The 110,169-nt window shown below is 66.6% G+C and carries 109 protein-coding genes and 3 tRNA genes (2 of these 112 only partly in view); 41 read left to right on the forward strand and 71 right to left on the reverse strand.

Features of this window, described 5'->3' with window-relative positions; genetic code table 11:
- The 4 genes in view from AC3A4Z_RS11845 to AC3A4Z_RS11860 are tightly spaced (each overlapping or abutting the next) and all read right to left on the reverse strand, a layout consistent with a single transcriptional unit that may run on beyond the window.
- Positions 1-307, reverse strand: partial view of an enoyl-CoA hydratase gene (locus AC3A4Z_RS11845; RefSeq protein WP_498711712.1) — the beginning only. Its footprint begins 470 nt before the window's first position; 307 of the gene's 777 nt are visible here — the first part of the coding sequence; the start codon lies at positions 305-307; its stop codon lies off the left edge, out of view.
- Entirely contained in the window at positions 304-1,311 is a 1,008-nt protein-coding gene (gene mmsB / locus AC3A4Z_RS11850; protein ID WP_498711713.1) for a 3-hydroxyisobutyrate dehydrogenase, read from the reverse strand. Before mmsB ends, AC3A4Z_RS11845 begins: the two co-directional genes overlap by 4 nt.
- Positions 1,304-2,401 (reverse strand): enoyl-CoA hydratase/isomerase family protein, encoded by a 1,098-nt coding sequence (locus AC3A4Z_RS11855; RefSeq protein ID WP_498711714.1) that lies wholly within the window; start codon positions 2,399-2,401, stop codon positions 1,304-1,306. Before AC3A4Z_RS11855 ends, mmsB begins: the two co-directional genes overlap by 8 nt.
- Positions 2,401-3,900: a CoA-acylating methylmalonate-semialdehyde dehydrogenase gene (locus AC3A4Z_RS11860; RefSeq protein WP_498711715.1), complete on the reverse strand. Its 1,500-nt coding sequence runs from the start codon at positions 3,898-3,900 to the stop codon at positions 2,401-2,403. Before AC3A4Z_RS11860 ends, AC3A4Z_RS11855 begins: the two co-directional genes overlap by 1 nt.
- 157 nt (positions 3,901-4,057) lie before the next feature.
- Between AC3A4Z_RS11860 and AC3A4Z_RS11865 the strand changes: the two genes are divergently transcribed.
- Positions 4,058-4,864, forward strand: coding sequence for an exodeoxyribonuclease III (locus tag AC3A4Z_RS11865; protein WP_493971776.1), 807 nt, complete (start codon positions 4,058-4,060; stop codon positions 4,862-4,864).
- A gap of 34 nt (positions 4,865-4,898) precedes the next feature.
- Positions 4,899-5,783, forward strand: a complete 885-nt coding sequence (locus tag AC3A4Z_RS11870; protein ID WP_498711716.1) for a DUF8083 family protein — start codon at positions 4,899-4,901, stop codon at positions 5,781-5,783.
- A 39-nt stretch (positions 5,784-5,822) separates the two neighbouring features.
- On the opposite strand, the gene AC3A4Z_RS11875 is transcribed toward AC3A4Z_RS11870, so the two are convergent.
- The 5 genes from AC3A4Z_RS11875 to AC3A4Z_RS11895 form a co-directional block, all read right to left on the reverse strand.
- Positions 5,823-6,875, reverse strand: coding sequence for a LacI family DNA-binding transcriptional regulator (locus AC3A4Z_RS11875; protein WP_498711717.1), 1,053 nt, complete (start codon positions 6,873-6,875; stop codon positions 5,823-5,825).
- A 136-nt stretch (positions 6,876-7,011) separates the two neighbouring features.
- On the reverse strand, positions 7,012-7,260 hold the full coding sequence (locus AC3A4Z_RS11880) for a hypothetical protein (RefSeq protein ID WP_498711718.1): 249 nt from the start codon (positions 7,258-7,260) through the stop codon (positions 7,012-7,014).
- The gene (locus AC3A4Z_RS11885; RefSeq protein ID WP_493971772.1) at positions 7,257-8,153 is read right to left on the reverse strand and encodes an ABC transporter permease subunit; all 897 of its coding nucleotides are present in this window, start codon (positions 8,151-8,153) and stop codon (positions 7,257-7,259) included. The genes AC3A4Z_RS11880 and AC3A4Z_RS11885 overlap by 4 nt, the downstream gene beginning before the upstream one ends.
- Positions 8,150-9,184, reverse strand: a complete 1,035-nt coding sequence (locus AC3A4Z_RS11890) for a carbohydrate ABC transporter permease (RefSeq protein ID WP_498711719.1) — start codon at positions 9,182-9,184, stop codon at positions 8,150-8,152. Before AC3A4Z_RS11890 ends, AC3A4Z_RS11885 begins: the two co-directional genes overlap by 4 nt.
- A gap of 7 nt (positions 9,185-9,191) precedes the next feature.
- Positions 9,192-10,478, reverse strand: a complete 1,287-nt coding sequence (locus AC3A4Z_RS11895) for an ABC transporter substrate-binding protein (protein ID WP_498711720.1) — start codon at positions 10,476-10,478, stop codon at positions 9,192-9,194.
- 139 nt (positions 10,479-10,617) lie between these two features.
- Between AC3A4Z_RS11895 and AC3A4Z_RS11900 the strand changes: the two genes are divergently transcribed.
- On the forward strand, positions 10,618-12,417 hold the full coding sequence (locus tag AC3A4Z_RS11900; protein WP_498711721.1) for a glycoside hydrolase family 13 protein: 1,800 nt from the start codon (positions 10,618-10,620) through the stop codon (positions 12,415-12,417).
- A 9-nt stretch (positions 12,418-12,426) separates the two neighbouring features.
- On the opposite strand, the gene AC3A4Z_RS11905 is transcribed toward AC3A4Z_RS11900, so the two are convergent.
- From AC3A4Z_RS11905 to AC3A4Z_RS11945, 9 genes are all read right to left on the reverse strand, one after another.
- Positions 12,427-13,038: a hypothetical protein gene (locus tag AC3A4Z_RS11905; protein ID WP_498711722.1), complete on the reverse strand. Its 612-nt coding sequence runs from the start codon at positions 13,036-13,038 to the stop codon at positions 12,427-12,429.
- The gene (locus tag AC3A4Z_RS11910; RefSeq protein ID WP_498711723.1) at positions 13,035-13,643 is read right to left on the reverse strand and encodes a hypothetical protein; all 609 of its coding nucleotides are present in this window, start codon (positions 13,641-13,643) and stop codon (positions 13,035-13,037) included. Before AC3A4Z_RS11910 ends, AC3A4Z_RS11905 begins: the two co-directional genes overlap by 4 nt.
- A complete protein-coding gene (locus AC3A4Z_RS11915; RefSeq protein ID WP_498711724.1) occupies positions 13,640-14,020 on the reverse strand; it encodes a hypothetical protein in 381 nt (126 codons plus the stop codon). Before AC3A4Z_RS11915 ends, AC3A4Z_RS11910 begins: the two co-directional genes overlap by 4 nt.
- Positions 14,017-14,208 carry a hypothetical protein gene (locus AC3A4Z_RS11920; protein ID WP_050056533.1) on the reverse strand — a complete coding sequence of 64 codons (192 nt, stop codon included), beginning with the start codon at positions 14,206-14,208 and terminating at the stop codon, positions 14,017-14,019. The genes AC3A4Z_RS11915 and AC3A4Z_RS11920 overlap by 4 nt, the downstream gene beginning before the upstream one ends.
- Positions 14,205-14,666 (reverse strand): Asp23/Gls24 family envelope stress response protein, encoded by a 462-nt coding sequence (locus AC3A4Z_RS11925; RefSeq protein ID WP_498711725.1) that lies wholly within the window; start codon positions 14,664-14,666, stop codon positions 14,205-14,207. The genes AC3A4Z_RS11920 and AC3A4Z_RS11925 overlap by 4 nt, the downstream gene beginning before the upstream one ends.
- 163 nt (positions 14,667-14,829) lie before the next feature.
- On the reverse strand, positions 14,830-16,428 hold the full coding sequence (locus tag AC3A4Z_RS11930) for a glycoside hydrolase family 68 protein (protein WP_498711726.1): 1,599 nt from the start codon (positions 16,426-16,428) through the stop codon (positions 14,830-14,832).
- 623 nt (positions 16,429-17,051) lie between these two features.
- Positions 17,052-17,127: transfer RNA gene (locus tag AC3A4Z_RS11935), tRNA-Phe, on the reverse strand.
- 48 nt (positions 17,128-17,175) lie between these two features.
- Positions 17,176-17,249: transfer RNA gene (locus AC3A4Z_RS11940), tRNA-Asp, on the reverse strand.
- A gap of 90 nt (positions 17,250-17,339) precedes the next feature.
- Positions 17,340-17,412: transfer RNA gene (locus AC3A4Z_RS11945), tRNA-Glu, on the reverse strand.
- A gap of 165 nt (positions 17,413-17,577) precedes the next feature.
- Between AC3A4Z_RS11945 and AC3A4Z_RS11950 the strand changes: the two genes are divergently transcribed.
- The gene (locus tag AC3A4Z_RS11950) at positions 17,578-18,621 is read left to right on the forward strand and encodes a PHP domain-containing protein (protein ID WP_498711727.1); all 1,044 of its coding nucleotides are present in this window, start codon (positions 17,578-17,580) and stop codon (positions 18,619-18,621) included.
- Positions 18,622-18,625: 4 nt separating this feature from the next.
- On the opposite strand, the gene AC3A4Z_RS11955 is transcribed toward AC3A4Z_RS11950, so the two are convergent.
- The gene (locus AC3A4Z_RS11955; protein WP_498711728.1) at positions 18,626-19,309 is read right to left on the reverse strand and encodes a DsbA family protein; all 684 of its coding nucleotides are present in this window, start codon (positions 19,307-19,309) and stop codon (positions 18,626-18,628) included.
- A 126-nt stretch (positions 19,310-19,435) separates the two neighbouring features.
- Here AC3A4Z_RS11955 and AC3A4Z_RS11960 point away from each other — a divergent pair, with 126 nt between their 5' ends.
- The 4 genes from AC3A4Z_RS11960 to AC3A4Z_RS11975 all read left to right on the forward strand — a co-directional run bounded on the left by AC3A4Z_RS11960 (position 19,436) and on the right by AC3A4Z_RS11975 (position 23,530).
- Positions 19,436-20,485, forward strand: coding sequence for a DMT family transporter (locus AC3A4Z_RS11960; RefSeq protein WP_498711729.1), 1,050 nt, complete (start codon positions 19,436-19,438; stop codon positions 20,483-20,485).
- Positions 20,486-20,494: 9 nt separating this feature from the next.
- Positions 20,495-20,959, forward strand: coding sequence for a metallopeptidase family protein (locus tag AC3A4Z_RS11965; RefSeq protein ID WP_498711730.1), 465 nt, complete (start codon positions 20,495-20,497; stop codon positions 20,957-20,959).
- A 10-nt stretch (positions 20,960-20,969) separates the two neighbouring features.
- Entirely contained in the window at positions 20,970-21,890 is a 921-nt protein-coding gene (locus tag AC3A4Z_RS11970; RefSeq protein WP_498711731.1) for a cation diffusion facilitator family transporter, read from the forward strand.
- A gap of 248 nt (positions 21,891-22,138) precedes the next feature.
- A complete protein-coding gene (locus tag AC3A4Z_RS11975) occupies positions 22,139-23,530 on the forward strand; it encodes a C40 family peptidase (RefSeq protein ID WP_498711732.1) in 1,392 nt (463 codons plus the stop codon).
- Positions 23,531-23,566: 36 nt separating this feature from the next.
- On the opposite strand, the gene AC3A4Z_RS11980 is transcribed toward AC3A4Z_RS11975, so the two are convergent.
- From AC3A4Z_RS11980 to AC3A4Z_RS12000, 5 genes are all read right to left on the reverse strand, one after another.
- Positions 23,567-24,400 (reverse strand): ABC transporter permease, encoded by an 834-nt coding sequence (locus AC3A4Z_RS11980; protein ID WP_498711733.1) that lies wholly within the window; start codon positions 24,398-24,400, stop codon positions 23,567-23,569.
- Between the two features lie 40 nt (positions 24,401-24,440).
- On the reverse strand, positions 24,441-25,430 hold the full coding sequence (locus tag AC3A4Z_RS11985; RefSeq protein ID WP_498711734.1) for an ABC transporter ATP-binding protein: 990 nt from the start codon (positions 25,428-25,430) through the stop codon (positions 24,441-24,443).
- Positions 25,427-26,713, reverse strand: a complete 1,287-nt coding sequence (locus AC3A4Z_RS11990) for a LolA family protein (protein WP_498711735.1) — start codon at positions 26,711-26,713, stop codon at positions 25,427-25,429. Before AC3A4Z_RS11990 ends, AC3A4Z_RS11985 begins: the two co-directional genes overlap by 4 nt.
- Before the next feature lie 86 nt (positions 26,714-26,799).
- Positions 26,800-29,595 carry a PEP/pyruvate-binding domain-containing protein gene (locus AC3A4Z_RS11995; protein WP_498711736.1) on the reverse strand — a complete coding sequence of 932 codons (2,796 nt, stop codon included), beginning with the start codon at positions 29,593-29,595 and terminating at the stop codon, positions 26,800-26,802.
- 28 nt (positions 29,596-29,623) lie between these two features.
- A complete protein-coding gene (locus AC3A4Z_RS12000; protein WP_498711737.1) occupies positions 29,624-30,661 on the reverse strand; it encodes a universal stress protein in 1,038 nt (345 codons plus the stop codon).
- A gap of 493 nt (positions 30,662-31,154) precedes the next feature.
- Here AC3A4Z_RS12000 and AC3A4Z_RS12005 point away from each other — a divergent pair, with 493 nt between their 5' ends.
- On the forward strand, positions 31,155-31,781 hold the full coding sequence (locus tag AC3A4Z_RS12005; RefSeq protein ID WP_498711839.1) for an FAD-dependent monooxygenase: 627 nt from the start codon (positions 31,155-31,157) through the stop codon (positions 31,779-31,781).
- A gap of 6 nt (positions 31,782-31,787) precedes the next feature.
- On the opposite strand, the gene AC3A4Z_RS12010 is transcribed toward AC3A4Z_RS12005, so the two are convergent.
- A complete protein-coding gene (locus AC3A4Z_RS12010; protein ID WP_498711738.1) occupies positions 31,788-32,390 on the reverse strand; it encodes a copper resistance CopC family protein in 603 nt (200 codons plus the stop codon).
- Between the two features lie 113 nt (positions 32,391-32,503).
- Here AC3A4Z_RS12010 and AC3A4Z_RS12015 point away from each other — a divergent pair, with 113 nt between their 5' ends.
- Positions 32,504-33,946 carry an NCS2 family permease gene (locus AC3A4Z_RS12015; RefSeq protein ID WP_498711739.1) on the forward strand — a complete coding sequence of 481 codons (1,443 nt, stop codon included), beginning with the start codon at positions 32,504-32,506 and terminating at the stop codon, positions 33,944-33,946.
- 22 nt (positions 33,947-33,968) lie between these two features.
- On the opposite strand, the gene AC3A4Z_RS12020 is transcribed toward AC3A4Z_RS12015, so the two are convergent.
- A complete protein-coding gene (locus AC3A4Z_RS12020; RefSeq protein WP_498711740.1) occupies positions 33,969-35,273 on the reverse strand; it encodes a cation:proton antiporter in 1,305 nt (434 codons plus the stop codon).
- Between the two features lie 176 nt (positions 35,274-35,449).
- Between AC3A4Z_RS12020 and hutG the strand changes: the two genes are divergently transcribed.
- The 3 genes from hutG to AC3A4Z_RS12035 all read left to right on the forward strand — a co-directional run bounded on the left by hutG (position 35,450) and on the right by AC3A4Z_RS12035 (position 38,009).
- Complete coding sequence (gene hutG / locus AC3A4Z_RS12025) at positions 35,450-36,403, forward strand: formimidoylglutamase (RefSeq protein ID WP_498711741.1); 954 nt, start codon at positions 35,450-35,452, stop codon at positions 36,401-36,403.
- A 98-nt stretch (positions 36,404-36,501) separates the two neighbouring features.
- Entirely contained in the window at positions 36,502-37,002 is a 501-nt protein-coding gene (locus tag AC3A4Z_RS12030) for an ABC transporter substrate-binding protein (RefSeq protein WP_498711742.1), read from the forward strand.
- Positions 36,999-38,009 carry a cation efflux transmembrane domain-containing protein gene (locus AC3A4Z_RS12035; RefSeq protein ID WP_498711743.1) on the forward strand — a complete coding sequence of 337 codons (1,011 nt, stop codon included), beginning with the start codon at positions 36,999-37,001 and terminating at the stop codon, positions 38,007-38,009. The genes AC3A4Z_RS12030 and AC3A4Z_RS12035 overlap by 4 nt, the downstream gene beginning before the upstream one ends.
- Before the next feature lie 30 nt (positions 38,010-38,039).
- Here AC3A4Z_RS12035 and AC3A4Z_RS12040 read toward each other — a convergent pair whose 3' ends face one another.
- Together AC3A4Z_RS12040 and AC3A4Z_RS12045 are read right to left on the reverse strand one after the other, a co-directional pair.
- Positions 38,040-38,708, reverse strand: coding sequence for a response regulator (locus AC3A4Z_RS12040; protein ID WP_498711744.1), 669 nt, complete (start codon positions 38,706-38,708; stop codon positions 38,040-38,042).
- Positions 38,705-40,321: a sensor histidine kinase gene (locus AC3A4Z_RS12045; RefSeq protein ID WP_498711840.1), complete on the reverse strand. Its 1,617-nt coding sequence runs from the start codon at positions 40,319-40,321 to the stop codon at positions 38,705-38,707. Before AC3A4Z_RS12045 ends, AC3A4Z_RS12040 begins: the two co-directional genes overlap by 4 nt.
- Before the next feature lie 296 nt (positions 40,322-40,617).
- On the opposite strand from AC3A4Z_RS12045, the gene AC3A4Z_RS12050 reads away from it, so the two are divergent.
- Genes AC3A4Z_RS12050 through AC3A4Z_RS12065 form a run of 4 tightly spaced genes read left to right on the forward strand, consistent with a single transcriptional unit; the run spans position 40,618 to position 44,104 of the window.
- Positions 40,618-41,628, forward strand: coding sequence for a Bug family tripartite tricarboxylate transporter substrate binding protein (locus AC3A4Z_RS12050; RefSeq protein WP_498711745.1), 1,011 nt, complete (start codon positions 40,618-40,620; stop codon positions 41,626-41,628).
- A complete protein-coding gene (locus tag AC3A4Z_RS12055; protein WP_050056551.1) occupies positions 41,625-42,128 on the forward strand; it encodes a tripartite tricarboxylate transporter TctB family protein in 504 nt (167 codons plus the stop codon). Before AC3A4Z_RS12050 ends, AC3A4Z_RS12055 begins: the two co-directional genes overlap by 4 nt.
- On the forward strand, positions 42,129-43,667 hold the full coding sequence (locus AC3A4Z_RS12060; protein WP_498711746.1) for a tripartite tricarboxylate transporter permease: 1,539 nt from the start codon (positions 42,129-42,131) through the stop codon (positions 43,665-43,667).
- A 47-nt stretch (positions 43,668-43,714) separates the two neighbouring features.
- On the forward strand, positions 43,715-44,104 hold the full coding sequence (locus AC3A4Z_RS12065; protein ID WP_498711747.1) for a universal stress protein: 390 nt from the start codon (positions 43,715-43,717) through the stop codon (positions 44,102-44,104).
- On the opposite strand, the gene AC3A4Z_RS12070 is transcribed toward AC3A4Z_RS12065, so the two are convergent.
- The 5 genes from AC3A4Z_RS12070 to AC3A4Z_RS12090 all read right to left on the reverse strand — a co-directional run bounded on the left by AC3A4Z_RS12070 (position 44,101) and on the right by AC3A4Z_RS12090 (position 49,939).
- On the reverse strand, positions 44,101-45,036 hold the full coding sequence (locus AC3A4Z_RS12070; protein WP_498711748.1) for a fumarylacetoacetate hydrolase family protein: 936 nt from the start codon (positions 45,034-45,036) through the stop codon (positions 44,101-44,103). The genes AC3A4Z_RS12065 and AC3A4Z_RS12070 overlap by 4 nt on opposite strands.
- A 231-nt stretch (positions 45,037-45,267) precedes the next feature.
- Positions 45,268-45,504 carry a hypothetical protein gene (locus AC3A4Z_RS12075; protein ID WP_493971743.1) on the reverse strand — a complete coding sequence of 79 codons (237 nt, stop codon included), beginning with the start codon at positions 45,502-45,504 and terminating at the stop codon, positions 45,268-45,270.
- Between the two features lie 163 nt (positions 45,505-45,667).
- The gene (hutH, locus tag AC3A4Z_RS12080; RefSeq protein ID WP_498711749.1) at positions 45,668-47,260 is read right to left on the reverse strand and encodes a histidine ammonia-lyase; all 1,593 of its coding nucleotides are present in this window, start codon (positions 47,258-47,260) and stop codon (positions 45,668-45,670) included.
- A gap of 9 nt (positions 47,261-47,269) precedes the next feature.
- Positions 47,270-48,964, reverse strand: a complete 1,695-nt coding sequence (gene hutU, locus AC3A4Z_RS12085) for a urocanate hydratase (protein WP_498711750.1) — start codon at positions 48,962-48,964, stop codon at positions 47,270-47,272.
- A 198-nt stretch (positions 48,965-49,162) separates the two neighbouring features.
- Positions 49,163-49,939: an IclR family transcriptional regulator gene (locus tag AC3A4Z_RS12090; protein WP_455836708.1), complete on the reverse strand. Its 777-nt coding sequence runs from the start codon at positions 49,937-49,939 to the stop codon at positions 49,163-49,165.
- A 243-nt stretch (positions 49,940-50,182) separates the two neighbouring features.
- On the opposite strand from AC3A4Z_RS12090, the gene AC3A4Z_RS12095 reads away from it, so the two are divergent.
- On the forward strand, positions 50,183-50,755 hold the full coding sequence (locus AC3A4Z_RS12095; protein ID WP_498711751.1) for a DinB family protein: 573 nt from the start codon (positions 50,183-50,185) through the stop codon (positions 50,753-50,755).
- 6 nt (positions 50,756-50,761) lie between these two features.
- Here AC3A4Z_RS12095 and AC3A4Z_RS12100 read toward each other — a convergent pair whose 3' ends face one another.
- Entirely contained in the window at positions 50,762-51,736 is a 975-nt protein-coding gene (locus tag AC3A4Z_RS12100) for an NAD(P)-dependent alcohol dehydrogenase (RefSeq protein ID WP_498711752.1), read from the reverse strand.
- 247 nt (positions 51,737-51,983) lie between these two features.
- On the opposite strand from AC3A4Z_RS12100, the gene AC3A4Z_RS12105 reads away from it, so the two are divergent.
- Both AC3A4Z_RS12105 and AC3A4Z_RS12110 read left to right on the forward strand, forming a co-directional pair.
- Positions 51,984-53,477: an amino acid permease gene (locus AC3A4Z_RS12105; RefSeq protein WP_498711753.1), complete on the forward strand. Its 1,494-nt coding sequence runs from the start codon at positions 51,984-51,986 to the stop codon at positions 53,475-53,477.
- 38 nt (positions 53,478-53,515) lie between these two features.
- Positions 53,516-54,151, forward strand: a complete 636-nt coding sequence (locus tag AC3A4Z_RS12110) for a LysE family translocator (protein ID WP_498711754.1) — start codon at positions 53,516-53,518, stop codon at positions 54,149-54,151.
- A 9-nt stretch (positions 54,152-54,160) separates the two neighbouring features.
- Here AC3A4Z_RS12110 and AC3A4Z_RS12115 read toward each other — a convergent pair whose 3' ends face one another.
- Both AC3A4Z_RS12115 and AC3A4Z_RS12120 read right to left on the reverse strand, forming a co-directional pair.
- A complete protein-coding gene (locus tag AC3A4Z_RS12115) occupies positions 54,161-54,592 on the reverse strand; it encodes an SRPBCC family protein (protein WP_498711755.1) in 432 nt (143 codons plus the stop codon).
- Between the two features lie 182 nt (positions 54,593-54,774).
- Complete coding sequence (locus AC3A4Z_RS12120) at positions 54,775-55,638, reverse strand: SDR family oxidoreductase (protein ID WP_498711756.1); 864 nt, start codon at positions 55,636-55,638, stop codon at positions 54,775-54,777.
- Positions 55,639-55,735: 97 nt separating this feature from the next.
- On the opposite strand from AC3A4Z_RS12120, the gene AC3A4Z_RS12125 reads away from it, so the two are divergent.
- Entirely contained in the window at positions 55,736-56,125 is a 390-nt protein-coding gene (locus AC3A4Z_RS12125; protein WP_493971733.1) for a winged helix-turn-helix transcriptional regulator, read from the forward strand.
- A gap of 212 nt (positions 56,126-56,337) precedes the next feature.
- Complete coding sequence (locus AC3A4Z_RS12130; protein ID WP_498711757.1) at positions 56,338-56,601, forward strand: hypothetical protein; 264 nt, start codon at positions 56,338-56,340, stop codon at positions 56,599-56,601.
- Between the two features lie 79 nt (positions 56,602-56,680).
- On the opposite strand, the gene AC3A4Z_RS12135 is transcribed toward AC3A4Z_RS12130, so the two are convergent.
- On the reverse strand, positions 56,681-57,430 hold the full coding sequence (locus AC3A4Z_RS12135; protein WP_498711758.1) for a 3-hydroxybutyrate dehydrogenase: 750 nt from the start codon (positions 57,428-57,430) through the stop codon (positions 56,681-56,683).
- A gap of 49 nt (positions 57,431-57,479) precedes the next feature.
- Positions 57,480-58,862 carry an MFS transporter gene (locus tag AC3A4Z_RS12140; protein ID WP_493971730.1) on the reverse strand — a complete coding sequence of 461 codons (1,383 nt, stop codon included), beginning with the start codon at positions 58,860-58,862 and terminating at the stop codon, positions 57,480-57,482.
- A gap of 130 nt (positions 58,863-58,992) precedes the next feature.
- Between AC3A4Z_RS12140 and AC3A4Z_RS12145 the strand changes: the two genes are divergently transcribed.
- Positions 58,993-59,904, forward strand: a complete 912-nt coding sequence (locus AC3A4Z_RS12145) for a LysR family transcriptional regulator (protein WP_498711759.1) — start codon at positions 58,993-58,995, stop codon at positions 59,902-59,904.
- Between the two features lies 1 nt (position 59,905).
- Here the strand turns inward: AC3A4Z_RS12145 and AC3A4Z_RS12150 are convergent, their stop codons facing one another.
- From AC3A4Z_RS12150 to AC3A4Z_RS12200, 11 genes are all read right to left on the reverse strand, one after another.
- Positions 59,906-60,814: a spermidine synthase gene (locus tag AC3A4Z_RS12150; protein WP_498711760.1), complete on the reverse strand. Its 909-nt coding sequence runs from the start codon at positions 60,812-60,814 to the stop codon at positions 59,906-59,908.
- Positions 60,815-60,846: 32 nt separating this feature from the next.
- Complete coding sequence (rfaE2, locus tag AC3A4Z_RS12155; protein ID WP_498711761.1) at positions 60,847-62,424, reverse strand: D-glycero-beta-D-manno-heptose 1-phosphate adenylyltransferase; 1,578 nt, start codon at positions 62,422-62,424, stop codon at positions 60,847-60,849.
- A complete protein-coding gene (locus tag AC3A4Z_RS12160) occupies positions 62,421-63,908 on the reverse strand; it encodes an aldehyde dehydrogenase family protein (protein ID WP_498711762.1) in 1,488 nt (495 codons plus the stop codon). Before AC3A4Z_RS12160 ends, rfaE2 begins: the two co-directional genes overlap by 4 nt.
- A gap of 40 nt (positions 63,909-63,948) precedes the next feature.
- Positions 63,949-64,650, reverse strand: coding sequence for an SDR family oxidoreductase (locus tag AC3A4Z_RS12165; protein ID WP_498711763.1), 702 nt, complete (start codon positions 64,648-64,650; stop codon positions 63,949-63,951).
- 69 nt (positions 64,651-64,719) lie between these two features.
- Positions 64,720-66,141: a PfkB family carbohydrate kinase gene (locus tag AC3A4Z_RS12170; RefSeq protein ID WP_498711764.1), complete on the reverse strand. Its 1,422-nt coding sequence runs from the start codon at positions 66,139-66,141 to the stop codon at positions 64,720-64,722.
- A complete protein-coding gene (locus AC3A4Z_RS12175) occupies positions 66,138-66,881 on the reverse strand; it encodes a D-sedoheptulose-7-phosphate isomerase (RefSeq protein WP_498711765.1) in 744 nt (247 codons plus the stop codon). Before AC3A4Z_RS12175 ends, AC3A4Z_RS12170 begins: the two co-directional genes overlap by 4 nt.
- Positions 66,878-68,131: a glycosyltransferase gene (locus AC3A4Z_RS12180; RefSeq protein WP_498711766.1), complete on the reverse strand. Its 1,254-nt coding sequence runs from the start codon at positions 68,129-68,131 to the stop codon at positions 66,878-66,880. The genes AC3A4Z_RS12175 and AC3A4Z_RS12180 overlap by 4 nt, the downstream gene beginning before the upstream one ends.
- On the reverse strand, positions 68,128-69,162 hold the full coding sequence (locus AC3A4Z_RS12185; RefSeq protein ID WP_498711767.1) for a glycosyltransferase: 1,035 nt from the start codon (positions 69,160-69,162) through the stop codon (positions 68,128-68,130). Before AC3A4Z_RS12185 ends, AC3A4Z_RS12180 begins: the two co-directional genes overlap by 4 nt.
- A complete protein-coding gene (locus AC3A4Z_RS12190) occupies positions 69,159-70,247 on the reverse strand; it encodes a glycosyltransferase family 9 protein (protein WP_498711768.1) in 1,089 nt (362 codons plus the stop codon). Before AC3A4Z_RS12190 ends, AC3A4Z_RS12185 begins: the two co-directional genes overlap by 4 nt.
- Complete coding sequence (locus tag AC3A4Z_RS12195; protein ID WP_493971720.1) at positions 70,247-70,783, reverse strand: HAD-IIIA family hydrolase; 537 nt, start codon at positions 70,781-70,783, stop codon at positions 70,247-70,249. The genes AC3A4Z_RS12190 and AC3A4Z_RS12195 overlap by 1 nt, the downstream gene beginning before the upstream one ends.
- A 152-nt stretch (positions 70,784-70,935) precedes the next feature.
- Positions 70,936-71,910, reverse strand: a complete 975-nt coding sequence (locus tag AC3A4Z_RS12200) for a sigma-70 family RNA polymerase sigma factor (RefSeq protein ID WP_498711769.1) — start codon at positions 71,908-71,910, stop codon at positions 70,936-70,938.
- Between the two features lie 147 nt (positions 71,911-72,057).
- On the opposite strand from AC3A4Z_RS12200, the gene AC3A4Z_RS12205 reads away from it, so the two are divergent.
- A complete protein-coding gene (locus tag AC3A4Z_RS12205) occupies positions 72,058-73,107 on the forward strand; it encodes an NAD-dependent epimerase/dehydratase family protein (protein ID WP_498711770.1) in 1,050 nt (349 codons plus the stop codon).
- Positions 73,108-73,138: 31 nt separating this feature from the next.
- Here AC3A4Z_RS12205 and AC3A4Z_RS12210 read toward each other — a convergent pair whose 3' ends face one another.
- Positions 73,139-73,768, reverse strand: coding sequence for a hypothetical protein (locus tag AC3A4Z_RS12210; protein ID WP_498711771.1), 630 nt, complete (start codon positions 73,766-73,768; stop codon positions 73,139-73,141).
- Positions 73,769-73,946: 178 nt separating this feature from the next.
- Between AC3A4Z_RS12210 and AC3A4Z_RS12215 the strand changes: the two genes are divergently transcribed.
- From AC3A4Z_RS12215 to AC3A4Z_RS12240, 6 genes are all read left to right on the forward strand, one after another.
- Positions 73,947-74,930, forward strand: a complete 984-nt coding sequence (locus AC3A4Z_RS12215; RefSeq protein WP_498711772.1) for a hypothetical protein — start codon at positions 73,947-73,949, stop codon at positions 74,928-74,930.
- A gap of 20 nt (positions 74,931-74,950) precedes the next feature.
- Positions 74,951-75,361: a phage holin family protein gene (locus AC3A4Z_RS12220; protein WP_498711773.1), complete on the forward strand. Its 411-nt coding sequence runs from the start codon at positions 74,951-74,953 to the stop codon at positions 75,359-75,361.
- Positions 75,358-76,020 carry a DUF3618 domain-containing protein gene (locus tag AC3A4Z_RS12225; protein ID WP_498711774.1) on the forward strand — a complete coding sequence of 221 codons (663 nt, stop codon included), beginning with the start codon at positions 75,358-75,360 and terminating at the stop codon, positions 76,018-76,020. The genes AC3A4Z_RS12220 and AC3A4Z_RS12225 overlap by 4 nt, the downstream gene beginning before the upstream one ends.
- Before the next feature lie 106 nt (positions 76,021-76,126).
- Complete coding sequence (locus AC3A4Z_RS12230; protein ID WP_498711775.1) at positions 76,127-77,311, forward strand: YihY/virulence factor BrkB family protein; 1,185 nt, start codon at positions 76,127-76,129, stop codon at positions 77,309-77,311.
- Between the two features lie 358 nt (positions 77,312-77,669).
- On the forward strand, positions 77,670-77,927 hold the full coding sequence (locus tag AC3A4Z_RS12235; protein ID WP_498711776.1) for a hypothetical protein: 258 nt from the start codon (positions 77,670-77,672) through the stop codon (positions 77,925-77,927).
- A 112-nt stretch (positions 77,928-78,039) separates the two neighbouring features.
- Positions 78,040-78,216, forward strand: a complete 177-nt coding sequence (locus AC3A4Z_RS12240) for a CsbD family protein (RefSeq protein ID WP_455836496.1) — start codon at positions 78,040-78,042, stop codon at positions 78,214-78,216.
- Positions 78,217-78,344: 128 nt separating this feature from the next.
- Here the strand turns inward: AC3A4Z_RS12240 and AC3A4Z_RS12245 are convergent, their stop codons facing one another.
- The 6 genes from AC3A4Z_RS12245 to AC3A4Z_RS12270 form a co-directional block, all read right to left on the reverse strand.
- Complete coding sequence (locus tag AC3A4Z_RS12245; protein ID WP_498711777.1) at positions 78,345-79,091, reverse strand: glycosyltransferase family 2 protein; 747 nt, start codon at positions 79,089-79,091, stop codon at positions 78,345-78,347.
- The gene (locus AC3A4Z_RS12250) at positions 79,088-80,497 is read right to left on the reverse strand and encodes a PIG-L family deacetylase (RefSeq protein WP_498711778.1); all 1,410 of its coding nucleotides are present in this window, start codon (positions 80,495-80,497) and stop codon (positions 79,088-79,090) included. Before AC3A4Z_RS12250 ends, AC3A4Z_RS12245 begins: the two co-directional genes overlap by 4 nt.
- A complete protein-coding gene (locus tag AC3A4Z_RS12255; protein WP_498711779.1) occupies positions 80,491-81,585 on the reverse strand; it encodes an acyl-CoA dehydrogenase family protein in 1,095 nt (364 codons plus the stop codon). The genes AC3A4Z_RS12250 and AC3A4Z_RS12255 overlap by 7 nt, the downstream gene beginning before the upstream one ends.
- 20 nt (positions 81,586-81,605) lie before the next feature.
- On the reverse strand, positions 81,606-82,085 hold the full coding sequence (locus AC3A4Z_RS12260; protein WP_498711841.1) for a Dps family protein: 480 nt from the start codon (positions 82,083-82,085) through the stop codon (positions 81,606-81,608).
- Between the two features lie 108 nt (positions 82,086-82,193).
- Positions 82,194-82,871 (reverse strand): O-methyltransferase, encoded by a 678-nt coding sequence (locus AC3A4Z_RS12265; RefSeq protein ID WP_498711780.1) that lies wholly within the window; start codon positions 82,869-82,871, stop codon positions 82,194-82,196.
- A 73-nt stretch (positions 82,872-82,944) separates the two neighbouring features.
- Positions 82,945-83,268 (reverse strand): thiamine-binding protein, encoded by a 324-nt coding sequence (locus tag AC3A4Z_RS12270; RefSeq protein WP_498711781.1) that lies wholly within the window; start codon positions 83,266-83,268, stop codon positions 82,945-82,947.
- Between the two features lie 119 nt (positions 83,269-83,387).
- On the opposite strand from AC3A4Z_RS12270, the gene AC3A4Z_RS12275 reads away from it, so the two are divergent.
- Positions 83,388-84,017: a TetR/AcrR family transcriptional regulator gene (locus AC3A4Z_RS12275; RefSeq protein ID WP_498711782.1), complete on the forward strand. Its 630-nt coding sequence runs from the start codon at positions 83,388-83,390 to the stop codon at positions 84,015-84,017.
- Positions 84,018-84,231: 214 nt separating this feature from the next.
- Entirely contained in the window at positions 84,232-84,465 is a 234-nt protein-coding gene (locus tag AC3A4Z_RS12280) for a hypothetical protein (RefSeq protein ID WP_498711783.1), read from the forward strand.
- Between the two features lie 38 nt (positions 84,466-84,503).
- On the opposite strand, the gene AC3A4Z_RS12285 is transcribed toward AC3A4Z_RS12280, so the two are convergent.
- The 6 genes from AC3A4Z_RS12285 to AC3A4Z_RS12310 all read right to left on the reverse strand — a co-directional run bounded on the left by AC3A4Z_RS12285 (position 84,504) and on the right by AC3A4Z_RS12310 (position 88,897).
- A complete protein-coding gene (locus AC3A4Z_RS12285) occupies positions 84,504-84,782 on the reverse strand; it encodes a hypothetical protein (RefSeq protein WP_498711784.1) in 279 nt (92 codons plus the stop codon).
- 96 nt (positions 84,783-84,878) lie between these two features.
- The gene (locus AC3A4Z_RS12290) at positions 84,879-85,190 is read right to left on the reverse strand and encodes an AzlD domain-containing protein (RefSeq protein ID WP_498711785.1); all 312 of its coding nucleotides are present in this window, start codon (positions 85,188-85,190) and stop codon (positions 84,879-84,881) included.
- The gene (locus AC3A4Z_RS12295; RefSeq protein ID WP_498711786.1) at positions 85,187-85,993 is read right to left on the reverse strand and encodes an AzlC family ABC transporter permease; all 807 of its coding nucleotides are present in this window, start codon (positions 85,991-85,993) and stop codon (positions 85,187-85,189) included. The genes AC3A4Z_RS12290 and AC3A4Z_RS12295 overlap by 4 nt, the downstream gene beginning before the upstream one ends.
- On the reverse strand, positions 85,990-86,475 hold the full coding sequence (locus tag AC3A4Z_RS12300) for a DoxX family protein (RefSeq protein WP_498711787.1): 486 nt from the start codon (positions 86,473-86,475) through the stop codon (positions 85,990-85,992). Before AC3A4Z_RS12300 ends, AC3A4Z_RS12295 begins: the two co-directional genes overlap by 4 nt.
- Positions 86,476-86,516: 41 nt before the next feature.
- A complete protein-coding gene (locus AC3A4Z_RS12305; RefSeq protein ID WP_498711788.1) occupies positions 86,517-87,989 on the reverse strand; it encodes a CoA transferase in 1,473 nt (490 codons plus the stop codon).
- A gap of 8 nt (positions 87,990-87,997) precedes the next feature.
- Complete coding sequence (locus AC3A4Z_RS12310; protein ID WP_498711789.1) at positions 87,998-88,897, reverse strand: glycerophosphodiester phosphodiesterase; 900 nt, start codon at positions 88,895-88,897, stop codon at positions 87,998-88,000.
- Positions 88,898-88,946: 49 nt separating this feature from the next.
- Here AC3A4Z_RS12310 and AC3A4Z_RS12315 point away from each other — a divergent pair, with 49 nt between their 5' ends.
- Positions 88,947-90,296, forward strand: a complete 1,350-nt coding sequence (locus AC3A4Z_RS12315; RefSeq protein WP_498711791.1) for a DUF445 domain-containing protein — start codon at positions 88,947-88,949, stop codon at positions 90,294-90,296.
- Positions 90,297-90,302: 6 nt separating this feature from the next.
- On the opposite strand, the gene AC3A4Z_RS12320 is transcribed toward AC3A4Z_RS12315, so the two are convergent.
- Both AC3A4Z_RS12320 and AC3A4Z_RS12325 read right to left on the reverse strand, forming a co-directional pair.
- Positions 90,303-91,052, reverse strand: a complete 750-nt coding sequence (locus AC3A4Z_RS12320; protein ID WP_498711792.1) for a LamB/YcsF family protein — start codon at positions 91,050-91,052, stop codon at positions 90,303-90,305.
- Positions 91,036-91,842 (reverse strand): hypothetical protein, encoded by an 807-nt coding sequence (locus AC3A4Z_RS12325; protein ID WP_498711793.1) that lies wholly within the window; start codon positions 91,840-91,842, stop codon positions 91,036-91,038. Before AC3A4Z_RS12325 ends, AC3A4Z_RS12320 begins: the two co-directional genes overlap by 17 nt.
- A gap of 154 nt (positions 91,843-91,996) precedes the next feature.
- Between AC3A4Z_RS12325 and AC3A4Z_RS12330 the strand changes: the two genes are divergently transcribed.
- Positions 91,997-93,331, forward strand: coding sequence for an MFS transporter (locus AC3A4Z_RS12330; RefSeq protein ID WP_498711794.1), 1,335 nt, complete (start codon positions 91,997-91,999; stop codon positions 93,329-93,331).
- 10 nt (positions 93,332-93,341) lie between these two features.
- On the opposite strand, the gene AC3A4Z_RS12335 is transcribed toward AC3A4Z_RS12330, so the two are convergent.
- The 3 genes from AC3A4Z_RS12335 to AC3A4Z_RS12345 form a co-directional block, all read right to left on the reverse strand.
- On the reverse strand, positions 93,342-95,708 hold the full coding sequence (locus AC3A4Z_RS12335) for a glycoside hydrolase family 65 protein (RefSeq protein WP_498711795.1): 2,367 nt from the start codon (positions 95,706-95,708) through the stop codon (positions 93,342-93,344).
- A gap of 141 nt (positions 95,709-95,849) precedes the next feature.
- On the reverse strand, positions 95,850-96,599 hold the full coding sequence (locus AC3A4Z_RS12340) for an HAD family hydrolase (RefSeq protein WP_498711796.1): 750 nt from the start codon (positions 96,597-96,599) through the stop codon (positions 95,850-95,852).
- A gap of 425 nt (positions 96,600-97,024) precedes the next feature.
- The gene (locus AC3A4Z_RS12345; RefSeq protein WP_498711797.1) at positions 97,025-97,663 is read right to left on the reverse strand and encodes an alpha/beta hydrolase; all 639 of its coding nucleotides are present in this window, start codon (positions 97,661-97,663) and stop codon (positions 97,025-97,027) included.
- A 197-nt stretch (positions 97,664-97,860) separates the two neighbouring features.
- Between AC3A4Z_RS12345 and AC3A4Z_RS12350 the strand changes: the two genes are divergently transcribed.
- The 5 genes from AC3A4Z_RS12350 (at position 97,861) to AC3A4Z_RS12370 (ending at position 102,615) form a co-directional block, all read left to right on the forward strand.
- Complete coding sequence (locus AC3A4Z_RS12350) at positions 97,861-98,118, forward strand: DUF6458 family protein (RefSeq protein ID WP_133349335.1); 258 nt, start codon at positions 97,861-97,863, stop codon at positions 98,116-98,118.
- Between the two features lie 297 nt (positions 98,119-98,415).
- Positions 98,416-99,222 carry a DeoR/GlpR family DNA-binding transcription regulator gene (locus tag AC3A4Z_RS12355; RefSeq protein ID WP_498711798.1) on the forward strand — a complete coding sequence of 269 codons (807 nt, stop codon included), beginning with the start codon at positions 98,416-98,418 and terminating at the stop codon, positions 99,220-99,222.
- Positions 99,219-100,202 carry a 1-phosphofructokinase family hexose kinase gene (locus AC3A4Z_RS12360; RefSeq protein WP_498711799.1) on the forward strand — a complete coding sequence of 328 codons (984 nt, stop codon included), beginning with the start codon at positions 99,219-99,221 and terminating at the stop codon, positions 100,200-100,202. The genes AC3A4Z_RS12355 and AC3A4Z_RS12360 overlap by 4 nt, the downstream gene beginning before the upstream one ends.
- 2 nt (positions 100,203-100,204) lie before the next feature.
- A complete protein-coding gene (locus AC3A4Z_RS12365) occupies positions 100,205-102,274 on the forward strand; it encodes a PTS fructose transporter subunit IIABC (RefSeq protein ID WP_498711800.1) in 2,070 nt (689 codons plus the stop codon).
- 62 nt (positions 102,275-102,336) lie between these two features.
- The gene (locus AC3A4Z_RS12370) at positions 102,337-102,615 is read left to right on the forward strand and encodes an HPr family phosphocarrier protein (protein ID WP_091423580.1); all 279 of its coding nucleotides are present in this window, start codon (positions 102,337-102,339) and stop codon (positions 102,613-102,615) included.
- 113 nt (positions 102,616-102,728) lie between these two features.
- Here the strand turns inward: AC3A4Z_RS12370 and AC3A4Z_RS12375 are convergent, their stop codons facing one another.
- From AC3A4Z_RS12375 to ku, 3 genes are all read right to left on the reverse strand, one after another.
- Positions 102,729-103,160: an SRPBCC domain-containing protein gene (locus AC3A4Z_RS12375; protein WP_498711801.1), complete on the reverse strand. Its 432-nt coding sequence runs from the start codon at positions 103,158-103,160 to the stop codon at positions 102,729-102,731.
- Complete coding sequence (locus AC3A4Z_RS12380) at positions 103,150-104,007, reverse strand: class I SAM-dependent methyltransferase (RefSeq protein WP_498711802.1); 858 nt, start codon at positions 104,005-104,007, stop codon at positions 103,150-103,152. Before AC3A4Z_RS12380 ends, AC3A4Z_RS12375 begins: the two co-directional genes overlap by 11 nt.
- 203 nt (positions 104,008-104,210) lie before the next feature.
- The gene (ku, locus tag AC3A4Z_RS12385; protein WP_498711803.1) at positions 104,211-105,332 is read right to left on the reverse strand and encodes a non-homologous end joining protein Ku; all 1,122 of its coding nucleotides are present in this window, start codon (positions 105,330-105,332) and stop codon (positions 104,211-104,213) included.
- 40 nt (positions 105,333-105,372) lie between these two features.
- On the opposite strand from ku, the gene AC3A4Z_RS12390 reads away from it, so the two are divergent.
- Positions 105,373-107,889: an ATP-dependent DNA ligase gene (locus tag AC3A4Z_RS12390; RefSeq protein WP_498711804.1), complete on the forward strand. Its 2,517-nt coding sequence runs from the start codon at positions 105,373-105,375 to the stop codon at positions 107,887-107,889.
- A 117-nt stretch (positions 107,890-108,006) separates the two neighbouring features.
- On the opposite strand, the gene AC3A4Z_RS12395 is transcribed toward AC3A4Z_RS12390, so the two are convergent.
- Entirely contained in the window at positions 108,007-108,267 is a 261-nt protein-coding gene (locus AC3A4Z_RS12395) for a hypothetical protein (RefSeq protein WP_498711805.1), read from the reverse strand.
- Positions 108,268-108,812: 545 nt separating this feature from the next.
- Here AC3A4Z_RS12395 and AC3A4Z_RS12400 point away from each other — a divergent pair.
- On the forward strand, positions 108,813-110,169 hold the 5' portion of the coding sequence (locus AC3A4Z_RS12400; protein ID WP_498711806.1) for an MFS transporter. It continues 254 nt past the right edge of the window; 1,357 of the gene's 1,611 nt are visible here — the first part of the coding sequence; it begins with the start codon at positions 108,813-108,815; its stop codon lies off the right edge, out of view.

The raw sequence follows: 110,169 nt of genomic DNA on the forward strand, positions 1-110,169 counted from the left end.
AGACTGCTGCGATGGTAGGAATGCGGAGCCGGGTGAAGTCCTCCCACCCCCGGAACCAGTCCGCGGCGTACATATCCATATAGCCCTGGGCCGCCATTTCCTTGATGTCCGCCCCCGCGGCGAACGCCTTGCTGGAGCCGGTGATCACCACCGCTCCCACCGCGGGATCGGAGTCCATGGCCCGGACGGCCTGCACGATCTCCTCCATGGTGGCCTTGTTCAGGGCATTCAGCGCCTGTGGCCGGTTGAGCGTCACCAGCCCCACCCGACCGCGCTGTTCCACCAGGATGTTCGTGTATTCCGTCATTCAGGGCTCCCATCGTCCTGCGCTGCATGTGTTGATGTCCTGCCCGGGGCGCCGTCGCGTCCAGGAACAGGAACGTTCCCCGCTCCGTCCCGGGCCCCGGACTTATCCCGGATGTCCGTAATGATTCCGGAGAAGTCCCTGCCGGCGCCCCCTTCAGCGGCAAACGTATCGTAGATTTCCGCGGCGAGCGGACCCACCCTTGCCGCCACTCCGGTGCTCTGCAGCGCATTCACGGCAAGTTTGAGGTCCTTGGCCATCAATGCTCCGGCAAAACCGGGCTGGTAATCGCGGTTGGCAGGGCTGGTGGGGACCGGCCCCGGCACGGGGCAGTTGGTGGTCAGTGCCCAGCACTGCCCGGACGCTGCCGATGCCACATCGAACAGTGCCTGATGGCTCAGGCCCAGCTTCTCCCCCAGGACAAACGCCTCGCTCACGGCAATCATGGAGGCACCAAGGATCAGGTTGTTGCAGATTTTGGCAGCCTGCCCCGCGCCGTGGGCGCCACAGTGCACCACGCGTTTGCCCATCACTTCCAGCAATGGACGCACTGCCTCGAAGTCCTCAGGATCACCTCCCGCCATAAACGTCAGCGTCCCGGCCTCGGCCCCCACCACGCCACCGGAAACCGGAGCATCAACTGACCGGTGGCCGGCATCGATGGCCAGCCTGGCTGCTTCGCGGGCTTCGTCAACATTGATGGTGGAGCAGTCCAGGAACATGGTTCCGGGGGCAGCAGCAGCCAGCAGGCCGGGTCCGCCGTCGCTTCCCTGGTAGGCGTCCAGCACGTGCCGGCCGCTGGGGAACATGGTCAAGACCACGGCAGCACCGGAGGCTGCTTCAGCGGCGCTGGCAGCAACAGGAACCCCGTTGGCCCGGGCAGCGTCAAGCGCCGCAGGCACCACGTCGAAACCCGCCACGGTGTAGCCGGCCCTGACCAGGTTCACTGCCATGGGTCCGCCCATATGGCCGAGGCCCAGGAACGCGATGGTGTAGTTCTCAGGCATGGCCCGTCTCCTTCACTCCGAGGTCCAGTTCCCTGCTGCCCAGCGGCTCAAAAAAGCGCTCCACGTCTTCAGGGTGCACCTCGGCGAGAGTTGGCGGGCGCCAGCGGGGTGTGCGGTCCTTGTCCACCACCTGCGCCCGGATCCCCTCGCGGAAGTCGGGCGCTGCCAGGAACCGCAGTCCCACCCGGTACTCCTGCGCCAAGGCCTCATCCAACGTCATCCCCTTGACCCGCCGCAGAGACTCCAGCGTGACCTTCACGGAGGTGGGAGACTTGGCCTCGATGGTCTCGGCGGCGTTGGCGGCCTCCCCATCCCCATCCCCGTCCCGGTCAAAGTTCCGGAGCCGCCGGACGATCTCCCCGGCTTCGTCAGAGGCGTAGCAGCTGTCGATCCATCCCCGCTGCCGGGCAAGTGCCGAGGGCGGGGCGTCCCCGGTGAAACGCACGACGGCGGCTTCCGCACTTTCGCTTTCCAGCGCCGCCAGCAGTTCCGCGAGCCCGGCGGACGGGACGTAGTGGTCGGCCAGCCCGAGGTGGAGCGCATCGCCCGCAGTCAAATGTGCGCCGGTCAGCGCAGCATGGGTTCCCGCCTCGCCCGGCGAGCGGGACAGCAGAAAGGTCCCGCCGACGTCGGGCGCAAAACCAATGGTGGTTTCCGGCATTCCCATCCGGGTGCGTTCCGTCACCACCCGCACGGAGCCGTGGGCGGAAATGCCCACGCCCCCGCCCAGGACCAGCCCGTCCATAAAGGCGACATAGGGCTTGGGGTAGCGGGCGATCAGTGAATTCACCCGGTACTCCGTCTGCCAGAAGCCAGCCGTCTGCCCTCCCCCGGCGGGGAGATCCTCATAAATGGCCACAATGTCGCCACCGGCACACAGTCCCCTGTCCCCGGCCCCGCGCACCACAACCGTTGCGACGCCGTCGTCGTCCGCCCATGTGGTGAGCTGGTCCATCAACGCCTCCACCATCCCGGCTGTCAGCGCGTTTACCGCGCGGGGCCTGTTGAGGGTGACCACCCCCAACTGCCCGCGGCGCTCAAACAGCACTTCGGCACTGTTTTCCGTTCCGGTTTCCGTGGTGCCCGTCATCAGCTTCCTTCCGGCATAACGAAGCTGGCCCCGTGCCGTACCCCTGACGGCCATCGGGTGGTGACGGTCTTCGTCTTGGTGTAGAAGCGGAAGGCGTCCGCGCCGTGCTGGTTGAGGTCGCCGAACCCTGACGCCTTCCAGCCACCGAACGTGTAATAGGCAAGGGGTACCGGGATGGGGACGTTGATGCCCACCATGCCCACATCCACCCTGGTGGCAAAATCCCTGGCGGCGTCCCCGTCGCGGGTGAAGATGGCCACGCCGTTGCCATACTCGTTGTCGCTGCAGAGCCGGAGCGCTTCGTCGTAGTCGGCGGCCCGCACCACGCTGAGGACAGGGCCGAAGATTTCCTGCCGGTAGATGCCCATCTCCGGTGTCACGTGGTCGAAGAGGGTTGGGCCCACCCAGAACCCATCCTTGTAGCCTTCCACCGTGAGGCCGCGGCCGTCCGCCAGCAGGGTGGCGCCCTCGTCCACGCCCGCCTGGATGCAACCCTCGATCCGTTCCTTCGCGGCAGCCGTGACCAACGGGCCGAAATCAGTGCCCTGGTCCAGGCTGTGCCCCACCTTAAGCGACTTAACCCGGTCCTGCAGCCTGGCCACCAGCCGGTCAGCTGTTTCCTGCCCCACCGGAACGGCCACTGAAATGGCCATGCAGCGTTCCCCCGCGGAGCCGTACCCGGCGCCGATGAGGGCGTCCGCGGCATGGTCCAGGTCTGCGTCCGGCATTACGACCATGTGGTTCTTGGCACCGCCGAAGCACTGCGCCCGCTTTCCGTGGGCAGCGGCGGTGGCGTAGATGTACTGGGCAATCGGGGTGGAGCCCACGAACCCGATGGCTTTGACAAGCGGGTCCTCGAGGAGGGCGTCCACGGCTTCCTTGTCCCCGTTGACCACGTTGAACACGCCGTCCGGGACACCCGCTTCGGAGTACAGTTCGGCCAGCCGCAGCGGCACGGAAGGATCGCGTTCGGAGGGCTTGAGGATGAACGCGTTGCCGGCGGCCAGGGCCGGGCCGGACTTCCACAACGGGATCATGGCGGGGAAGTTGAACGGGGTAATCCCGGCCACCACGCCCAGGGGCTGCCGCAGCGAGTGGATGTCTATCCCCGATCCGGCCTCGGTGGAGAACTCACCCTTGAGCAGGTGCGGCGCGCCGGCGGCGAACTCCACCACTTCCAGCCCCCGCTGGATGTCTCCCCTGGAGTCCGCGATTGTCTTTCCATGTTCGGAGGACAGCAGCCGCGCCAGCCCGTCCATATCCCGGTTGACCAGGTCCACGAACCGAAGCAGGATCCTCCCCCGGCGCTGCGGGTTCATGGCCGCCCATTCCTCCTGGGCCTTCGCGGCCGCGGCCACGGCGTTGTGCACCTCGTCCCGGCTGGCCAGCGGCACGCGGGCCTGGACTGCGCCCGTGCAGGGATCAAAGACGTCGCCGAAGCGGCCGGACATGCCTGCCGCCTGTTGGCCGCCGACGTAGTGGGAAAGCTCGCGCACCACGGACGCTCCTTTGCATGTGACCCAGGTCATTGTGGTTGCGAATATACTCGGACTTCCAACTAAACTCCACCGGCCCCCGCACGCCCCGGATACAGCCCGGAAGCGGCTGCCGCAGCATGCTTTACCTGCGGCCGCACCGCCAAGGTAAGTTAGGAACGTGAAGATTGCTACCTGGAATGTGAATTCGCTCCGTGCCCGTGCCGATCGTGTGGAAGCCTGGCTTCAGCGCAGCGACTGCGACGTGCTGGCCATCCAGGAAACCAAGTGCAAGGACGACAACTTTCCCTGGGAGCTCTTCGAACGGATGGGCTACGAGGTGGCGCACTTCGGCGTCAACCAGTGGAACGGTGTAGCCATCGCCTCCCGGGTGGGGCTCGACGACGTGGAGCGGACGTTCCTGGACCAGCCCTCGTTCGGCAAGGCGGGCAAGGACCCCGTGCAGGAGGCCCGCGCCATGGCCGCCACCTGCGCCGGCGTCCGGATCTGGAGCCTTTACGTGCCCAATGGCCGCTCACTGGACGATGAACATATGCCGTACAAGCTCAAGTGGCTGGAAAGCCTGAAAACGCACGCCCAGGAACTTGTGGCGCAGAACCCCGAAGCCCAGGTGGCGCTGATGGGCGACTGGAACATCGCCCCGTTCGACGAGGACGTCTGGGACATCGACCTCTTCGTCAACAACCGCTACACCCACGTCAGCCCGCCGGAGCGCGCGGCCTTCCACGCCTTCGAGTCAGCCGGATTTACCGATGTGGTGCGGCCCTACACTCCCGGCCCGGGCGTCTACACCTACTGGGACTACACGCAGCTGCGCTTCCCGAAAAAAGAAGGCATGCGGATCGACTTCGTCCTGGCCTCCCCGGCCCTGGCCGCACGCGTTACCGGCGCCTCCATCGACCGCGAGGAGCGCAAGGGCAAGGGCGCCTCGGACCACGCCCCCGTGCTGGTGGAACTGGCCGACTGATGACAGAATCCTGGACCCATTCAAGGAGACCGTGATGACGGGAAACCTCTACCGGGGCCAGGCCGGCCTGCCATTCTCGTCAACTTTGCGGGTCTACGAGCCGCTGGATGCCTTCCCTGAGGAGCAGCGCGCTGCGATCCAGGCCGCCGGGGCGCGCTCTGCCTCGCGTGCCGCCGTCGAAAACGCCGAACTGCTGGCCTCGCTGGGCCGCATCACCCGCTCCGGCGGCGATCCCTTCCCCACGGGGCGCACCGACCTGGTCCGCGTCACCACTGCCCCGTCGGCGCCGGCCGGAGCGGACGACGACGGCGCTGACGCCGACCCGGTGCTGCTGTACTGTCCCAGCCAATTGGTTTTGCGGGCGGGCCTGGCTGCCAACGCCCTGATGGAGGGCATCCACGGCCCGCTTGCCGAGCTGCTGATTCCCGAGGAGCAGCGGGACAAGCACCAGGAACGGATCGATCAGGTGAAGGCCCGCGACGGGTCCATCCGCGTCCACACCCGGGCATCCACCTGGGGCATCCCCTTCAGCTGGTTTTCCCTGTTTATGGAACAGGACCACAAGGACGTGGTGGAGGCCGCCGGCCGGATCCTCACCGTCCGCGTATGGGCGCCCATCACCGAAGCCCTGGAACGGGCCCGCTACGCCGTGGCCAACCTGGCACTCGCCGCGCCGGACCTGGACATGCTCGACGACCTCGCCCAGCTCACCGAGTGGCTGGAAACATTCCATGTGGAGTCGATGGTGGAACTGGACTACGGGGCCGTGGCTGACAAGGTGTACCCGGACGATTCGCCCATGGATATCCGGCTGGGCATTGAATGCCTGGCTGAGGGCGACATGACCGGCGCTGCCGCTGCATACCGGCGCCTGGCGTCCCGCTGGATCCCCATCCGGCAGCTGGCCCGCGCGTCCTGACAAGGGCGTCCGGGGCCGCTTCCGACCGGGACTTAACCCCTAGGACTGGGGCGGCGCCGTCGTCCTTCTGACGATCAGTTCATGCGGCGCGACGGCGGACCGGACCGCCTCAGTGTCCCCGTCCAGTTCATCAAGGAGCATCTTGGTGGCCAGCTCTGCCTGCTCATCGGGCCGCTGGCCTACGGTGGTCAGGCCCATGGCGTCGGCGAAATCATGGTTGTCGATGCCCACCACGGAGAGTTCCTCCGGCACCCGGACCCCCAGCCGCGAGGCTTCAAAAATGACTCCCATGGCCATCTCGTCCGATGCGCAGAAGATGGCGGTTGGCTTGTCCCCGCCCTTGGCCCAGAGCCGGCGGAAGGCCTCCTGCCCGCTGCGGACCGTAAAGTCCCCCCACTCGTCCCATTCCGGTCGGGTGGGGAGGCCGGCCGCGGTCATCACATCCTTGAAAGCCAGGATCCGGACGCGGGGAACATCGAAGTTCAAATCAGTTTCGTCGTCGCCATGGAGCAGCGCAATGTTGCGGTGGCCGAGGTCGATCAGGTGCCGCACCGCGGTGGAGGCGGCGGCGTAGTCATCGATACCGATGTAGGCGCACTCTTCCACATGCCCGCCCACCACCACCAGCGGGATGTCGATCTTCTGGAGGTGGTCCAGTTCGTCATGGGACAGCGCCATACACAGGACCAGCAGGGCATCGATCTGCTTGTAGACCATGGTCTTGCTGAAGAGCCGCTCCCGGTTGCTGCCGTGGCCGCCGAGGTTGAACAGCGAAAGGTTGTAGTTCCGGGCGTGGAGTTCCCGGTCCGCGCCTTCGATGGCTTTGGAGAAGAACCAGCGGCTCACGAACGGGGCGAGCACCCCGATGGTCCTGGTTCGTCCCGTTGCCAGGCCGGACGCGGAACTTGAGGCTACATAGCCCAGGTTCCCGGCCACCTCAAGGATCTTTTCCCGGGTGGCGGGTGATACCCGCGGCAGGCCCCGGACGGCGCGGGAGACGGTGGCGGTGGAAACTCCCGCTGCCGCGGCCACGTCCTCGATGCTGACACCACTGTGGCCGCCCCGTTGGGACCTTTCACTTGTGCGAGCCACGGCGCCCCCTCAATACTTCCTGCAGGCCTCCGCCATGCTTCGTGCAATGCCCCCACGCCATAGTATTTGCGGCGCCGGTGTGTATCGCAGTGTTACCTTGGGCCGGATGGCCGACGGCGGGGCTCAGGCGCGTGCCCTACCTCCGGTCCGGCAGCTTGCGGCGCAGACGCACCATCCCGTAGATCGCGAGGAGAATGGCCAGCAGGCCCAGTGCCCATCCCAGTGCCGGCTGCGCGGTCACTTCCATCCAGACAGTGACAACAAGCAGGACCACCGCCCAGAAACCCAGGAAGCCGATGATGATGTCGAAATCCTGCCCCGACCTCACCCGGCGGCGGTCACTTCCCGCCCCCGTGGACCGGGGGCGGGAAGAGCCGTTTGTCACTTGACTGCACCTGCCGTCAGGCCGGCGACGATCTTGCGCTGGAAGACCAGCACCAGGATCACCAAGGGGATGGTGACGATGGTGCCGGCTGCCATGATGGCGGTGTACGGGATCTGGTTCGGCTGTGCGCCGGCGAAGCTGGCAATGGCAACCGTGACCGGCTTGGTTGCTTCGTTCGACAGCTGGCTGGCGATCAGGAACTCGTTCCAGGAGGAGATGAAGGCCAGGATCGCGGTGGTGAAAATGGCCGGTGCCGCAAGCGGCATGATGACCTTCCGGAACGCTTCGCCCTGCGTGCAGCCGTCAACACGGGCTGATTCTTCAAGCTCCCATGGCATCTCACGGAAGAAAGACGTCAGCGTGTAGACGGTGAGCGGCAGGACGAAGGAAATGTTCGGAATGATCAGCGCCTGGTAGGTGCCCATCCAGCCGATATTGGTGAACAGCTGGAACAGCGGGGTGATCAGGGCAACGCCGGGGAACATCGAAGCGCCCAGGATAAAGCCCAGCACCAGGTACTTGAACCGGAAGTTCAAGCGTGCCAGTGCGTACGCTGCGAAGACGCCGATCACCAGCGAGATCACTGTGACAGTAACGCCGATAATGATGCTGTTAATGAGTGCTTGGCCGAACTTGTTGCCGAACGAGGTATCGAAGGCGGTAATGAAGTTGTCCAGCGTTACGTGCGTTGGCCACGGCGTTGTGTCGTAGGTGAAGCCCACCTCGCGGAACGCCGTGACCACCATCCAGTAGGCCGGTGCCAGGCACCAGATCAGGATGACGGCTGCACTGATGTAGGTGCGGACGCTTGCCCACTTTTCGCGGTTCTGGGCATTCTTGCGGCCCTTGTCCTGCCGTGCCCGCAGGTCTGAGTCTGCTGTTGCGGTGGTCATTTCTTCCCCTTACCGGAGGCTCCGCTTTGCTCCACGACATTTGCCCCGAGGAACCGGACAAAGATGAACGCCACCAGGAAGATGATGATGAACGTGATGGTGGACAAGGCAGCGGCCGAGTTGAACCCTTGCCTGATCTGGTTGATGACCAGGATGGACAAGGTGGTGGTGTTGTTGGCACCGCCGGTGAGGATGTACGGCAGGTCGAACATACGCAGTGCATCCAGGGTGCGGAACAGGATGGCCACCATCAGTGCCGGCTTGACCAGCGGAAGCGTGATCAGCCGGAAGCGCTGCCAGGCGGTGGCTCCGTCAACCTTTGCTGCCTCATAGACCTCTGCCGGGATCATCTGCAGGCCTGCCAGGATCAGCAGCGCCATAAACGGCGTGGTTTTCCAGGTATCGGCAATGATCACAGCCCACTTGGCCGGCCACTCGCTGCCGGTCCAGAGGATGGAGACATTGAACAGTTTGTTGATGATGCCTTCGAAGTCGAACATAAACAGCCACAGCTGGGCGGTGACGGCCGTGGGGATGGCCCACGGCACGAGCACAGCTGCGCGGACCAGGGCGCGGCCCTTGAAGGTGCGCGCCATGATCATGGCCATCCAGAAACCGAGCACGGTTTCAAAGGCCACCGTGATAACAGTGAAGAGGAAGGTGGTTCCGGTAGCGCTCCAGAACTGGCCGCCCAGGGTGCCCGGGGGGCAGGCGACGGTGCCGCCGCCCGGGGCAGCACACTGCTGCCCCAGCCAGTTGACGTAGTTCTGGATGCCTGCCGGCCCGCCGGCGGTGAACAATCCCGTGGCGGGGTCCAGTCCCGCGTCCTTCTGGAAGGACATGATGATGGCGCTGATGATCGGGTAAACGATCACCACTCCCAGGGCGAGGATGGTGGGAGCCAGCAGCCAGGATGCCCACTTGCCCTGGCTGAGGATCGCGTTGTCTTCACCCACACCCTTGGGGCCGTGGTGCACATCGGGCGTGCCCGACGCCGGCTTGACCGGCGTCGGGCCCAATTCGGTTGCCATGGCTAAACTACGATCCTGCGCCAGCGGACTCGATGGACTTCTGCATGTCGCTCAGCGCCTGCTTGGCCGGCTTCTCACCCTTGAGTGCCGCGTAGGCATTCTCCTGGATGGCCTGGGTAACAGCGGGGTAGAACGGCGTCACCGGACGCGGAACCGCGTTCTCGATGGACGTCTTCAGAACCGGCAGATACGGCAGCTTGGCAACCAGTTCCTGGTCTTCGTACAGTGCGCCAAAGACCGGAGCCAGCGAACCCTGCGTGGCGAAGAACTTCTGCTGCTCTTCCGCAATCAGGAACTTCACGAAGTCCAGGGCTGTTGCCTTGTTGTCGGAGTAGACGCTGACGGCTGCGCTGTGGCCGCCGAGGGACGAAGCACCCGGACCGCTCTTGCCGGGGAGGGCAGCCATGCCCAGCACATCCTTGACCTTGGAGGATCCCTCAGTCGTTGCCAGGTTGTAGACGTAAGGCCAGTTACGAAGGAACAGGAGCTTGCCGTCCTGGAAGGCGCGGCGGCTTTCCTCTTCCTGGTAGGTGATCGCTTCGGCCGGGATGTTGCCGTTCTTGAAAGCATCAACCAGGTTGTTCAGGCCTTCTTCAGCCTCGGGGGTGTTCAGGTCCGGCTTGCCCTGATCGTTCAGGACGGAACCGCCGGCCGAGTTGATGGCCTCCGAAGCGTTGACGGTGAGGCCTTCGTACTGCTTGAACTGGCCGGAGTAGCAGCCGATGTTGTTCTGCTTGGCGATGGAGCACATGTCCATCATCTCGTCCCAGGTCTTGGGAGCTTCGGGAACGAGGTCCTTGCGGTAGTACAGGATGCCGCCGTCGGAAGAAACGGGAGCCGCGTAGAGGGTGCCCTTGTAGGAGCCGGCTTCAACCGTAGGCTCCAGCATCCCCTTGGTGTCGACAGCCATCTTGTCCTTGAGGGGCTGCAGCCAGCCCTTGGCGGCAAATTCTGCCGTCCAGACGACGTCGACGCTGGCCACATCGTAATCCGCGTTCTTGGCCTGGAAGTTCTGGACAAGGTCGTCGTGCTGCTGGTCAGCCTGGTCCGTCTGCTCCTTGAACGTGACCTTCTCGTCCGGATGGGCAGCGTTCCACTTCTCAATCAGCGGACGGACGACGTTGCTGTTGTCCTTGCCCTGAACGTAGGTGATGGGCCCCCGCTTGTCGAGGTTGGCCTCGGCATCGCCGCCGCCGCCGCCCGTGGTCCCGCCACCGCCGCCGCCGCAGGCGGTCATAGTCAGGGCCAGGATGCCGGCAGTAGCAGCCGGGAGTAGGAATCTAGGGGTTTTCATTGGCTTGAAGCTCCTCGCTGAGTGACAAGTACGTCGACAGTGCGTTTGCTAGTGAGGTTGATGTGGTGACGCTCACACTAGTAAGGTTGCGACGGGTTATGCAAGCGTTTACATCAAAAAGTTATCTGAGAGGAACCAAATGTCCAACCCGGACGTTCCTGGCGGCGAACCAACGCGAACGCCATGGTGGGCCGACGCCGTCGTCTACCAGATCTATCCCCGGTCCTTCGCGGACGGCAACGGCGATGGCATGGGGGACCTTCGCGGCGTGACGGACCGTTTGCCCTATCTGCAGCAGCTGGGCGTGGACGCCGTCTGGCTCTCACCCTTCTACAAATCACCCCAGGCTGATGCGGGCTACGACGTTGCGGACTACCGCCAGGTGGACCCCCTGTTCGGCTCGTTGGAAGACTTCGATGCAATGTTGCACGAAGCTCACCGGCGCGGCCTGAAGGTCATTGTCGACCTGGTTCCCAACCATACTTCCGACGAGCATGCATGGTTCCAGGAAGCGCTGGCTGCACCTCCTGGCTCCCCTGAACGCGGCCGGTACATCTTCCGTCCCGGCCAGGACGATGTTCCCGGCTCCGGAGACGGCAACCGGGCACCCAACAACTGGAAATCGATCTTCGGCGGACCGGCGTGGAGCCGGATCACCGAGGCGGACGGGTCACCGGGCGAGTGGTACCTCCACCTTTTCGACACCAAGCAGCCGGACCTGAACTGGGACAACCCGGAGGTCCACGAGGAGATGCGCTCGGTGCTGCGCTTCTGGCTGGACCGCGGCGCGGACGGCTTCCGGGTGGACGTCGCCCACGGCCTCGTCAAGGAGGCCGGACTGCCCGACTGGGAGGGTGTGGCCGCCATGGTTGAGGGCACGCCGGAAGTGAAGCGGGAGCCTTTCCCTCCCGGCGACGCCCCCGGCGCCCACACGGATGCGGAGGAGCCGCACCGCGCCGTCTCGCCCGTTTATCCGCCCTCGCCGTTTTTCGACCAGGACGGCGTCCACGACATTTACCGGGACTGGCACCGGGTCCTGGCCGAGTACGACGGCGACCGCATGATGGTTGCCGAGGCCTGGGTGGAGCCGGCGGAACGGCTGGCCCGCTACACCCGGCCTGACGAAATGCAGCAGGCCTTCAACTTCGATTTCCTGCTGGCCGGCTGGGACGCCGAGCGGATGGCGGAGGCCATTGAATCGTCGTTGGAAGCCGCCGCCTCAGTAGGAGCGCCGTGCACCTGGGTGCTTAGCAACCACGACACCGTCCGCCACACCACCCGGTTTGGCCTCAAGGACCCCACCACCTTTCCCAAGGGCATCGCCGCGGACGACGAGCAGCCCGAGCCCGCGTTGGGACTGGCGCGCGCCCGTGCAGCCACGCTGATCTCCCTGGCCCTGCCGGGTTCGGCCTACCTGTACCAGGGAGAGGAACTGGGCCTTCCGGAGCACACCACGCTCCCGGCGGAGGCACGGCAGGATCCGACGTTCCACAGGACCAAGGGGGCAGAGATTGGCCGTGACGGCTGCCGTGTCCCGCTGCCGTGGAGACAGGAAGCGCCCGGTTACGGTTTTGCAGTAACCGGGAGTGCAGCAGCACCCTGGCTTCCGCAGCCGGAAAGCTTTGGTCCGCTGGCGGCCGACCAGCAGGAAGGCGTGGAGGGCTCCACCCTGGAGCTCTACCGGGCCGCCCTTGCGTTCCGTTCCGCCCGGCAGCTCGGCCGGGGTTCCTTCAGCTGGGCTGAGGTGCACGCCCCGGACAGCGGGCTCCTGGCCTTCCACAACGGGGACGTGCTGGTCCTGGGCAACCTGGGCTTCGCGTCCGCGCCGGTCCCCGAGGGCTATTCCGTGGTTCTTTCGAGCGGCCTTGAGCCTGCTGCGGACTGGAGCGGCATGGACGAGGTGCCGGTGGACTGCACCGTCTACCTCAGCAAGGATTAGGACCGCCGGTCAGCGGACGCGCTCTGCCCTGCGGAAGCGCGTCCGCGCACCGGCGCCGATATGGATCAGCACGGGAATCCTTTTTCCCACGACTGCCTCCAGCGCGGCCACCAGCGCGTGCACCTCGTCTGCGAGCAGGTGCGGGGCCACCCCCTGGCGCGGCAGCAGGCGGATCTTCAGCGCCGGGGTGCCTTTGACGTCGTAAGTAGTCACGGTGGCCCCCGCCAGGTCCGGCCGGTTTGCGAGGGCGTGCTTCAGGGCTTGCTCAGCCACTCCCCCGCCGATCCGGACGTCGCCGGGCACTTCACCGGGATCATATTCCAGGGCCAGGAGGTTGGCGCGGCCTTTTCCTTGCTGGGCCACCCAGGCCACCATGAGCCCGATCAGCACCAGCAGGACCAGGGCCACCAGGATCCACAGCCAGCTTTCAGACCGCCCCGGGAACCGTGTGGCGCTGAAGGCCTGGTTGGCTCCGGCCCAGACCCCGGCGGACCAGGAATGCCACCAGGATGCGACGGCCGGAACGGTAGCCAGCAGTATCAACAGGACGCCCACAGCCAGCAGTTTCAGGCCAAGGACGGCGATGAGGATCCGGTTGAGCAGGGTGGGTGTGCTGTTCATGCGCCAATAACTCCGGACGGCGCCACATTCACCTGCACCACAGGCGAGGGGTCCAGCGCCATGGCAGCAAGTTCGCTTTCGACGGCGGCGAGCACAGCATCGTGCTCCACGGGGACTCCTGACGTGGGCCGCACATTAACCACCACCTGACGCTTAGAGACAACCACCACGACCTGTTCGGGCGTGACGTTCGCGGCGAGCCGGGCACGCCGGGCCAGCGAGGAGGCAACGACTTCGTCGTCCACCACCACGGCAGGGCCGCCCGCATCCCGGCGGCGGGCCAGCAGGTGCCGGGCACGGCGTCCCGGCAGGATCCCGTTAAGGAAGAAGACGAGGCCGAACATCGCCAGCACGGCTCCGATGGCGCCCAGCAGCAGGGGCGTGATTCCCGCAGGCAGGGCAATCAGGCGTTCAGCGGCCACCTGCGGCTCGATCAGCCACGCGGGTTGGCCGATGGCGTGCACCCCGGCTTCAAGGAGGCCGTAGGCAGCAACAACAATGACGAGGACTGCCGCGGCTGTAGCGACCACTGCACGCGTTGAATGCGTTTCGCGGTACAGGATCCGTCCCATGTCCGGCGACTGGTCCTCCTGGCGCCTGCTCATCGCACCCGTCCCCCTTCGCTGATCTTTGCTCCGCTGATCCTGATGTCCACCCGGCTCAACTGGGCTCCGCTCAGCTCAGCCACTGTTGCCAGGATGCGTGCCTTTGCCCTCACGGTGCGGTCCCGGATGGAGCCGCCGGCAGCGTCCACCCGCGCAGCATCGGCGACCACCGCTTTCAAAGGCGGGATGCTGATGGGAGTGACGAGGGACAGGGCCAGCATGCCGTCGTCGTCCGCCCAGTCAGCCCGGACATCTTCCGCCTCCACACCCAGGAACTGGGCGGCAGCGGCTCTCGCGAGGCTGGTCAACGCCTGGGTGCTGATGCGGTTGTGGCCGCTGAACTCCTGCGCCCGGACCAGCGGGGCGGCGGGGCTCATGAGGACGAGCGCCGGCCGATGATGGCGTCCAGGACGCCGCGGAGGTCCAGTTTTCCTTCCGCGGCGCGGCCCAGGAGTGCCCCAATGGCCATAAACAGCAGGGATATCAGGAAGCCCCACAATCCGAACTGGAGGGACATAAAGGCGACGAAGGCGCCCATGGCGATGCCGGCGACGGTGAGGTTCACAGCAGCGCCTCCCGCTCGGCAGGGCCGGAAAGGCTGGGTTTGACCGGCGGCGGCACGTAGACGTCAGTAATTTCGACGTTGACTTCGATCACCTGCAGCCCCACCAGTTCCTCCACTGCCCGGTACACCGCAGCGCGCACCTCGTTGGCCAGGGAATGCAGCGGCGTTCCGTAGCTGGCCACCAGGCTGATGTCCACGGCCACCTGGGTTTCGCCCACTTCGGCGTGCACCCCGGCGGCATGGTCCGAACTTCCGACGGCGTCGCGGATGGCGCCCAGGGCACGTGAGGGGCCGGAGCCCAGCGAGTACACGCCGGGGACGGCACGTGCGGCGATTCCTGCCACCTTGGCCACCGCGGTTTCGGAGATTACTGTGCGGCCAAGGCCGGGCACGGGAACCGGTACCGGAGCCGGCACTGCGTGGCTGCCCTGGCTGGGTTGTGGGTTCTGGTATTCCATCAGGCACTCCCCCTTCTGTTGATCCCAACCCTATCCCCTGGCCGCATCGATGTGCTGGATACCCTGCCGCCAGTGTTAAAGGGCCCAGGCGGGGACGCCCCCAAGGACATCCCCGCCTGAGCGGTGCCGCCGGTTTCAGCGGCCGTGCGGCAGGTGCCGCAGCCTACTTGTAGAGGCCTTCGCCGCCAACCTTGACGTTGGTGGGCAGGTAGCCGAGCGGGCCGAGGCCGTTCTGGCCGAAGCTGCGGTCAACCTGGGTCACGCCGTTCTTGAAGTTGATCTTGACGGTCGGGGACAGCGAGCCGCCGCGGACGCCGTTGACGTTGTCGATGAAGGACTGCACCAGGCCGCCCGGCTGAACGTAGTGCGAGTAGGCCTGGAACTGCCGGCCGTTCTGCTGGCCCGAGATGGTCCCGCTCGGGTTGTTGGCCGGCAGGTTCAGGTCGGTGGGGGAACCGAGGGCCAGGCCGCTGTTGTTCACCGGCTGGTAGTCGGAACGGACGCCGTCGCCCACGAAGCCGTAGACGCCGTCGGGGCCGCGCATGCCGGCCGCGTACGTGAACTGGTGGCTGATCGTGTACAGGTAGTACTTGTTCTTGCCGTTCTCGTTCTGGATGAAGATCTGCGGGCGCTCAGTCTGGTCGTTCACGCAGTTGGCCGAAAGGATGGGCGGCAGGAAGGACCATTTGGTCAGGTCCTTGTTGTCTGCCACGGCCAGGCCCACGTTGGCGGTCTGGTAGTGCGCGCCGCTGTTCTGGACGTCGGTGACATTCTCGGCCTGGGGGTCGCCCGGCCGGTAGCCCAGGTCTTCGCCCTTGCACTGGTAGTCGCCGCGGTTTCCGGCGGTGTTGCCCTCGAAGACCATATATGTCTTGCCCGGGTGGGCGGGATCAGCGAAGGTGTACGGGTCGCGGAACGCGAAGCCGGGGTTTTGCGCCTTGGTCTGGTACATCTTTCCGTCCGGCTCCAGCAGCTTGGTGTGCTCGAAGCCGTCGAACGTGACGCCGTTCTGGTCAGCGTGGATGTTGCCCAGCGCCTTGGCGATGGCCGCATCCGGTGCGATGCCGCCGCCGCCCGCATTGCGCTCAGCCACGTCGTGGAAGGTGGTGGCGGTGTAGAAAACGTTCACGTGGTTGCCCTGCATCAGGCGGGTGGAGCCGGACCACTCGGTGTTGCCGATGGACGTGTTGTCCAGGAACAGGTGTCCGCCGTAGTTCCACTTGTCCTTGGCGGGATCGGCGTTGGTCTTGCGGAAGAAGTAGCCGATGCGGGCGTTCCAGTGGCGCTGGTCGAAGCCGTAGCCGGCGTGGCGGTCGGCCACCAGGGAGAAGATGACGTCCCAGCCCTTGTAGCTGATCTGGTTGGCGTTCTCGTCCGTCAGGGACCAGGTGTCCCAGACCCAGACGTCGTCATTCATGGCGGGGAAATCCTCAGGGATCTCCGGCATGGTGACGTCCGGACTCATGGAGTTCTGGCCGGGTGCGACGCTGGGATCGCTCTGCGCCATGATCTGCTTGGCGTCGGCGCGGGTCCACTTTGAGGTGAAGTCCGACGCCGGATCGAAAGCCTGCTGCGTGTGATCCGTGGGGAGTGCGAAGCCCGGGGTGGGGGCCGGCAGCTGCTGGCTGGCCGGCGGATCCGCCGGCTCGTTGGCCTGCGCGGAGGGAACGGCCAGGAAGGCCGAGGCCGCTATGGCCATCGCCAGTGCTGCGGCGGCAGGACGCCACCGCAGCAACCGGGGGGTTTGGGGGTGCTTGTGCATTTTTGCTCTTCTCGCGGAGTTGAAACTGTTCGTGGAAGACGGGCTGGTGCCCGGGTCCTCGAACTCCGGCGGTCCCAACAACACTGCAGGCGTCATCAGGGACGCCGTTGTATCGAGGGGAACGGGGTTGGGTGGTCCCCGTAGAAGAAGCCCAGTACGCGGTGCGTTCCCGGGCCGGTCTCCACGCTAGGCAGCCTTGCCGGTGCATTTCAAAACGTGTTGCGTGGGCAGTTTTCTTGGGTGGGCACCTATTGCGCAAGCGCTTACACCCTTCAAAGCGCGCGCGTGCCACAACGGTTTGGCGCGAGTCAAATGTTGCAGATGTCAGTCAAATTTTTTTCTAGCTTTGGAGGGGGCGCGCTCAGGCGCCGTGGGATGTGGGCAACAGCACTTGTATTCCGGGGCGGGCTCCGCAAAGACACTGCTGGGAATGGAGCCAGGCTTGGGACGTGGGGCGGCGAACTTGGCCAACAGAAGCTTGTTCGCGGATCCGAACCACGAAGGCGGGGTTTTGCGAACAAGCTTAGGAACTTCGCGGGCCCAACCCTTAGCGATGCCGGGTCCTGGCCGGATACCGCGTTAAAGAAGAAAAGCACCAGTTCCGAAGAACTGATGCTTCCCAGTGGTGGCTCCGACCGGCGTCGATCCGGTGACCTTTCGATTTTCAGTCGAACGCTCTACCAACTGAGCTACAGAGCCTAGGTGACTAGTCACCATGAGAGCCGGAATTGCTTCCAACAATCAGAGCGACCCTGACGGGACTTGAACCCGCGACCTCCGCCGTGACAGGGCGGCGCGCTAACCAACTGCGCTACAGGGCCTTGCGTTTCTTGCTTCACAGTATCTCTACTGCTTTTTTCAAGGCTTCCAGCCTACCAGACATTTTTTGTCTGTTTGACCAGTTCCTTGCGTACCCCCAACGGGATTCGAACCCGTGCCGCCGCCGTGAAAGGGCGGTGTCCTAGGCCGCTAGACGATGGGGGCCAGAACCCGTTCGGAACAAAATAAAAGGCGTAAAGCTTGGCTTTGCGTCTTTGTCCTTTGCGTTTCTCCGAACTGGACTCTAAAACTATAGGGCCTACTCAGGAATAATCCAAAATCGGCTATTTCAAGCCCCAAAGACGGGGAAGAACAGGTGAAGATGGACTGATGGATGCCGTTGCAGCACTCAACGAGATCGCCTTCTGGCTGGAGCGCGGCCGCGCTGCCACCTTCAAGGTCCAGGCCTTCCGGAAAGCCGCGGCGGTGATCGCCCCGCTGACGCCGGAGGAAGTGGCGGCCCGCACCCGGACCGGCCGGCTGAAATCCATGAAAGGCATCGGCGACCGGACGTACCAGGTCATCCAACAGGCCGTGGCGGGCGAGGTCCCCGACTACCTGGTGGACCTCCGGGACAAGGGCGCCCAACCGCTGGCTTCGGGCGGCTCCGATCTCCGGGCGGCGCTACGGGGTGACCTTCACAGCCACAGTGAATGGTCCGACGGCGGCTCCCCCATTGAGCTGATGCTGGCGGCCGCCGGGGTGCTGGGGCGGGAATACCTGGCACTGACGGACCACTCCCCCAACCTCACCATCGCGAACGGGCTCTCGGCCGAACGCCTCCTCCAGCAACTGGACGTGGTGGAGGGCATCAACGCCGGTGATCATCCGGTCCTGGACGGTCAGCCGGACCACAAGCCCCAGCTGCTCACCGGCATCGAGGTGGACATCCTCGAGTCCGGTGAGCTGGACCAGGCTCCGGAACTCCTGGACCGCCTGGACATTGTGGTGGCGAGCGTCCACTCGAAGCTCCGCGCCGACTCGAAGACGATGACCCGGCGCATGCTGGGCGGGATCCAGGACCCGCACACAAACGTTCTGGGCCACTGCACCGGCCGCCTGGTGGAGGGATCACGGGGGACGCGGCCGCCGTCGGACTTCGATGCCAGGGAGGTGTTCGCCGCGTGCGCCGAACACAACGTGGCCGTGGAGATCAACTCCCGGCCCGAGCGCCAGGACCCGCCGGACGCGCTGATCCAGCTGGCGCTGGACGCGGGATGCCTGTTCTCGATCGACAGCGACGCCCACGCGCCGGGCCAGCTGGATTTCCTGCAGTACGGCGCCGAGCGGGCCGAGCGCAACGGTGTCCCCGCTGAACGGATCATCACCACCTGGCCGGTGCAGCGGCTGCTGGAATGGGCCGCCGCAAAATAGAGCCTTACTTGGCCGCGTCCGCGAGTTTCTGCCGGAAGTCCGCCTTGGTGGTGAGGGTCAGCTTTTCCCCGTTCAGGAAAAAGGTGGGTGTCCCGCTCACTCCCAGGGCCTTGCCGTCCTCGATGTCCGCCAGGATGCGCTCCTCCGTCTGCGGATCCGCGACGACGGCGTCGAATTTCGCCAGGTCCAGCCCCAGCTGCCCGGCATAGGTGCGGAAGAGCGGCGCCTGGGACTGCTGGCTGCCGGCCCACTGGGACTGGGTCTCAAACAGCTTGTTGGCCATCTGCTGGTACTGCCCCTGCTGGGCTGCGGCCTCGGCAGCCAGGGCAGCCTGGCCCGAGTTCGGGTGAGCGGCCAAGGGGAAACTCCGGTGGACGAACGTGATCCTGTCCCCGAACTCGGCCTGGAATTCCTGCACTACGGGGTGGATGGAGCCACAGGAGGGGCATTCGAAGTCAAGGAATTCCACCAGTTGCGCCTTCTCCACCGCCGGGCTGGTCAAGCGGTGGCTGTCTTCCCGCACGAGTTGTTCGGCACCCGCAGCAGGCGGCGCTGGTTGCTCGGATTTCCCCAGGGTCAGCACGGCGTACCAGGCCATGCCGGCCACCACCACGGCAGCAAGGACCAGCCAGATGATTTTCCGGACCAGGCGTGCCGTATCACGGGGAGGAGCAAGGTTTGAGACCATAACCGGCATCCTAACCGGCTCCATGATCCCCAACGGCCCAACTTTGGCGAATATTTGGCAGGAACTTGGCTAGACGTGGCCGATTTCCGCCAGCCTGCCATCCCTGTCCCCGGCTACATTGGCAGCATGCCATCAACCACCGCCGCCAGCATAAGCGGCACCCCGTCTCTTTCGTCCCGGATCAAAGCCCTCGGAGTGGCTGCCATGGTCACCACCGTGGTGCTGTGGGCGTCCGCTTTTGTGGGCATCCGGGCCATCGGCCCGCACTTCTCCCCAGGCTCGCTGACGCTCGGCAGGCTGGCGGTTGCCGCCGTCGTGCTGTCCCTGCTGGTCCTGCCCCAACTGCTGAAGAGCCGGCTCCTTCCGAAGGGACGCGAGTGGTGGCCCATCCTCGCCTACGGCGCCATGTGGTTCGGCGGCTATAACGTGGCGCTCAACGCAGCGGAGCACGTGCTGGACGCCGGCACCAGCGCCCTGCTCATCAACGTCAACCCCATCCTGGTGGCCGTTATGGCCGGCATAGTCCTCAAGGAAGGCTTCCCCCGCTGGCTCATCATCGGGAGCCTGGTTGCCTTTGCCGGGGTGGCGCTGATCGCCGTAAGTTCCGGCCAGCCGTCCCAGCCGGGGGAAAGTCCGACGGCGGATGTTGCGGGTGTGCTGCTCTGCCTCCTTGCCGCCGTGCTCGCCGCAGTCAGCGTCATCATCCAGAAGCCTGTGCTGCGCAAGTTTCCGGCCGCCCAGGCCACCTGGTTCGGCATCCTGGTAGGCGCGCTGTGCTGCCTGCCGTTTGCCGGCCAGCTGGTTTCCGAGGTGCAGGCCGCACCGCCGGAAGCGACGCTGGGCCTGGTCTATCTGGGCGTCTTTCCGACGGCGATTGCCTTCACCACCTGGGCCTACGCGCTCTCCCTGATCGATGCCGGCAAGCTCGCCGCCACCACATACCTGGTGCCCGGCACCACGATCCTGATTTCCTGGCTCCTCCTGGGTGAGATCCCCACCGCACTCGGACTGGTGGGCGGCCTGGTCTGCCTGGTGGGCGTGGGACTGACCCGGCGCAGGTCCCGGACGCTGGTCCGCCATGCCACTCCGGCTGGTACTGCCGGGCAAACTCCAGGGCAGGCCGCTGCGGGACAACCTGCTGCGGGAGCAGGCGCCAAGCGGAGCGCTTCCCGCTAGAGTCGGAGTATGCCAGCCAGCCTGCCGCCGGGCCTGCCCATCATTCCCGAAGGCCCCAGCGAGCCCCTGCACGCCAGCGGCCCGGTCCACTTCTCCCAGCCCCAGGCCTTCAGCATGTCAGCGGACGAGTTCGAGGCGGCCGTCCAGGACGCGCTGGACAGCATCCCCGGCAAGCTGGCGCAGGCCATGGACAACGTGGCGGTGTTTATTGAGGACGACTACGTGCCCCGGCCCGGGGAGGACCCGGACACGGTCCTGCTGGGGCTTTACGAGGGTGTGCCCCTGACCGAACGGGACTCGTGGTGGGACGCCGGCTCGCTGCCGGACCGCATCACGATTTTCCGCGAACCCATCCTGGAAATCTGCGGGTCGCGCGAGGACGTGATCCACGAAGTGGCCGTCACGGTGGTCCACGAGATCGCCCACCACTTCGGCATAAACGACGACCGGCTGCACGAACTCGGCTGGGGCTAGCCTTGTAGGCATGGGACACAACCACAGCCACACGCATGGCGTCACCGCAACAGGCCGGCACCGCAACCGGCTGGTGACCGTCCTCGCCATCACGCTGGCCGTGGTGCTGGTCCAGGTGGCGGGTGCCGCCCTCTCGGGGTCGCTGTCACTGCTGGCTGACGCCGGGCACATGCTCTCGGACGCTGCCGGGGTGACCATCGCGCTGCTCGCCGCCTGGATCGCCGGCCAACCCGCGAGCGACCAGCGGACCTACGGGTACCAGCGCGCTGAAGTGCTCGCCGCCCTGGCCAACGCCCTGATCCTGATCGTGATCTCCGTGGTGATCTTCACTGAAGCCATCCGGCGGATCGGGGCAGCACCCGAAGTCCAGACGGATATCATGCTTTTCGCCGCCATCCTGGGTGCCGCTGCGAACCTGGTGTCACTGCTGATCCTGCGGGGCGGGCACCGGGAAAGCCTCAATGTCCGGGGCGCCTACCTCGAAGTCCTGGGCGACCTGCTGGGCTCCTTCGCCGTGATCGCCGCTGCCGTGGTGATCATGGCCACCGGGTTCCAGGCCGCGGATACGATCGCCTCGGTGCTGATCGCCGTGCTGATCCTCCCCCGCGCCTGGACCTTGCTGCGCGATGTTGTGGACGTGCTGCTGGAAGCCAGCCCGAAGGGTGTGGAAGTCCAGATGATCCGGGAACACATCCTTTCGGTCGAGGGCGTCTCGGACGTGCACGATATCCACATCTGGACCATCACCTCCGGCGTCCCCGTCTTTTCCGCCCACGTGGTGGTGGAGGACGGTGTGCTGACCGCCCGGGGCGCGGACCAGTTGCTGGACAAGCTGGTCACCTGCCTGGGCTCGCACTTTGATACGGACCACTGCACCTTCCAGCTGGAACCGGCCACCCACTCCGAACACGAAGCCCACCAACACGCATAGACCGGCTTGTTTTTTCGGCTCGTCCCGCCGTTGGAGCCTCCGGGCGCTTTCGGGGCAGCGACCCGCCCTCGCGACACGCCGTGCCCACCTGCAAAACTGAATGCCTCCTTGTGGTTAGTGTTACTGACGTGACTCTTGTTGCCAAAGTGCAGTAAGTCACGTAGCCTCGGACTGCTGGGGAGCAGGCCAAGGGCATAGCCCTGCCGCGGTCAGGACCTCCCGGCCCTACCGTTTCGAGGTTTCAACAGATGGTTTTGACTGGATCCGGCCGCAAGGCTGCCCTCCTGACTGCCGCCGTCGTACTGGTCACGGCACTGGCGACGCCGGCAGCGGCGGTTTCCGCGCCGCTGTCCCCGGCCGTTGCCGTTCCTGCCGCTCCGGAAATACCTTCGCCGGAGGACATTGCCGCGGCCAAAGCCAACGAGGCCGCCACAGCGGACCAGGTGGCCAACATCGAGCGCATCCTGGAGGCCGCGGCGAGCGCCCAGCAGGCTGCCTTCGCGGCGGCCATGCAGGCCAACAACGCCTACAGCGAGGCCGTGGTGGAGCTGGAGCAGCGCTCATCAGCGGCGGCAGTTGCGTCAGCGAAAGCTGCAACTGCCAGGGAGCAGCAGGACAAAACCAGGAAACAGGTGGGACAGCTCGCGGGCGACCTCTACCGCAACGGCGGGCTGAACCCCTCCCTGGGCACCTTCGTCAGCGGTAACGGGGAAACCCTTCAGCAGGCCGCAACCCTCCAGGCCATTTCTGCCAGCCGGAGCCGGACATTCGAGGCCGCCGATGCTGCCGCCCAATCATCAATCTCGCTGACCGCGGCGGCGGAGGATGCCACCAGGGCGGCCGACGACGCGGCGCGTACAGCCGAAGCACGGAAAGTCAGGGCCGAGGAGGCCAACGCAGCCGTGGCCAAAACGGTGACGGATGCCAAGGTCCAGCGCGCCGTCCTGGTGGACCAGCTGGCCGAACTCCGGAACACCACGGCGGCACTCGAATCGGCGCGCGTGGATGCACTCGACCGGCAACGGGAAGAAGCCCGGCTGGCGGCGGCTTTTGCAGCTGCAGAGCGGGCTGCCCGGGAGCAGCCGGCCGCCCCGGCTGACACTCCCGCCGCGGCAGCGCCTGCCGCTGCGGCTCCCGCTCCGGCTGTTGCAGCCCCTGCACCGGTTCGAGCACCCGCGGCGCCTGCACCGCCTGCCCCGGCCGCGCCAGCACCCGCGCCCGCGCCTGCTCCTGCGCCTGCTCCTGTCCCTGCCCCCTCAACCGGCGGCGGAACCTACGAGGCCGCCATTTCGGTAGCCCTCAGCAAGGTGGGCGCGCCCTACTACTACCAGTACGGCGGCACCGGGCCCTACGGTTTCGACTGTTCGGGCCTGGTGCAGACATCCTTTGCTGCGGCCGGAAAGTACCTCCCGCGCACCGCCGGCCAGCAGTATGCTGCCGCGCCGGTCCACGTTCCCATCTCACAGGCCCGGCGGGGTGACCTGCTGGTTTGGGGATCGCCGTCGAACTTCTACCACGTTGCCATCTACCTCGGCAACGGCCAGGTGGTGCAGGCACTCAACCCGCAGGAAGGCATCGGAGTAACGCCGCTGAGCGCCATGGCCGGCATGGAACTTTATGGCTATGCGGCCCGCTACTGACCCTGCCTGCCATCGGGACAGTCCGCCGGGCGAACGTCAGCTCAGGACGTCCTTGGTGACAAACCGCCCGTAAGCGAGCGCTCCGAACACGGCCACGTAGCCTCCTTGGAGCCACGCGTTGTCCGTAAACGAATCCCACAGCACAGGCTGGCGGAGCAGATCCCCGAATCCCAACCAGTAGTGGCTGAAAAGCCAGGGGTGCAGCCACTCCAGCTGCGGCAACTGGTCGAGGACCTGGGACACCACCGAGACCACCACTGTGGCGGCCATGGCACCCACGGGGACCACCGTGAGCGTGGACAGGAACAGGCCCACGGCGGAAAGCCCGGCCAGGGACACGGACAGGTACGCGGCGATCAGCAGGATGCGCAGCGCCGCTTCCGGAGGCTCAATGACGTCTCCGGACAGCAGCGTCACGGGGCCGACCGGGAAAAGCGCTGCCCCGATCGCTGCTCCGGCCAGTCCAACCGTGAGGGGCGCGGCGAGGCAGAAGGCCAGCGCCGCGGCGTACTTCACCAGGAGCAGCCGTACCCGGCCCGTCGGGGCAACCAGCAGGTACCGCAGCGTTCCCATGTTGGCTTCCCCCGCGATGGTGTCCCCTGCCACCACCCCCACCGTGAGTGGCAGGAACAGGGGAACGGACACCAGCATGGCGGTAAAGGCAACGAACAGGCCGTTCTGCGTGATCCGGTCCAGGAATGCCGGCCCCCGCCCGGCAGGAACCGCCGACGAGATCCGGACGGCAACCGCAATCAGCACGGGGATCGCGGCGAGCGCCAGCAGCAGCGCCCAGGTGCGTCGGCGCCCAAACAGCACCCGGAGTTCCGAGCGCAGGAGGGAAAGGCCCGTTCCGCGCGGCCTCGCCGCCACCGCCGTCGGTCTGGCTAATCCGGCGCTTTCCGAATGTGCGCTACTGGGCAACGTCAAACCCCTCCCCCGTCAAGGCGACGAACCTGTCCTCAAGGCTTTCACGTTCCACAGCGAACCCCCGGACCCGGACTCCGGCCTGCACGAGGGCGGCCACAATGTCCTCCGGCGCGGTGTTTCCCCGGGAAGTGTCCAGTGCCGCCGTCAGCACCTGGCCCTCCGGCTGCCCTGCTGTTTCCTCCGGCACCAGCCCCAACCGGGCAAGGACTGTCAATGCTGCGCCGGCGTCAGGCGTAACGAGGCGGATGCGTGCCGTGCCGGACCGCCGCAGCTCCGCCAGCGGACCCTGTGCCACCAGCCGGCCCGCGCTCATCACGGCCGCGTGGGTACAGATCTGTTCCACCTCAGCCAGCAGGTGGCTGGACACAAAAACGGTGGTTCCGTCCGCCGCGAGGGAACGGACGAGGTTGCGCACTTCCCGGGTCCCTTGCAGGTCCAGCCCGTTGGTGGGCTCGTCCAGGACCAGCAGTTCGCGGGGCGAGAGCAGGGCGTTCGCGATGCCCAGCCGCTGCTTCATGCCGAGGGAATAGGCGTGGACCCGCTTGCCTGCGGCATGTCCGAGCCCTACCCGTTCCAGCGCCTGGTTTACCCGCGCCTTCCGGGTGGCGGGGGCTGCATGCCGGGTGGCAGCGTCGAGGCGGTGCAGGTTGGCAGTGCCGGAGAGGAACGGATAAAAGGCCGGGCCCTCCACCAGTGCGCCCACACGCGGAAGGACTTCCTGGAACCGGCCCGGCATGTCCATCCCCAGCAGCCTGACACTTCCGGCGGAAGCCGCGGCGAGGCCCAGCAGCATCCGGATGGTGGTGGTCTTGCCCGAGCCGTTGGGGCCCAGGAAACCAAAGACCGCGCCTTGCGGCACCGCAAGGTCCAGGCCGTCCACGGCCAGCTGCTGCCCGAACCGCTTGGTCAGCCCCTGCGTCTGGATGGTCAGCCCGGACGTCCAGGACCCGGAGCCCTGCGCAGCCGCAGTCACGGAGCCGTGGAAGCGGCTTGCAGCCTCTCCGGCGGGACCATGCCCGCGAAGATCCGGCCGTCGTCGGTAAGCAGGATGTTGAACAGTGCGGTGGAAATCAGCCGGCCGCCAGGAACGGCGGCAGCAGCCTGGGCCAGCAGCGGGTTGCGGGTCAGCAAGGCGCTGAGGGCGGACCCGGCGCCGCTGTCCGCAGGGACTTCCGCTACTGTCTCCCAGCCGGAGCCGGACAGGTAGTGCCGGGCGTTCTCCTGGACGTTCCTGCCCAGGCCGTCAGGAGTGATGTACGTTCCGGGCGTTTCGGGGAACCCTGCTCGGGCCGGATGGTGGAGCTGCAGTTCCTTCACGGTACTGCCCGCCGGCGGGGAGAAGTTGAACAGTGCCGCCTCCGGCGCTTCCAGGGAAAGGCTGGTGAATCCGGTGCTGAAGGCAGGCCCGGCAGCGCCGCGTGCAGTGACCTTGACGGAGAGCGGCATGCCGTTCTCCGCGTCGACGGCGACTGCTATCTTTCCCACGAGCGTGCCGTCAGTGCGGGGTTCCAGCACCAGGCTGTACGCACGGCGGCCGGCGGTTTCAACGTCGGGACCCACAGTTACCGCGGTGGTGCTGTCCGCTGCTGCCAGGAATTTCTCCGCCAGCTCCTCAGGCGTGGGCGGAACCTTCATGTGGTTATGGTGTCCGTCCGCCGGAGGCGTTCCGATGGCGCCCGGGTCGGTCAGGGGCCCTGCCTGGGACGGGTCCGCCAGCGGCAGATCGCGGGCGTAGGCCGGCAGCGTCAGGTGCGCCGTGGAGTTGTCCTTGGACGAGTAGAACCAGACGTCGTTGCCGTGGCGGATGATGTCCCGTTCCGCGAGCCGGTCCACTACCTGGATGCGCGCCTTGGTGGTGCCGTCCATAAACACCCGTGCGGTGTGCTCGCCGCTGAGGAACTCCATCAGCGAAGCCACGCCGTCAGGGGATGCCGGGCCGGAAGCAGGCGGCGTTGCCGGCAGCTCCGGCAGCCCCAGCTCCGAGACCTGTTCGATGGTGCCCGAGAACGTGTGCGTTTTGTGCGAGGCGAGGAGGGCCATGACTTCGGCCGGGGTCTTGGCCGGCAGGGGGTCGCCGGCGCGTGCGGGGATGGTTCCCGCCAGTGCCCCGGCGGCGATCACAGCAGGTACCGCCACCGCGGGAACCCAGCGCAGCCACGGCCTGCCCATGGCGTGCTTCAGGCCGCGGTCCCTGGCCCTGTTGCTGGCCAATTCGTTGGTCCCGTGGCTTGTCCGGTTGCTGATACTCCGGTTCATCGCCGGCAGTCTCCGTCGTTGGAGCCCATAGTCCAAGGGTACGCCTCGGCGGCGCGCCCTACACCTGCCGGGGCAACCGAGAGGGGCTAGGCGGGAAGCACGGTTCCCGCGCCGCCATCGACCGTTATCTGTTGTCCCGTGGTCAGCCGGAGGGTGGCTTCAGGAACCCCCACCACGGCCGGAATGCCATATTCCCTTGCCACTACGGCACCATGGGAATTGGGCCCGCCCATCTCCATGACCAGGCCGCCTGCAGTCAGGAACAAAGGCGTCCAGCCGGGATCGGTGGACGGCGCCACCAGGATCTCCCCCGGTTCGAGATGGGCCCCGACCGGATCAAGGATGACCCGCGCCGGAGCTGTGACGGACCCGGCTGAGGCGGGGCTGCCGGTCAGGGCCCCATCCGCCGCCGCAGCACCGCGTGCGGAGAGCACTTCCGGCTCGGTGCCGTCCGAGAGCAGGACCCGGGGGATGTGGCGCCTGCCCAATTCGCTGGAGTACGCGGCCCGCCGCTCCATCACCAGTTCACGCAGGTTGCGGTGCCGGCCGGCCCCGCCCGCACTGGTGCCGGCACTCGTGCCGCCACTGCCGCCCAGTGCCTGCCGGAGCTCATCAAAGTCGAGGAAGAAGACGTCCTCCCCGCTCTCGAGCCGGCCGTCGGCGGCCAATGCGGCTCCCACGAGCGCAAGTTGTTTCCGCACTTCAGCAAGTCCCAGGACCAGCTGGTACTTGGGCAGTTCCCGCAAACCGGCGAACAACCTGGTGCGTTCCAGTGCGGCGCCTACCAGCAGGCCCCGCACCCTGCCGCGCCGGCGCGCCTCGGCTACAAGCCGGCCCACAGCCGCTTCTGCCTCCGCCTCGGCCCGGCTGAACTGCGCGTCCGGGGCCATGGCGGGATCCTCCAGGCGGAGGTAGTTGGCCAGGACGCCCAGGATATACGCGGGCTCGTCCTGCCAGCGCGGCATCCCCACATCAATCTCGGCTACAGCACGGTGGCCGTACCTCTCCAGGAAGCGGGTCAGGCCGGCATGCAGCACGGGAGGCAGGTTACCGCCGCTGAACTCCGCCGCAAGCCGGGACGGCTCGCGCGTCTCGAGGGCCTCGCGCGATTCCCTGTCGTCCTTCATTGCCGACGCGAGGCGCCACAAATCGAGGTCCATCTCTGTGGTCACATTCTGCGGCAGGCCCCGGAGCACTTTCTGCAGCTCTTCTCCCCGGCCCGGGCCGCCCAGTAGCTTTCCCACCGCCCACAGCGACGCAAAGGCCAAGGCCGGCAGGGGCAGGATGGCCGGAACAATCGTAAAAAGCCGGCTGCCAAGGAGCCGCTCGGCGTGGTCCAGCCGTTCAACGGGGCCCGCTCCTGCCCCCAGCTCCAGGTTGTCCGTAAACTGCCGGGTGAAACGATCGAGGCGGCGGAGGGCCGACCTGGGCATCAACACCCCGCGGAGCAGCGTTTCCGGAGCCCTGGCGCGCACCGCGGCGGGCAGGACGTGGCGCAGCAGTCCAAACGGAGTCTTCCGGGTCACCGAAAACCGGGGGTCCGCAAAAATCTGGCGCAGCACCATGGCGGAGCGGGCCTCCATAACGTCGAACACGCGCGGCAGGATGCGGCGGCCAACCGTACTCCGGACCGGCGTGGTGACGTCGACGTACATGCGCTGCGCCGCCTCGGCATACGGCGAAGGCCCGCGGCGGGGGTCAGGGACGTCGAACCCCGCCGCGTTGGCTACGGAGGAGCCAATGAGCCGCAGTGATGCCAGCCCCATGGGAGTAAGGGGGCGGGTAAGCCCTTGGGCGAGGCTGAAGCACAGGTACACCCTGGTTCCCCCGGCCGCCGCGGAACGGCTTTCGGGTATCGGGTACAAGGTGGTGACAGGCCGGGACTGCGTCAGCCAGAACGCGCCGCCGGCGTCGATGGCCCACTCCGTGTCCTGCGGCGCGCCGAAATGCCGCTCGGCCTGCAGGCCAAGGGCGGCGAGCTCCAGCGCCTGCGCATCGGTCAGGCTGGAAGCGTCCGTCCCGTCCTGGACGGTTCTGGTCTCGGTTCCACCGCCAGGCAGGCTCCGGACGGCCACGCGCTTATCGCCAAACTTCCGGTCAAGGACCCGGTTTGTTGCCGTGTCCACGACGAAATGATCCGGGTTGACCGCGCCCGAGACGACCGCTTCGCCAAGCCCCGGAGCGGCATCAATGACCACCTCCCGGCGCCGTCCGGTCAACGGGTTGGCGGTGAACATCACCCCCGCCGCTGCGGCGTCAACCATCCTTTGGATCACGACGGCGAGGGCTACTTCGTGGGGCGCGATGCCCAGTGCCGCCCGGTAGGCCACAGCCCGGTCGGTCCAAAGGGACGCCCAGCAGTTCCGCACTGCCTCCACGAGCGCTTCGATCCCAATCACATTCAGGTAGGTGTCCTGCTGGCCGGCGAAACTGGCGAACGGGAGGTCCTCGGCCGTGGCGGAGGAGCGCACCGCCACAGGAACGTCATGCCCCAGCGCGGAGTAGGCCTGTTCCACCGCTGCGGCGATGTGCGGCGAAACCGGTATGCCGCGGATTGCTTCGCGTACCTTGCCGGCCATGGCGGCCAGTTCCGCGGCCCGGTCCGTGGTTCCCTGCGATGTTCTTTGGACGTCCCCGAGCTGCCTGAGGGCGCCGTCACGGATCCCGGCCGTGGCCTCTTTGTAGGCCTCGGTGGTCAGGCAGAACCCGTCCGGCACGGGAAGTCCTGCCGATATCAGTTCCCCCAGATTGGCAGCCTTGCCGCCCACCAGCGGAAGCATGCTGCCGTCGAGGTGGCTGAGGCGGACCACCAAAGTGTGGCCATTCCCGCCGCCCGGCAGGCGGGGCTCGTCCCCCGCCCCTCCTCGATAGTCGGCAGCCATGGTGGCGTTCCGAAGCGGCCGGGCCGGATCAGGCTGCGCCGAGGATGGGCCCGAACCGGGCGCGGTCCGCCAGCCGCGGATCCTCACGGTCCGGGACCACCATCACGGGGCCCTTCGCGTGGTGGAGGACGCCGTCCGACGTGGAACCCAGGAGCATCCCCGTGAAGCCGCCGCGGCCGCGCGTTCCGACCACTACCAGTTCCACATGGCGGCTGGCTTCCACCAGCACATCCACCGGAGAGCCGTCCAGCAGTTCACATTCCGCCGAAAGGTTGGGGTAGTGGTTCCTTAGCCAGGCCATACCTGCGTCCAGTGTCACCTGGATGTCTGCGAAGAGCGCCTTGCGGTCCATGGGAGCCGGCACCCACGCGAGTGAGCCGCTGTATTGAGGTACGGCGCACACCACGCGGAGTGACGCGCCCAGCCGTTCGGCCTGGTCCGCGGCTTCAAGGACGGCGACCCGGGCCTGCTCGGAGCCGTCAACGCCTACGACCACCACATTGTCCACGCGCTGGTGCCCGGCCTTGGCCTGCTCGGCCCGGACGCGTTTGTCCTCGGTGGTTTCGCCGAGGCGGTCCGAACACACCAGGGGCACCGTGACGGTGGGGCATTGTGCATGGGCCGGCAGCGCACTGCTGACGGAACCCAGCAGCCTGCCCACGAAGCCGCCCCTGCCCCTGGTGCCGAAGACCAGGAGTTCGGCCGTCCGCGACATTTCCAGCAACACACCCGAGGCGTCGCCGTTCTCCACGGAGGCGCTGACGTTGATGTCGTAAGTGGAAACCTTCTCCAAGGCCTGCTTGACCACTGCTTCCGCGCCCTCGCGGATCACCGAATCGTCCACTGTGGCGTATCCGCCGTCCAGCCCGGAGGCGGCAAAGATGGGCACGGAATAGGCGGTGACTATGTGCAGGGGGCGGCGGCGGCGCTGGGCCTCCCGGGCCGCCCAGACCAAAGCGCACTGGCCGTGGTCCGAGCCGTCGACGCCAACAACAATGCCGTCGGGAGCGGCAGGAGCACCACCGTTGTCCCGTGCCGGGTCCGGATGCAACTCTTGTGCGCCCATGGGGCCGCCTCCTCGCGATACTGCCGTATGTTGCGGCTATTCTGCCAGAAACCGGACCCTTCCCCGTGCACCCGTTCAGCAGCAGCCGCTGCGAAGGAAGGCCTGCTTCCAGTTCTCACTATTCTCCGTCCGCCGTCCCATAGCAAGCCTGTTCAGGGCCGGATGGGCCAGGTTATCCACAGGTTTGCAGCGGCCCCGTCGGGGGGCGCCAGAGGGTACCTTCCCGTGCCACGAAGCACCCTCAAGCCCGCCCTTGCGGCGTGGTCGGGGAAAGCGCGTTCAGCCGCGGGAGAATGTTTCCGGATTGGGCTATCCAGCACTGGAATTGTTCTGTAGTCTTCAGGACATTGTTGGTCCGGGACGCCTGCTTTTATTCGAGTGGGCCCTGCCCGGGCCATGCACTGCGGCCGGACTTTGGGGGTAACGGGACGCGCGCGGGCGAGGACGCCTGCACCTGCCGAATCTTCGAAGGAGGGAAACTGTAGTGTCAAGCATGCCTGGGAATGCCGGGACCGAGCAGACCACCACTGTGATCATTGGCACGGGCCTGTCCGGCCTGGCCGTGGCTGCCGAGCTGTGCCGCCGCGGGGTTGATTCGATAGTGGTGGACGGACTGGACCTCCTGGGCGCGGCGCAGCCGGCCAACACAGCATCCCTCCAGCGCTGCGACGCGGCAGACCCTGTCACCCTCCGTGAACGGAACGAAATCCTGCGCCACCTGCGCAACTATGCCGCGAGCCATGACGTGGATGTCCGGAACACCACCAGGGCCGTGCAATTGACCATGGTGGAAGGCCTGGGCGGGGGGACAGCTGTTCCGCAGTGGGAAGTGCACACCCCCACCGGCATCCTGGTTGCCGACCACATCGTTTTGACGCGGTGCGCCCACAGCCAGTTGCGGCGGATGATCCACGAGTTCGGCATTGCGGTGGGCCGCAACGTGGTCGCTGCCATGCGGGCCATCGGCATCTACCTGGTGGGTGTGGGCGAACTGATCACCCCATCCCCGAAAGAAGTGCTGCGCCAGGCCAAAACGGTGGGCCATGCCATCTCCGCCAAGGTCCACCCGGGCGGCGTTGCGTCCCCGTTCACCGGAACCCTGGCGATCCTGCCCTGCTAGGGCCGGTCAGCGATCGTCGTCCGTGCCCGCCGTGAGCCTGCGGCGGGCCAGGATGGCGAGGGTGGCGAGCAGCCCCACCGCAGCCGCGGCGAAGATCACGATGCTCCACTGGAACGGCTCGCCCGTGCCGGCTGAATCCGGCGCTGCTGTCTGTCCCGGCTGGGCGGTGCCGATGGCTGGGACTGTTGCCGCCGCCGCCGTACCCGCCGGAGCAGCCCCGCCCGCAGCCGCGGCGGCCGTAAAGCTGAAGGTCCCCTCGATGGGGTGCGAGTCTGAACTCACCACCCGCCAGGCAACGGTGTATTGCCCCGCCGGCGCGCCGGCCTTGAGCTTCTGGCTGGCCACGTTGTCCACAATCTCCACGGGCCCGTCCGCCCACTCCGCGCCTGCGGCGTCCCTGATGGAAAAGGATGAGCCAATCCCGAGCGGGTTGTTGTTGAAGGTCACGGACACCTTCTCCGGCACTACGGCCACGGAGGCGCCCTGTGCGGGGCTGCTGGATTCGGCGGCGTCGTGCGCGGCGGCCGGACCGGCCAGGCCCAGGACTGCGGCGGCGCAAACGAAGGACACGAGCACAAAGCTCAATAGCTGGCGGCGGATGGAACCCATGCGTGGACTGCTCCCTTGGTGTTGGCTTCCTAACAGACTAGGCGAAATTGGCGGGCATCCCGCCGGGGCCGCCATAGGATTCAGGTATCCCCACAGACTTCCCCGGAGGACTAATGCTTAAGCAAGGCTCTGCCCTGGACCGGTATTTTATGATCACCGAACGCGGCTCCAACCTCTCCCGCGAGATCCGCGGCGGCTTCGCCACCTTCTTCGCCATGAGCTACATCGTGGTCCTGAACCCCCTGATCCTCTCGGGCCCGGACTCCAGCGGCACCACGCTCGGCTTTCCTGCCGTAGCCGCTGTCACGGCCTTTGTTGCCGGCATCCTCACCATACTGATGGGTGCCTGGGCCAAGCACCCCTTCGCACTGGCCACCGGGCTGGGCGTCAACGCTTTCGTGGCGGTCACCGTCGCGACGAACCCCGGCCTGACCTGGCCGGACATGATGGGCCTGGTAGTGATGTCCGGCGTCACCATGCTGATCCTGGTCCTCACCGGATTCCGCACCGCCGTGTTCAAGGCGGTTCCGGAAGGCCTGAAGACCGCCATCGTGGTAGGCATCGGGCTGTTCATTGCCCTGATCGGACTGGTCAACGCAGGCTTTGTCCGCCGCATCCCGGACGTGGCAGGCACTACCGTCCCGGTTGGCCTCGGCTTTGAGGGCAAGCTGCTGGGCTGGCCCACGGCCGTGTTTGTGTTTGGCCTGGTCCTGACCATCGCCCTGGTGGTGCGGAAGGTCAAGGGCGCCATCCTGATCGGCATCATCTCCTCCACCCTGATTGCCGTGATCGTTGAGATGACGCTGCACATCGGCCCCAGCGTGCAGCCCGGCAAGCCCTTCAACCCGCAGGGCTGGTCGCTGGTGGCCCCCACGTTCAGCGAATGGGCCGCTCCGGACCTGTCCCTGATCGGCAAGGCCAACCCGTTCGGCGCCTTCGAGCACCTCGGCTTCGTGGCCGCCACCCTGCTGGCCTTCGTGATCCTGCTCAGCATCTTCTTCGACGCGATGGGCACCATGGTGGGCCTGGCCAACGAAGCCGGAACGGTGGACGAGCACGGCAACATCCCCGACGTCGACCGGGTCCTTCAGGTGGACGCCCTCGGAGCGATCGCCGGCGGCGGCGCGTCCGTGTCCTCCAACCAGATCTACGTCGAGGCCGGCGCCGGCATCGGCGAAGGCGCCCGCACAGGTATCGCCTCGATCGTCACCGGCCTGCTGTTCCTGGTGGCCATGTTCTTCACCCCGCTCATCAACCTGGTGCCCTTCGAAGCCGTGGCTCCTGCCCTGGTAGTGGTGGGCTTCATGATGGTGTCCCAGGTGGGCAAGATCGACTGGCAGGACTGGGGCATCGCCATCCCGGCCTTCCTGACCTTCACGCTGATGCCGTTCACCTACTCCATCGCCAACGGCCTGGGCGCCGGGTTCATCGCGTACGTCCTGATCCGCACCGTCCAGGGCCGGGTCAAGGACATCCACCCGCTGATGTGGGCTGTAGCCGGGGCGTTCCTGCTGTTCTTCGCGATCGGCCCCATCGAGGCCGCCGTCGGAATGTAGCGGTAGGGCGGCAGCAGCCGGCCTACACGGGCGTGTTGGGGGCCAGGCCCTCGTCGCCGGACACGGCACGGGCCCTCCGCACGCGGAGCTTGTCCAGCCGGTTCATCAGCGGTGAAGTGGTGGCGCCATGGATGACAATCGACAGCGCCACCACCAGCCCCACGAATGCCCACAGCCACTCGGCCTGGCCGGCGAACTGTCCCTTGCCCAGCGCGTAGGAAAGGTAATACAGCGAGCCGATCCCCCGGATCCCGAAGAACGAGAGGGCAATCCGTTCCCGCGGGCCCGTCTTGCCGCCCAGCAGCCCCAGCCACCCTGCCAGGGGCCGCACCACCAGCAGGAACGCGAGCGCCACCAGCACCTCGGCCCAGCCGATTCCCGCCAGCAGTCCGCGGGCAATGGCGCCGCCCAGCAGCACCAGGATCACCACGGTGAGGAGCCGTTCCAGCTGCTCCACGTACGAGTGCAGGATCCGGTGGTAGCCGTGCGTGCGCTCCGCCGCGCGGATGGTCACGGCGCAGACGAACACCGCGATGAACCCGTAGCCCTCAACCATCTCGGTGACGCCGTAGGCCAGGAACGTGGCCGCGAGCGCCACAAAGCCTTCGGAGTGGTTGGACAGCCGAAGGCTTTCGGCCCGGGCAGAGAAGAAGAGCCGCGCCAGTACCTTCCCGGCCAGGAATCCCAGCAGCAGCCCGATGGCGAGCCGCCACAGCACGTCCACGCCAAACCACTCGGGAAACCATGCCGATGGGGACGAACCAACAATGCTGATCGCGATGGCAAGGTACACGAACGGGAACGCCAGGCCGTCGTTGAGGCCTGCCTCGGAGGTGAGGCCAAACCGCACCTCGTCCTCCTTGTCCGTGCCGCCGTCGGCATCCGCCGGCTCGCCCACCTGCACCTCAGAGGCAAGGACGGGGTCCGTCGGGGCGAGACTGGACGCCACCAACAGGGCGGCGCCCAGGCCAAGTCCCAGGAACCACAGCCCCAGCAGAGTCAAGCCGATGATGCACAGTGGCATGGCGATCCCCAGCAGCCGCCAGGTGGTGGACCACAGCCGAAGCCCCACCGGCCGGTCCAGCGCCAGCCCCGCACCCATCAAGGAAATGATCACGCAGACTTCCGCGAGGTGCAGGACAAAATCGCCGTGCGCCACCGGGTCCGGATCCGGAAGGGTTGGAATAAGGGCGAACGCGCCCATGCCCGCGCCAAGGAAAACCATGGGCATGGAGAGGGGCATATTCCGCAGCAGCTTGGGGAGCACCGCGGCGGTGAACACGGCAAGGCCGGCAGCGGCAAACAGGATGTTGGGGGCTTCAAACACGGTGCTGTTCTCCGGCCTGGATCGAGTGCGCCCTGGAGGCGCGGCAAGAATGCATGGTCCCGGAAGGGATTGCTCCACCTTAGCCCCTCCGGTTTCCGCCGGCAGATTCTTGAATTCGAGACACCACGACGGCGGCGTTGCTGGTTTTCGTCCCGGGCATGCGGTGAGCTTGAACCATGCCTGACTCAATGCCTGCCGTCGACGTCCCGCCCCAGCCCTGGAACGGCAGGTTCGACGGCGACGGTGCCGAACACCGCCGCTGGTGGCAGGCCGTGGAAGCGCACGACGCCGGAGCGGCAGCTGGATCCGCAAAGCAACCTGCTGCGCTGCTCGGCTTTTGCAGCGACGAGGGGGTCCGCCGGAACAAGGGCCGAACGGGTGCGGCCGCCGCACCGGCGGCACTGCGGGCCGCGCTGGGCCCGCTGGCATTCCATCTGGACCGTCCTGTCGCGGACGCCGGTGACGTGGTGGTGTCCGGCTCCGGACTGGAGGCCGGCCAGGAACGCGCCGGACGCGCTGTGCAGGAGATGCTCGACGCCGGGCAGCTCACCGTGGCGCTGGGCGGCGGCCACGAAACCGCCTATGCCAGCTACTTGGGCGTTGCCGCTTCCGCCGCCGTCCAGGGCGGCCGGCGGCTTGGCGTCCTGAACCTCGACGCCCACTTCGACCTGCGCGACGACCCCGTACCCAGTTCCGGAACGCCGTTCCTCCAGATGGCCCGCGCGGAAGCCGCCGCCGGGCGCGAATTCCGGTACGCCGTCATCGGAATCTCCGAACCCAACAACACCCGCACGCTGTTCAGCGCCGCGCAGAAGCTGGGCGTACGGTACCTGCTGGATGAGGACTGCGGCGCGGAGCGGGTGCAGGACTTCGTGGCAGGGTTCCTCGCGGACATCGACGTCCTCTACCTGACCATTGACCTCGACGTGCTGCCGGCAGCAGTGGCGCCCGGAGTCAGTGCTCCCGCTGCGTACGGTGTGCCGCTTCCGGTCATCAGCGCCGTGTGCCGCCAGGTGGCGCGGTCCGGGAAGCTCCTGCACCTCGATGTTGCGGAGCTGAACCCTGACTTCGATGTCGACGGCAGGACGGCGAAGGTTGCCGCCCGGCTGATCGACACCCTGCTGCGCTGACGTGTTGCTGCGCCGCCCTCAAATAAGTAAGTATGCTTTCTAATACTGGCTTTTGATAAAGAGGGAAGGGAGACAGCCGGATGCGCCGTCGAGGATGTGTGGCAGGAACGCTGCTGGCTTCCCTGCTGCTGCTCACCGGCTGTGGGAGCACTTTCCCTGCAGACCCCCAGGGAACGCTCGACAGGGCCAGGGACGGGACCCTGCGCGTGGGTGCGAGCATCAACGGAGACTGGGTCCGGCTCGCCGGGCCCGCCAGCGGCGATGTCCGCAGTGGCGATGTGCCCGCCAGCGATGTTCAGGGAAAAGAGGCAGAGCTGGTGCGCGACTTCGCCACGCAACTCGGCGCAGAGGTTCAGTGGGTGGCCGGAACGGAGCAGGTCCTGGCCGACGAGCTCAAGCATGGCGGGCTGGACCTGGTGATCGGCGGCCTGGACGACAAGACGCCATGGGTGACGCATGCCGGCATCACCCGCCCCTACGCTGAATCGCGCGACGACCGCGGCAACCTCCACAAACACGTCATGCTGGTGCCCCTGGGCGAAAACGCCTTCCTGCTTGAGCTGGATCAGTTCCTGACGGCAGCGAAGGAGCAGAAATGACAAACGTCAGGAGCAGCGGCAGCGTCCGCTTCGGGCACACCGAACTCCCCGCGGAACAGCGCGACGCGCTGCACAAAGCCATCAGGCTCGAATGGGCCACCTTAGTGTTCCTTGCGGTCTCCACCACCATGGTTTTCCTGGTCCTGGGCAACTCGCAGGCCATGAAAGCCGCATGGATCGAGGACCTGCTTTCCTTCCTGCCGCCCCTCTCCTTCCTGGTGGCAGCCCGCATCAACCGGAAACCGCCCTCGGTGGACCACCCCTACGGCTACCACCGCGCTACCGGTGTGGCGCACCTGGTAGCTGCCGTGGCCCTGACCGCGATGGGCGCGTACCTACTGGTGGAGTCCGGCCTGGGGTTGCTCACCGCGGAACATCCCACCATCGGCGGCGTTGAACTTTTCGGCAACACCGTCTGGCTGGGTTGGCTGATGATGGCTGTCATGCTGCTGACGGCGGCTCCTCCTGTTTTCCTGGGCAGGGCCAAGATGAAGCTCGCCGGGAAACTCCACGACAAAGTCCTGTACGCGGACGCGGATATGAACAAAGCGGACTGGATGACAGCGGTCGCCGCGGTGGCCGGCGTGGCCGGAATCGGGCTCGGGCTGTGGTGGGCCGACTATGCGGCGGCGTTGATTATCGCCGCCAGTATCCTGCGCGACGGTGTCCGCAACACGCGGGCCGCCGTTTCCGCGCTCATGGATAAGCGGGCAATGACCTACAACGACGCCGAGCCGCACCCGCTGCACCGGCAGGTGGACGGGTACCTTCGCAACCTTGACTGGGTTGCGGACGCCCGCTCCAGGATCCGCGATGAGGGGCACGTCTTCCACGCCGAGTCTTTTGTTGTTCCCTTGAGCGGCACGACGCCCACTTTCGAGCAGCTGGAAACAGCGCGCGAAGCCTGCGTTGCCATGGACTGGAAGATCCATGACATGGTCATCGTTCCGGTGGCCGTACTGCCGTCGGAATTCGTTCCGGGCAACACCTCCGGAGGCGAACGCTAGGTACTGCCGCCGCATTCGCGGCTTGCCGCACTACTTGCCCTTCATCACGTAGCGACGCTCCGGGCGTCCCACCCCATACTTCAGTCTTACGTCCAGCGTTCCTTCGTCGTGCAGGTACTCGAGGTAGCGGCGGGCACTGACCCGGGACGTCCCCAACTGTTCGGCCACCTCCGCCGCGGACAGGTCACTCTCCGCGGCGTTGAGCGCGGCTTCCACCAGCTTCAGCGTCTCGATGCTGCAGCCCTTGGGCAGCGGGCGCTCCGTCCGGTCCAGGCCGAACACCCGGTTCACGTCCGACTGCTCCGCCACATCCTTGGCCGAGTCCAGGCCCTGGTACGCGCTGCGGTAATGCTCCAGGCGCTCCTGCAGGTCAGACTGGGAAAACGGCTTGATCAGGTAGTGCACAATCCCGCCCCGCAGCGCCTTGCGCACGGTTTCCACCTCGCGGGCGGCACTGATCACCAGCACGTCCAGCTCCGGGGCAACATCGCGCAGCTGGTGCATAAGATCCAGGCCGTTGATGTCCGGAAGATGGATATCCAGCAGCACCAGGTCCGGCTGCAGCCGCTCCGTTTCGATGACGGCCTGGGCGCCGGTATGGGCAGCACCCACCACGGTGAACCCGGGCGTGCGCTGGATGAAGCCGGCGTGCACCTTTGCCACCATAAAGTCGTCGTCAACGATCAGCACCTTGATCATGGCTTCGTTGCACCCCTTTTGAGCTGGCTTGTACTTCTGGTGAACCGTGCCGTGAATACTGCTCCGTTGTTGTTGGCCACGGTGAGGTCGCCCCCGGACCGCCGGCAGACCACGCGGGAAAGGGCCAGGCCGAAGCCGCGCCCGTCCGCGGGCCCCACCTCCTTGGTGGTGAACCCTTGGCGGAAAATCTCTTCCACCGCCTCCTCCGGGACGCCCGGGCCGGTATCACGGACGGTAACGGTGACCAGGCCGGCACCGGTGCGCCCGTCCCTGCCCTCTTCCACCAGCACCCGGACAGCAGCGTCCGGAAGTCCGGTCACGGCGTCGAACGCGTTGTCCACGAGGTTCCCCACCACCGTAGTGAGGTCGCGGGACAGTTCGTCGCTGACCGGATGCAGGGCGGACTCGGGATCCAGCTGCAGGGCCACGCCGCGTTCGGTGGCGAGGCTGGATTTGGCAATCAGGAGGGCAGCGAGGGCGGGGTCCTGGATGCGGCTGGTGACTTCATCGTTGAGCCTGGTCCGGTCCACGGTGGCGCCATTGACGAACTGCACCACGGAATCGTATTCGCCGATCTGGATCAGGCCGGAGATCACGTGGAGCTGGTTGGCGAACTCGTGGGCCTGCGCGCGGAGGGTATCCGTGGCGGTGCGGGTGGTGCCCAGCTCACGCTCAAGGGAGGACAGCTCGGTCCTGTCACGCAGCGTGGTGACTGAGCCGATGTCACGGCCACGCGAGCGAATGGGGACCCGGTTAGCCACCACCAGCCGCTCCCCCACGAGCACCAGCTGGTCCGGATCCGGCTGCTCGCGCGTGAGGACTGACTTGAGCGCAGGGTCCACGTGGAGGGAGGCGACCTTCTTGCCCACACAATCCGCCGGCAGGCCCAGCAGTTCCCGGGCGCTGTCGTTGGCGACGGTGATCCGCTCGTTCGGATCGAGCGCCACCACCCCTTCCTTGAGCCCGTGCAGCATGGCCTCCCGGTTTTCCACCAGGCCGGTAATCTCACTCGGCTCCATGCCCAGGGTCTGGCGCTTAACCCGCCGGGACAGCAGCAGGGAACCGGCCACCCCGAGGACACTGGCTACACCAAGGTAGGTGAGCAGGTTGGGAACCGCGTCCCCCAGCCGTTCCAGGGTGGTGGGATAGTTCCGGCTGATGGCGGCGATGCCGATCATTTTTCCTGCGTCATCGAGGACGGGCACGTGCGCGGACAGGACGGCAGCGTTGTTTTCTGCCACCACGCCGGTCCAGGCGCGTCCTTCCATGACCCGACTGGCCCCGATATCCAGCTTCCCGCCCAGCAGACCGGGATCGGAGGAAGCCACCACGGTGCGGTCCAGTTTCGCCAACGCCACCTGGGACGATCCGGACAGCGTCCGCACCGCTTCCGCCACTGCGGGAAGGGCTGCTCCCACCCGGGGCTGCGCGTCCGGCAGCAACGAGCGCACAGCGGGGTTGTTGCCCAGTGCCTCTGCCGCAGCGAGCGCGCGCCGGCCCTCCACCCGCTCAAACGTGGCGGCGGACTGGGCCAGGGAGATGGCAACCACCGCAACCAGGACCGCCAACACAATCAGCAACTGCAGCACGAGGTATTGCCCCGCGAGGGACATCCCTCTTCGTCGAGTCACAGTGGCGGTCCTTTGGATGGTTCAGCGTCTGTCTCCGGCCAGGCTGCGGCATTTTGGCCGCCGGGCGGAGGTACGGGAACTATACCGCAGGCAGCGCCGGAGCCACGGCTGCGGGCCTCTTCGGCCCCACTGCGCCAGCCGCGGTGGGATCGGCGAAACGTGAACGCAATGAACTTAACTTTCTCTGCGTACATAAGAGTGACCGGCATCACCGCCGAACCTAGCATCGAAACACCAAGTCAGTCTTGCTGATCATTTTTCATGAGAAGAGGAACACCATGCGCCAGATCCGCGCATTGCGTATTGCCGCCGTCGCTGCCGGCATCGCCCTGATGGCCACCGGCTGCGGTGCCACCGGAAAGAGCTCCACCGGTACGGAAAGCTCCGGCGCTGCCGCCGGACCCCTCACCGGCCTGCAGATCATGGTCCCCAACACTCCCGGCGGCGGTTATGACACCACCGCCCGGGCAGCAGCAAAGGTCCTCGACGACGAGAAGATCTCCACCAACACCGAAGTCTTCAACCTCGCCGGCGCCGGCGGCACCGTGGGCCTGGCCCGCGTGGTGAACGAGAAGGGCAACGGGGACCTCACCATGCTGATGGGCCTGGGCGTGGTGGGCGCGAGCTACACCAACAAGTCAGAGTCCAAGCTGACCGAGACCACACCGCTGGCCCGCCTGATCGAAGAGCCCGGCGCCATCATGGTCAGCAAGGACTCCCCGTACAAGACCATCGATGACCTGGTCAAGGCCTGGAAGGCCGATCCCGCATCCATCTCCGTGGGCGGCGGCTCCTCCCCCGGCGGCCCTGACCATCTCCTGCCCATGCAGCTTGCAGGCGCGGTGGGCATTGACGCCACCAAGGTCAACTACGTCGCCTACGACGGCGGCGGCGACCTGCTCCCTGCGATCCTTGGCAACAAGCTCGGCTTTGCCGCCTCCGGTGCCGGCGAGTACCTGCAGCAGATCCAGTCCGGCGAAGTGCGTGTCCTGGCCACGAGCGGTGACAAGCGCCTTGAGGGCGTGGACGCGCCCACGCTGAAGGAATCCAACATCGACCTGGTGTTCACCAACTGGCGCGGCATCGTGGCCCCTCCCGGCATCAGCGACGAAGACAAGGAAAAGCTGATTGCCGCCCTGGAGAAGATGCACGGCACTGCAGGCTGGAAGGAAGCGCTGAAGACCCACAGCTGGACCGACGCCTTCATCACCGGCGACGAGTTCAAGTCCTTCCTCACCGAGCAGGACAAGCGGGTGGCGGACGTCCTCACCAAGCTTGGGTTGGCGTGAGCTCCCTGACCACAGGCCTTAAAGGCCGCGCCGAGCTGGGAGTTGCACTCCTGCTCGGCGCGGCCGGCGTCCTGGTCTTCGTGGACGCCAACCGCCTGGCTACCCCGTACTCCCAATCCGATCCGGTCGGTCCCAAAACCGTTCCCTACATCGTGGCCGGCCTGCTGGTGGTCTGCGCCATCCTGCTGGCCATCAACGTGCTCCGCGGCGGCCAGGGCGAGGCCGAGGGCGGCGAAGACGTGGACCTCACACACCCTGCCGACTGGAAGACCGTCCTGCCCCTGGCGGGCGCTTTTATCCTGAACATCCTGCTCATCGACTGGGCCGGCTGGGTCATCTCCGGCACTGTCCTGTTCTGGGGCTGCGTCCTCGCTCTCGGGAGCAGGCACTACATCCGCGACGGGCTCATCTCCGTGGCCCTGGCCCTGCTGACCTTCTACGGCTTCTACCTCGGCCTTGGCATCGCCCTTCCGGCCGGACTCCTGGAAGGAATCCTCTAAATGGACGTCTGGTCCTCACTGATGGACGGTTTCGCCACCGCCCTCACCCCCATGAATCTCCTGTACGCCGTCATCGGCGTCCTCCTGGGCACCGCCGTCGGCGTCCTTCCAGGCCTCGGCCCGGCCATGACCGTGGCCCTGCTGCTTCCGGTCACCTACGCCCTGGAGCCCACCAGCGCCTTCATTATGTTCGCCGGCATCTACTACGGCGGCATGTACGGCGGCTCCACCACCTCCATCCTGCTGAACACACCGGGCGAATCGTCATCGGTGGTGACGGCGATCGAAGGCAATAAAATGGCCAAGGCCGGCCGGGCGGCGCAGGCGCTTGCGACGGCGGCCATCGGCTCATTCGTTGCCGGCACCATCGGTACCGCCCTCCTGGCCGTCTGCGCACCGATCGTGGTGCAGTTCGCCGTCAGCCTGGGCGCCCCCAGCTACTTCGCCATCATGGTCCTGGCCCTGCTGGCCGTTACTGCTGTCCTGGGCTCGTCCCGGCTCCGCGGGTTCGCCTCGCTGGCGCTCGGCCTGGCCATCGGCCTGGTGGGCATCGACTCCGTCACCGGCCAGCGCCGCCTGACGTTCGGCCAGCCGCTGCTGGCGGACGGCCTGGACATCGTGGTGGTGGCCGTTGCCATCTTCGCGGTGGGTGAAGCCCTTTGGGTTGCCGCCCACTTGCGCCGCACCCCGCTGCATGCCATTCCCGTGGGGCAGCCCTGGATGGGCAAGTCCGACTGGAAGCGGTCCTGGAAGCCATGGCTGCGCGGTACCGCCTTCGGCTTCCCCTTCGGCGCACTGCCGGCAGGCGGCGCCGAGATCCCCACCTTCCTCTCGTATGTCACGGAGAAGCGCCTCAGCAAACACCCCGAAGAGTTCGGCAAGGGTGCCATCGAAGGTGTCGCCGGCCCGGAAGCCGCCAACAACGCTGCCGCCGCCGGCACCCTGACACCCATGCTGGCGCTGGGCCTGCCCACCAACGCCACGGCCGCCGTTATGCTCGCCGCCTTCACCTCCTACGGCATCCAGCCGGGCCCGCAGCTCTTCAGCAGCCAGGGTCCCCTGGTGTGGGCGCTGATCGCGAGCCTGTTCATCGGCAACCTCCTGCTCCTGCTGATCAACCTGCCGCTGGCACCGATGTGGGCCAAGCTCCTGCAGCTCCCCCGCCCCTACCTGTACGCGGGCATCCTCTTCTTCGCCACGCTGGGCGCCTACTCGGTGAACCTGCAGGCGTTCGACCTGGTGATCCTGCTGGTGCTCGGTGTACTCGGGTTCATGATGCGGCGCTTCGGGCTGCCGGTGCTGCCGCTCATCCTCGGCGTGATCCTTGGCCCGCGCATCGAAGGCCAGCTCCGAAAGACGCTGCAGCTCAGCGCCGGTGACCCCGCCGGCCTCTTCAGCGAGCCGATCGCCGTCGTTGTTTACATCATCGTGGGGCTGATCCTGCTGTGGCCGCTGGTCTTCAAGCTGATCCGCCGGAACCGGGCGGCCCGCAAGCCGCTGCTTCCGGCCAATTCCGGCGCAGCCGACTACAGCGACTGAACAACCGCCAACCCTGACGCATCAAGCCTTACAGAAAAGAGAAAACCATGACCATCGTGGTGGGATACGTCCCGACCCCCGAGGGTGAAGCAGCCCTGACGCAGGCCATCGCCGAAGCCCGGAAGAACAACACGAGGCTCCTGGTCATCAACTCGTCCAAGGGCGACGCCCTGGTGGACAACCGCTACGCCCAGGAGCCGGAGATCCAGAGCATCGAGGACCGGCTGGCCACCCAGGGCATCGACCACGTGATCAAGCAGCCGGTCCGTGGCCACGATGCCGCCGCTGAAGTCCTGGACGCCGCGGAGGAGAACAACGCCGAGCTGATCGTGATCGGGCTGCGGCGCCGCACACCGGTGGGCAAACTCATCATGGGCAGCGTGTCCCAGCGGATCCTGCTGGAAGCCGACTGCCCCGTCCTGGCCGTAAAGGCCTAGCTGGACTGAAGCTGTCCCTGCGGCGCCTGCACCCCAGGCGCCTGCCTGGCCGGCCGGGCGCTTGCTGGACGTGCGCGGAACAGTTCCTGGCGCTGGCGCCCCAGGCCTTCAACCTCAACCTCCACCACGTCCCCCGGCTGCAGGTAAGGGAAGCGGCCGCTGAGCGCAACACCTTCTGGAGTCCCGGTGATGATCACATCGCCGGGCTCCAGCCGCATGTACTGGCTGCAGTGATGCACCAGAGTGGCGACGTCGAAGATCAGCCCGGCGGTGGACGAGTCCTGCCGGGGTTCACCGTTCACCAGGCTGCGCAGGGGCAGGTTGCCGGCGTCGATCTGCTCCGCCGGAACCAGCCACGGGCCCAGGGGCGTTGAACCGGGCATGGATTTGCCCTTGGTCCACTGGCCGGCCGCACCGGGAATCTGGTATTCACGCTCAGAGAAGTCGTTGGCAGTGACGTATCCGGCGATGCAGTCCCGGGCCGCCTCCACGGACTCCAGGTAGCTGGCCTCCCGGCCGATCACAATGCCCAACTCCACCTCCCAGTCGTACTGGGTGGAATGCGGCGGAACCGGGGCAGGGTCAAAGGGACCTGTGACGGTGTTTGTCGGCTTCAGGAACACGACCGGAATCTCAGGTGGTGCCGAGCCGGACTCCGCCGCGTGCGCGGCGTAGTTCATGCCGATGCCCACTACCGCACCCGGACGCGCCACCGGAGCGCCCACCCGCAGCCGGGCGGCTCCCTCAAGAACCGGCAGGGTGCCGGCATCGAGGGCTTCCCGCACCTTCGCAAGGCCGCCGCCGGCGAGGAAGGCGCCGTTAACGTCGCCGGTCAGGGGCAGCAGGCTGAAGTACTCTTCCCCTCCGTCGGCGGACCGTGCCAGAACGGCCGGCTGTTCCTTGCCGATGTCTCCGAGGCGCATGATCTTCATACAGGATGTCCTTCTCTCCGCAGTCCGGCCGCAATCCGGTTGATGATGGCTTACCACCATGGTGTCCGAGCCGGACGGGACTTCGCCAGCGCGCCGATTGTGACTGCGCCTGCGGGGGCAGGTTCACGGAAGTTTGGAACGCCTGCCGGCTCCTTCCTCTTCGACGCACAAACAAAAGTTCCCGCCCTGCAGCACGCAGGGCGGGAACTTTTGGTTGTATTGCCTAAGCTGTCAGCCGCGGCGCACCTGAACGCCGTCGGACTTCAAAAAGAGTTGCTTCTCGGCGGGACCAGAGGGCACAAGCCACAAAACGTTGCCGCTCTGGGAGACTTCCTCCACCTCCCCGGTGGCCACCACATGCGCCTGCTTGATGATCTCGACGCGTTCCCCGGCCCGGAGGGTCCTCCAGTCGGAAACAGCGGCGGAATGGGCATTGCGCCTCGATAAGACTGCCCCACGTGCTTTCATTTGAACTTCTACCCCTTTGTATATGTTCTTCCGCCACAGCCTCTTTGATGTGACTTTCACTACATCTTCAGTTCTACTACACTCCCCGCCCGCCCGATGACCGTGTCGGCGTAAATTTCACCAGGCGGACGGTTAGTGATGCGGTTCCGAAGATTCTTCTTCCTTACGCCAGTGAGCCGACGGCGGATTCGGCCGCCCGGCGCACCTCACCTGCTGCGACGAACTGGTCAGCCGCTTCGAGTTCGGGCGACAGGAACCGGTCCGTCCCCGGCCCGTCCACCACTGCGCGGAGGGCAGCGACGACGGCAGTGCCCGCCGGTCCCGGAGTCAGCACACCGCCCGAGAGCTGCGTGCGGATGTCCAGCGCCCGCGCCGAGGTCACCAGTTCGATGGCCAGGACGCGGCGCAGGTTCTCCACTGCCTTGCGCAGTTTGCGCGCCGCGTGCCAGCCCATGGACACATGGTCTTCCTGCATGGCCGAACTTGGGATGGAGTCCACGGACGCCGGAACGGCCAGCCGTTTGTTGTCGGACACAAGCCCTGCCTGGGTGTACTGGGCAATCATCAGGCCCGAATCCACTCCGGGGTCAGCGGCAAGGAAGGCGGGAAGGCCGTGGGAACGCGCCGGATCCAGCATCCGGTCCGTCCGCCGCTCGGCGATTGAGCTCAGGTCGGCAACGGCGATCGCCAGGAAGTCCAGGACGTAGGCCACGGGGGCTCCATGGAAGTTGCCGTTGGAGCTCACCCGCCCGTCCGGCAGGACCACCGGGTTGTCGATGGCCGCGGCCAGTTCGCGCGATGCCACCAGGGCAGCGTGGTCCAGCGTGTCCCTGACCGCGCCGGCCACCTGCGGTGCACAGCGGAGCGAGTAGGCGTCCTGCACCCGCGAGTCCCCCACCTTGTGGGAGGCCACGATGGGCGAATCGGACAGCACGCGCAGCATGTTGTCCGCGCTGGCCGCCTGTCCCGGGTGGGGACGGAGGGCGGCGTGCAGCTCGGGCAGGAACACCTGGTCGGTGCCCAGCAGGGCCTCGACGCTGAGCGCGGCGGTGATGTCCGCCGTCGTCAGCAGCTGGCGAAGGTCGGCAATGGCCATCAGGAGCATGCCCAGCATGCCCTCGGTGCCGTTGACCAGGGCCAAGCCTTCCTTCTCGGCGAGGGTGACGGGTCCGATGCCGTGATCGGCGAGCAGCTCCGCTACGGTGCGCTGACCTGCGGCGCCCACCAATTCGCCGTCGGGCCCTTCCGCCTGGCCCTCGCCCATCAGGACCAGGGCGCAGTGGGACAGCGGGGCGAGGTCCCCGGAGCAGCCCAGCGACCCGAACTCGCGGACCACGGGGGTGATGCCGGCGTTGAGGACGTCCACCATGGTCTGCAGGACCACGGGGCGGACGCCGGTGCGGCCGGACGCGAGGGTCTTGGCGCGCAGGAACATGATGCCGCGCACCACTTCGCGTTCCACCGCCGGGCCCATGCCCGCGGCGTGGCTGCGGATCAGGCTCTTCTGGAGCTGGGTGCGCAGTTCGTTGGGGATGTGGCGGTTGGCGAGGGCGCCGAAGCCGGTGGAGATGCCGTACGCCGGGACGTCGCTGGAGGCGAGGTCGTCGATGTGGGCGCGCACCTTGGCGACCGTTTCGAGCGCTTCCGCAGAGAGTGCCACCTTGGCGTTGTGGCGTGCGACGGCGACAACGTCCCCGGGCGTGACGCCGGCGGAGCCGAGGGTGACGGTCAGCGGTTCGTGGGTTGTAAGAGTCACTTGTGGTTCCTACTTCTCGTTCATGGGGATGCGGACGCCGCGTTCTTTGGCGACGTCGAGGGCGCGGTCGTAGCCGGCGTCGGCGTGGCGGATGACGCCCATGCCGGGGTCGTTGGTGAGGAGGCGTTCGAGTTTCTGTGCGGCGAGGTCGGTGCCGTCGGCGACCGAAACCTGGCCGGCGTGGATGGACCGGCCGATGCCGACGCCGCCGCCGTGGTGCAGCGAGACCCAGGTGGCGCCGGAGGCGGTGTTGAGCAGGGCGTTGAGCATGGGCCAGTCGGCGATGGCGTCCGAGCCGTCGGCCATGGCCTCGGTTTCGCGGTACGGGGAGGCTACGGAGCCCGAGTCCAGGTGGTCGCGGCCGATCACGATGGGCGCCTTGACCTTGCCTTCCTTCACGAGCCGGTTGAACAGCAGCCCGGCCTTGGCCCGTTCGCCGTAGCCGAGCCAGCAGATGCGTGCCGGCAGGCCTTCGAACTCGACCCGGTCCTGGGCGGCGTCGATCCAGCGGTGCAGGTGCTTGTTCTCGGGGAACAGTTCCTTGATGGCCTCGTCGGTGACGCGGATGTCTTCGGGGTCCCCGGACAGGGCCACCCAGCGGAACGGGCCCAGGCCCTCGCAGAACAGCGGACGGATGTAGGCCGGAACGAAGCCGGGGAACTCGAACGCCCGGGTGTAGCCGCCCTTGCGTGCTTCGTCGCGGATGGAGTTGCCGTAGTCGAAGACCTCGGCGCCGGCGTCCTGGAACTCCACCATCGCCTGCACGTGCCGGGCCATGGAGGCCTGGGCCTTCTTGGTGAAGCCCTCGGGGTCGGCTTCGGCCTCGCGGTGCCACTCGGCCACCGTGATGCCTTCGGGCAGGTAGGACAGCGGATCGTGGGCGGAGGTCTGGTCGGTGACGATGTCCACGGTGAGTTCCCCGGCCTGGTGGCGGCGCAGGATCTCGGGGAACACCTCGGCGGCGTTGCCCACGTAGCCCACGGACCAGCCGCGGCGCTCTTCCTTGGCCGCCAGGACCTTGGCGATGGCGGCGTCGAGGTCGGTTTCCACCTCATCGAGGTACCGCTTGCCGGCGCGGCGGCGCAGGCGGGTCTCGTCGACGTCGACAATCAGGCAGGCGCCCTCGTTCAGGGTGACGGCCAGCGGCTGCGCGCCGCCCATGCCGCCGCAGCCACCGGTCAAGGTGAGGGTTCCTGCCAGGGTGCCGTTCTCATCGCCGGTGAGCTTGCGCGCGATCGCGGCGAACGTTTCGAAGGTGCCCTGCAGGATGCCCTGGGTGCCGATGTAGATCCAGGACCCCGCGGTCATCTGCCCGTACATCATCAGGCCTTCGGCCTCCAGACGGCGGAACTCGGGCCAGGTGGCCCAGTCGCCCACGAGGTTGGAGTTGGCCAGCAGCACCCGCGGGGCCCACTCGTTAGTGCGGAACACACCCACAGGCTTGCCGGACTGGACCAGGAGGGTCTCGTCCTTCTCCATGGTTTCCAGGGTGCGGGTGATCGCGTCGAAAGCGGCCCAGGAACGGACGGCCCGGCCAGTGCCGCCGTAGACCACCAGGTCATCCGGACGCTCAGCCACCTCGGGGTCCAGGTTGTTCATCAGCATCCGCAGCGGCGCTTCGGTCTGCCACGACTTGGCAGTGAGCTCCGTGCCCCGGGCAGCTTTGACCGGGCGGGCACCGGTGGTGAAATCGGCGGGTGCCATGATGGCTCCTTTTCGTTGTGTCTGTTATTTCAAAGAAGTTCTGTATCAACTAAAGCCCTTGGCGGCGGGCCTTTACAGTGGTTTCGGGAGGGTGCTGTCCGGTATTCCAGACGCTTCCAGCCCTCCAGTTGCCCCGTCGCTTTTGGCTGCCAAAACCCCCGGTTGCGACCAAAGGTGATGGGGAAAAGTGAGGAGGCGCTACTTGACCGGGCGGCCGTGGAGCCGGAGCGACAGTTCGTCGGCGACCTTCTGGACCCGGCCGGCCAGCACCGGCCATTCCTCCACGGGCAACTTGTCCTCGAGGAAGGTCACGGCCACTGCCGCCGTCGGCCATCCCAAGTGATCCGTGACGGCGGCGGCGATGGAGCCGAAACCCGGGGTCACTTCGCCGTGTTCAGTGGCATAGCCGCGCTGCCGGACCTGGTCCAGGTGGGAGGACAGTGCGGAGTACTTCATGATGGCGCCCTCCACCTCGTGCCGGGCCGTGAAGGCGGCGGCATTAGGGTACAGGGCGCGCACCTGGGACTTGGGCAGCGCGGCGAGGATGGCCCGCCCGCTGGCGGTGAGGTGGCTGGGGAGCCGGACGCCGACGTCGGTCACCAGGGACGGCCGGTTCTTGGCCCGTTCCTCGACGATGTAGAGCACGTCGCGGCCATGCAGCACGGCCAGGTGGGCACTCTCGCCGAGGGCGTCGACGAGGCTTGCGAGCAGGGGCCGGCCGAGCCGGGACAGCGGCTCCTGACGCGAGTAGGCAGAACTGAGCTCGAATGCACTGATGCCGAGCCCGTACCGCTGCTCCTCATGCAGGTGGAGGACAAAGCCGTTCGCCTCCATCACGCCGAGCAGGTGGTAGACGCTGGACCGGGGCAGGCCCAGGGTGGAAGCAATCTGCGACGCCGCCATCGGCCCCCGCCTCGACGCGAGCAGCTTGAGGATGCGGAGCGTGTTTTCCGCAGCGGGCACCTTCGATGCCATCTTCGAGGCCGCTTTTGATTCGACGCCGGCCTGCGGCACTGCTTCCGTAGCTAACACCGGAGCCTCCTTCGTATTTCGCTCTGCATCTCATTGCTATCCGGGATCCCGTACTTAAGCTTGCGCCCTCCTCCGGCTCGCAAACTTCATCCAAACACGCCTGCTGTCTGGAATACGAGACATACACGCACGCCCCCGGACCTACTGCCCAGCCGCGGCAAGACCGTTATTGGGTAGAGTCCCGCTATGGACGAAAAAGAGACGCTGCACCGCTACCTCCGGGCCAGGCGTGACGACCTGCTCGGCAAACTGGACGGCCTAGGCGAGTACGACGTCCGCCGGCCGCTTACGCCCACGGGAACCAACCTGCTGGGCTTGGTCAAACATGTGGCCAGCGTGGAGGTGGACTATTTCGGCGTGGTGTTCGGCCGCCCCAGCGGACGACACCTTCCCTGGCTGGACGAGGCCGCTGTTCCGGATGCGGACATGTGGGCGACCGCTGACGAGTCCCGTGAGGACATCATCGAGCTGCACCGCTTCGCCGCTGCGCACAGCGACGCGACCATCGAAGCATTGCCCGCCGACGCCCCCGGAGTGGTCCCGTGGTGGCCGGAGGACCGGCGCGACGTCACCCTGCACCAGATCCTGGTCCACATGGTTGCCGAGCGTTCCCATCACCTGGGCCACGCAGACATCCTGCGTGAACTCATCGACGGCAGTGCCGGGCAGCGCCCGGGTGATCCGAACCTCACCAGGCGCAGCGCCGAAGAATGGGCGGCCCACCGCGCCGCCATCGAAGCTGCGGCGAGGCAGGCATGATTTCGATCAGATCCTGACGACAACCTTGCCGCGCGCCCGCCCTTCGCGGAGGTACCGCATGGCGGCCGGCGCTTCGGCAAGGGGAAAGACCTTGTCCACCGCGGGCCTGACGCTGCCGGCTTCCATCAGCGACGCCAGGGCCTCGAGATCCAGGTGCGTTTCCTTGGCGACGAGCCCCTTGAACTTCCGGCGGGCAAACAAGGAGGCCAGCGGCGCACCAAGGGACCGCTGAAACCCGCCGGTCAGTTTGCCGCCGCTTTCGCCGCCAATGATCACCAGGGTGCCCTTGGGGAAGAGCAGCCGGCGCAGGAGGGACAGCGGCCGGTTGCCGGCTGTGTCAAGGATGACGTCGTACAGCTTCCCGACGTCCGCAATATCGGTTGTGGTGTAGTCGATGACGGCATCCGCCCCGAGGGAACGCACCAGCTCCACCTTGCCGGTGCTGCAAACGCCTGTCACCTCTGCGCCGAAGGCCTTGGCGAGCTGGACCGCGAAGGACCCCACTCCCCCGCCCGCGCCCAGGATCAGCACCTTCTGGCCGACCGTGACCTGGCCCGCGTCGCGGACAGCCTGCAGGGCGGTGACACCGGAGATCGGCGCAGCCGCCGCTTCTTCGAAGGACAGGCCGGCGGGCTTGCGGGCCACCTTGTCCTCCTTGGCACAGGCATACTCGGCAAAGGACCCGTCGCAGGTTCCAAACACCTCGTCTCCGGGAGCAATGCGGGCCGCTCCACGGCCGACTGCTTCCACAACACCGGCCACTTCCCGGCCCCGGACGGGGACTTTCGGCTTCTTCAGCCCGTAGCCAAAAAGCCGGACGAGGTACGGCAGCCCGGTCATCAGGTGCCACACACCCTGGTCGACGCCGGCCGCCCGCACGCGGATCAGCACCTCGCCGTCGCGGGGCTCAGGCCGGGCAATTTCCCGTAGCTCCAGCACGTCCGCCGATCCGTAAACGTCCTGCACGATCGCTTTCACCATGATCTCCTTATGGGGCTGGTACGGGAGCGCAACGTCACGCAGCTCATCCGCCCGGTTACCGGCGGCCCCTCAAAGTAAGGAAAAGCCGGGGTCGAGTCAAGGGTTCTTCAGGCGCGGACCGGAAAAGCACACAAATCAGCGCCTCGTCTGGAATCAAAGACACCAAGCCCCCGTGAGGCTCATCACGTCAGCCGCGGAAGTGGTCTGCTGGTTACCGGCCCCCTCCCAAAGACGAGAAGGTATTTGTATGCAACAAGCACCAAGCCCCACCCGGAACGAAAGTGCCGCCGGAAATCAGAAGCCGGCTGCCGCCGTCGGAAGCGTCCTGAACCGGGGGCTGAACGTGCGCCACATCCGGTTCATGGCCCTCGGCTCGGCAATCGGCACCGGCCTCTTCTACGGTTCAGCCTCCGCAATCCAGAAGGCCGGCCCGGCCGTACTGCTGGCCTACATCATCGGCGGCGCGGCAGTTTTTATGGTGATGCGCGCGCTCGGTGAAATGGCCGTCCGGCACCCGGTGTCCGGCTCCTTCGGCCAGTACGCCAGCCGCTATCTCGGCCCGCTGGCCGGCTTCATCACCGGCTGGACCTACGTGTTTGAAATGGCCATCGTGGCTATCGCCGATGTCACAGCGTTCAGTATCTACATGGGCTTCTGGTTCCCCCAAGTGGAGCGCTGGGTCTGGATCCTGGCGATCATCTTCTTCCTGGCCGCCCTGAACCTGCTGAGCGTGAAGGTCTTCGGCGAACTCGAATTCTGGTTCTCGCTTATCAAGGTGGCGGCCATCATCGCCATGATCGCCGGCGGCGCCGCCATTATCGTCTTCGGCTTCCAGGCTGCCGGTACAACTGTCGCGCCAGGCCTGGGCAACCTCGTGGAGCACGGCGGATTCCTCCCGTTCGGCTTCGAAGGACTGCTCGCATCCTTCGCCGTGGTGATGTTCGCCTTCGGCGGGATCGAGACCCTCGGCATCACCGCGGGCGAGGCAGCCGACCCCAAGAAGGTCATCCCCAAGGCAGTCAACACCGTCCCCGTCCGCGTCCTGCTGTTCTACGTCCTCACCCTGGGCGTGCTCATGAGCCTCTTCCCGTGGAACGAGATCGGCAGCAACGGCAGCCCCTTCGTCCAGATTTTCAGCGGGCTGGGCATCCCCGCCGCCCCGCATATCCTGAACGCCGTGGTGATCACCGCCGCACTCTCCGCCATCAACAGCGACATCTTCGGCGCGGGCCGCATCCTCTTCGGGCTCTCCCGCCAAGGTCACGCCCCGGCTGCTTTCGGCAAGGTGTCCCGGCATGGGGTGCCGTGGATGACGGTAGTGATGATGGCGGGCATCCTCCTGGTGGGCGTGGTCCTGAACGCAGTCATTCCCGAGGACGTCTTTATCCTCATCGCATCCATCGCGACGTTCGCCACCGTCTGGGTCTGGGTGATGATCCTTGCTTCGCATGTGGCCATGAAGCGGGAAATCGCGCGCAGCGGCCTGCCGGCGTCGGAATTCCCTTCGCCGTGGTGGCCTGCCGCGTCGGTCCTCACCATCGCCTTCATGGCGTTGGTGATCGCCGTCCTCGGCGCCTTCGAAGACACCCGCATCGCCTTGTATGTTGGCGGCGCCTGGCTTGCGCTCCTCGTCCTTGCGTACCGCTTATGGATCAAGGGTGACGGACGACGGCGGGCCGAACTTGTGGACGAAACGTCGCCGCTGCCGGTGGTCACCACCGCTGTTTCCACCGGCAGCTAAGCATCGACCCCCTGCCGGGGCCAGGGCTATCATCAGGCATGGTTCCGTTCCCCAACGTCCTGGCGTTTGCCCTGACCTCGCTGGTCCTCATCGCCATCCCCGGCCCCAGCGTGCTGTTTGTCATCGGCCGTTCGCTCGCCCTCGGACGCAAGGGCGGACTCCTGAGTGTGCTGGGCAACGCCCTGGGGATGGTGCCGCAGATCATCGCCGTGGCCCTTGGGGTTGGTGTAGTCCTGGCACAGTCGTTGGTGCTGTTCACCATCATCAAAATCGCCGGGGCAGCCTACCTGGTGTACCTCGGCATCCAGGCGATCCGGCACCGGGGCGGAACGACGGCGGCGGCCGGCCCGGTGCCGCCGTCGTCCACCTGGCGCATGGTGCGGGAGGGTTTCCTGGTGGGTGCCACGAACCCCAAGACGATCGTGTTCTTTGTGGCGGTGCTCCCCCAGTTCGTTGACTATGCGGCAGGCAGCATTCCGCTTCAACTCGCGTTGCTGGGTGTCATTTTCCTGGTGATAGCACTTGTTTCGGACAGCATCTGGGCCCTGGCCGCGGGCACCGCCCGGCACTGGTTCGCCCGCTCCCCGAAGCGCATCGCCAGCCTCAGCGCCGCAGGCGGAGTCATGATGATCGGCCTCGGCGGAACACTGGCACTGACGGGCAGCAAGTCCTAAGTGCCCTCGTCACCGCTGCGCCGCGGCCGCCCCGGTGGCGGCCAGCATGTCGGTGAATGTCGCCGTCAGCATCCTGTCGATCAACGGGCCGGTGAAGCGGCCGATGACGCCGCCCCGGGGAACATACCGGTAGTTGAAGGTGGCCAGAGTCCCGTTGCCGTCCTGCTCGAGCCTGAGCGAGGAGGCGGCCCGCTTGAACGGCACCAACGCACTCGGCTGGTTCCCGGTATCGATCCGGCGGCCTTCCTCCCAGACGGTGACGGTCTCCTCCATGCTGCCTATCGGCTTCAGGTCCACGTGACGGCGGGCGCCCACGCCGCTGGTCTGGTCACCGATAGCTCTCGTGGCCCTCAAGCCACTCCAATGGTTCCCGAGGTTCGGGAAGTCCGCGTAGAGCGCCCATACCGAACCCGTGGACGCCGCCATGCGGCGTTGCACCATGATGTGACGTTCCGGCATGATCATCACTCCAAGCGTTCGGCTGCCTGCAGGGTAACGCGCTGCTCCGCCTATCATCACGCCGGTGGATGCAGCGGCGCAATGCGGTTGGACCGCCGGCTTCGGTCCTGGTTGGCCTGCAGGCAAGGCCGGGCAACCAGGACCGTTCCGTCAAGCTTCGACCGTCAGGCTTCGACGACGCCCGAGCGTACAGCTTCAGCCAATGAAGTGGCCGGCCGCCCGATCAGCTTGCGCAGGTCACCGGTGCTGACCAAGAGGTCGCCGCGGGCGATGCCAAGATCGGAATCGGCGAGGATGTCCGCGAATGCTTCCGGTACTCCGAAGCCGGCCAGCATTCCGGCATATTCCTGCGCCGGAAGGTCCTGGTAGGAAATGTGCTTTCCTGCGGCAGCGCTGATCTCTGCGGCAAGCTCCGCCATGGTGAACGGCTCGTCGCCACCCAGCTCGTAGATCCTGCCCGCCTGGCCGTCGGCAACCAGGACAGCGGCAGCGGCGTGGGCGTAGTCGGCCCGGGCAGCGGCGCTGACCCGGCCTTCCCCGGCGCTTCCCGCGATGGCACCCTGGGCAAGAGTGCCGGGCAGCTGGTCCATGTAGTTCTCGAGGTACCAGCCGTTGCGCAGAAGGACGAAAGGAACGCCGGATTCCCGCAGGATGGCTTCCGTGGCCTGGTGCTCGGCGGCCAGCTTCATCCCAGTGGTGTCCGCGTTGGCGATACTCGTGTAGGCGAGCAGTTCAACGCCCTCCGCCTTCGCGGCGTCAATCACGGTACGGTGCTGCTCCACCCGCCGGCCCACCTCGCTGCCTGAAATGAGCAGGACCTTGGAGGCACCCTTCAGCGCCTCAGCCACGGAGGCGGGATCACCGTAGTCCATGCCCTTTACCTGGACGCCGCGCTCCGCGAAGTCCGCAAGCTTTTCAAGCGAGCGCCCGGTGGCCACGATCTCCTGTGCGGGAACATTGCGCTCCAGCAGTGCCTCGATCACGTGACGGCCAAGCTGGCCGGTTGCGCCGGTAACAACGATGCTCATGAATCTTCCTTCCGTAGGGGTTGTTCATGGGACACAACCACCGGGCTGCGAGGATACTTCCCGAAAGAGAGTACGCACTTTGAGGTAAGGTACTGACATGAAAGTAAGTACCGCCGCTCCTGCGCACGCCGAACTCCTCCCCGCAGCGCTTGCCGACGGCGTTTTCCCTGCCGGGTGCCCCAGCCGGACGGTACTGGACCACATCACCAGCAAGTGGGGCCTGCTGATCCTGCTGGCCTTGTCGGAGGGTGAGCAGCGCTGGAGTGAACTGCGCCGGCGGGCCGAAGGTATCAGCGAGAAAATGCTTGCGCAGACCCTCAAGACCCTTGAGCGCGACGGCCTGGTCAGCCGGAAAGCCCAACCCGTCATTCCGCCGCGGGTGGACTACAGCCTCACCGAACGCGGCTACGAACTGAGCGCACTGCTGGTTCCGCTGGCTGCCTGGGCATTCGAGAACGCGGAAGAGATCGTTAACGGCCAGCGCTGACGGGCAAGAATCACGTGGGCACTTAGCACAAACAGCAGGTATGCCCGCCTGTCAAAAGCGAGTACATGTTACTGGTGTGACTGGTGTGAATAGCGCATAGCTTTGGCGTAAGGTGCCGACCGGAATAGGAGGGCCGCCCTCTGCTGGGAGCGTTCCGGTTAACTGCACCGCCAGTGGGTGGCTGCACTGCCGCCCGCAAGGAGTTGGTACGCATGGTGAAGACTGCAGTTTCCGACCCGGCCGGCCTGGGCCAGCCCATCAGCCTTGCCACGGCGGCCGGGAGAGCGTGGGACCGCGTAGTGGCCGCCTTCAATCCACGGTCCCCCTACAGGATCGGGGACGCAGTGGTGGCTGATGATCCCTTCAACGGCCGGCGCGAGGGCGTGGTCATCTCGCAACGAAGAACGGCGGTGGGCGTGCACACGGCCCATGGTGTCTTCTTCTATGACCACCGGCAGCTAAGGCAGCTGGACTGAGTTTTTGTCCAGATATGCAGGGCTGGAGAGCGGAAAAATCTGCATATCTGGACAAAAACTCCAGGGGGACGGAGATGCCCTAGCGGGCCGACCAGCCGCCGTCCATGGTGTAGCTGGCGCCGGTGACCATGCCGGCGTGGTCGGAGGCAAGCCACGCAACCAGTGACGCGACCTCCTCGGGCTCCACCAGGCGCTTGATGGCAGATTCGGTGAGCATCACCTTGGCGAGCACCTCGGATTCCGGAATACCGTGCACCTGCGCCTGGTCCGCGATCTGCTTCTCCACGAGGGCGGTCCGGACGTAGCCGGGGTTGATGCAGTTGGACGTAACCCCGTGGTCGCCGCCCTCGAGTGCCGTTACCTTGCTCAGCCCTTCCAGGCCATGCTTGGCGGAGACATAAGCACTTTTGAACGGCGAAGCCCGGATCCCGTGCACGGACGAGAGGTTGATGATGCGCCCGAACCCGTTGGTGTACATGTGCGGCAGGGCCGCCCGGATCAGCAGGAACGGTGCCTCCAGCATGAGGGCGATGATCCGGCGGAACTGCACCGGGTCAAACTCCTCGATGGGGCTGATGCGCTGGATCCCGGCGTTGTTCACCAGGATGTCGCAGTCCAGGCTCAGGGTGGCGAGCGAGTCCACGTCCAGCAGGTCTACGGTCCAGGAGGTGCCCCCCACCTCGTCGGCGAGCGCGGCGGCTCCGGCGGAGTCGACGTCGGCCACCACCACTTTCGCTCCGCGTGCGGCCAGTTCGCGGACGCACGCGGCGCCGATCCCGCTGGCTCCGCCGGTGACCAGGGCCTTGCGGCCGATCAAAGTGTTGTCCATTGCAGTTCCCTTACCCTCGTCCATCAGACTATCCAGCTGCTGGAGCAGCTCAGCGGGTCCTGGCGGGGAGCAGGCCTTCGCGGGCGGCGTCGGCCTTATCCACGTCCTCCAGGGCGATGCCCTTGGTTTCCCGCAGGCTCAGCACCGCCACTGAGGTGATGGCGCAGGCGACCACCAGGTAGATGGCGGTGGGCACCCACGAGCCGGTGTCCTTCAGCCACTGGGTGGCGAGCAGCGGTGCGAGCGAGCCAGCGAAGATGGAGGTCACCTGCGAGCCGAGTGAAACGCCTGAGTACCGCATGCGGGTGGGGAAGAGTTCGGCCATGATGGCCGGCTGGCCGGCGTACATAAAGGCGTGGAGGCAGAGTCCGATGGTCACGGCGGCCACGATCACCACCGGGCTGCGGGTATCGAACATCGGAAAGGCGAAGAACGGCCACGCAGCCCCGGAAATGGCACCGAACAGGTACACCGGTTTGCGTCCGAACTTGTCCGCCAGGCGTCCCACCTGCGGGATGACCAGGAAGTGGATGACGTGGGCGATCAGGAGCGCCAGCAGGAGCGAGGAGGTGTCGTACTTGTGGACGGTCTTGAGGTAGACGATCGCGAAGCTGACCACCAGGTAGTACATGATGTTCTCGGCGAAGCGCAGGCCCATGGCCTGGAAGATGCCCTTGGGGTACTTGCGGACCACTTCGAAGACGCCGTAGCTGACGGCCTGTTCCTTCTCCACCAGGGCCTTGGCCTCCAGGAAGATGGGAGCTTCGGTGACGTGGGTGCGGATGTAGTAGCCCACGAAGACGATCACGGCGGAGAGCCAGAAAGCTACACGCCAGCCCCAGCCCAGGAAGGCTTCGCTGCTGAGCACGGAAGACATAATGAACAGCACCAGGGTGGCCAGCAGGTTGCCCACCGGCACGGCGGCCTGCGGCCAGCTGGACCAGAAGGCGCGCGACTTGTTGGGGCTGTGCTCGGCAACCAGCAGCACGGCTCCGCCCCATTCGCCGCCGAGGGCGAAGCCCTGGATGAAGCGCAGTGCCACGAGCAGGGCCGGTGCGAGGTAGCCGATCTCCGCGAAGCCCGGCAGGCAGCCCATGAGGAACGTTGCCACGCCCACAATCACAATGGTGAGCTGCAGGGTGGGCTTGCGGCCCAGCTTGTCGCCGATCTGGCCGAACACGATGCCGCCCAGCGGACGGGCAACGAAGCCGACGGCGTAGGTGAGGAAGGCCTGGATGATGCCGTCCAGCTCGTTCCCGGTGGCCGGGAAGAAGTATTTGCCGAACACCAGGGTGGCGGCGGTGGCGTAGAGGAAGAACTCGTACCACTCCACTACCGTGCCCACCATTGAGGCGGCCACGATTTTCTTCAGTCCGGATCCTTTGGATGCAGGTCCGGCAGTGTTATCCGCCGGGCGTTGTTCAACGCTCATGGGGTTTCTCCTTAGTGTCCACGATGACACGTGCTGTGATCTCCAGCACTGATGGCTTCACTGAGTATTACTGCACAGACTTGGAGCTTCAATACCCAAAGAAGCACCACGTATGTGCAGAATTGCAGATATGAAAGCCAACCCTGACGACCTGCTGGTACTTCTTGCCGTGTCCCGGTCCGCAAAATTTACGACGGCGGCGCAGGCTTTGGGACTCAACCACACCACCGTCTCACGCAGGATAGCCGCGCTCGAGAAGGCGCTCGGCGGCCGCGTCCTTGCCCGCGCCACCGGCGGCTGGGAGCTGACGGACCTCGGCGCCCAGGCGGTGCAGGTGGCCGAACAGGTTGAGGCTGTGGTGGGCACGCTGGGAGCTGCCGGCCAGGCACCCGACCCGATTACCGGCGTCGTACGCATGACCGCCACCGACGGGTTCAGTGCCTACATCGCGGCACCGGCCGTGGCCCGGCTGCGGCGGGACCACCCGGGGCTCAGCGTTGAGGTGGTGACCATGACCCGGCGGGCCCTGCAGCAGCGCTCGGGCCTGGACATCGAAGTGGTGGTGGGCGAACCCCAGGTGCACCGGGCAGAGGCCGTGCGGCTGGGCGACTACATGCTGGGGATGTATGCCTCCCGCGCCTACCTGGCCGAGCACGGGACCCCGGCCACCGTGGCCGAACTCAACGCGCACCCGCTGGTCTACTTCGTGGACTCGATGCTCCAGGTGGACGACCTCGATGCGCCCCGGCGGCTGGTGCCCGCCATGCGCGACGGCCTGACGTCCACCAACGTCTTTGTCCACGTGGAAGCAACCCGGGCCGGCGCCGGGATCGGTTTCCTGCCCTGCTTTATGGGCGATCTCCATGACGACCTGGTGCGCCTGCTGCCCGCCGAAATCGCCGAGCTGTTGCCATACTGGATGGTGCTGCGTCCGGACTCGCTGCGCCGCCCGGCCGTGGCTGCCGTAGTCCAAGCGCTCCGCGAGCAGATGGCGGAGCACCGGGACTGGCTGCTGGGCCGGGGCAAGGTTGCGGCCGGATGAGCTACTCAGGAGCGGGGTCGTGGCGGACCGGTATTCCGGCCGCGAAGGCACGGACCTGGGCGTCGTCCCAGAGGTGCGCGGGCACGGCTCCGCCCAGGAGCCGGCGGTGCAGCTTCGGGTCGTCGCCGAAGGGGACGTCGCTGCCGGCCATTACCATGTTCCCGTAGCGGCGGCCCTTGAGCATGGCCGGGTCCGCGATGATCACGGTGTGCTTGAAGGCAGCGGCGATGGTGGCCGCGTCCTCGCGGGCGTTCTTGAGATCGGGGGCGTCGCCGGAGTTCACCACGTAGAGCCCGCCGGGCGCCAGGACACGCTTGACGTGCTGGTTGAACTCGGCCGTGGTGAGCGAGCGCGGGGTGAGGGCGCCGGCGAAAACGTCCCGGATGATGAAGTCCCGGGTTTCGGCGGTCAGGGTTTCGGTGACCTCGCGGGCCTCCCCCACCCGCAGGCGCAGCAGCGGGGCTTTGGGGAGATCGAACCAGTTGCGCACATGTTCGGCGAGCTTGCCGTCCAGTTCCACCACCACCTGCCGGGCCTCCGGGTAGACGGCATGGAAGTAGCGGGCCAGCGAGCAGGCGCCGCCGCCCAGGTGCAGGCCGCGGAGTTTGGGCCTGGTCCCGGAAACGCCCGACGGCGGCCAGCGCGACTCAATCAGCGCGGACATCCACCGCATGTACTCGAAGTCCAGGAACAGCGGGTCCGCGAGGTCGATGTGCGAGCTCATCACACCGTTGATCTTCAGGAGCCAGCCGGTGGAGTTGTCCTGGTCGGCGATCAGTTCGCAGTCCCCGGTGTCGATGTAATACACACCTTCGACAGGTCCGCTTTGGCGGGAACCGGCCGGCACCTCCACAACTCCGGCCACCGCGCGCAGGCCGTTCCGGCCCCCTGACCTTCCGCGTTTTGCCATTACCCGTGCCACGCTTCAGTCATGCTTCAACCTTAGCTGCCGGGCACCGCCCCTTCGCCCTCGCGGATCCGCTTCACCACGGCGGAGGTGGACCGCTCAGCCACGTAATCCAGGATGGCAACCCGGCCGCCGTATTCCTCGACGGCGGGCGTCTCCGCCAGCATCTCCGGCGTGTAGTCCCCGCCCTTCGCGTACACCTCGGGCTGGAGCTGCCGGATCAGCGGCGCCGCCGTGGGGGTGTCGAACACGGTCACGTAGTCCACGCAGCTCAGGGCTGCCACCACGGCGGCACGGTCCGCGGATGAGTTGATGGGCCGGCCGGCGCCTTTGAGTTTCCGCACGGAGTCGTCGCTGTTGAGCGCCACCACGAGGACGTCGCCCAGCTGCTTGGCCTGGTTGAGGTAGCGGGTATGGCCGCTGTGCAGCACGTCGAAGCAGCCGTTGGTGAGCACAATGCGCTGGCCCTGGGACCGGTGCAGTGCCAGCTGCCGCTCGAGTTCATCGGCACCAAGGGCGGTGTCGGCGAAGGCTTTCAGGTACCGGCTGAGCTGGCCCGTACTGCAGACGGAGGTGCCCGGCTGGTGCACCACCACGTCCGCTGCAGACTGGGCAAGGTCGAGGCTGGCCGTGAGCGGCAGCCCTGCCGAGCGCGCCAGCGTCAGCGCCGCCACGAACGTGTCGCCGGCGCCCGAAGCCTGTTTCTCGGCTGCCGGGCGGGCCCAGGTACGGTGCGTGACGCCGTCGGGCCTTAACAGCACGGTGCCGTCACGGTCCAGGGTGACCACTACGGCGCCCGCGCCCGTCGCTTCCAGCAACTGCCCTGCGTGCCGGCTGACAGTTTCCACCCTGTCCTGGCCGTCCGGAAGGCGGAGGTCCAGCATCCGTGCGGCTTCCTGGGCGTTGGGCGTCACCAGGTCCGGGCGGAGCGGGGCCCAGGGGCGGGGATCGTGGGAGTCGACCACCAGCAGCGGGCGGTCCCCGCGGCCAGCGGGGGCCTCCCCCAGCGCTTCGATCAATCCGTTGCGGACGGGATCGGCAAGGACGCCGTTGCCGTAGTCGCACACCAGCACCGCGTCCTGGCGTTCGACGGCGGCGCGTACGGACGCGGCGAGTGCGGCCAGTGCTTCAGCCGGGACGGTCTTGGCGGAGTCGTCGAGGCGGAGCATCACCTGGCCGCCGCTGCTGATCCGGATTTTGGTGGTGGTCACCATGTCCGGGTGGCTGTGCAGATGGGTCACGTCGATGCCCGCGGCCACCAGCTGGCTGCGCAGGTCCTCGCCGGCGTCGTCAGTTCCGATGATGCCGGCCACGGAGACCCGCGCACCAAGGGCGGCCAGGTTCATGGCGGTGTTGGCTGCCCCGCCGGGAACTGATTCACGGATCTGGATATCCACCACCGGAGCCGGGGCTTCCCGGCAGAGCCGCTCGATGCTGCCGCTCCACCAGCCGTCCAGCATCAGGTCGCCGATCACGAGGATGGCCGGTTCCTCTGCGGCCAGCCTGCCCGGCAGCCATTCGGACAGGGCGCGCTGGCTGGACAGGTCCACCAGGGCGGGGTCCACCGGCACGTCGCCGGGATGGCCGGGCAGGTCGTCGGGAATAAGGCTCATGACTTGTCCTGTCCAGCGGCGGCTTCCGGGCCGAGGCCATCAGCAGCGCCTGCATTGTGCTTGGCAACTGCCGGCGGCGCCGCAATGTGCACCACTTTCACCCGGCTGAACTCGTCCAAAAGCTCCGGGCCGTAGCCAAAGCCGGCACCGCTTTCGCCGCGGGGCTGGGCCGCGCCGCCCGGGGCGCCGCCGAACACTTCGTTGATCTTGACCGTGCCCACCGGGAGGGCGGCCACCGCCTGCTGGATGTGGGCGATGTTGGCGCTCAGGACGCTGGCGGCCAGTCCGTACCTGCCGCTGCACGCGAGCCGCAGCCCGTCGTCGAACGATTGCACCACCTGCACCGGCGCGACGGGCCCGAAGGTTTCCTCCGTCATGATCTGCATGCTGTCGGTGCAGCCGAGCAGGACGGTGGCCGGGTAGAAGGAGCCCGGGCCGTCCGGAAGGGCACCGCCCTCCAGCGCCCGGGCGCCCTGGGCGAGCGCGTCGGCCACCTGGGCGTGGACCTCGTCGCGCATCCTCAGATCCACCAGCGGGGCTACGCTGCCGTTGTTGTTGCGCAGGGCCGCTTCGGCTTCCAGGGCAGCGCAGAACTCGTCCGCAATGTCCTTATGGACGTAGATCCGCTCCACCGCCACGCAGATCTGGCCGCTGTTGCTGAAGGCACCGATGGCCGCCTGCTCCGCGGCCCACACGGGGTCCACGTCGCGGTCCACCAGCAGCGGATCGTTGCCGCCGTTCTCCCGGATAACGTGGGCTCCCGTGAGCGCCCCGGCCCTCGCGATCCGCGCGCCGGCCGCGCTTGAGCCGACGTGCGCGATCACGTCCACCCCGGACTTGGCCAGGAGCGCGCCCACGGCCGCGCCGCCGAACACTGTTTGGAACACGCCGGGCGGGAAGGCCGGAGCGAGCACTTCGCCCAATGCCTCACCCAGCCGGGGGCAGCGCTCGCTCGGCTTGTGCACGGCCGTGTTGCCGGTGACCAGCGCGGCGCCGATCAGGCCGCACGCCACGGCCACCGGATCGTTCCAGGGGGTCAGGAGGACAGCCACGCCGCGTGGTTCGGCCACGGTGTAATCGGCGGCGAGCCGGTTGCCGCGCAGGCTGTGGCCGCGGTGGACGGGACCAAGCTCCGCATACTGCTCCAGGGTGGAAACCCCCGCGCCGATGCCGGCAAGGGACTCCTCCACCGGCCGGCCCGTCTCGCTGAAGTTGAGTTCAGCCAGTTCCTGCGCGGCTGCCTCGAGCGCCTTCGCTGCTTTCCGGAGCGCGGCGCCCCGCTCCGCCGGTGCCGTGGAGGCCCAGTCCGCCGCAGCGCTCCGCGCCACCTCTACGGCATGGTTCACGGCGGCCGGTTCCGCTTCCGGCACAGTCCACAGGACGTCGCCGGTCCTGGGGTTCCGGATGGTGATGCCGTTGCTGTCCGTTGTTTCCGGTTGTGCAGTGGAGTCGGGTGCAGTGGTGTCTGTGGCAATGCTGGGCATGATGTTCCTCCCGTCGGTTCCGGCGTAAGTCGTTTGGCGTTTAGGGCCAGGAGCCCTCTTCCTCGTGGCAGATCAGCATTTCGCGGACCTCGCAGCCGGTGGGCTGGGACAGCGCAAAAAGGATCGCCTGCGCCACGTTGGACGGGTCGTTGAGCCGTGAATCGTCCTGGGGCTTGTACTGCTCGGTGCGGTCGTCGAAGAAGCGCGTCTTCATGCCGCCTGGGATCATGGTGGTCACCCCGATTTCGCCGCCGGTCTCCGCGGCGAGCGCGTGGCTGAAGCCCACCACACCGAACTTGGACGCGCAATAGGCGGTGGCATCGGCCACCGCACGCTTGCCCAGCGTGGAGGCGACGGTCACCACACGGCCGTGCGAGGACTTGAGGTAGGGCAGGGCCGCCCGCACCACAGAGACGGTGCCCATCAGGTTGACCCCAATGACCTTCTCCCATTCCGTGGCCTCGACGTCGGCCAGCTTGCCGCAGCGGTCGATGCCCGCCGCGGTGACCACGGCTTCGAGGCCGCCGAGTGATTCGGCGGCTTCCTTGACGGCGGCCTCCACGGCCAGCCGGTCCGAGACGTCCACCTCGAAGGCCTTCACGGCGGACACGTTGCTGATGTCGCGGTCCAGCACCACGGGAGTGCCGCCCGCCTTCAGGACGGCGTCGACGACGGCGGCCCCCAGTCCGGAGGCACCTCCGGTCACGAGCACGCGTCCGGGTGTTTTCAACTCTGCGGTCATGGTGTTCCTTTCGATCGGGAAACTAACAATTGTTGGGCTGGTCAAGCCGCCGTGCCGGGCAGGTGCGGGTCAGCTCACCTTGGCGAGCGCATCGGCCAGGCCTGTGGTGGAGCGGGCCGGGTGGTAGGGAACGGTGACGCAGCGCCCGCCCCAGCCCTCCACCAGCGCAGCCTCGGGCAGGTTGGCGCCCTTGTAGTCGCCGCCCTTGACCCAGATGTCCGGGCGAAGGCGTTCCAGGGCAGCTTCGGGAGTGTCTTCGTCGAAGACCATCACCGCGTCCACGCATTCCATCGCGAGGAGCAGCTCGGCGCGGTCGTGCTGGCCGATGATGGGCCGCTCCGGGCCTTTGAGCCGGCGCACCGAATCGTCCGAGTTGAGGCACACGATCAGGCAGTCCCCCAGTTCCCGGGCGGCCGCCAGGGAGCGCACGTGCCCGGCATGCAGCAAGTCGAAGCACCCGCCGGTGGCCACCACCTTGCCGCCGTTCTCCCGCACGGCGCGGGCCAGCAGCAGGGGGTCGCTGATGCGGGGCTGGACTGCCGCGGGTTCCCCGGCATCGGGGAGGGCGGAAACCCCGCCGCCGGCAAGGAAGTCGGCAGCGTCGTGGACTGCGAGCACCGCGGCTTCGTCCAGTCCGCGGCCGGCGAGGAGGTGCACGGCAAGGCTGGCCGCAAGCCGGTCCCCGGCCCCGCAGGGATCACCGGCTTCCACCCGCGGGGCCGGAACGGCTTCCGGGGTGCTGCTCCGGCGGCACAGGACAGCGCCCTGTTCGCCCTTGGTGACCAGGACAGCCTGGCTGCCCCATTCCTCCAGCAGGACAGTGCCTGCCTCGGCGGCCGGGTCACCGCTGTGGTCGGGATCCGGTGCAGCGGACAACCGGTCAGCCGCAGGCTGCTGCCGGGTTTCCTTCCGGCCGCGGGACTGAACGGCTTTCTGCGCCTCGGCCAGGTTTGGAGTCACGACGGCGACGCCGGGCACCGGATCCGGCCCGGCCGGGTGCGGGTCCCACACAATGGGCACCTCATCCGCCAGCCGGGCCAGGAGCTCCCGCAGCTGCGGGTTCGCGGCCAGGCCGCGGCCGTAGTCGGCCACAATGATCACGCCGGCTTTCTCCACCGCGCGGAGCATGGCCGGGCTGACCTCCGGGACGGGCGTCTTTTCGCAGCCCTGGTCGAAGCGGACCACCGGATGCGATCCTGCCCGGACCCGGGTCTTGACCGGGGACGGATAACCGCTGGGACCTGAGACGAGCCGCACTCCGGCAAGCTGCGCTTCGAGCTGCCGGCCGGCGTCGTCATCGCCCAGGACTGTCACCAGCGTGACAGGCCAGTTGTCCCCGGCCAGCATCCGGGCCACCAGGCCTGCTCCCCCGGCGCGGCGCTTGACGCCGGACACGTCCACCACGGGCACGGGCGCGTCAGGGCTGAGCCGCGTGGCCTCACCGGACAAGTCCACGTCCAGCATCACATCGCCCACCACCACGATCCTCATGCCACACCGCCCCGCTGCTGCAGGCCCTGGTTCTGCCGGCCAAGGTTCGTCAGGGCGTGGGCGTCGGCCGAACCGCGCCGGGCGACTTCCAGGTCGAAGGCGCGGCAGACGGCGTGCAGGGCGATGAGATGGCCTTCCTGGGCGTTGGCGTTGAGCGCGTCAACCATGACCGCCTCGTCGCAGGCGTCGGCCAAGGGATTGGGGCCGCTCCCGGTGAGCGCCCAGGTGGTGATGTTCAGGCGGGAGGCAGCTTCGGCGGCACGCAGCAGGTTCCGGCTCTTGCCGCTGGTGGAGAGCAGCATCAGCACGTCCCCGGACCTGCCGTGGGCGCGCACCTGGCGGGCGAAGACGTCGTCGTAACCGTAATCGTTGGCGATGGCGGTCATGGCCGAGGACTCCGCGTGCAGCGAGATGGCCGAGAAGGGCACCCGCTCGCCGTCGAACCTGCCCACCAGCTCCGCCGTAAGGTGCTGGGCTTCCGCCGCTGAACCGCCGTTTCCGGCGGCGAGGAGACGCTGGCCGCGGAGCAGGCGCTGGGCCAGCTCCACACCCCAGGCAGCGAGCCTGCCGGACTGGCTCCGCAGCGAATCAAGGGCCGGCACCACATTGTCCAGGTGGATCCGTACCGCCTCCGCGCTGTCCGGATCAACAAAAGCGGCGCCGGGCAGCACCGCGGGCAGGGGGGCCGGCCGTGCCAGCACCGGCAGGTCGGCTTCACGAAGGGACCATTCGGCAGTCACAGTGCCGCTCCTTCCATCGGGACAACGCCGGCGGCAGCCCCGGCCACCGCCAGCTGATAGGCCTTCTCGGTCTCGCCGGCCACCCGGTCCCAGGAGTACCGGGTGCGGGCGCGCCGCTTGCCTGCAGTGCCCAGTTCTGTCCGCAGGGCGGGGTTTTCCAGCAGCAGGGCCAGGGCGGAGGCGATGGCCTCCGGGTCCTGCGGCGGCACGTGCAGCCCGGTCCCATGGTCAACCACTGTGTCCCTGAGCCCGCCCACGGCGGCAGCAACCACGGGGACGCCGCAGGCCATGGCCTCGAGCGGGACGATGCCGAACGGCTCGTACCAGGGCGCGCACACCACGGCATCGGCACTGCGGAAGATGCCGGGCATCTCACCGCGTGACACCTGGCCCTGCAGGTTCACCTGGTCCGCAACCCCCAGTTCCTCGGCCAGCTTCAGCAGGCGGCGGACTTCCGCGTCGGCGTGGAGCACGTCAGATTCTGCGCCGCCGCCAACTATCAAGAGCTCGACGTCGTCGAAGCCGGCGTCCCGCAGGTAAGGCAGGGCCCGGATCACCAGGTCCACCCCCTTGCGCGGCACCAGCCGGCCCACGGAGAGGATCCGGTGCTTGCGCTGCCCGGCGGCCGCCGGACCGTCTGCGGAAAAGAAGCCCAGGTCCACACCGCAGGGGGCGATCGAAATCTTGCCCGTGTCGATGCCCATGGCTTTGAGTTCAAAAACTTCGTCGGAGCAGGTGGCAACGATCCGGTCCACGGAGCGCCCAACTCCGGGCTCGAGCCAGCGGCGTTCGGCCGGGCTGGTGTCCTCTGCGCCCTGGTGCCGCCGCTTGACCGTGCCCAGGGCGTGGAAGGTCTGGATGACGGGAACCCGGTAACCCTGCTCCGGGCGCCGGGCGGCGTCCAGGGCCGCCAGGCCGGACATCCAGAAATGCCCGTGCACCACATCGGGCGGCCGCTGGCTCCAGTCCCTGGCAACACCCTCGGCAAGCTCACCCATGTAGGGCAGCAGTTCATCCTTGGGGACATGGCGGGCAGGCCCTGCGTCCACGTGGACCACTTCGAAGCGGGGGCCTACACGGACTCTCGCAGGAAGCTCCGTTGAGTCCCGGCGGGTGTAGACAGTGACGTGGTGGCCCCGCTTGGCAAGGGCTTCGGACAGCGCGGCAACGTGCACGTTTTGTCCGCCGGCATCCACGCCGCCCAGCGCCGCCAGCGGACTGGCGTGCTCGGAAATCATGGAGATCTTCATGGCGTCTTCCTCTCTCGCGCCGGAACAAGGATCTTCTCTTCCAAGCGACCGTTATCGGAGTGCCGGAGCCGGCCGCCCAGGTCCGCGAGGAGCTCGTCCCAGCGGTCCTGGAACCTGCCCAGGCTGTAGCGTTCCAGTGCCGCCTCGCGGGCGGCAACTCCCCGCCGTCGGGCTTCATCCGGATCGGCGACCAGCCGCTGCGCGCAGCGGAGCAGCTCATCGATATCGGCGGAGACGATGCCGGCCTCCGGCGGCACCGCCCGCGGCGCTTCGGTGGTGGCCAGGGCAACCACCGGCATTCCCAGGTGCATGGCTTCCAGCAAGGACAATCCCAGGGAAGTCCAGCGCATCGGATGCACATAGACACGGCAGCGGGCCAGTTCCCGGTGCAGCTCACGGGTCCGGAGGTCGCCTCGCACCGTGAGCCGGGACGCGTCAATCCCAGCGGCGGCGGCCAGGCCATCGGTCTTCATGCCGAAGACGTGCAGCGGAGCAACCGCAGCAAAAGCGGGCAACAGGTCCGTGCCGGTGACGCGGCCACGCCGGACAGGTTCGTTCACCACCACGCCCAGCTCCGGCAGCTCCCCCGTGTAGAGCTGGCCCGGGTCCGGTATCCCGTGTTCGACCACCAGGCTGCGGGCGGATCCGTTGTCCCACGCCAGCTTGTTGAAATGCGTGACGTGCACCAGGGGAATGGTGCGCTGGTCCGCGAGCGGATGCCGGGTAAACGGGAAGTCGCCCTTGGGAGTGTTGTGCTCCACATACACGGCCGGCAGGTCAACGCCCGGCCTCCGGCCCAGCAGCCGGGCAACCTCGTCGATTTCCTCGGGGCGCTGCAGGACGACGGCGTCAACGGCGTCGGCGTCCAGCGAGCCAAGGTCCACCTCCCGCACTGAGGCCGGCCAGTCCCTGCCCGCACGGCCCAGTCCCCAGGCACCACCTCCCGGCAGGACCGGAAGGAGGTACTCATGACGGCCGCGGACGAAGGCGTCCGTCCAGGAACCGTGGACATGCCAGAGCAGGATTCTCATCTGTTGCGGGCCTTTCTACGGGTGCTGACGTGGGTGCTGAAGGAACTCACTCCGCCGATCAGCCGTTCGACGGCCGCCACCACTTCCTCGGGTGATACGGAGTCAAGGCAGGGGTGGCCCGGGACGGGACAGACCCGGGCCCGGGACATCCGGCACGGGGCGTTCTGGTCGCCGAGCAGCTCCAGCGAGACTCCATACGGCGCCCAGCGGATGGCCGGCACCACCGGCGAAAAGAGGCAGGCCACCGGAGTTCCCACGGCTGCGGCGAGGTGCGCCGGACCGGTGTTGCCCGTGACGACGGCGTCAGCCCCCGCCATCACTCCGGCGAGGGTGTGGAGGTCCGTTTGTCCGCCGAGGTCCAGTGCGGACGGTCCGGCTACAGTGGCGGTAAGGGAGGTCTCCCCCGGGCCGCCGGTAACCACCACGCGGCGCCCCGCGCCCTGAAGGAGTTCGACGGCGGCGGCATGGTGGAGCGGCGGCCACGCCCGGGCAGGGACCGCGGCTCCGGGGTGTACCACCACATAGGGGTCCCCGCCCACGAGGTCCCGGACGTCAGGTACGGATCTAAGGCGAAGCTTGCCGTCGTCGCTGGCGGGCAGCCGGAACCCTCCCGCCTCCGCGATCCCCAGCGCGCGCTCGGCTTCGGGCTGGTCCTCGGGAAAGTCTTCGCCCGGCTTAAGCCGCACATCCAGCAGGGAGCCGGCGTAATCGGTGGATGCGCCGGTGATGCGTTCCACGCCGGCCAGCCGGAGCAGCAGGGCCAGCGGCAGGGGCGACTGGTGGAAGGAGGTGAGGATCACCGCTTCGGTGATCCTGGAGTTCCGCACGTACTCGATAAGCCTGTCAGCATGCGGGCCGGTCATCCGTGGGGCCGGGTTCATGATCCATGGGCTGTCCCAGCTGTAGACCTCCGACGCGCCCGGCAGCATTCCTGCCGCCGCTTCGCCCTGCCGCCCGCAGAGCACCACCACCTGGTTTGGCCGGCTGCCGTCAGGGAACCGGCCGTTGGCGACGGCCCGTACAGCCGGGCCAGCCAGGAGGACGTCGCCCATGCTGTCCAGGCGCGCCACCAGGACGCGGCCCATCAGGGCTGCCCCACCAGCAGCGAGACGGCCTCTGCAAGGTCCCGGGCCACCAGTTGGGCCTCGGCCACCTCTTCCGCCCGGGTCACAGGAGTTGGGACCAGGACGCCGGTTGCTCCGGCGGCTTCGGCGGCGCGGACGTCAGCGCCGATATCACCGATGAGCGCTGCTTCCGATTCATCGATGCCGAGCTTCCGGCAGGCGCTATGGACCATGCCCGGCGCCGGCTTGCGGCAGGAGCAGCCGTCCTGCTCGGAATGCGGGCATACCTCCCACACATCAAAGGGCCCCAGCAGCTCCTCAACCCGGGCGTTGACGTCGGCCACGTCGGCGGCGGTGATCAGGCCGCGAGCGATTCCGGACTGATTGCTGATGACTCCGGTGGCTATCCCGTCTGCCCGGAGGGCATCCAGGACTGCCTTGGCGCCCGGCATCGGGGTGACCCGCTCGGGGTCCCCGTTGTAGGGCACATCGACCACCAGGGTCCCGTCCCGGTCGAACAGGACAGCACGGAACTTCGAGGTTACGGAGCTTCCCATACCCCCTCCCTTCCCCACTGCTGCTGCTCCTAAACACGGGCTGCTGCTTTTCTCACCTTTCGACAGGTAACGGGAGGGCGGTTTGAACAGGCAAGATAGGGCTTCGCTGGCTTTCCGGCCGTGCCGGCGCGGCCGCCTCCACGCCGCGGAGGCTATCGGCCGCCGGTCCCCGAAGCCGCCCGGGACGTGTTCCTATGGGAGTTCACTTTGCTGGAAACCGTGTGTGAAGCCACCGGCGCGGCCGTGCCCCGCAGGGACCGGCCGTAGCCGGCGGCTCCAGCTGCAGGGTCCGGTTCCGTCCGGATGCTGTCCATCTGTCCGTTGTTCAAGATGCGCCTCTGAAGTTCCACGAGCACTCGGGCCAGCCGCCGCGAAACCTGCATTTGAGACATCCCCAGCCGCTTGCCCAACTGGACCTGGGTTTCTTCGCAGAAATAGCGGCGGTACAACAGCTCCCGGTCCGCGGCGTCCAGGTCCTGCATGGCATCACGCAGGCAGGCCAGGTCCTCAAGCCGCTCCAGGGGTGTTTCCGGGCAGGCGAGCAAGTCACCGACGGATGGGGCGTCGCTATGCGGGTTGGCTGCGTCGAGGGAGTCCGGGTGCATGCTGCTCGACGCCGAGATGGCCTCCCGCACATCCGAGGCATCCGTTCCCAGCTCGGTTGCCAGTTCCGCCACGCTTGGGTTCCTGCCCAGTGCCTGCACCAGCTCCGGTTCCACGCGGAACATCCTGGTGCGGAGGTCCTGGATATGCCGGGGCGGCCGGACAACCCAGGTCCGGTCACGCAGGTACCTCTTCAGTTCACCGGCAATGGTGGGTGCGGCATAGGCCGGGAAGCTTTCCCCCTTGGACTGGTCGAAGCCGCGGGCGGCCTTAACCAGACCAAGGTACGCGACCTGGTTCAGGTCCGCACGTTCCCGGCCGCGGGCCTCGAAACGGGCAGCGAGGGCTTCGGCGAGGTCCAGGTAGCTCAGGACCAGGTCGTTTTCGAAGGTCTCCCGGAGCCGCCCTTGTTGACTGGCGGCCCGGTTTTCCCGCGGAATTTCCGGGATTTCCTGTAGAGGTTCTGGGCGTGGTTCCTGGACGGGCGTAATATCCACGGCAAGCGCGGCGAAGGATTCGGGCATTGTCGTTGGTTCCCTCGGTCGGGGTCCGAAAGCCTGCGGCAAGACTTAGCAGTAGGAAATCATAAGGTTGCTTATAAAACAATCCTTCGCGGCATTAGGCTCGGCATGTAAGACGAAACCGCACACCCCTGCCAAGGAGTTCCTGCCATGCGCATTGCGATCACCGGAGCCAGCGGAAACGCCGGGACAGCCCTGCTGCGCAACCTGCAGCGCCAGCTCGCCAGGAAGCCGGGCAGCCTGCAACTGACAGGGATCAGCCGGCGCCTTCCGGACACTTCACGGGCCCCCTACGCCGGGGTGGCGTGGCACACGCTCGATATAGGCCTCGACAGCCATCGGCCCCGGCTGGAATCCGCACTGGCGGGCGTTGATTGCGTGGTGCATCTCGCGTGGCAGATCCAGCCGAACAGGGACCTGGACCAGCTGTACCGGACCAACGTCACAGGCACGGCGAACGTGGTGGAAGCAGCCCGGAGGGCAGGGGTAAAGCAGGTGGTCTGCGCATCATCGGTGGGCGCCTACAGCAAGGCCCCGAAGGACCGCCGGTCCGATGAGTCCTGGCCGGCCACCGGAATGGCGGGCTCGCACTACAGCCGCCACAAGGCCGCCCAGGAAGAGGTTCTCGACAAATTTGCGGCGGCCGAGCCGGGCATCGCCGTGGCAAGGCTCAGGCCCGGACTGATCTTCCAGCATGATGCCGGCAGTGAGATCGGCAGGTACTTCCTGGGGCCGGCCATCCCCCGGCTCCTGCCGAAAAGGCCATGGGTTCCCCTGCTGCCTGCGCCGGACAACCTCATCTTCCAGGCCGTCCACGCCGACGACGTGGCCGAGGCCTACTGGCGCGTGATCGACCAGCGGGCGTCCGGCGCTTTTAACATCGCAGCGGAGCCCGTGCTCACGCCGCAGGAACTTGCCCGGATAGTTCGGGCGCGCAGAATCTTTCCGCTCCCCATGGGCGTGCTCCACAAACTCGTGGGATTGGCGTGGCGGCTCCGCCTTCTGCCGACGGACTCCGGATGGGTCGAAATGGCGGCCGGCGTCCCCGTGATGGACACCGATCGTGCGCGCCGGATCCTGGGGTGGGAAGCGGAACACTCGTCAGTGGAGGCAGTCCTGGACCTGTTGGAGGGCATGGGAGCGGGGGAAGGAGTAGCCCCTTCCCCCGTCCTGAAGCCGCGCCAGCCCATCCGGGGATGAAGCGGAGTCCGGTGTACTGGATACCGATTTACTAGATGCCGGAGCGGGGATTCTCCCGGTCAACATGGCTGCCGTCGGCCGGACTGGCATCAGCGCTGCCGTCCGTGCGGCCACCGCTGTCGCGGACGCCGTCATTGCGAACACGGTCGTTCCGGGCGCCGTCATGGCGGGTTTCGGCATTGGCGACGCGGTCGTCGCGCATGCCATCGTGCGCAGCACCCGTGCCGCGGGCCGGGTCTGCCATCCGTCCGGAAGCGCCATCGCCGTGGGCGCCATCGCGTGCGCCCCGGTCACGGCGGTCCGTAGGGACGTCAGGGTCGAGCTCGTCCGCCCTCCGGCTTCTTTCGGAGACGTCATCACGGAGGGACTTCGCCTCGGTTGCCTGCTGGTCCGCGTGCTGGCGCAGCCGCGCCGCCTCAACCTGCGCCTGCTCGGCGTCTGCCCTGGCTCGCGCCGCTTTGGCCTCACGCTCGCGGGCATCAAGCTCCCGGTTTTCAGCCTCGCGGCGAATTTCAGCGGCCTTCTCACGATGCGCGTCGTCGCGCTTTTGCTGGATCGCCTTGCGGCGCCGTCCCGTCGCCAGAAGCAGCAGCACAATCAACACCACCACCACAACGGCAATTACTACCCAAACCCACGGAGCTATTTCCAAAATACCCACCACTTCCACCTAGATGTGACCGGGCCGGCGGAGGCCATTCCGGCTGACTTTTTTGGAACCGTTTATAACTCGCTTAGCAAGCGTACTTACCTTTTATTAGTAATCATGCTTATTATTTTAGCGCCAGTATCGCTGGTTCTTGATCAACAACCGGCCTTCTTGGAAAGAGAGAGCGAAGATGACAGAGAACCAATGGCCCGAGGATCCCGCTTACACGGCTCCGCCGGCCTCCACAGGAATTCCGGGCGAGCGAAGCGCCACTTTCCCGTCCGCCGCTACTCCCCCATATGGCGAGGTACCCGCCGGTGACGCCTCCGGGACGTCCCGCAAGGAAGCAGCGAAGGAAGAAGCCGCAGACGTAGCCCGGACAGCGAAGGGCTCCGCACAGAATGTGGCCCAGACGGCGAAGGAAGAAGTTGCCAACGTCGCTTCCGAGGCGAAGTACAGCGCCCAGGATCTGCTGGCGCAGGCAAAGTCAGGATTGACGAGCCAGGCCGGCACGCAGCAGCAGAAGGCCGCCGAAGGCCTCCGGACCATGTCCAGCCAGCTGCACAGCATGGCAAGCGCCCCCGATCAGCAGGGCATGGCCAGCGACCTTATCCGGCAGGCCGCCCAGCGCAGCGAGTCCGTGGCTTCCTGGCTTGAGAACAAGCAGCCGGGCGACCTGCTCGGCGAGGTGCAGCGGTTCGCACGGAACCGGCCCGGCACCTTCCTCCTGCTCGCGGCAGGCGCCGGCGTCCTGGCCGGCCGCCTCACCCGCGGCCTGACTGCCGGCGCAACTGACAACCAGACCGGCACCGGTAGCAGGGGGCTCTCAGGCCAGTACTCCAGCCCCTACGGGGACCAGTACGGCAGCACGTACGGCGACCAGTACAGCGAAAGCTACGCTCCGGCCGGCGGAACTGTCCCGCCTCCTCCGGTCCAGATGCCGGGTCCAGCCACCACGACGGCTGGCTATGACACGGCTCCCGGCACCGCATACCCGACGGCTGCGTCCACCACCAGCCCCTTGGGCAGCCCTGACCTGGTGGAAGAAGAACCCTGGTCCGGCAACCGGACGGCTGACGATCCACTGGGCGACCGGAGCCTTGCCGATGACCCCATGGCCGGCGACCCCCTCACCCGGGACCGCTCCAGGGATGGCCAGTCTGGCGGGCTGTGATGAGTAGCCAGATTCCGGAGATGCCTCCGAGTGAGGCGCATGTGAAGGCGGACAACGCGTCGCTGGGTGAGCTCCTGGGCGAGGTGACCCGGGACTTGTCCACCCTGATGCGCCAGGAAGTGGAGCTCGCGAAGGCTGAACTGAAGCAGTCCGCCACCAAGGCCGGCAAAGGCGGCGGAATGCTCGCCGGCGCCGGCGTGGCCGGACACTTCGTCCTGGTCTTCCTGTCCCTGGCCCTGATGTTCGCCCTGGGCGCGCTGATGCCGCTGGGCTGGGCGGCCGTGATCGTCGCAGTGATCTGGGGCATCATCGCCGCGGTCCTGGCGTCGATCGGCCGCAAGAACCTCAAACAGATCCAGGGCATGCCCCAAACGGGCGAGACACTTTCTGAAATTCCCCCAACCCTAAAACCAGGTGAGGTAAACCGATGAGCGATAACCCGGACGCAATCCGTCAGGACATTGAAGAAACCCGCGCCCGCCTGGGCACCAACGTCGACGCGGTCGCGGACAAGGTCACCCCGTCCAACATCGTCCACCGCCAGACCGACAAGGTCAAAGACGCCGTCACCGGCGTGAAGGAGCGAATCATGGGAGCAGCAGACTCAGCAACATCCTCGGTCCAGGACAGGGTCCACTCGGGCGCCGGGCACACCACTGATGCCCTGCACAGCACCGGAGACACCCTGCACGGGGCCAAGGACAACGTCAGCACCAGACTTTCTGACGCGGGCACCGCGATCTCGCACGCACCGGACCAGGTCAAAGCCAAAACCCAGGGCAACCCCCTGGCCGCGGGACTGATCGCGTTCGGCGCCGGGATGCTCATCTCGTCCCTGATTCCGGCCAGCGAGAAGGAACGCGAAGCGGCCCAGCAGCTCAAGACCGCTGCCGAGCCCCTGGCCACCCAGGTCACCGACGCCGCCAAGGACATGGTCCAGGACCTCAAGGAACCAGCCCAGGAAGCGATGGAAAACGTCAAAGCCACCGCCACCGAAGCAGCCCAGAACGTCAAAGCCGAAGGCCAGCACGCCGCCACCGACGTCAAAGACCGCGCCACCGACGCCAAAGACCACGTCCAAAACACTTAAGCACTAACGCGGCACCCAAGGCATGAGCATCACCCTGACAGGCCGGCCCCGCCATACCGCGGAGCCGGCCTGTCAGTTTTTGCACCCTTAGCGAGAGGACAGCCCCATGGCCACTCAAGATTCATCCGAGACCAGCACTGCCAAGGCAAGGCAGGCACCGGATCCCAACGACTCACGGAAGCCGGACAGTCCCAAAGACCTCGACAAGCCGAACTGGAAGTACATTGCCAAGAAGACCCTGCGGGAGTTCACCAAGGATGATTGCCCGGACCTTGCTGCAGCCCTGACCTACTACGGAGTGTTGTCCCTGTTCCCGGCCATTCTGGCGCTGGTTTCACTGATCGGGCTTTTCGGGGACCCGCAGAAAACGACGGATGCACTGCTCCAGATAGTGCAGGGATTTGTCCCCGCGGAAACAGTGGACACCGTCGGCGGCGTTGTCTCGGATCTGGCCAACGCGCCGGCGGCAGGCTTCACCCTGGTGATCGGCCTCGCCACAGCCCTCTGGTCCGCCTCCGGCTACGTCGGCGCCTTCGGCCGGGCAATGAACCGCGTGTACGAGGTGGACGAAGGGCGCGCATTCGTCAAGCTGCGCGGCACCATGCTGGCGGTCACGCTCCTGGCCATCGTCATCGTCGCTGTCCTGGCGGGCATGCTGGTGCTGAGCGGGCCCGTGGCGGAGGCCGTGGGCGGGCTGATCGGCCTTAGCGGCGTCTTCCTCGCCATCTGGAACATTGCCAAATGGCCCGTCATGGTGGTGCTCATCATCGTGATCATTGCCGTGCTTTATTACGCCACCCCCAACGTCAAGCAGCCCAAGTTCAAGTGGATGAGCATGGGCTCAGGCATTGCCTTGTTCGTGTTCCTGCTCGCGTCCCTTGGCTTCGGTTTCTACGTGGGCAACTTCGGAAACTACAACAAGACCTACGGCGCACTGGGCGGTGTGATCGTGATGCTGCTGTGGCTGTGGATCCTGAACATGTCGCTGCTCTTCGGTGCGGAATTTGACGCCGAGATGGAGCGCGGCCGCCAGCTTCAGGCAGGCATCGAGGCGGAAGAGACCATCCAGCTGCCGCCGCGGGACACCAAGAAGAGCGAGAAGCTGCAGAAGCAGGAGGAAGAGGACATCCGGCACGGACGCGAACTTCGCGAAAAGTACAGCGCAGCAAACGCCGGGGACGATGAGTCCGGTGAGAACGCGGACCGGAGCCAGCGTTCCGGCCAGTCCGCTGAGCGGCACCGCGACCGGGTCCGGGACAAGCTCCGCGAGCGCAATACCGGCAACGAGTAGTCAGCGGCGCGAACGCCCGGGGGCGGCGCAAAGGGCAGGCGCGGCCGGCGCCGCCTCCGGGGGCTAGGCAGGACCTTAAAGATGGGGGAAAATTGTCGTAAAGGTTCTGTTGAGGCTTCCCGGGTCAACAAGGTGGTCCGGGACAAGGCGGGGCCGGCGGTGAGATGGCCTCTTCTGAGACCGAGGCCAGTCCCCCCAGTCGCCGTCGGCCCCCTCGATCTCCGGAATTAACGGCGCGACTGGACAAAGTGAACCGCCCTGCCATAGTTTCATGTTTACTCTGCTCGGCACCCCAGGAGCCGCGCAGGGCCGCTGAAGCAGATACGGCGGCATCACGGTCGACCCCGAATGAGCGAACATGCCTGCCACCCATTTTGAACAATTTATCGCTGAAGCAGTTGTCGCAGACCGGGAACCCGGACTGGGGCTTCGCCGCGACGAGCTCTATGGGCTCTACACCAGCTGGTGCCTGCTCCAGAAAGAGCAGCTTCAGGCCCCGGAAGCCTTGTGGGACGCCCTCCACGCCCACGGAATCAATCCGGACAGCAACAACCTGTCCATGACGGGCCCCGCCGCCGCGGACTACATCCTGGCCAGCGCCCCGGACCTGGTCTGAGTTCTTGTCCCGGTTCCCGGCCAGGCCTGTTGAAGCTGACTTTGGCTGGCTAGCATAAGAGCATGACCGGCGCATTCCCGTCCGCCGGCCACCACCCGAAGGGAGAATCACCATGGGTTTGGATGACAAGATCGACAATGCCGCCGAAAAGATGGGCGGCAAGGCCAAAGAGGCCACAGGCGCTGCTACAGATGACGAAAGCCTGCGCGCCGAAGGCAAAATGGACCAGTCCAAGGCCGACCTGAAACAGGCTGGCGAGAAGATCAAGGACGCCTTCAAGAAGGATTAGGTTCCAGGGACCAGGCCGGTAAACGAGCCGGCTCGTACGAAATAAGGGGCTGCTGCGGAATTCCGCAGCAGCCCCTTTCTCATCTCCGGCCCCCACCTGCCCTGTGCAGTCCAGACGGGGCAACGGCTTCAACCCTCCGGCACCAACGCCGCCTCGAGGCTCAGCGTCTTGAGGTACGCACCGAAACCCTGTGGGGTACGTGAGTGGGTCCTGCCGGAGGTGAGCACGCGGACGGTGTCCGTAGCCTTCACGGTGAAACCCATAGTCCTCAGCCGTTCGGCCAGAACGCGGTCCTCAGCGCAGCGGTACCGCGGGAAGCCGCCGGCTGCCAGGTAGGCCGAAGCCCGGATCCCGAAATTGGCCCCGTAAACGTGCGGGTGGTCTTCCCGGAACGGATGCCGCAACTGCCATGACCGCAACAGTTCAGGAGCGGTTTCCTCGGGATCCACGTCCACCGACCCGAGCACGGCGTCTGCCCCTTCGGCCGCCATGTCAGCCTGTGCTACCAGCCAGTCCTCCGGCACGAGCGAGTCGGCGTCGGTATTGGCCAGCCACAAGCCGGCGGCAGCATCAGGAACATTGTCCACCGCAGCACCCAACACCGCCCAGATCCCTGCACGTCGGCTTCGTCCCACACTGCGGAAACTCACGGCAAGGGTGGAAAGCCAGTTGGTCCGTGCCGCGTATTCGGCGGCAATGGCAGCGGAGCCATCGGTGCAGGAGTCCAAAACCACCAGACCCCTCACACCGGTCTGGGGCTGCAGGCGCCGGAGACGCTCAACGGCTGCTTCAACGCCGGCCAGGGCACGTGCCAGATGGGCCTCTTCATTGTGTACCGGTATCACCACGGCCATGTCCCGGACTGGAGAGGTCATCGCCCCGCCACTGGTGCCGCAGCGGTCAGCGTCTCAAGCACAAAATCGCGTTCGCGGTACAGCCCGGAGGTAGGCCACCCCAGCCGGTTGCGGGCGGTGGTATGGACTGTTTCGCCGTCAAGGGTCCAGCCCGCAATGGGATGCCGCCAGTGGCACAGCAGCAATGTACCCCCTGACTGCATGCAGCTTCTGATGTTTTCCAGCAACTGGTCGTATTCGGCAGGCGCGAAGTAGTACCCCACTTCAGAGAGCACCACCAGGTCGTACTTTCCGTCCGGCCAGGCATCCGGAAGCGTGCGTTGCTGGAGGGTGACACCGGGAAAAGGTGCGAGCCGTTCTGCTGCCTGTTGGAGCGCAATGCCGCTCGCATCCACGGCAAGGAGCGTAGTGCACCGTGGTGCGAGCTCCGCCGTCAAAGTCCCGATGGAACAGCCGATTTCCAGCCCTGCGGCATAGTGTTCCTCAGGCAGGGCGGCCACAGTCAGTGCACGTTTTCGCCGCTCGTACCAACGCGTGGCGTAGTGCCACGGGTCTGCTTCGCGGGCGTGAACCGCGTCGAAGATGCTCTGCGCTTCCCCGCTGGTGCGGGGGATCTTTCCTGCTCCGGATGGATCCGCCAAGCCGCAAGGAAACTCCCGCGGAGGCGTCCAGGAAAAGGTCTCGAAGGGCCTGCCAAAGTGCTGAAGGAAGGGTTCATCCAACAGGACTTCGTCACCCGGACGCGGCGAAAGCGGCTTGGTCTGGCTGATGTGCGCGCCCATCGCCAACGCTTTCACCGACTGTTCCTCCGGCGAGAGGTCAACCCTGACCCAGGACTGCCAGTCCGGGTGGCCAGGCGTTGCCCACAGCCAATACCAAATAGGGAATTCGAGCAACGCGTGGCCCCCGCGTGCGGCGGCGTCTGCAGCAACTGCTCCGAGGGCATCATGGTCGGCATGCCCGTCGGCCCGGTAGGGAGCAACGAGAACGAGTTGGCTTGGAGGGCAGGCCAGCCGGGCCACGGCTTCGCTGACCTGCCGATGAAGTTCCGCCGTATTGCCGGACAGCCCGCTGTCCGGCATGCCGAGATATTGCCAGCAGTCCTTGAGCCCCAACGCGTCCATTCCCGCTGCGAACTCTGCAAGCCGGATGGCGGCAAGGTCCTCTGGGGACAGAGTCGGCGAATCCGGGTGGGACGCTTCCCCCGCAGTACACAACAGGACTTCCACCTCGGCGCCGAGGCTCCCCAGCCTGGCCAGCAGGCCGCCGGCCCCCAGCGTCTCGTCGTCCGGATGGGCGGCGAGGACCAGGAAACTCATCGCAGCCAGTTCTTCCCCGCCCAGGGGAAGCTCGGGGATCACCGGGAGTCCTGCGCCGAGCCAATCCGCTTCGGCCGTCCCGTCGTCGCGGTGCGTGAATGTCACCATGCGGCAGCACCCTTCAACGTGAGGGCTCCGAGCTGGGCGTCGTCCCGCATGTAATGATGCTGGCGGACGTAGAGGGCGAGGTCGGCCATCCGCTTGGCATAACTCTGGTCGAAGGCCAGTGGGCCTGGCCCGCGGTTACGGCTGACCAGGGACAGAACACGTTCGACGGCGGCAGCACAGGTTCCGCGCACCCGCAAGGCATCGCCCCACGGAGACACCCCCTCCCCGCGCACCCTGTTGCCGTGGTCGATGGCCGTCGCCACCTGTGACAGGCACTGCAGCGCGGAGGTCAGAATCCTGTCCACCTCACCGAGGCTGGCCAGCGCAATCTGGTCAGGTTCGCGCCCGCCCTGCTCCATGGCACGCAGCGAATCCCGATAGTCGCGCGCCACACCCACGGCGCCACCGAGCCAGCAGGCAGCAACACCCATTCCGCCCCAGGCAAACCCGGGACGTTTGAAGTACCAGTCGGTATCTTGCACCTGTTCTGCCGGAACGTGGTCAAAGTGCACGGTACCGCTGGGGATCTCCTGCAAACCGCGCGCAACCCACGCCGGATCTTCACAAGTCACCCCTGGATGACGAAGGTTGACCGAAAAAGCTGCCCTGCCGCCGTCGCTGGTGTGGGCTGTAACCACGGCGTGGTCCAGCATGGAGGCCAGGGAACACCATGGCTTGGCACCGTTCAACACCACTGCGGCGCCACTGCGCCCAGCCGTAAGCCGGGTCCCTGGCCCTTCGGCGGCAAACACTCCCCAGGCCCCTTCCACCATGCCAGGATCGCGGCCGGCTTGGGACAAAATGGCCAGTGCGTCCAGGTGTGGTTCGAACACACGGGCAGCGCCCACGTCCACTGCAGCCACTGAAGCCAGGAGTTCCCACAGCAGACCGGTCCCGCCTTTACCGGGCAGCGGCCATTCCCGGCCGGCAGTGCGGGCAAGGGCAAGCAGCGCGGGGACATCGCCCGCGGCCCGCCCAACGGCTTCAAGAATCGGTGCAGCGTGGTCAACAGGCCCGGGCTCTGCGGTGAGGCGCACGGGCAGGATGCGTGCCGGGCGCGGAAGGGCCTCCCCCTCAGCGTCTTCCACGGCCGGAACGCCCTCGGCGCCTATTTGTCCCCCGGTTCGGTGACGGACGCTGTGGGGGCCATGGTTTCAGCATTGACCATCCAGGCCAGCTGTTCCAGGCGTTCGATGGCAGCGTGCAGCAGGTCGGCGCTGGTGGGATCTTCCTCGTCCACCCCATCATGGACGTCCCGCATGGTCTGGACCGTCCTTTCCAGCCGGCCGGTGATCATCTTGACCGTGTCCTTCGTGGTGACCAGCCCTTGCGGGAACTCCTCCAGCCGACTGCCGGACGAGACGGTGCTGCTGCGGCCGTCCGGAAGTGCGTGCAGGGCCCTCATCCGCTCCGCCGCCTGGTCTGCGAAGAGCCTGGCAGCGGCAATAATCTCATCCAACTGCAGGTGCAGGTCGCGGAAATTGGTGCCCACCAGGTTCCAGTGGGCCTGCTTGCCCTGCAGGTGCAACTCGATGAGGTCCGTGAGCACCATTTGCAGGTTGCTGGCAAGGGTGGGCGACGCTTTCATCATTTTCCTCCACTGCGGCTGGTATCCGGCTGCGGCTCAACCGGATGCTTACTGTAAGCATACTTACCAGTTTGGCGCAGGCCGGCAACCGGGGCGCCGGGCAGGCAGCTACTTTATCCGGGCCAGCGCGAATCCGTCCCAGCCCTTGGAGCCCACCGTCTGAATAACGGTGGCGTCGAGGCGTGGATGGCTGCCCAGGAGCTTCAGCGCCTCAACGATTCCAGGTGCATTGACAGGGTCCATCTCCGGGTTCAGGACTGCGCCCTCCCAAATGGTGTTGTCCAGGACAACAGTGGCCCCTGGCCGGCCCAGGCGCACCGCCCACTCCAGGTAGCGGCTGTTGTTCTCTTTGTCGGCGTCAATAAAGATGAAGTCGAAGGGCTCCCGGTCCTCCTCTGCCAAGGCGGCGAGCGTATCCAGGGCAGGCCCGAGCCGGATCTCCACCTTCTGTCCCAGCCCGGCTAAGTCGATGTTCGCCCACGCCACTTCCGCATGCTTGGGGAGGAATTCGCACGTCACCAGCGTGCCGTCGTCGGGCAGGCCCTGCCCCATCCAGATAGTGCTGAACCCCGCCAGCGTGCCGATCTCCAGGATCCGGCGGGCCCCGGACAACTGCACCAGGAGCTTCAGGAGCTTGCCTGCGTTCGGTGCCACCTCTATCGCCGGCATGCCGGCTTCAGCCGCGGATTGCACCGAACGGAGCAGGGCCGGATCGGGATGAACCACCACGTCGGACAGGAACTGTTCAGTGGCGGTCCACTCCGGCCGCGGCCTGTGCTCAAACATGGGCACAGTCTGGCACGCGCAGACTTACGGGTCCAGAGATTTATGAAGCCGGAAATCTGCGGGTGGAAGCCGTTCAGGAACCGTCGGCCAAGGCCTCTTCCAGCCGGTCCACCTTGGCCGTCAACTCGCCGGAATAGCCGGGCCTGATGTCCGCCTTGATGACCAGCGAGACACGGCTGCCGTACCGGCCCACCGCCTCGGTGGCCCGCTTTACGACGTCGAACACTTCGTCCCATTCGCCCTCAATGGTGGTGAACATGGAGTCCGTTGTGTTGGGGAGCCCGGACTCCCTGACGATTTTCACAGCGGCGGCGACGGCGTCGTGAACGGACGCGTCCGCGGGCCGGGAACCTTCAGCCGGGGTACCGGAGGGGGCAACAGAAAAGGCAAGCAGCATAGGGCCAGTGTGCCATGCGCGGGGCTGCGGGCAGGCGGAGCGTACCGCTGCGGCCGTCACAAAACCCCCTACCCTTCAGTAACGGTGAACGGCAGGACCTCCGTTGCTAACCTTTTGGCATGAGCCTCGCAGTCGCCCGCAAGCCCCTCCGCGCCGACGCAGCGCGGAACGTGGACAAGATCATCACGGCGGCGCGCCAATGCTTCCGCGAGTTCGGCCCGGAGGTTCCCCTCCAGACCATCGCCGCAACGGCAGGCGTGGGGCCGGCCACCTTGTTCCGGAACTTCGCGGACAAGGAGGAGCTGGTCCTGGCAGCCCTCAACCGGCAGCTCCGGCTCACCGTTGATCCCGTCGTGGACGGCGCCCTGGCCGATATCGACGCCGCCGCCGGACTGCTGCGGGTCATGGAAGCCCTGATGGCCGCCGCCAGCGACGACGCCAACCTCCTGGGAGCTGTTGCCGGCCGCCGGGAACTGCTGACCGGCATTACCGGCTCATTGATGGAATCGATCAGTGTGCTGCTCGTGCGCGGGCAGGGCCAGGGAAGCCTGCGCGAGGACATCTCCATGACGGACATGTTCCGGCTGCTGGCGATGCTCATCGGGGTTGTGGACACCATGGAACCGGGATCTGACGCGTGGCGCAGGCCGCTGGCCTTGGTGGAGGATGCCATCAGGACAGCCAGGCCCACCCGGCCGCTACCCGTCCACGTACCGGTGCCGGCCGCTCCCCTGACGCCGGCTCCCTGAGAGGGCCTCCACCAGGCATTCATCGGCGAAGCGCGCCCGGGCTCCCCCGGCGACCACGGATGATGCCCCAAGTGCGGGCTGCGGGTTCCCCCATTGTCGGCGTTCAGCGGGTGCAATACACTTCAAGTGGGTTACGCAGCCAGCCTCTCTGCTCTTTCAGATGGAGCCACTCCATGCCCCAGTTCCTGCACCTCCGGCCGACGGCCGCACCCTGATGAACAGCTCCCGGCTTTTGCACTACATCAACGATCCGCGCGGCCCGGAGGAAGTTCTGCCCACACTGGCGGCCGAGGAACTGGCAAAACTGCTCGATGCCCTCTTCCAGAACCTCGATACACCCGAGCCCGAGTACGGTGCGCAGGTCTGGTATGAGATGGCAGTTGAAGAAAGCTTGCGCCGTTCCAATCCGTTAAGCGCAAGCGAAAGTGCTGCGCACGGCGTAGCGTAACCCCCGGCGCTGCTGGCACCCACCGCCCGGCGCTTTGGTCAGCCGGTCGGGTTGCCGCCCGCCGCTTCCCTCGCCCGGATCTCTTCGCGCACCAAGGCCTGCAGTGCCAGGACCTGGGAGGCGGGGTCGAGGTCCATCGTCCTTTTCAGGCTTTCTGACAGCGCCTCGAGATCTTCAGCGGGGACGTCGGACAAGCCGGCAAAACGCCTGAAGAAACGTTTGGCTGGGAGCCCTGCGCGGCGTCGTGCATTTTTGTGGAAGAAGGGCCGGCCGGCTCTTTCCCCGGCCGCGTGCAGTTGATTTTCCATCGTCGCCATTCATACGAAGCGTTCTCGGCCAACTGCATAGCCGCTTTCATAGTACAACTCCCCCGGCCCCGCGCCAGTGACCGGCATCACGCCGCCGGCAGCGGCTCAGTTCCACCCGAGCATCCTCAGCACGGCAGCTGTTCCCGCCCCCAGCACCACCACCAGCAGGAACGGCGCCCGCAACGCCAGTGCGATGGCTGCAGCCGCGAGCGCGCCCAGGCGTGCGTCCGCGGCCAGCGACTGCCCGGAAGCCACGGTGTTCACAACAGTGAGGGACGCCAGCAAACCAATGGTCATGGTTCCTGCTACCCGGGACATCCGGGGGTCCTCAAGGAGCCTGGCAGGGACCAGGTAGCCCACCAGCTTCCAGGCGTAGGCCAAGGCACACGCAATGAGCAGCCAGATCCAGAGGCTCATGTGTCCGCCCCCGATACGCCGTCGCCGTGCCGCCGGCCGTCACCGTGGTGGTCCGGGCGGTGGTGACCCCCGCCGTCATGATCCGCGCCGCGGTGGTGCTCACGGTAAGGCTCGACGTCCGGCTCCAGGCCCTCGTCGCTGCGGCCGTGGCTGTACCAGCCGATGACCGCCGCCACGACGGCCGCCACCAGGATCGGCACCCCGGCCGGAACGAACGGCACCGCCACCACCGTGGCCACGGCGCAAACCACCGCGATGGCCACGGGTTCACGGCCCTTGAGCCTGGGCCAGAGCAATGCCAGGAAGGCGGCCACTGCCGCCCCGTCCAGTCCCCACTGTTTCGGATCGCCCAACCCGCTGCCGGCGAGCGCCCCCACCGCAGTGAACAGGTTCCACAACACGTAGATGCCGATTCCCGCCGCCCAAAAGCCGCGGCGCTGCTCAGCGGGATCGGTCTGGCCCGTGCTGGTAGCCGTGGATTCGTCGATGGTCACCTGCGCGGCGACGTACTTGCGCCACCCGATGGGATGCAGCAATGCGTTCAGCTGCATCCCATAGATCCCGTTGCGCATCCCCAGCAGCGTTGCAGCACTCATGGCTGCAACGCCCGAGCCGCCCCCGCCCACAACGCCAATGAATGCGAACTGCGAGCCGCCGCTGAACAGCAGGAGGCTCAGCGCCATGGTCTGCCAGAAATCCAGTCCCGACGTCACGGACAAAGCACCGAAAGACACTCCGTACAGGCCCGTGGCAACACTGATGGACAGTCCCACCCGGACCGCAGGGGACTGCAGGAGCTTCACGCCCAGGCTCCCGGCACGGGCCCGCTAAGCTTCGGAGCAGACTTTCGAAGGCTCCAGGCCCACAGGATGAGCGGTGCCTGCAGCGGCAGGCGCAGGGAGTGCACCTTGCGTTGAGCAGCAGTTCCTTCCGGACCGAAAGCCCGCCGGATGGCGTCGACATGCCCAGCCACGAAAACAGTGAACATGGCGGTGAGGGCAGTGGCGGTCACCTTGCGTACCGGCGGGACAAGGATGCCGGCGGCGGCCGCCAGTTCCAGCAGTCCGCTCACGGCAATCCATTCCTCCCGGGTCATCACGGCGAACGGCCGACGGCGGTCCGGTTCCGTACCGCCGTCCTTTCCCTCCAGGCAGAGGTAGTCAGGCACCACCTGGCGGTAGAACCGCGGGTCGCGGAAGTGTTTCATGGCGCTGGCCAGCAGAAGGGCACTCATGGTTGCAGCGGAAAGGCTTTGGAGGGCCCGGCCGGACCGGGGAAAAGGCATGCCTCCACTCAACCACAAGCCCGGCATGCCCCTAAAACCAGTCAGGTCCAGGCCAGCGGGGAACTTCCATAGGGCGGCGGCGCGCTCGTGTAATCCAGCGGCTGGCCGTCCACCAGGAGGGGCGGCCCGACGTAGCTCAGGTGACCGTAACTGCTGTACATGCTGCGCAGTTCGGGGGCAGGCAACAGCGGTTTCGGAAGGTCGGAGGCAGCGGAACCGGCTGGGGTTACTCCAGGGTAGGGGACCGGGGCTGCAGGGCCTCCGGAAGGCACCGGCGGGAAACCCTCAACCGGAAGGGAGAAGAGTTCCTCGGCGGTCCGGGCCAGGGACAGCCGGGCCGATCCGCCCAGCCCGGTGTGCCGGCGCCTGGCGAGCAGGGCAATGGCTGCGGCCGCCGCGCCGTACCCTGTGGCGTGGTCCAGTGCCTGGACGGGGAGCGCACCCGGCCGCCGGCCGCCGTCGTGGTCCTCGCTGGCGTAAAGATCAGCGATTCCGGCGGCTGCCTGGACAATGCTGTCGAAGCCCCGCAGCGTGCTCCACGGGCCCGCGCTGCCCCAGCTGTCCAGCGTGACCACCACCAGTTCCGGCCGCGATGCCAGCAGCGCCTCCGGTTCCAGGCCGAAGCGGTCCAGCGAGCCGCGGCGGTACCCGCTGATAACCACGTCGGCGGCAGCCAGCAGCTCTTGCAGCAGGTGGCGGTTCCGCGAGTCTGTAAGGTCTGCCTCGGCGCTCCTCTTGCCGAAACCGGTGTCCACGAACTGGTCGGTGATTTCGGGAAGCTGTGGCGGATCAATCCTCAGGACGTCGGCGCCGAGTGCCCCCACCAGCCTGGTGGATACGGGACCGGCGATAACGCGGGTCAGGTCCAGCACCCGCACCCCCGCGAGCGGACGGTGCGGGTCTTCTCCGGACGGGCGGACGGGCCTGCGCCGGGAGGGTTGCCCGGAGGCAGGATTCACGTCGATCCACGGCCCGCTGCCTGCCGCGCTGCCCATCCCGGAATTGAGCCAGTCCTGGCGGCTTCGGACAGCAGCGGCCACCCCGCCGCGGCCTTGGATTGCTGCTTCTGCTTCGAGCGAGGTCATAGCGGCGAGGGCTGCCGCCACCCCGTCTGGCGTGGTGGCAGCCAGCGCCTGCATCAGCCGCTGTTCGTGGTGCGGGTAGTTGGCGTGGAGCCGGATCCACCCGTCGCGGGTGCGGCGGAAACCGGACAACGGGGCGAAGCCCTGGATCTTCCGCCCGTCAATCCGCAGGTAGCCGTAGGAGTCAAAGGCAGCGGCGGCCAGCGACGCGGTGGTGGCGAACCGGCCCGGCGTTCGTGCCAGGAGGTTCAAGGCTGCAGCCGCGGCCCCGACGGAACCCAGCGCCAGCCCTTCCACATCCAGCACCCCGCCCCACCAGCGGCGGGGACCGGACCAGGCTGCGGCCTCCCCATCCAACACCAGCCCCGTGTCCGCGACCACCGGGTCCAGGTAGCGGAACAGCGGAGGAATCCCGCCGGCAGCCTGCGCCATCTTTGTTCCTACCTTCCCTGCGGCGAGGCCAAGTGCAACTGCCCTAGTACGCGGGCAGGGACGTTGGTGGTGATCTCGTGGATCCCCAGGCCCTGGCAGAGCGCCACATCCTGGTCGCTGTCCACCGTCCACACCCGGAAGCGCCGGCCCCGCTCCAGCCACCGCAGGATGGTCCCCGGATGCCGGCGGACGTACTCGACGCCGGGACCGGCCAGTCCGGCTTCGCCGGCGTCCAGGATCCGCTCCCCTTCCAGCTGGGCAGCTTTCATCACATTGGCGATCGCGCCCCCGGTGATCAGCCCCAGGCCCAGTTCTTCCCGGAGTTCGCGCACGTCCACGTCATCGACCAGCTGGCAGACGTATTGAGCCGGAACTGAACGGAGCAGCCGGCGGACGGATTCAGGACTGAAGCTCATGAAGGTCACCGACACGTTATCCACCGAAGAGTCCGCCGCATTCCAGCCCTCGGCCCGCAGGACCTCAATCACCCGGTCCTCCAGCTTGAGCTGGTAGGGGCTGGGATGCTTCAGCTCAATCGCCAGTCCCACGGGCCGGCCCGCCCCGCGGAGGATCTCCAGCAGTTCCGGAAGGGTCAAAAACTGCTCGGAACGCGCACCGTAGATCTCGGGGATGCGGACCCCCTTCCATGAGGAGAAGTCCAGGCGGCGGAGCTCGCGCAGCGTCCGCTCCGCCACGGGCCCGGTCCCGTCGGAGGTGCGGTCCAGGTTGGCATCATGCAGGAGGATGACGTGCTGGTCCCGGGTCAGGTGGACATCACACTCAACACCGTCGGCGCCGTCCGCCAGTGCCTGCAGGTAGGCTGCGCGCGTATGTTCGGCAAACGCGGCGCTCGAACCGCGGTGGGCAAAGACCAACGGCCGCTGCGGCGCTGACTCGTCACTAGTCATGCAGACACGGTAGCCGACCCGGCCCGGACTGCGGGGCTAGGCTTGGCACATGCAGGTGAACTCTGAACCAACGACCCGCGAAGCACCCGCCAGGCCAGCCCCGGCCGGACAGCCGGACACCAAGGCGCGTGCCGCCGTCGTCCGCCAGCAGCTTTCTGCCGGTGACGCGGAAAAGGCGGCAGCGCTGCGGAAAATGAAGATGGTGGCGCTCGGTCTGCTGATCGCCATGGCGGTGATTTTTGTGTTCGCCTTCGCCCTTCAGAAGGAGTACCCGTGGCTCCAGTACGTGCGGGCGGCCGCGGAGGGCGGCATGGTGGGCGCGCTGGCCGACTGGTTCGCCGTCACCGCGCTGTTCAAGTACCCCATGGGCATCAAGATCCCGCACACCGCGATCATCCCGCGCCGCAAGGACCAGATCGGCGCCTCGCTGGGCGAGTTCGTGGAGACCAATTTCCTGTCTGAGCAGGTGGTCCAGGACAAGCTGGCCAGCGTGAACATCGCCCGCCGGGCCGGCGAGTGGCTTGCCACCCCGGCCGGTGCCGAGCGGGTGGCCAAGGAGGGCGCGGCCGTGATCCGGGGCTTGTTCAAGGTCCTGAATGACGACGACGTCCAGGCAGTCATCGAGGGAATGGTGCGCAAGCACCTGCTCACTCCGCCGTGGGGACCTCCGGTGGGCAAGATGGCGGAGCGGATTTTCCACGACGGGCACCACCACAAACTCGTTGACCTGCTGGTGGACCGGGCAGCCGACTGGGTCAGCGAAAACCATGAAACGGTCAGCCGGCTCGTCTCGGAGCGTTCGCCAACCTGGGTTCCGCAGTTCGTGGACGGGCTCGTGGGCGACAAGGTCTACATCGAGTTCCTCAAGTTTGTCCGTGCCGTGCAGTCCGATCCGAACCACCAGGTCCGCCAGTCCATCGACAAGTACCTGAACGATCTTGCCCAGGACCTGCAGCACGATCCGGTGATGATCGCCCGCGCGGAGGACATCAAGGCACAGGTCCTCGGCGACCCCGAGGTCCGGGAACTGGCCTCCCGCACGTGGGGAACCGTGAAGAACGCCCTGCTCGGCGCCGTGGAGGATCCGGACAGCGACCTGACCGTCAAGTTCAAGGCCGCCGTGCGCGACTTCGGCTCCCGGCTGGTCAACGACCCCGAACTCGCGGGGAAGGTGAACGCCTGGATCGGCGATGCCGCGGGCTACCTGGTGCGGACCTACCGCTCCGACATTGCCGGAGTGATCACCGATACCGTGGCCCGCTGGGATGCCGAGGAAACATCGCAGAAGATCGAGCTCCAGGTGGGCAAGGACCTGCAGTTCATCCGCATCAACGGCACCGTGGTGGGGTCCCTGGCCGGCCTGGCGATCTTTACGGTGGCGCACCTGATTTTCGGTTGAGTGCCGTCAGGCGAACGCTTCCAGCTCCACGCCGGCAGCTTCCAGCCCGGCACGGACGGCCGCAGCCATCCCCACGGCACCGGGGGTGTCACCGTGGATGCACAGGGAGTCCGGCCGGACCTGGACCAGGCTCCCGTCCAGGGCCACCACTTCTCCCTTGGTAGCAAGGCGCACGGCCCGCTCAACGATGGCGTCAACGTCGTGCAGGACAGCACCTTCCTGGGAGCGCGGCACCAGTGTCCCGTCTGCCTGGTAGGCGCGGTCCACAAAGGCTTCGATGAAGACCGGGTGCCCGGCTTCCTTCGCCTGCTTCAACAGCTCAGACCCGGGCAGGCCCAGGATGGGCAGGCCGGGATCGTAGGAGTTCACGGCGGCCACCACTGCGGAGGCCTGCTCAGCGTCATGGACCAGCCGGTTGTACAGCGCCCCGTGCGGCTTCACGTAGTCCACCGAGGCACCCACGGCGTGCGCCACGCCGTCGAGCGCGCCCAGCTGGTACAGGACGTCGCCGAACAGCTCGTCGAAGGACATGTCCAGGGACCGGCGGCCGAAACCGGCGAGATCGCGGTAGCCGACGTGCGCACCGACAGTTACGTCAAGCTCGTACGCGGCGCGGCAGCTGTCCAGCATGGTGACGGGATCACCGGCGTGGAACCCGCAGGCAACGTTGGCGCTGGTGACCAGCTGGAACATCGCGGCATCGTCCCCCATGGTCCAGGAGCCGAATGATTCGCCAAGGTCAGCGTTGAGATCCAAGGTTGTTGCCTTCCAGCGTCAGGTGGTCCGGTGCGGCGGGGTTCAGCTCGCCGGGGATGGTATCCGGCATGGGACCGAACGCTTCCTTCGCGTTGCCCACCACTGCCCGCCCCATCATGAGGTTACCGGCTCCGCCCACCACTGCCCCGATGCCGAACGGCAGTGCCCGGCCGAACAGTGCTGTTCCCTGCCGTTTGAGGAGATTCTTGAGGAAGGCTTTCTGGATGCGGTTGCGGACCGAGCCGAAGCCGGGCACGGCCATTGATTTGGACAGGACGTTGCCCCACGCACTGGAGGCGCCAATGCCGTTGCCGGCGGCCTGGCCGCTGAGCGTTCCGAGCAGGGCCGTCCCCTCCTCGCCCAGCATGATGGCCATGACCATGGTGCTGGCCTTTTCCGGGTTGGTGAGGCGGATGCCGTGCAGCTCCGCGAGGGAGGTGGCGTAGAGGGCAGTGGCTTCCAGGAACCCCACCGTCGCCGCAGCGGACAGTCCCAGGGACGCCACCGTGCCCACGCCGGGAACGACGGCGGTTGCCCCCACGATTGCGCCGCCTCCGGTGACGGCACGCAGGTAGTCGCGCTCGAGGATATCTGCCAGCTGGGCGGCGGTGGCGCGCGGGTGTTTCTTCTGGAGCCGGCGGATGTACGCCAGGACCAGCGGGCGCTGGATCTCCACCGCCTTCAGGAGCGCGTTGTGGACGCCGGGCTTCGGCTTTCCGTCGGCGTCGAACACCGCGTTGTGGGCGGTTTCGGTTGCGATTCGTACTGCGGGGTTGCTGCGCCTGGCCATGGTCACCTCTGTTGGTCTCGCCGGCCGCATTGGTTGCGGCTCTCCTGATACTAAGGTTGCTTAACACTAGGCCACGGCACCGCCGCTGCCCCAGCCTGCCAAGCCGGGGAGCAATCCGGTGCCGGGATATCCGGCCAAACCCTAGACTTACCTTATGCCCGCTCCCAAAGCCTTGCGGCCCTTTGTCCACCGTGAGTACCGGGTACTGATTTCGGCGCTGGCCATCTCCATCTTCGGTTCCGGCATGTGGGCCGTCGCCATGGTCTACCAGGTGATCCATCTCGGCGGCGGCCCGCTCGAACTGTCCCTGGTGGCCGCTGCCGGCAGTGTGGGCCTGGTGGCCTTCGTCCTGGCCGGCGGCATCGCCGCCGACCGCATTCCGCAGCGCCGCCTGATCATCGCGGTGGAGGGCGCCAACCTCGCCGTCATCGCCGCGATCAGCGGGCTGGCTATCGCCGGCTGGCTGCAGCTCTGGCATGTCGCCGCAGGCGCCTTTGTGCTCGGCGTTGGGGCCGCCTTCTTTTTCCCCGCCTATTCGGCCATCCTGCCGCGCATCCTTCCCGCGGAGGACCTGCTCGCCGCCAACGGCATGGAGGGCTCGATGCGGCCGGTGCTCCAGCAGGCCGCCGGACCTGCGGTGGCTGGCGTGGTGGTGGCTGCCTTGTCGCCGTCGCACGCGGTGACGGCTGTGGCCCTGTGCCACCTTGCAGCCTTCGTCGTCCTGAACTTCCTGGGCCAGCATGCGCTGGCCGCGCCGGTCAACGGCGCGGAAGGCAGTGGCGTCCCGGACGGCAAATCATCCTTTTTCCAGGACCTGCGCGAAGGTGTCAGCTATACGTTGCGGACCCCGTGGCTGCTCTGGACCCTGATCTGGGCGTGCATCTCCGTGCTGTTCCTGATCGGCCCCATCGAAGTGCTGCTGCCGTTTGTGGTCCGCGACCAGCTGGGCGGCGACTCCAGCATGTTCGGCTTCCTGCTCGCCGTGATGGGCGTGGGCGCGGCACTGGGGTCGCTGCTCACTGCTTCCCTGCGACTTCCCCGGCGCTACCTCACCGTGATGATGGTGAGCTGGGGCGCGGGCAGCCTGCCGCTCGCCGCCGTCGGGATCATGGACAGCTTCTGGACCATCGCGGCGGCGCTGTTCATCTTCGGCGCCACCGGCAGCGTGGGCATGGTCATCTGGGGCACGCTGCTGCAGCGGCGCGTACCGCCCCGTCTCCTGGGCCGGGTGTCCAGCCTGGACTTTTTTGTTTCGCTCGCCCTGATGCCGGTGTCGATGGCCCTGGCCGGACCGGCCGCCGAAGTCCTGCCCATCTGGCTGATCTTCGTGGTGGCCGGGGGCGTGTGCCCCATCATGGCGGTCATCGCCATGGTGGTGGCACGGATGCCCGCCGACGAGCTGGCCCACCCCCTGGACCGGTCACTTGAAGCAGAACGGACGACGGCGGGCGGGGACCAGGCAGCGACAGATCAGGCCGTCGGCGGCTAGCCGCTGCGGCTTAGGCTGCCGGGCGCGGCACGTCGCTGTTCGCGTGAACTATCGGAATGCTCGCCGTCGGATGCCCGCTCGGGAACACGGTCGACTCCGGCTCAGGGACGGGGGCAAGTGCCACCTGCACGGGCTCGGCGCCCACGGTGAACTGCCGGCCGCGGACGTCCACTTCGAGTGCGTCGCCTTCCTTGATGGTCAGGGTGATCGCGCCCGCGTCGAGCTGGACCAGCAGCAGCCGTCCGCGGATCTTGAGGTGGAAGGTGAGCCCTTCCCACTCGGCAGGCAGGCGGGGATCGAAGAACGGAACCGGACCCTGGTCCCGGAGGCCGGCGAAGCCGCAGACCAGGGAGCTCCACACCCCGCCGGTGGAAGCGATGTGCACGCCGTCGATGGTGTTTCCATGCGTATCGTCCAGGTCGATGAACACGGCGTTGGTGAAGTGCTCCAGCGCTTCGCGGGAGTACCCCACCTCGGCGGCCATGATGCCCTGCACGCACGCGGAAAGCGTTGAGTCTCCGGTGGTCAGCGGGTCGTAGAAGTCGAAGGCCCGGTGCTTTTCCTCGGCGGTGAAATCCTGCCATTGCAGGAACATCGCCAGGACAGTGTCCGCCTGCTTCAGGACCTGGTGGCGGTAGATGACCAGCGGGTGGAAGTGCAGGAGCAGCGGGTACTTGGACCGGGGCGTGGTCCAGTCCCACGGTTCCAGGGTCATAAAGTCGTTGTCCTGCGAATACACCTGCATGCGCTTGTCGAACGGCAGGTGCATCCGGTTCGCCGCCGCCTCCCACAGCTGCCGCTCTTCAAGGGTGACGCCTGCGTGCTCCAGGGCAGCGGCGGCCCGCAGATTAAAGCGGGCCATCACGTTGGTGTAGAGGTTGTCATTCACCACTGCCGTGTATTCGTCCGGCCCGGTCACGCCGTGGATATGGAACATGCCGTCTTTGCCGAAGAAGCCCAGCGAGATCCACATCCTGGCCGTTTCGATCAGCAGTTCGGCGCCGATGTGATCGCGGAACCCAACGTCCCCGGTGGCCCAGACGAACCGGTTAGTGGCGAAGGCGATCGCCGCGGCGATGTGGAACTGGGCGGTCCCGGCTGCGTAGTAGGCACTGGCTTCGAGCCCGTTGATGGTGCGCCACGGGAACAGCGCGCCTTCCACACTCAGTTCCTTGGCCCGGATCTGGGCTTCGGGGAGCATGGCGTGGCGGAACTCCAGGACCCGGCGGGCACCCACGGGGTTGGTGTAGGTCAGGTACGGCAGGAGGTACACCTCCTGGTCCCAGAAATAGTGGCCCTCGTAGCCGGAGCCCGTCACGCCCTTCGCCGGGATGCCGGCCACGTCCGCGCGGGCCGTTGCCTGGGCCAGCTGGAACAGGTTCCAGCGGATTGCCTGCTGGAGTTCGGGCTTGCCGCCGTCCACCACGATGTCCGCCGTGGCCCAGTGCCCGCGGTAGTGCGCAACGCTTTCGGCGAAGACGTCAGCAACCGGCCGCAGGCCCTCTTCGGCCACAGCGGCTGCATCAACGGACGCGTCCTGGATTGCGGCGCCGGCAGCGTAGCTGACGCTCTTTTCCAACCGGAACGGCTGGTCCGCGTTCACTGCCAGCACATAGCGGACGCTGCTGTCGTCCTGGTCCACAAGGGTTTCGAACGGCTGGTGGCCTGCCGAGGTCCAGTGGTCCACGGCAACGCCCACGCGCTGCTTGGACTCGGCGGCTTCCCAGGCGAGGCGGAGCGAGCCGTCACCGCCGTCGAGGCGCAGCGGCAGCAACACGCGTCCGGCGTGCCGGCCCGCCCTGCGGGGGTCATGGACTGAGTGGTCCTCCACCGGCTGGTCCTGGCGGTTGATCACGGAGGAGGTGACGTCCACGGAGATCTCGCGGTCCGTGGCCACCTCGAGCGAAATCCCGAGGGCTCCGCGTGTTGCGAACCCGACGGCCCGGCGCTCGGTAGTGGTGACGACGGCCCCGGAGCGGCACTGCCAGGTGATGCGGCATTCGTAGATGCCTGTGGCGAAGTCAACGCAGCGGTGGTAGTCCAGGACCTCGGATTCGGCCAGGCTGAGGGACTCGCCGTCAATGACCACGGTGAAGTTGTTGGCATCCGGGATGTACAGGATGCGCTGGCCCGTGCGGGCAAAGCCGAAGGCGTTTTCGGCGTGCTTGATGTCCCAGATCTCGTGCAATCCGTTGATGAAGCTGCCGGGCAGGTCGGAGTCGGCGGCCGCCCAGTGGGCGCCGCGGATTCCCAGGTGCCCGTTGCCGAGGGCGAAGAGAGTTTCCAGGGCGCCTTGCATGCCCGGCTCGTGGCGTGTTTCGACGAGTTGCCAGGGGGTGTTGGGGAACCGCTCGCGGTCTGCGGTGATGATAGCCATGGTTTTGGGGTCCTTAGGCGGGTGCTGTGGCAGCTGTCGTTGGCCCGGGGGCGCGGCAGCTTGGGTACTGCTGACTGCTTGCTTAAGTAGTTCGTTGGGGCCGTGCGCCGGGATGGGGAAAACGCGGCTGTGCAGGGCTGGTTAGAGGAGTTCGTCGAGGTCGTTGACCACCACGGTTGCTCCGGCGTCCAGCAGGGTTTGCCGTCCGGCGCCCCGGTCCACTCCGATCACCGAGTGGAACGAACCGGCCTCTCCGGCCTGGACTCCGGAGACGGCGTCTTCCACCACCACGCATTCCTCGCCGGGCAGGCCCAGCAGCCGGGCGGCGTACTGGTAGGTGGCAGGGCTGGGTTTGCCCGGCAGGCCTTCCCTGGCTGCCACCACACCGTCCACCACCACGGCGAAGTGGTGGCTGAGCCCGGCGGCTTCGAGTACTGCGGGGGCGTTGCGAGAGGAAGAGACGACGGCGACCTTCAGCCCGCGGCCCAGTACGGCTTCCAGGAAGCGGACCGAGCCCTCGAACGGTTCCACACCCGTGCTGACAATGTCGTTGAAAATCCGGTTTTTACGGTTCCCCAGGCCCTGCACGGTGGTGTTGGCGGGGTCATCATCGGTGGGGCCCTCCGGGAGGACGATTCCGCGCGAGGCCAGGAAATCGCGGACACCATCAAAGCGCGGCTTTCCGTCGATGTGGTCGAAGTAGTCGCTCTCGCTGTAACCCGTGACGTCCGGCCGGGAGGAGAGGTAGCCCTCGAACAACTCCTGCCACGCCTGCTCGTGCACCGTGGCGGTGGGCGTCAGGACGCCGTCGAGGTCAAAAAGAATGGCTGAGGCTCCGGTCCATGCCGTGAGGCTGGTAACTGGATGGTGCGTTGCAGTGTTTTCACTCATGCGTGGTGCGGTGTCCTTTCAGACGGCGGGCAGCCTCGAAGGCGGGGTTGCTTCTGGGATGTGGTGGCTTCGGTGCCCGGATCATCTGCAGAGTCGGCGGGCCGGACGGCGTTACATGCGCAGCGGTAGTGTTCCACCATGGGCCTCGTTGGCGGCCCTGCTGATCCATCTGTCCCTACCATCATGGGCCCGTCGCGGGCCCGCGGACAAGCGGGCCGGATGTCCGGCTCCGCCGCAGGAGCCGACAGTGATGCGCCTCAATGGGCTGCCGCAAAGCGTCCGCACCGCACCACCCTCCCTGTCTGCCCAGTTCACAGCCGCGCGCGCGGCCGAAGACGAGTGTAAGCGCTTACAAATTTGGCTGGCAACTGTTTTTTCTTCAACCCTCTTTGTGACGCACGTCTCGCGCGCGGCCTCCGCAAGTGCTAGGAGCCGGCGGAACCGTTGGGCCGGAGCACGTAGTGCCGGAGGAAGGCGCTGACGTCCACCATTTCCGTCTTGGACATGGCGTGGCCCATGCCGGGGTAGGTCCTGGCGGTGAGAAGGGTGTTCGCCTGCAGCCACTCCCCGGTGTACGCCACTGCATCTTCGTTGATCACCAGGTCCGCCTTGTCCCTCCCCCAGAAAAAAGGCGGCGGTGTATCGAAGGACTCAGTGAGGGACAGGAGCTCATTTTCGAGCACAAAGCCGGACAGTCCCACAACTGCCTCATAGTCCTTGGGATGCAGGCGCAGCAGGGTGCTGGCCATGGCCATCCCCTGGGAATAGCCAAGGAGACTGACGCTGGAGTGCTGGCTCTTGACGCTGCTGATCCAGGTCTGGACGGCATTGGCAGCCTTGATGACATCCGCGAAGTCGTTGGCCAGGAAGTAATCCAGCAGGAACCAGCCATAGTGGTCGCCGATGGCCATGGGGGCCCTGAGCGCCGCGCAGGTGAATTCTGCCGGAAGGTACTCAAAAAGCCGCACCATCCGGGACTCGTCGGTGCCATAGCCGTGCATCATCACCAGCAACGGCGTACCCGCCCGCTCGTCTTCCGGCTTTGACCACACAACTGTTTCCATCGGATCAGCCTAGCGAGGCAAGCAGACGCCCTCAGCCTTTGGCCCGCCAAAACGTTGTTCATTCGAAACGCCCGGCGGCCGGCCAAAGCATTGAACAGGGCATCCCTGCGCTGTAGCGTGGCGCGTGACGGACAGCATACTTAGCATCCCGTCACGGGCCCGGACAGGGTCCCTCCGCGACCAGCAAGGAGCAGCACATGAGAATCGGCTCTTCCATCTTCCTCATCGCACTCGGCGCCATCCTCGCCTGGGCGGTAGCTCCAGGCCTGATCCCCTTCGTCGACCAGGTGCTCATCGGCTACATCCTGATGGCCGTGGGCGTGATCGGCCTGATCGCCTCGCTGATCCTCGCCTCGCCGGGCCGCAGCCGGCGGGTCAGCGAAACCCGATCCGTCGTGGACCCGAACACCGGTGAGCGCATCACCAGGAACGAAAGCCGCGACGGCGGGCTGTAGCCAGGACAGAAGGAATTCCGGGGAGAGCAACCCTCCGATGAACCCGCAGAAGCCGGGCTGGACCACGACGGTCCGGCCCGGCTTCTTCGCACCCCCGCTCCGAGTTTTTGTCCACACATGCAAACTTCAGGGGCCCGCAACCCTGCACAGGTGGACAAAAACTCCCAACCGGGGGAAGGGACACTTTGTTTCATGTTGGTTTCCATTGACAAACCAACAGAAGCAAAGATAAAGTCAAGTAACTCAACATCATGTGATGCCAGTCACTGACAGCAAGCCTTACGCAACGGAGGGTACGTGTTCGCCGAGGAGCGCCAGCAAAAGATTGCCGAGCTTGTTGCCGGCACCGGCCGGGTCACCGTGACCCACCTGGCTGAGCGCTTCCGCATCACCACCGAAACCGTCCGGCGCGACCTGGCCACCCTCGAAACCGCCGGCACGGTCCGCCGGGTGCACGGCGGCGCCGTTGCCACGGACCGGTTCAGCACCACCGAGGAAAGCGTCACGGAGCGGGCCATCCAGCGTCCGGACCAGAAAGTGCGCATCGCCGAGGCCGCCTTGGCGCTCATCCCGCGCAGCTCCCCCGGCAGCGTCCTGATCGACGGCGGCACCACCACCGAAGTGCTGGCGGACCTGCTCTCCCGGCGGACCGCCGGCGAACCTTCCGACGGAACAGAAGCACGCCCCGAACTGGTGGCCATCACGCACGCCCTTCCGATCGCCGGCAAACTGTCCAACATTCCCGGAATAGCCCTCGATGTCCTGGGCGGACGCGTCCGCGGAATCACGCAGGTTGCCGTAGGCCAAGCAACCGTTGAGGCCGCAGGCAGGATCCGGCCGGACATTGCCTTCATCGGCACCAACGGCATCCATGCCTCCTTCGGCCTCAGCACTCCCGACCCCGAGGAAGCCGCCGTCAAGGCAGCTTTCGTCCGTTCGGCACGCCGCATCGTGGTGCTGGCCGATTCCTCCAAGCTGGACACGGAAACCCTGGTCCAGTTCGCCTCCCTGAAAGATCTGGACACCTTGATTACAGACAGCGAACCCGGCCCGGAACTGGCAGCCGCCCTTGAGGACGCCGGCGTAGACGTGGTGGTCGCATGATCGTCACCTTCACGGCCAACCCCAGCCTGGACCGTACCGTGGCCCTGCCCGGCCCGCTCGAACGGGGCGAAGTGCAGCGCGCCGTCTCCGTCAGCCAGGAATCCGGCGGCAAGGGCGTCAACGTCTCCCGCGCCCTGGTGGCCTCCGGCCTCGAATCCATAGCCGTCCTCCCCGGCGCGGACAGTGACCCGGTCCTGGCCGGCCTGCGCGAAGGCGGCGTGCCCTTCGTCTCCCTGCCCATCGCTGAGCCGCTGCGCACCAACGTCGCCCTCACCGAACCCGGCGGCGTGACCACCAAGATCAACGAACCTGGCCCCGCGCTGGATGAAAACCAGCAGGAAGCCCTGATCAAGCTGCTGGTGGAGACCGCCCGCGGCGCCAGCTGGGTGGTCCTGGCCGGTTCGCTGCCGCCGGGCTTCCCCGCGGATTTCTACGCGACGGCGGCCCAGCGCCTGCGTTCTTCCGCCGACGGCGCCGCCCCGCGCATCGCCGTCGACTCGTCCGGCCAGCCGCTCGCCGCCGCCCTCACCGGTGGCGCCGCCGGCATGCCGGACCTCCTCAAACCCAACGCCGAGGAATTGGCGGAACTGGCTGCCGCAGCCGGTTTCGCTTCCCCGGCCACCGCTGAGGAACTGGAAGCGGACCCGGCTGCCGCAGCAGCAGCAGCAGCCGCCGTCGTACGTTCCGGCGTGGGAGCTGTGCTGGCAACTCTCGGATCCAAGGGAGCTGTCCTGGTAACGGCCGACGGCGCGTGGCTGGCCACGCATCCGCCGGTCGCCGCGGTCAGTACGGTCGGCGCGGGCGATTCAGCCCTGGCCGGCTACCTGCTCGCCCAAGGCCAGGGCGCCGCCCCGGCCGATTGCCTTCGTCAGGCGGTGGCCCACGGTGCCGCAGCCGCCTCCCTGCCGGGCTCCACTGTCCCGGCAGTTCACCAAACCACCCCGGATGCCGTAACCATCACGGCCCTTCGAAAGGATTGACAGTGACCCAGCTCATCACCACGGAACTGGTCGAGCTCGACCAGAACCTGGGCAACTCCCCCGAGACGGTGATCCGGCACCTGGCAAGCAAAGTAGCTGCCACCGGACGCGCATCAGAAGTTGAAGGCCTCTTCGCAGACGCCTTCGCCCGCGAGCAGAAAACCGCCACGGGCATCCCCGGCGGCATCGCCATCCCGCACTGCCGCTCCGCCGCCGTGATCGAACCCACCCTGGCCATGGCCCGCCTTGACCCCAAGGTGGACTTCGGCGCCAAGGACGGACCGGCAGACCTGGTCTTCTTCATCGCCGCCCCCGACGGCGCGGACCAGGCGCACCTGAAGCTGCTGTCCAAGCTCGCCAGGTCCCTGATCAAAAAGGACTTCACCGCAGCCCTGCGCAACGCCTCCTCCCGCGAAGAGATCGTGGAACTGGTGGACGGGGCACTGGCTGACAAGCCCGCCGCCCATGCCGCCGCTCCCGCGGGCGTTGCGGCCGGTACCGCGGGTGCTTCGGCAGGCGCTACTTCGGTAGGCCCGGTTTCCGCCAGCTCAACCGCCGAAGCTTCGGCAGGCTCACGGCCCAAACGCCTCGTGGCCGTGACCGCATGCCCCACCGGTATCGCCCACACCTACATGGCAGCTGACTCCCTGGTGGCAGCCGCCCAGGAGGCCGGCGTCGACCTGCAGGTGGAGACGCAGGGTTCCTCCGGCGCCAAGCCGCTGGATCCCGCTGTCATCGCGGCCGCCGACGCCGTCATCTTCGCCGTGGACGTGGACGTACGCGGCAAGGAACGCTTCGCCGGCAAGCCCGTTATCAACGCTCCGGTCAAGCGCGGCATCGACGAGCCGGCCAAGATGGTCCAGGAGGCCCTGGCCGCGGCTGACAACCCGCACGCACGCCGGGTCCCGCACTTCGGGGCTGAAGAGCAGGCTGAGCACGAGGCGGATGAAAAGGGAGAGCACATCGGCCAGAAGCTGAAGCGCGCCCTGCTCACCGGTGTCAGCTACATGATTCCGTTTGTGGCCGGCGGCGGCCTGCTGATCGCCCTGGGCTTCCTGCTCGGCGGCTACAAGATCACCGAAGTGGCAGATGACGTGGTCCTGGCCAACAACTTCGGGAACCTCCCCGAGGGCGGCCTGGCCATCTACCTCGGCGCGGTCCTGTTCAAGATCGGCGCCCTGTCCATGGGCTTCCTTGTCCCTGCGCTGGCAGGCTACATCGCCTACGCCATCGCTGACCGGCCCGGCATCGCCCCCGGCTTCGTTGCCGGTGCAGTGTCCGGCTTCATGGGCGCCGGGTTCCTCGGCGGCATTGTGGGCGGCCTGCTGGCCGGCTACATCGCGCACCTCATCGGCACCTGGCAGGTACCGCGCTGGCTGCGCGGCCTGATGCCCGTTGTTATCATCCCGCTGCTCGCCTCCATCGTCGCCTCCGGCCTGATGTTCCTGGTGCTCGGCGGACCCATCGCCGGCCTTACCAACGCACTCAACGGCTGGCTCACCGGCATGACCGGTACCTCCGCCGTGGTCCTGGGCGTCATCCTCGGCCTCATGATGTGCTTCGACCTGGGCGGCCCCGTGAACAAGGTGGCCTACGCCTTCGCCGTGGCGGGCCTCAGCGCAGGCAGCGCCACCAACCAGGCGCCGTGGCAGATCATGGCAACCGTAATGGCCGCAGGCATGGTTCCCCCGCTGGCCATGGCCCTGGCCACCGTCCTGGACCGGAAGCTCTTCAGCCTGGCCGAGCGCGAAAACGGCAAGGCCGCCTGGCTGCTGGGTGCATCCTTCATCTCCGAAGGCGCCATCCCGTTCGCCGCAGCCGATCCGCTGCGCGTCATCCCTGCAAGCATGCTGGGCGGTGCCCTCACCGGCGCACTCTCCATGGCTTTCGGCGTCACGTCGCAGGCGCCGCACGGCGGGATCTTTGTGTTCTTCGCCATCGGCAACCTGCTGATGTTCGTCCTGTCGATCATCGCCGGAACCATCGTCAGCGCGCTGGCCGTGGTGGCCCTTAAGCGCTGGGCAGCCCCGAAGAGCGCTGCTACGGTGGAGACCGTTCCAGCAACCGTCTGACCCTGCCCCACCCACTACCTCAACTCCGGCATACCAGCCCGCCGGAAGACAAAGGAGCAAAAATGCCAGAACGCACAGCAACAGTCGCCAGCCGCGTGGGCCTGCACGCCCGCCCCGCCGCCATCTTTGCCGAGGCAGCAGGAGAGTACGACCTGGACATCACCATTGCCCGCGAAGGCGAGCCGGCCGACGAGGCGATGGACGCAGCCAGCATCCTGTCCCTCATGAGCCTGGGCGCCTCCCACGGCGACGTGGTGGTCCTCCGGGCCGAGGGCGACGGCGCTGAGACTGCCCTGGACCACCTGGTCCAGATCCTCGAAACGGACCACGACGCCGAGTAGCAGCCTCGCTGCCCTGGCAGCAGAGCGTACGGCCGCCGTCGGACTTTCCCTTCCCCGGGAGGTGTCCGACGGCGGCCGCCGCGTTTAAGCGCTCCCCTCCCCTACTGGATGGTTCAGGTGCGCTCGGAGAGTCTCTTGACGTCCGCCACCAGCCGGTCCCACATGCCCTGTGAATGCTCGGCCGCCTCCGCTGTGGGGTTGTTGTCCTGGGCCAGCGTCAGCAGCGTCCGGCCGCCCTGGTCCTGCAGCGTCCAGGTCAGCGTGTGGTAGTTCTCCGGCTTGTCCTCCTGGCCGCCCAGCGGGCTGAAGTGGGTGTACACCAGCCGCCGGCCGGGCTCCACGGCGAGGATCACTCCCTTGTCCTCATACTCCTTGCCTTCCCAGCTGCCCCGCCAGGTGATGGGCCCGCCCACACTCCAGTCCGTGGCGAGCTCGGCACCAAACATGAATTCCTTCGTGGCGGCTGGGTCCGTAATGACTTCCCACACCCGGCCGGGCGGGGCCTCGATGGTGGCGGACGATTCCGCCACAAAGTCATCCGGCATTACCCTTGGCCTTCTTTGCCGTGAACAGCAGGTACTCCCATTCCATCTGGAACGGGGAATCGCCGTGCGCATCGCCGAAGGACTCGGCCAGTTCGGTCAGCGCCCTGTCCAGCTCTTTGACCTTGTCCGGATCCTCCGCGATGAACTTGTACACGGAGATTGTGGGCCCGTAGTGGGACTTGAAGTAGCGGACGAAGTCCGCGGGCTGGTGAAAACTCCTCACGGCCAGTGACTGTTTGCGTGTACGGACGTCGGTAATCCTGTCCCCCAGCAGTTCACGGACATGCTCCTCACTCCCCCACAGCGGCGCGGGCTGCGCGCCCGGCGGGGGCGGCGGAGCGAAGGGCTTCATGGTGGCAAACATCTGCCCGATGAATCCTTCCGGCGTCCAGCTCAGGAGCCCGATGGAGCCGCCGGGCTTGCAGACCCGCAGCAGTTCGTCGGCAGCCGCCTGGTGGTGCGGGGCAAACATCACGCCGATGCAGGACATCACCGCGTCAAACTCCGCATCGCCGAAAGGCAGGGCCTCGGCGTCGCCTTCCTGCCACTCCAGGCTGACGCCCCGGTTGGCGGCCTCCCGGCGCCCCGCCTCGAAGAGCTCGGGGGTGAGGTCGCTGGCCACCACTTTGGCGCCCATCATTGCAGCCGGAATGGCAGCGTTGCCTGTCCCGGCCGCAATGTCCAGGACCCGTTGCCGCGCGTTGATGCCGCAGGCTTCCACCAGGACGGCACCCAGTTCCAGGAGCATCTCATCCGCCAGCGCGGCGTAATCCCCTGACGCCCACATGGCCCGGTGTTTTTGCTTCAGCGCCCGGTCCGCCTCCAGAACATCAGCCTGGTCATCCATGGCTGCGCCTCCCTACTGCGATGGTTCCCAGTGAGTCAACAGCACGCCGCATGCACAGCGGAGGCTGCGATGCGACTCATTGTGGACGCGCCTGCCGCCGCTGTAAAGAGCGTTTGTACAACGACTATCTAAAAGCAAGCAAGCTTAGTAGTTTCGTAGGCATGGCATTTCCCCAAGCGGCGCCCCCGGCAAGCCCACGAGCATCACGCCGGCTTGCGCGCCCTGGTGCCCGTTGCCTTGCCGGCGGCGGTTTTCGCGGCAGGTTTATCGGCAGTTTTGCTCGCCGTGGACTTGGCCGTGGTCTTGGCTGCACTGGTCTTCGTGTCCGCCGCTTTCGCCGCTGCGGACCTGGTGGCGGTCTTTCCCGTGCCGGACTTGGCTGCCGTGGACTTGGCTGCCGTGGATTTGGTCCCGTCAGACTTGGCGGCCGCCGTCTTGCCGGCCGTGGCCCGCTTGGGCGCAGGCTTGCTCTCTTCCTCGTCGTCGCCGGATTCCGCGGCCTCCTCCCCGGAACCGCCGGCAGCGGCTCCGGACCCGCCGCCGCGTTTCCGGTCCAGGCTCCGCTTCAGCGCCTCCATCAGGTCGATGACTTCGCCCTTGCCGCCTTCACCGGCTTCCACCCCAAAGGTTTCATCCGTGTCCAGCGCGTCGCCCTGCTCGAGCTTGGCCTCGATGAGTTGGCGCAGCTGGACCTGGTAGTCGTCCGTGAAGTGCTCGGGATCGAAATCAGCTGCCATGGACTCCACCAGGGCCGCGGACATGTCGCGTTCCTGGGGGGAGATCTTGATGGATACATCCAGGGACGGGAAGTTGGCTTCGCGCACCTCGTCCGGCCAGAGCAGGGACTGCAGCACCAGGACGTCGTCCTTGATCCGCAGCGCGCCAAGCCGCGTCTTCTCGCGCAACGCGAACTGGACGATCGCCACCCGGTCCGTGTCCTCCAGCGCACGGCGGAGCAGCACGTAGGCTTTGGGCGACTTGGAGTCCGGCTCGAGGTAGTAGCTCTTCTCGAACATCATCGGTTCAAGCTGCTCGGAGGGGACGAACTGCACCACTTCAATCTCGTGGCTGTTCTCGGCAGGAATGGCCTTGAGCTCATCCTTGGAGAGGACAACGGTCTTGCCGTCCTCCTCGTAGGCCTTCTCGATGTCCGAGTAATCGATGACCTGGCTGCAGACCTCGCACCTGCGCTGGTACCTGATCCTGCCGCCGTCGGCATTGTGGACCTGGTGCAGACTGATGTCATGATCTTCGGTTGCGCTGTAGACCTTTACGGGGACGTTGACCAGGCCAAACGCGATGGCACCTTTCCAGATGGCTCTCATTCCCTAAGTCAACAGCACGCAGCGCCGGAGGTGAAGACCTGTGGCCGCCGCTAAGGAGCGTGTCCGGGTTGCAGGCCGGGAATTGACCCTCACCAACCTGGGCAAAGTCATCTATCCGGAGACCGGCACCACCAAGGCAGACATCCTGGCGTACTACGCCGCCGTGGCACACGTCCTGATCCCCGCCGCGGCCAACAGGCCCGCCACGAGGAAAAGGTGGGTCAACGGCGTCGGAACCGAGGAGAAGCCCGGCGAGGTCTTTTTCCAGAAGAACCTTGAGGACTCAGCCCCGGGCTGGCTCCCCCGCGCCGCCATCACCCACAAGGACCGGACCATCCACTACCCCATGGTGAACGACCCCGCCACACTCACCTGGTTCGGTCAGATCAATTCCCTGGAAATCCACGTTCCCCAGTGGCAGGTGGATTCGCACGGCAACCAGCTGAACCCGGACCGGCTGGTCCTGGACCTCGATCCCGGTGTAGGGGCCGGGCTTGAGGAGTGTGTGGAAGTGGCGTTGCTGGCGCGCGGCATCCTCGAGGATGTGGGCCTGGACCCGGTCCCGGTGACCAGCGGCAGCAAAGGAATCCACCTGTACGCCGCCCTGGACCGGAGCCAAACCTCCGACCAGATCTCCGCGTTCGCCCGGGAGCTGGCCCGCGCACTGGAAGCCGACCACCCGGACCTGGCCGTCAGCGACATGAAAAAGACGCTGCGCAAGGGCAAGGTGCTGGTGGACTGGAGCCAGAACAACGCGGCGAAAACCACCATCGTGCCCTATTCACTGAGGGGCCGCCCCACCCCGATGGCGGCCGCGCCGCGGACGTGGGAGGAAATCAGCTCTCCGGGCCTGGAGCACCTGGACTACCAGGCCGTGCTGCGCCGGGTGCAGGAAGGCATTGACCCGTTCGCCGCCGTCGTCCGCGCCTCAAACCAAAGCCTGGACGTACCGGACAGGCATCACGACGCCGACCCGCGCCTGGGCAAGTACCGCTCCATGCGTGACCCCAACGCCACCCCGGAACCATTCAGCGGCATGGCCGGCAGCGGGGACGCGTTTGTCATCCAGGAGCACCACGCCAGCCGGCTCCACTTCGACCTCCGGCTTGAGCACGACGGCGTCCTGGTGTCCTGGGCTTTGCCGAAAGGCGTCCCTGAAAGCGGGGGCAAGAACCACCTGGCGGTCCAGACCGAGGATCATCCGATGGACTACCTCACCTTTCACGGGACCATCCCCAAAGGCGAATACGGTGCCGGCGAAATGACCATCTGGGACCACGGCACCTATGAACTGCACAAGTGGATCAACGGCAGGGAGGTCATCGTTACCCTGCACGGTTCCGAAGGCGGCGGCCTGGGCGGGACGAAAAAGGTGGCACTTATCCACACCGGCCGCGGCCAGGGCAAGGACGCCGAAGGCCAATGGCTGATCCATCTCATGGACAAAGACCGGCCAAGCACACGGCACCGTGCTGCCGCCGTGCCGGAGGAAAGGGATGAACCGGAGGAACCGGAGGAGGCGGAGGACGGAGCCAACGAGCCGGAGGAAGCGGCAGAGCAAGGGCAAGCTGAGGATGCCCCGGCCGCCGCTCCAATATCACCGGAGGACTTCAGTCCGATGATGGCCACGTCCGGGACCACCGCGGACCTGCCGGGCAGCAACTGGCAGTTCGAGCTGAAGTGGGACGGGGTGCGCGCCATCCTCGTGGCCGACGAGGAAACCATCCGCATCTTCAGCCGCAACGGGAACGACGTCACCAGGACGTACCCGGAGTTCACTGACCGGGACTGCTGGCCGCCCCAGCCTTTCGTGGCTGACGGCGAGATTATCGCCGTCGGACCTTCCGGCCGGCCTGACTTCGGCCTGCTCCAGGGCCGCATGAAGCTCACCCGGCCCGCCGACGTCGCCAAAGCACGCAAGGCCATCCCCGTGCGGCTGATGCTTTTCGACCTGCTGTACGACGGCGGCACGGACCTCCGCGCGCTGCCCCTCGCCAAGCGGCGCAACCGGCTGGAGCAGTTTTTCACGGCGTCGGACTGCCCGGTGGACCTGTCCCTGGTCCTTAAGGAACGGGTGGAGGACATCCTTGAGAGCGCACAGGAACTGGGCCTCGAAGGAGTGATGGCCAAACGCACCGACGGCCGGTATGTCACGGGACAGCGGACCCGCACCTGGATCAAGCTCAAGCTCGACCAGACCCAGGAGGTGGTGGTGGGCGGCTGGCGGCCCGGCAAGGGCGCCCGCGAGGGGTCCGTGGGGTCGCTGCTGGTGGGCATCCCGGACGGGCGGAACCTGCGGTACGTGGGCCGGGTGGGCAGCGGCTTCAGCTGGCGCGAGCTCACTGAGCTCCGGCAGACAGTGGACCGGCTGGCGAGAAAAACGTCGCCCTTCGAGGATGTGCCGCGTGAAGATGCAGCCGATGCCCGCTGGGTGAGTCCCCAGCTGGTGGGAGAGGTGACGTACAGCGAATGGACCGGAACCGGGCGGCTCCGGCACCCGGTGTGGCGCGGTTGGCGGCTGGACAAAGAACCGTCGGAGGTTGTGCCGGAAGCCTGAGCGGAACTGCTGCTGCAATCAGGACGCGCAATCAGATGGGACACACAAAGTACTGGCGACCCCGATATAAGGGGTCGCCAGTACTTTCAGTGTGGACAGTCTCGTTCTAAAGAAGCCCTAGGACGAGTGCGGCATCTGCGGCCGGCTGGTGCGGTGGACCGCCGTCACGGCTGCCCCCTGCCCCATGCGGCCGTGGCCGGATCCGCGTTCCTTGGGGTGCCGCCGCTTCCCGTTGCCATCGGGCCAGGAGCCCGCTGCACCTATCCCCGTCGGGGCGATCGGAGCTGCAGCCCCGGGCATGTCCGGGGCTTTCATTGCCTGCGCCAGGTGGTCGGCCACCTCCGGCGCCAGTTTCTTTCCAGTGATGTCGTCAGCCATCTGTTCTTCCTTTCCACAATGAAACGAAGTATTACCAAAAGTGAGGCCGCCGGGGCCTTAATCGCGATGGGTGGCCGGCAATGGCCTGGCCGCAGGCATCCGCCCGCCTCTAAAAAAGTGTTCCCATGGCACAACCTTAGGGAAGCGCCGGGCACCTGTGAACCCCCTTAAGGACCGTCGGGATGAGAGGCGCCATGAGCAAGGGACGACGCCGGCCCTGCATGCGGTCCGGACGGCCTTTCAAAGTGGTCCGGAAAACCGTGGCGGCCGTCACGATTAGCCGCCGGGAGCGTGCCAAAAGAGGCGGCCGCCGTCGTACTCGCGAAAAAATTCGGTAACGATTGCGCGCTGCGGCGCCGATCCCTGTGCTGGCGCGGGAAAAGCAGGAAAAAGAGATGGGCCAAACCGTCCTGAAAGGTGCCGAAAAGGGTTGATCCTACGGCATAAAACGGGCGGGCGCCATGGGTTTCGCGTAAAATTGAAGGCCTGCCCGGAGCGGGGCAGCTACAAGTCGCAAGCAAATGACCTCCACAGGAGTTGCCCAAATGCCCACAGACCGAAGCATCACCGACTCTTCCGCAGGCACCTACAGCGCCTCCGGAACCAACCCAGCAACACCCTCCGGCACCCCACCCGCGGCTGCCAAAGCACCACGGAAGCCCATAAAACTGGGGCGCCGCCGGCTCAAGGAATCGGACGTCAACGTGGTGAACCAGCCCATGCTCAAGAAAGCACTGGGCGGAACCATCGTGGGCAACACCATGGAATGGTACGACGTAGGCGTTTTCGGCTACCTCATCACCACCATGGGGCCGGTCTTCCTGCCGGAATCAGATCCCACCACCCAAACCCTGTTCCTGCTCGGAACCTTCGCCGCAACGTTTATCGCCCGCCCGCTCGGCGGCGTGATCTTCGGCTGGCTTGGCGACAAGGTGGGCCGGCAGAAGATCCTCGCCACCACTTTGATGATCATGGCGGCAAGCACTTTTGCCATCGGACTCCTCCCCGGCTACGCGCAGATTGGCCTGTGGGCCGCAGCCCTGCTGGTCCTGCTGAAGATCGTCCAAGGCTTCTCCACCGGCGGTGAATACGCCGGCGCCACCACCTTCGTCAGCGAGTACGCCCCGGACAAGCGCCGCGGCTTCTTCGCCAGCTTCCTGGATATGGGCAGCTACTTCGGCTTCGCCCTCGGCGCCGCCCTGGTCTCCGTGCTGCAGCTGACCCTGGGCCAGAGTGTGATGGAAGAGTGGGGCTGGCGCATCCCGTTCCTGGTGGCCGGTCCGATGGGCCTGATCGCCATCTACTTCCGGAGCAAGATCGAGGAATCCCCGCAATTCCAGGCAACCCTGGACGCGCAGGAGGACCTCGCCAAGCACGCCGCCGCTTCGGACGAGGCAACGGCAAAGGGCCCGGTGGGAATCGTGAAGGCCTACTGGCGCTCGATCATTGTGGCGATGGTCCTGGTGGCCGCCGCCAACACCGCCGGCTATGCGCTGACGTCCTACATGCCCACCTACCTCACCGAGTCCAAGGGCTACGACGAGGTGCACGGCACCCTGCTGACCATCCCCGTCCTGGTAGTGATGAGCCTCTGCATCCCGCTGACCGGCAAGCTGTCCGACCGGATCGGCCGCCGGCCCGTGCTGTGGATCGGTGCGTTGAGCACGGTTGTCCTGGCCGCCCCGGCCTTTATGCTGATCGGCGTCGGCGAGATCTGGTCCACGCTGTCCGGCCTTGCGCTCATCGCGTTCCCGGTGACGTTCTACGTGGCCAACCTGGCCTCGGCCCTCCCGGCCCAGTTCCCCACGTCCAGCCGCTACGGCGCCATGGGTATCGCCTACAACTTCTCGGTGGCCATCTTCGGCGGCACCACGCCATTCATCGTGGCAGCCCTGATCAGCG

Source organism: Arthrobacter sp. Soil_C_49, assembly GCF_057656635.1.

Bases quoted from the DNA above. Each gene is read 5' to 3' on its own strand.
- ku (WP_498711803.1), bottom strand. From the start codon at position 105,332: ATGAGAGCCATCTGGAAAGGTGCCATCGCGTTTGGCCTGGTCAACGTC.
- AC3A4Z_RS12145 (WP_498711759.1), top strand. From the start codon at position 58,993: ATGAAAGCCAACCCTGACGACCTGCTGGTACTTCTTGCCGTGTCCCGG.
- AC3A4Z_RS12150 (WP_498711760.1), bottom strand. From the start codon at position 60,814: ATGGCAAAACGCGGAAGGTCAGGGGGCCGGAACGGCCTGCGCGCGGTG.
- AC3A4Z_RS12225 (WP_498711774.1), top strand. From the start codon at position 75,358: ATGAGCGATAACCCGGACGCAATCCGTCAGGACATTGAAGAAACCCGC.
- AC3A4Z_RS12350 (WP_133349335.1), top strand. From the start codon at position 97,861: ATGAGAATCGGCTCTTCCATCTTCCTCATCGCACTCGGCGCCATCCTC.
- AC3A4Z_RS11930 (WP_498711726.1), bottom strand. From the start codon at position 16,428: ATGCACAAGCACCCCCAAACCCCCCGGTTGCTGCGGTGGCGTCCTGCC.
- AC3A4Z_RS12045 (WP_498711840.1), bottom strand. From the start codon at position 40,321: ATGTCCCTCGCGGGGCAATACCTCGTGCTGCAGTTGCTGATTGTGTTG.
- AC3A4Z_RS12370 (WP_091423580.1), top strand. From the start codon at position 102,337: ATGCCAGAACGCACAGCAACAGTCGCCAGCCGCGTGGGCCTGCACGCC.
- AC3A4Z_RS11970 (WP_498711731.1), top strand. From the start codon at position 20,970: ATGGGACACAACCACAGCCACACGCATGGCGTCACCGCAACAGGCCGG.
- AC3A4Z_RS12125 (WP_493971733.1), top strand. From the start codon at position 55,736: ATGAAAGTAAGTACCGCCGCTCCTGCGCACGCCGAACTCCTCCCCGCA.
- AC3A4Z_RS11995 (WP_498711736.1), bottom strand. From the start codon at position 29,595: ATGGCTGCCGACTATCGAGGAGGGGCGGGGGACGAGCCCCGCCTGCCG.
- AC3A4Z_RS12215 (WP_498711772.1), top strand. From the start codon at position 73,947: ATGACAGAGAACCAATGGCCCGAGGATCCCGCTTACACGGCTCCGCCG.
- AC3A4Z_RS12325 (WP_498711793.1), bottom strand. From the start codon at position 91,842: ATGGCCAGGCGCAGCAACCCCGCAGTACGAATCGCAACCGAAACCGCC.
- AC3A4Z_RS12260 (WP_498711841.1), bottom strand. From the start codon at position 82,085: ATGAAAGCGTCGCCCACCCTTGCCAGCAACCTGCAAATGGTGCTCACG.
- AC3A4Z_RS12285 (WP_498711784.1), bottom strand. From the start codon at position 84,782: ATGGCGACGATGGAAAATCAACTGCACGCGGCCGGGGAAAGAGCCGGC.
- AC3A4Z_RS12100 (WP_498711752.1), bottom strand. From the start codon at position 51,736: ATGGTGAAAGCGATCGTGCAGGACGTTTACGGATCGGCGGACGTGCTG.
- AC3A4Z_RS12140 (WP_493971730.1), bottom strand. From the start codon at position 58,862: ATGAGCGTTGAACAACGCCCGGCGGATAACACTGCCGGACCTGCATCC.
- AC3A4Z_RS12300 (WP_498711787.1), bottom strand. From the start codon at position 86,475: ATGCCTTTTCCCCGGTCCGGCCGGGCCCTCCAAAGCCTTTCCGCTGCA.
- AC3A4Z_RS11960 (WP_498711729.1), top strand. From the start codon at position 19,436: ATGCCATCAACCACCGCCGCCAGCATAAGCGGCACCCCGTCTCTTTCG.
- AC3A4Z_RS12130 (WP_498711757.1), top strand. From the start codon at position 56,338: ATGGTGAAGACTGCAGTTTCCGACCCGGCCGGCCTGGGCCAGCCCATC.
- AC3A4Z_RS12200 (WP_498711769.1), bottom strand. From the start codon at position 71,910: ATGCCCGAATCCTTCGCCGCGCTTGCCGTGGATATTACGCCCGTCCAG.
- AC3A4Z_RS12135 (WP_498711758.1), bottom strand. From the start codon at position 57,430: ATGGACAACACTTTGATCGGCCGCAAGGCCCTGGTCACCGGCGGAGCC.
- AC3A4Z_RS12290 (WP_498711785.1), bottom strand. From the start codon at position 85,190: ATGAGCCTCTGGATCTGGCTGCTCATTGCGTGTGCCTTGGCCTACGCC.
- AC3A4Z_RS12070 (WP_498711748.1), bottom strand. From the start codon at position 45,036: ATGAAGATCATGCGCCTCGGAGACATCGGCAAGGAACAGCCGGCCGTT.
- AC3A4Z_RS12270 (WP_498711781.1), bottom strand. From the start codon at position 83,268: ATGCTGCTTGCCTTTTCTGTTGCCCCCTCCGGTACCCCGGCTGAAGGT.
- AC3A4Z_RS12035 (WP_498711743.1), top strand. From the start codon at position 36,999: ATGACAAACGTCAGGAGCAGCGGCAGCGTCCGCTTCGGGCACACCGAA.
- AC3A4Z_RS12265 (WP_498711780.1), bottom strand. From the start codon at position 82,871: ATGTTTGAGCACAGGCCGCGGCCGGAGTGGACCGCCACTGAACAGTTC.
- AC3A4Z_RS12330 (WP_498711794.1), top strand. From the start codon at position 91,997: ATGCCCGCTCCCAAAGCCTTGCGGCCCTTTGTCCACCGTGAGTACCGG.
- AC3A4Z_RS11900 (WP_498711721.1), top strand. From the start codon at position 10,618: ATGTCCAACCCGGACGTTCCTGGCGGCGAACCAACGCGAACGCCATGG.
- AC3A4Z_RS11885 (WP_493971772.1), bottom strand. From the start codon at position 8,153: ATGACCACCGCAACAGCAGACTCAGACCTGCGGGCACGGCAGGACAAG.
- AC3A4Z_RS12315 (WP_498711791.1), top strand. From the start codon at position 88,947: ATGCAGGTGAACTCTGAACCAACGACCCGCGAAGCACCCGCCAGGCCA.
- AC3A4Z_RS11910 (WP_498711723.1), bottom strand. From the start codon at position 13,643: ATGAGCAGGCGCCAGGAGGACCAGTCGCCGGACATGGGACGGATCCTG.
- AC3A4Z_RS11855 (WP_498711714.1), bottom strand. From the start codon at position 2,401: ATGACGGGCACCACGGAAACCGGAACGGAAAACAGTGCCGAAGTGCTG.
- AC3A4Z_RS11890 (WP_498711719.1), bottom strand. From the start codon at position 9,184: ATGGCAACCGAATTGGGCCCGACGCCGGTCAAGCCGGCGTCGGGCACG.
- AC3A4Z_RS12205 (WP_498711770.1), top strand. From the start codon at position 72,058: ATGCGCATTGCGATCACCGGAGCCAGCGGAAACGCCGGGACAGCCCTG.
- AC3A4Z_RS12170 (WP_498711764.1), bottom strand. From the start codon at position 66,141: ATGAGGATCGTGGTGGTGGGCGATGTGATGCTGGACGTGGACTTGTCC.
- AC3A4Z_RS12280 (WP_498711783.1), top strand. From the start codon at position 84,232: ATGAACAGCTCCCGGCTTTTGCACTACATCAACGATCCGCGCGGCCCG.
- AC3A4Z_RS12220 (WP_498711773.1), top strand. From the start codon at position 74,951: ATGCCTCCGAGTGAGGCGCATGTGAAGGCGGACAACGCGTCGCTGGGT.
- AC3A4Z_RS11895 (WP_498711720.1), bottom strand. From the start codon at position 10,478: ATGAAAACCCCTAGATTCCTACTCCCGGCTGCTACTGCCGGCATCCTG.
- AC3A4Z_RS12195 (WP_493971720.1), bottom strand. From the start codon at position 70,783: ATGGGAAGCTCCGTAACCTCGAAGTTCCGTGCTGTCCTGTTCGACCGG.
- AC3A4Z_RS12395 (WP_498711805.1), bottom strand. From the start codon at position 108,267: ATGGCTGACGACATCACTGGAAAGAAACTGGCGCCGGAGGTGGCCGAC.
- AC3A4Z_RS11915 (WP_498711724.1), bottom strand. From the start codon at position 14,020: ATGAGCCCCGCCGCCCCGCTGGTCCGGGCGCAGGAGTTCAGCGGCCAC.
- AC3A4Z_RS11905 (WP_498711722.1), bottom strand. From the start codon at position 13,038: ATGAACAGCACACCCACCCTGCTCAACCGGATCCTCATCGCCGTCCTT.
- AC3A4Z_RS12010 (WP_498711738.1), bottom strand. From the start codon at position 32,390: ATGGGTTCCATCCGCCGCCAGCTATTGAGCTTTGTGCTCGTGTCCTTC.
- AC3A4Z_RS12000 (WP_498711737.1), bottom strand. From the start codon at position 30,661: ATGGGCGCACAAGAGTTGCATCCGGACCCGGCACGGGACAACGGTGGT.
- AC3A4Z_RS12230 (WP_498711775.1), top strand. From the start codon at position 76,127: ATGGCCACTCAAGATTCATCCGAGACCAGCACTGCCAAGGCAAGGCAG.
- AC3A4Z_RS12120 (WP_498711756.1), bottom strand. From the start codon at position 55,638: ATGAGCATCGTTGTTACCGGCGCAACCGGCCAGCTTGGCCGTCACGTG.
- AC3A4Z_RS12240 (WP_455836496.1), top strand. From the start codon at position 78,040: ATGGGTTTGGATGACAAGATCGACAATGCCGCCGAAAAGATGGGCGGC.
- AC3A4Z_RS12310 (WP_498711789.1), bottom strand. From the start codon at position 88,897: ATGACTAGTGACGAGTCAGCGCCGCAGCGGCCGTTGGTCTTTGCCCAC.
- AC3A4Z_RS12180 (WP_498711766.1), bottom strand. From the start codon at position 68,131: ATGAAGATCTCCATGATTTCCGAGCACGCCAGTCCGCTGGCGGCGCTG.
- mmsB (WP_498711713.1), bottom strand. From the start codon at position 1,311: ATGCCTGAGAACTACACCATCGCGTTCCTGGGCCTCGGCCATATGGGC.
- AC3A4Z_RS11950 (WP_498711727.1), top strand. From the start codon at position 17,578: ATGGATGCCGTTGCAGCACTCAACGAGATCGCCTTCTGGCTGGAGCGC.
- AC3A4Z_RS12050 (WP_498711745.1), top strand. From the start codon at position 40,618: ATGCGCCAGATCCGCGCATTGCGTATTGCCGCCGTCGCTGCCGGCATC.
- AC3A4Z_RS12305 (WP_498711788.1), bottom strand. From the start codon at position 87,989: ATGGCGCAGGCTGCCGGCGGGATTCCTCCGCTGTTCCGCTACCTGGAC.
- AC3A4Z_RS12235 (WP_498711776.1), top strand. From the start codon at position 77,670: ATGCCTGCCACCCATTTTGAACAATTTATCGCTGAAGCAGTTGTCGCA.
- AC3A4Z_RS12115 (WP_498711755.1), bottom strand. From the start codon at position 54,592: ATGGTGCAACGCCGCATGGCGGCGTCCACGGGTTCGGTATGGGCGCTC.
- hutG (WP_498711741.1), top strand. From the start codon at position 35,450: ATGCCTGACTCAATGCCTGCCGTCGACGTCCCGCCCCAGCCCTGGAAC.
- AC3A4Z_RS11975 (WP_498711732.1), top strand. From the start codon at position 22,139: ATGGTTTTGACTGGATCCGGCCGCAAGGCTGCCCTCCTGACTGCCGCC.
- AC3A4Z_RS12160 (WP_498711762.1), bottom strand. From the start codon at position 63,908: ATGCCCAGCATTGCCACAGACACCACTGCACCCGACTCCACTGCACAA.
- AC3A4Z_RS12275 (WP_498711782.1), top strand. From the start codon at position 83,388: ATGAGCCTCGCAGTCGCCCGCAAGCCCCTCCGCGCCGACGCAGCGCGG.
- AC3A4Z_RS12040 (WP_498711744.1), bottom strand. From the start codon at position 38,708: ATGATCAAGGTGCTGATCGTTGACGACGACTTTATGGTGGCAAAGGTG.
- AC3A4Z_RS12380 (WP_498711802.1), bottom strand. From the start codon at position 104,007: ATGGATGACCAGGCTGATGTTCTGGAGGCGGACCGGGCGCTGAAGCAA.
- hutU (WP_498711750.1), bottom strand. From the start codon at position 48,964: ATGGCACCCGCCGATTTCACCACCGGTGCCCGCCCGGTCAAAGCTGCC.
- AC3A4Z_RS12095 (WP_498711751.1), top strand. From the start codon at position 50,183: ATGGACGAAAAAGAGACGCTGCACCGCTACCTCCGGGCCAGGCGTGAC.
- AC3A4Z_RS12005 (WP_498711839.1), top strand. From the start codon at position 31,155: ATGCCTGGGAATGCCGGGACCGAGCAGACCACCACTGTGATCATTGGC.
- AC3A4Z_RS12345 (WP_498711797.1), bottom strand. From the start codon at position 97,663: ATGGAAACAGTTGTGTGGTCAAAGCCGGAAGACGAGCGGGCGGGTACG.
- AC3A4Z_RS12190 (WP_498711768.1), bottom strand. From the start codon at position 70,247: ATGGGCCGCGTCCTGGTGGCGCGCCTGGACAGCATGGGCGACGTCCTC.
- AC3A4Z_RS12360 (WP_498711799.1), top strand. From the start codon at position 99,219: ATGATCGTCACCTTCACGGCCAACCCCAGCCTGGACCGTACCGTGGCC.
- AC3A4Z_RS12065 (WP_498711747.1), top strand. From the start codon at position 43,715: ATGACCATCGTGGTGGGATACGTCCCGACCCCCGAGGGTGAAGCAGCC.
- AC3A4Z_RS12335 (WP_498711795.1), bottom strand. From the start codon at position 95,708: ATGGCTATCATCACCGCAGACCGCGAGCGGTTCCCCAACACCCCCTGG.
- AC3A4Z_RS12075 (WP_493971743.1), bottom strand. From the start codon at position 45,504: ATGAAAGCACGTGGGGCAGTCTTATCGAGGCGCAATGCCCATTCCGCC.
- AC3A4Z_RS11955 (WP_498711728.1), bottom strand. From the start codon at position 19,309: ATGGTCTCAAACCTTGCTCCTCCCCGTGATACGGCACGCCTGGTCCGG.
- AC3A4Z_RS12105 (WP_498711753.1), top strand. From the start codon at position 51,984: ATGCAACAAGCACCAAGCCCCACCCGGAACGAAAGTGCCGCCGGAAAT.
- AC3A4Z_RS11965 (WP_498711730.1), top strand. From the start codon at position 20,495: ATGCCAGCCAGCCTGCCGCCGGGCCTGCCCATCATTCCCGAAGGCCCC.
- rfaE2 (WP_498711761.1), bottom strand. From the start codon at position 62,424: ATGAGCCTTATTCCCGACGACCTGCCCGGCCATCCCGGCGACGTGCCG.
- AC3A4Z_RS11870 (WP_498711716.1), top strand. From the start codon at position 4,899: ATGACGGGAAACCTCTACCGGGGCCAGGCCGGCCTGCCATTCTCGTCA.
- AC3A4Z_RS12110 (WP_498711754.1), top strand. From the start codon at position 53,516: ATGGTTCCGTTCCCCAACGTCCTGGCGTTTGCCCTGACCTCGCTGGTC.
- AC3A4Z_RS12340 (WP_498711796.1), bottom strand. From the start codon at position 96,599: ATGAGTGAAAACACTGCAACGCACCATCCAGTTACCAGCCTCACGGCA.
- AC3A4Z_RS12250 (WP_498711778.1), bottom strand. From the start codon at position 80,497: ATGGTGACATTCACGCACCGCGACGACGGGACGGCCGAAGCGGATTGG.
- AC3A4Z_RS12090 (WP_455836708.1), bottom strand. From the start codon at position 49,939: ATGGCATCGAAGGTGCCCGCTGCGGAAAACACGCTCCGCATCCTCAAG.
- AC3A4Z_RS12015 (WP_498711739.1), top strand. From the start codon at position 32,504: ATGCTTAAGCAAGGCTCTGCCCTGGACCGGTATTTTATGATCACCGAA.
- AC3A4Z_RS12185 (WP_498711767.1), bottom strand. From the start codon at position 69,162: ATGAGAATCCTGCTCTGGCATGTCCACGGTTCCTGGACGGACGCCTTC.
- AC3A4Z_RS12375 (WP_498711801.1), bottom strand. From the start codon at position 103,160: ATGCCGGATGACTTTGTGGCGGAATCGTCCGCCACCATCGAGGCCCCG.
- AC3A4Z_RS12245 (WP_498711777.1), bottom strand. From the start codon at position 79,091: ATGACCTCTCCAGTCCGGGACATGGCCGTGGTGATACCGGTACACAAT.
- AC3A4Z_RS11925 (WP_498711725.1), bottom strand. From the start codon at position 14,666: ATGGAATACCAGAACCCACAACCCAGCCAGGGCAGCCACGCAGTGCCG.
- AC3A4Z_RS12165 (WP_498711763.1), bottom strand. From the start codon at position 64,650: ATGACCGCAGAGTTGAAAACACCCGGACGCGTGCTCGTGACCGGAGGT.
- AC3A4Z_RS12060 (WP_498711746.1), top strand. From the start codon at position 42,129: ATGGACGTCTGGTCCTCACTGATGGACGGTTTCGCCACCGCCCTCACC.
- AC3A4Z_RS11990 (WP_498711735.1), bottom strand. From the start codon at position 26,713: ATGAACCGGAGTATCAGCAACCGGACAAGCCACGGGACCAACGAATTG.